106 protein-coding genes, 1 other RNA gene and 1 pseudogene (2 of these 108 running past the window's edge) are annotated in these 113,586 nt (G+C 61.5%); 46 read left to right on the forward strand and 62 right to left on the reverse strand.

Annotated features, from left to right (window positions below; all coding sequences use genetic code 11):
• A pseudogene (locus tag AC515T_RS23530) lies at window positions 1-429 on the reverse strand (efflux transporter outer membrane subunit); its annotated part reaches 1,017 nt to the left of the window's first position; the annotation flags it as partial.
• A gap of 308 nt (window positions 430-737) precedes the next feature.
• Between AC515T_RS23530 and AC515T_RS23535 the strand changes: the two are divergent.
• Complete coding sequence (locus tag AC515T_RS23535) at window positions 738-1,706, forward strand: LysR family transcriptional regulator (RefSeq protein ID WP_060740766.1); 969 nt, start codon at window positions 738-740, stop codon at window positions 1,704-1,706.
• A 27-nt stretch (window positions 1,707-1,733) separates the two neighbouring features.
• Here the strand turns inward: AC515T_RS23535 and AC515T_RS23540 are convergent, their stop codons facing one another.
• The gene (locus tag AC515T_RS23540) at window positions 1,734-1,991 is read right to left on the reverse strand and encodes a hypothetical protein (protein WP_496530222.1); all 258 of its coding nucleotides are present in this window, start codon (window positions 1,989-1,991) and stop codon (window positions 1,734-1,736) included.
• A gap of 235 nt (window positions 1,992-2,226) precedes the next feature.
• Between AC515T_RS23540 and AC515T_RS23545 the strand changes: the two genes are divergently transcribed.
• From AC515T_RS23545 to AC515T_RS23565, 5 genes are all read left to right on the forward strand, one after another.
• The gene (locus tag AC515T_RS23545; protein ID WP_496530223.1) at window positions 2,227-3,384 is read left to right on the forward strand and encodes an efflux RND transporter periplasmic adaptor subunit; all 1,158 of its coding nucleotides are present in this window, start codon (window positions 2,227-2,229) and stop codon (window positions 3,382-3,384) included.
• The gene (locus AC515T_RS23550; RefSeq protein ID WP_496530224.1) at window positions 3,381-6,497 is read left to right on the forward strand and encodes a multidrug efflux RND transporter permease subunit; all 3,117 of its coding nucleotides are present in this window, start codon (window positions 3,381-3,383) and stop codon (window positions 6,495-6,497) included. Before AC515T_RS23545 ends, AC515T_RS23550 begins: the two co-directional genes overlap by 4 nt.
• Window positions 6,498-6,506: 9 nt before the next feature.
• Window positions 6,507-7,190, forward strand: a complete 684-nt coding sequence (locus AC515T_RS23555; protein ID WP_496530225.1) for a heavy metal response regulator transcription factor — start codon at window positions 6,507-6,509, stop codon at window positions 7,188-7,190.
• Window positions 7,177-8,544 carry a heavy metal sensor histidine kinase gene (locus AC515T_RS23560; RefSeq protein WP_496530226.1) on the forward strand — a complete coding sequence of 456 codons (1,368 nt, stop codon included), beginning with the start codon at window positions 7,177-7,179 and terminating at the stop codon, window positions 8,542-8,544. The genes AC515T_RS23555 and AC515T_RS23560 overlap by 14 nt, the downstream gene beginning before the upstream one ends.
• Before the next feature lie 260 nt (window positions 8,545-8,804).
• On the forward strand, window positions 8,805-10,301 hold the full coding sequence (locus tag AC515T_RS23565) for a sensor domain-containing diguanylate cyclase (RefSeq protein WP_496530227.1): 1,497 nt from the start codon (window positions 8,805-8,807) through the stop codon (window positions 10,299-10,301).
• Between the two features lie 192 nt (window positions 10,302-10,493).
• Here AC515T_RS23565 and lpxC read toward each other — a convergent pair whose 3' ends face one another.
• The 18 genes from lpxC to rsmI form a co-directional block, all read right to left on the reverse strand.
• Window positions 10,494-11,405, reverse strand: a complete 912-nt coding sequence (gene lpxC / locus AC515T_RS23570) for a UDP-3-O-acyl-N-acetylglucosamine deacetylase (RefSeq protein WP_003178240.1) — start codon at window positions 11,403-11,405, stop codon at window positions 10,494-10,496.
• A 112-nt stretch (window positions 11,406-11,517) separates the two neighbouring features.
• A complete protein-coding gene (ftsZ, locus tag AC515T_RS23575; protein ID WP_496530228.1) occupies window positions 11,518-12,711 on the reverse strand; it encodes a cell division protein FtsZ in 1,194 nt (397 codons plus the stop codon).
• Between the two features lie 99 nt (window positions 12,712-12,810).
• A complete protein-coding gene (ftsA, locus tag AC515T_RS23580; RefSeq protein ID WP_003205342.1) occupies window positions 12,811-14,070 on the reverse strand; it encodes a cell division protein FtsA in 1,260 nt (419 codons plus the stop codon).
• Window positions 14,071-14,085: 15 nt separating this feature from the next.
• Entirely contained in the window at window positions 14,086-14,952 is an 867-nt protein-coding gene (locus tag AC515T_RS23585) for a cell division protein FtsQ/DivIB (protein ID WP_042729561.1), read from the reverse strand.
• A gap of 3 nt (window positions 14,953-14,955) precedes the next feature.
• Entirely contained in the window at window positions 14,956-15,921 is a 966-nt protein-coding gene (locus tag AC515T_RS23590; RefSeq protein ID WP_496530229.1) for a D-alanine--D-alanine ligase, read from the reverse strand.
• Window positions 15,918-17,378, reverse strand: coding sequence for a UDP-N-acetylmuramate--L-alanine ligase (murC, locus tag AC515T_RS23595; RefSeq protein ID WP_122567004.1), 1,461 nt, complete (start codon window positions 17,376-17,378; stop codon window positions 15,918-15,920). The genes AC515T_RS23590 and murC overlap by 4 nt, the downstream gene beginning before the upstream one ends.
• Window positions 17,371-18,441, reverse strand: a complete 1,071-nt coding sequence (gene murG / locus AC515T_RS23600; RefSeq protein WP_496530230.1) for an undecaprenyldiphospho-muramoylpentapeptide beta-N-acetylglucosaminyltransferase — start codon at window positions 18,439-18,441, stop codon at window positions 17,371-17,373. The genes murC and murG overlap by 8 nt, the downstream gene beginning before the upstream one ends.
• Entirely contained in the window at window positions 18,431-19,648 is a 1,218-nt protein-coding gene (gene ftsW, locus AC515T_RS23605) for a putative lipid II flippase FtsW (protein WP_496530231.1), read from the reverse strand. Before ftsW ends, murG begins: the two co-directional genes overlap by 11 nt.
• Window positions 19,645-20,991, reverse strand: coding sequence for a UDP-N-acetylmuramoyl-L-alanine--D-glutamate ligase (murD, locus tag AC515T_RS23610; RefSeq protein ID WP_496530232.1), 1,347 nt, complete (start codon window positions 20,989-20,991; stop codon window positions 19,645-19,647). Before murD ends, ftsW begins: the two co-directional genes overlap by 4 nt.
• 5 nt (window positions 20,992-20,996) lie before the next feature.
• A complete protein-coding gene (gene mraY / locus AC515T_RS23615) occupies window positions 20,997-22,079 on the reverse strand; it encodes a phospho-N-acetylmuramoyl-pentapeptide-transferase (protein WP_053124966.1) in 1,083 nt (360 codons plus the stop codon).
• Complete coding sequence (locus AC515T_RS23620; protein ID WP_496530233.1) at window positions 22,079-23,446, reverse strand: UDP-N-acetylmuramoyl-tripeptide--D-alanyl-D-alanine ligase; 1,368 nt, start codon at window positions 23,444-23,446, stop codon at window positions 22,079-22,081. Before AC515T_RS23620 ends, mraY begins: the two co-directional genes overlap by 1 nt.
• Complete coding sequence (locus tag AC515T_RS23625) at window positions 23,439-24,902, reverse strand: UDP-N-acetylmuramoyl-L-alanyl-D-glutamate--2,6-diaminopimelate ligase (protein ID WP_496530234.1); 1,464 nt, start codon at window positions 24,900-24,902, stop codon at window positions 23,439-23,441. The genes AC515T_RS23620 and AC515T_RS23625 overlap by 8 nt, the downstream gene beginning before the upstream one ends.
• Window positions 24,902-26,641, reverse strand: a complete 1,740-nt coding sequence (locus AC515T_RS23630) for a peptidoglycan D,D-transpeptidase FtsI family protein (RefSeq protein WP_496533186.1) — start codon at window positions 26,639-26,641, stop codon at window positions 24,902-24,904. Before AC515T_RS23630 ends, AC515T_RS23625 begins: the two co-directional genes overlap by 1 nt.
• On the reverse strand, window positions 26,641-26,934 hold the full coding sequence (gene ftsL, locus AC515T_RS23635; protein ID WP_003178214.1) for a cell division protein FtsL: 294 nt from the start codon (window positions 26,932-26,934) through the stop codon (window positions 26,641-26,643). The genes AC515T_RS23630 and ftsL overlap by 1 nt, the downstream gene beginning before the upstream one ends.
• Complete coding sequence (gene rsmH, locus AC515T_RS23640; RefSeq protein ID WP_496530235.1) at window positions 26,931-27,878, reverse strand: 16S rRNA (cytosine(1402)-N(4))-methyltransferase RsmH; 948 nt, start codon at window positions 27,876-27,878, stop codon at window positions 26,931-26,933. The genes ftsL and rsmH overlap by 4 nt, the downstream gene beginning before the upstream one ends.
• A complete protein-coding gene (mraZ, locus tag AC515T_RS23645; RefSeq protein WP_003205355.1) occupies window positions 27,875-28,330 on the reverse strand; it encodes a division/cell wall cluster transcriptional repressor MraZ in 456 nt (151 codons plus the stop codon). The genes rsmH and mraZ overlap by 4 nt, the downstream gene beginning before the upstream one ends.
• A gap of 308 nt (window positions 28,331-28,638) precedes the next feature.
• Window positions 28,639-28,992, reverse strand: an RNA gene (gene rnpB, locus AC515T_RS23650) — RNase P RNA component class A.
• 74 nt (window positions 28,993-29,066) lie between these two features.
• Window positions 29,067-29,939 carry a 16S rRNA (cytidine(1402)-2'-O)-methyltransferase gene (rsmI, locus tag AC515T_RS23655; RefSeq protein ID WP_496530236.1) on the reverse strand — a complete coding sequence of 291 codons (873 nt, stop codon included), beginning with the start codon at window positions 29,937-29,939 and terminating at the stop codon, window positions 29,067-29,069.
• Between the two features lie 230 nt (window positions 29,940-30,169).
• Here rsmI and AC515T_RS23660 point away from each other — a divergent pair, with 230 nt between their 5' ends.
• The 4 genes from AC515T_RS23660 (at window position 30,170) to AC515T_RS23675 (ending at window position 33,613) form a co-directional block, all read left to right on the forward strand.
• Entirely contained in the window at window positions 30,170-31,981 is a 1,812-nt protein-coding gene (locus tag AC515T_RS23660; protein WP_496530237.1) for a penicillin-binding protein activator, read from the forward strand.
• Entirely contained in the window at window positions 31,981-32,343 is a 363-nt protein-coding gene (locus AC515T_RS23665) for a YraN family protein (RefSeq protein WP_060740748.1), read from the forward strand. Before AC515T_RS23660 ends, AC515T_RS23665 begins: the two co-directional genes overlap by 1 nt.
• Window positions 32,344-32,444: 101 nt before the next feature.
• The gene (locus tag AC515T_RS23670) at window positions 32,445-33,038 is read left to right on the forward strand and encodes a phosphoheptose isomerase (protein ID WP_007928463.1); all 594 of its coding nucleotides are present in this window, start codon (window positions 32,445-32,447) and stop codon (window positions 33,036-33,038) included.
• Window positions 33,035-33,613, forward strand: coding sequence for a BON domain-containing protein (locus tag AC515T_RS23675; protein ID WP_496530238.1), 579 nt, complete (start codon window positions 33,035-33,037; stop codon window positions 33,611-33,613). The genes AC515T_RS23670 and AC515T_RS23675 overlap by 4 nt, the downstream gene beginning before the upstream one ends.
• 227 nt (window positions 33,614-33,840) lie before the next feature.
• Here the strand turns inward: AC515T_RS23675 and AC515T_RS23680 are convergent, their stop codons facing one another.
• From AC515T_RS23680 to rplM, 7 genes are all read right to left on the reverse strand, one after another.
• Entirely contained in the window at window positions 33,841-34,254 is a 414-nt protein-coding gene (locus AC515T_RS23680) for a ClpXP protease specificity-enhancing factor (RefSeq protein ID WP_003205360.1), read from the reverse strand.
• Between the two features lie 16 nt (window positions 34,255-34,270).
• Window positions 34,271-34,888 (reverse strand): glutathione S-transferase N-terminal domain-containing protein, encoded by a 618-nt coding sequence (locus AC515T_RS23685; RefSeq protein ID WP_003178195.1) that lies wholly within the window; start codon window positions 34,886-34,888, stop codon window positions 34,271-34,273.
• Window positions 34,889-35,039: 151 nt separating this feature from the next.
• Window positions 35,040-35,822 (reverse strand): cytochrome c1, encoded by a 783-nt coding sequence (locus AC515T_RS23690; RefSeq protein ID WP_496530239.1) that lies wholly within the window; start codon window positions 35,820-35,822, stop codon window positions 35,040-35,042.
• Window positions 35,822-37,033, reverse strand: coding sequence for a cytochrome b (locus AC515T_RS23695; protein ID WP_030138561.1), 1,212 nt, complete (start codon window positions 37,031-37,033; stop codon window positions 35,822-35,824). Before AC515T_RS23695 ends, AC515T_RS23690 begins: the two co-directional genes overlap by 1 nt.
• Window positions 37,033-37,626 (reverse strand): ubiquinol-cytochrome c reductase iron-sulfur subunit, encoded by a 594-nt coding sequence (gene petA / locus AC515T_RS23700; protein ID WP_150633468.1) that lies wholly within the window; start codon window positions 37,624-37,626, stop codon window positions 37,033-37,035. The genes AC515T_RS23695 and petA overlap by 1 nt, the downstream gene beginning before the upstream one ends.
• Window positions 37,627-37,882: 256 nt before the next feature.
• A complete protein-coding gene (rpsI, locus tag AC515T_RS23705) occupies window positions 37,883-38,275 on the reverse strand; it encodes a 30S ribosomal protein S9 (protein WP_003205364.1) in 393 nt (130 codons plus the stop codon).
• 14 nt (window positions 38,276-38,289) lie between these two features.
• The gene (gene rplM / locus AC515T_RS23710) at window positions 38,290-38,718 is read right to left on the reverse strand and encodes a 50S ribosomal protein L13 (protein WP_003205365.1); all 429 of its coding nucleotides are present in this window, start codon (window positions 38,716-38,718) and stop codon (window positions 38,290-38,292) included.
• A 245-nt stretch (window positions 38,719-38,963) separates the two neighbouring features.
• Between rplM and AC515T_RS23715 the strand changes: the two genes are divergently transcribed.
• Window positions 38,964-40,004 (forward strand): NADP(H)-dependent aldo-keto reductase, encoded by a 1,041-nt coding sequence (locus tag AC515T_RS23715; RefSeq protein WP_496530240.1) that lies wholly within the window; start codon window positions 38,964-38,966, stop codon window positions 40,002-40,004.
• Between the two features lie 133 nt (window positions 40,005-40,137).
• Here AC515T_RS23715 and AC515T_RS23720 read toward each other — a convergent pair whose 3' ends face one another.
• A complete protein-coding gene (locus AC515T_RS23720; RefSeq protein ID WP_487753716.1) occupies window positions 40,138-41,274 on the reverse strand; it encodes an acyl-CoA dehydrogenase family protein in 1,137 nt (378 codons plus the stop codon).
• A gap of 244 nt (window positions 41,275-41,518) precedes the next feature.
• Here AC515T_RS23720 and AC515T_RS23725 point away from each other — a divergent pair, with 244 nt between their 5' ends.
• Window positions 41,519-42,415 (forward strand): GlxA family transcriptional regulator, encoded by an 897-nt coding sequence (locus AC515T_RS23725; RefSeq protein WP_496533187.1) that lies wholly within the window; start codon window positions 41,519-41,521, stop codon window positions 42,413-42,415.
• Window positions 42,416-42,599: 184 nt separating this feature from the next.
• Here AC515T_RS23725 and zapE read toward each other — a convergent pair whose 3' ends face one another.
• The 3 genes from zapE to AC515T_RS23740 all read right to left on the reverse strand — a co-directional run bounded on the left by zapE (window position 42,600) and on the right by AC515T_RS23740 (window position 45,806).
• Window positions 42,600-43,694, reverse strand: a complete 1,095-nt coding sequence (gene zapE, locus AC515T_RS23730; RefSeq protein ID WP_496530241.1) for a cell division protein ZapE — start codon at window positions 43,692-43,694, stop codon at window positions 42,600-42,602.
• Between the two features lie 102 nt (window positions 43,695-43,796).
• Window positions 43,797-45,152: a tryptophan--tRNA ligase gene (locus tag AC515T_RS23735; protein WP_496530242.1), complete on the reverse strand. Its 1,356-nt coding sequence runs from the start codon at window positions 45,150-45,152 to the stop codon at window positions 43,797-43,799.
• A 24-nt stretch (window positions 45,153-45,176) separates the two neighbouring features.
• Complete coding sequence (locus tag AC515T_RS23740; protein WP_496533188.1) at window positions 45,177-45,806, reverse strand: alpha/beta hydrolase; 630 nt, start codon at window positions 45,804-45,806, stop codon at window positions 45,177-45,179.
• 147 nt (window positions 45,807-45,953) lie between these two features.
• Here AC515T_RS23740 and AC515T_RS23745 point away from each other — a divergent pair, with 147 nt between their 5' ends.
• Entirely contained in the window at window positions 45,954-46,391 is a 438-nt protein-coding gene (locus AC515T_RS23745; RefSeq protein ID WP_003205372.1) for a Z-ring associated ZapG family protein, read from the forward strand.
• A gap of 360 nt (window positions 46,392-46,751) precedes the next feature.
• Here AC515T_RS23745 and AC515T_RS23750 read toward each other — a convergent pair whose 3' ends face one another.
• Entirely contained in the window at window positions 46,752-47,489 is a 738-nt protein-coding gene (locus AC515T_RS23750; RefSeq protein WP_496530243.1) for a YiaD family glycine zipper/OmpA-like lipoprotein, read from the reverse strand.
• 151 nt (window positions 47,490-47,640) lie between these two features.
• On the reverse strand, window positions 47,641-48,816 hold the full coding sequence (locus AC515T_RS23755) for an aspartate aminotransferase family protein (protein ID WP_496530244.1): 1,176 nt from the start codon (window positions 48,814-48,816) through the stop codon (window positions 47,641-47,643).
• Between the two features lie 99 nt (window positions 48,817-48,915).
• Here AC515T_RS23755 and AC515T_RS23760 point away from each other — a divergent pair, with 99 nt between their 5' ends.
• From AC515T_RS23760 to AC515T_RS23775, 4 genes are all read left to right on the forward strand, one after another.
• Window positions 48,916-49,818, forward strand: a complete 903-nt coding sequence (locus tag AC515T_RS23760) for a LysR family transcriptional regulator (protein WP_496530245.1) — start codon at window positions 48,916-48,918, stop codon at window positions 49,816-49,818.
• Between the two features lie 235 nt (window positions 49,819-50,053).
• Window positions 50,054-51,067, forward strand: a complete 1,014-nt coding sequence (locus tag AC515T_RS23765) for a sensor domain-containing diguanylate cyclase (protein WP_496530246.1) — start codon at window positions 50,054-50,056, stop codon at window positions 51,065-51,067.
• 89 nt (window positions 51,068-51,156) lie between these two features.
• Window positions 51,157-51,903, forward strand: coding sequence for a DUF72 domain-containing protein (locus tag AC515T_RS23770; RefSeq protein WP_496530247.1), 747 nt, complete (start codon window positions 51,157-51,159; stop codon window positions 51,901-51,903).
• 138 nt (window positions 51,904-52,041) lie between these two features.
• Window positions 52,042-52,746, forward strand: a complete 705-nt coding sequence (locus tag AC515T_RS23775) for a hypothetical protein (protein ID WP_014340101.1) — start codon at window positions 52,042-52,044, stop codon at window positions 52,744-52,746.
• 211 nt (window positions 52,747-52,957) lie between these two features.
• On the opposite strand, the gene cyoE is transcribed toward AC515T_RS23775, so the two are convergent.
• The 7 genes from cyoE to hmpA all read right to left on the reverse strand — a co-directional run bounded on the left by cyoE (window position 52,958) and on the right by hmpA (window position 60,720).
• Window positions 52,958-53,845 (reverse strand): heme o synthase, encoded by an 888-nt coding sequence (gene cyoE, locus AC515T_RS23780; protein WP_496530248.1) that lies wholly within the window; start codon window positions 53,843-53,845, stop codon window positions 52,958-52,960.
• An 11-nt stretch (window positions 53,846-53,856) separates the two neighbouring features.
• The gene (gene cyoD / locus AC515T_RS23785; RefSeq protein WP_014340102.1) at window positions 53,857-54,192 is read right to left on the reverse strand and encodes a cytochrome o ubiquinol oxidase subunit IV; all 336 of its coding nucleotides are present in this window, start codon (window positions 54,190-54,192) and stop codon (window positions 53,857-53,859) included.
• Window positions 54,193-54,819 carry a cytochrome o ubiquinol oxidase subunit III gene (locus tag AC515T_RS23790; protein ID WP_053125033.1) on the reverse strand — a complete coding sequence of 209 codons (627 nt, stop codon included), beginning with the start codon at window positions 54,817-54,819 and terminating at the stop codon, window positions 54,193-54,195.
• A gap of 3 nt (window positions 54,820-54,822) precedes the next feature.
• The gene (gene cyoB / locus AC515T_RS23795) at window positions 54,823-56,853 is read right to left on the reverse strand and encodes a cytochrome o ubiquinol oxidase subunit I (protein ID WP_072409494.1); all 2,031 of its coding nucleotides are present in this window, start codon (window positions 56,851-56,853) and stop codon (window positions 54,823-54,825) included.
• A 3-nt stretch (window positions 56,854-56,856) separates the two neighbouring features.
• Complete coding sequence (cyoA, locus tag AC515T_RS23800) at window positions 56,857-57,804, reverse strand: ubiquinol oxidase subunit II (RefSeq protein WP_496530249.1); 948 nt, start codon at window positions 57,802-57,804, stop codon at window positions 56,857-56,859.
• A 777-nt stretch (window positions 57,805-58,581) separates the two neighbouring features.
• Window positions 58,582-59,091 (reverse strand): disulfide bond formation protein B, encoded by a 510-nt coding sequence (locus tag AC515T_RS23805; protein ID WP_496530250.1) that lies wholly within the window; start codon window positions 59,089-59,091, stop codon window positions 58,582-58,584.
• Between the two features lie 447 nt (window positions 59,092-59,538).
• Window positions 59,539-60,720, reverse strand: a complete 1,182-nt coding sequence (gene hmpA / locus AC515T_RS23810; RefSeq protein ID WP_496530251.1) for an NO-inducible flavohemoprotein — start codon at window positions 60,718-60,720, stop codon at window positions 59,539-59,541.
• A gap of 152 nt (window positions 60,721-60,872) precedes the next feature.
• On the opposite strand from hmpA, the gene norR reads away from it, so the two are divergent.
• The 5 genes from norR to AC515T_RS23835 all read left to right on the forward strand — a co-directional run bounded on the left by norR (window position 60,873) and on the right by AC515T_RS23835 (window position 66,092).
• Window positions 60,873-62,429 (forward strand): nitric oxide reductase transcriptional regulator NorR, encoded by a 1,557-nt coding sequence (gene norR / locus AC515T_RS23815; protein ID WP_496530252.1) that lies wholly within the window; start codon window positions 60,873-60,875, stop codon window positions 62,427-62,429.
• A 282-nt stretch (window positions 62,430-62,711) separates the two neighbouring features.
• Window positions 62,712-63,614, forward strand: a complete 903-nt coding sequence (locus AC515T_RS23820) for a chemotaxis protein CheV (protein ID WP_030139917.1) — start codon at window positions 62,712-62,714, stop codon at window positions 63,612-63,614.
• A 117-nt stretch (window positions 63,615-63,731) separates the two neighbouring features.
• On the forward strand, window positions 63,732-64,061 hold the full coding sequence (locus tag AC515T_RS23825; RefSeq protein WP_496530253.1) for a hypothetical protein: 330 nt from the start codon (window positions 63,732-63,734) through the stop codon (window positions 64,059-64,061).
• A gap of 79 nt (window positions 64,062-64,140) precedes the next feature.
• Complete coding sequence (locus AC515T_RS23830; protein WP_496530254.1) at window positions 64,141-64,890, forward strand: YkgJ family cysteine cluster protein; 750 nt, start codon at window positions 64,141-64,143, stop codon at window positions 64,888-64,890.
• Window positions 64,891-65,120: 230 nt separating this feature from the next.
• Window positions 65,121-66,092 (forward strand): 2-hydroxyacid dehydrogenase, encoded by a 972-nt coding sequence (locus AC515T_RS23835; RefSeq protein ID WP_092413151.1) that lies wholly within the window; start codon window positions 65,121-65,123, stop codon window positions 66,090-66,092.
• Between the two features lie 76 nt (window positions 66,093-66,168).
• Here AC515T_RS23835 and AC515T_RS23840 read toward each other — a convergent pair whose 3' ends face one another.
• Window positions 66,169-67,071: a DMT family transporter gene (locus AC515T_RS23840; RefSeq protein ID WP_496530255.1), complete on the reverse strand. Its 903-nt coding sequence runs from the start codon at window positions 67,069-67,071 to the stop codon at window positions 66,169-66,171.
• Between the two features lie 136 nt (window positions 67,072-67,207).
• Here AC515T_RS23840 and AC515T_RS23845 point away from each other — a divergent pair, with 136 nt between their 5' ends.
• Window positions 67,208-68,083 carry a helix-turn-helix domain-containing protein gene (locus AC515T_RS23845; protein WP_496530256.1) on the forward strand — a complete coding sequence of 292 codons (876 nt, stop codon included), beginning with the start codon at window positions 67,208-67,210 and terminating at the stop codon, window positions 68,081-68,083.
• 271 nt (window positions 68,084-68,354) lie between these two features.
• Here the strand turns inward: AC515T_RS23845 and AC515T_RS23850 are convergent, their stop codons facing one another.
• Window positions 68,355-68,765: an HPF/RaiA family ribosome-associated protein gene (locus AC515T_RS23850; protein ID WP_122567046.1), complete on the reverse strand. Its 411-nt coding sequence runs from the start codon at window positions 68,763-68,765 to the stop codon at window positions 68,355-68,357.
• A 496-nt stretch (window positions 68,766-69,261) separates the two neighbouring features.
• On the opposite strand from AC515T_RS23850, the gene AC515T_RS23855 reads away from it, so the two are divergent.
• Window positions 69,262-69,579 carry a DUF3509 domain-containing protein gene (locus tag AC515T_RS23855; protein WP_496530257.1) on the forward strand — a complete coding sequence of 106 codons (318 nt, stop codon included), beginning with the start codon at window positions 69,262-69,264 and terminating at the stop codon, window positions 69,577-69,579.
• On the opposite strand, the gene AC515T_RS23860 is transcribed toward AC515T_RS23855, so the two are convergent.
• Complete coding sequence (locus tag AC515T_RS23860) at window positions 69,576-70,076, reverse strand: phosphate-starvation-inducible protein PsiE (protein ID WP_496530258.1); 501 nt, start codon at window positions 70,074-70,076, stop codon at window positions 69,576-69,578. The two genes, AC515T_RS23855 and AC515T_RS23860, sit on opposite strands and share 4 nt — an antisense overlap.
• A 305-nt stretch (window positions 70,077-70,381) precedes the next feature.
• Between AC515T_RS23860 and AC515T_RS23865 the strand changes: the two genes are divergently transcribed.
• On the forward strand, window positions 70,382-70,642 hold the full coding sequence (locus tag AC515T_RS23865; protein WP_003205410.1) for a YebG family protein: 261 nt from the start codon (window positions 70,382-70,384) through the stop codon (window positions 70,640-70,642).
• A 70-nt stretch (window positions 70,643-70,712) separates the two neighbouring features.
• Here the strand turns inward: AC515T_RS23865 and AC515T_RS23870 are convergent, their stop codons facing one another.
• Window positions 70,713-72,104 carry an aminotransferase-like domain-containing protein gene (locus AC515T_RS23870; protein WP_060740717.1) on the reverse strand — a complete coding sequence of 464 codons (1,392 nt, stop codon included), beginning with the start codon at window positions 72,102-72,104 and terminating at the stop codon, window positions 70,713-70,715.
• 341 nt (window positions 72,105-72,445) lie between these two features.
• On the opposite strand from AC515T_RS23870, the gene AC515T_RS23875 reads away from it, so the two are divergent.
• The 5 genes from AC515T_RS23875 (at window position 72,446) to glyA (ending at window position 77,878) form a co-directional block, all read left to right on the forward strand.
• Window positions 72,446-73,651, forward strand: coding sequence for a benzoate/H(+) symporter BenE family transporter (locus AC515T_RS23875; protein WP_496530259.1), 1,206 nt, complete (start codon window positions 72,446-72,448; stop codon window positions 73,649-73,651).
• Window positions 73,648-74,820, forward strand: coding sequence for an NAD(P)/FAD-dependent oxidoreductase (locus AC515T_RS23880; RefSeq protein WP_496530260.1), 1,173 nt, complete (start codon window positions 73,648-73,650; stop codon window positions 74,818-74,820). Before AC515T_RS23875 ends, AC515T_RS23880 begins: the two co-directional genes overlap by 4 nt.
• Before the next feature lie 28 nt (window positions 74,821-74,848).
• Window positions 74,849-75,280: a Rid family detoxifying hydrolase gene (locus AC515T_RS23885; RefSeq protein WP_496530261.1), complete on the forward strand. Its 432-nt coding sequence runs from the start codon at window positions 74,849-74,851 to the stop codon at window positions 75,278-75,280.
• A 94-nt stretch (window positions 75,281-75,374) separates the two neighbouring features.
• A complete protein-coding gene (gene thrC, locus AC515T_RS23890) occupies window positions 75,375-76,628 on the forward strand; it encodes a threonine synthase (protein WP_496530262.1) in 1,254 nt (417 codons plus the stop codon).
• 11 nt (window positions 76,629-76,639) lie between these two features.
• Complete coding sequence (gene glyA, locus AC515T_RS23895) at window positions 76,640-77,878, forward strand: serine hydroxymethyltransferase (protein ID WP_496530263.1); 1,239 nt, start codon at window positions 76,640-76,642, stop codon at window positions 77,876-77,878.
• Window positions 77,879-78,040: 162 nt separating this feature from the next.
• Here the strand turns inward: glyA and AC515T_RS23900 are convergent, their stop codons facing one another.
• Entirely contained in the window at window positions 78,041-79,060 is a 1,020-nt protein-coding gene (locus tag AC515T_RS23900; RefSeq protein WP_496530264.1) for a Glu/Leu/Phe/Val dehydrogenase family protein, read from the reverse strand.
• A 187-nt stretch (window positions 79,061-79,247) separates the two neighbouring features.
• On the opposite strand from AC515T_RS23900, the gene AC515T_RS23905 reads away from it, so the two are divergent.
• Window positions 79,248-80,051, forward strand: coding sequence for a SirB1 family protein (locus AC515T_RS23905; RefSeq protein ID WP_496530265.1), 804 nt, complete (start codon window positions 79,248-79,250; stop codon window positions 80,049-80,051).
• Between the two features lie 205 nt (window positions 80,052-80,256).
• Here AC515T_RS23905 and maiA read toward each other — a convergent pair whose 3' ends face one another.
• From maiA to hmgA, 3 genes are read right to left on the reverse strand one after another with little or no spacing between them, the layout of a single operon-like run.
• The gene (gene maiA / locus AC515T_RS23910; protein WP_496530266.1) at window positions 80,257-80,892 is read right to left on the reverse strand and encodes a maleylacetoacetate isomerase; all 636 of its coding nucleotides are present in this window, start codon (window positions 80,890-80,892) and stop codon (window positions 80,257-80,259) included.
• 10 nt (window positions 80,893-80,902) lie between these two features.
• Window positions 80,903-82,207: a fumarylacetoacetase gene (fahA, locus tag AC515T_RS23915; RefSeq protein WP_496530267.1), complete on the reverse strand. Its 1,305-nt coding sequence runs from the start codon at window positions 82,205-82,207 to the stop codon at window positions 80,903-80,905.
• A gap of 2 nt (window positions 82,208-82,209) precedes the next feature.
• On the reverse strand, window positions 82,210-83,514 hold the full coding sequence (gene hmgA / locus AC515T_RS23920) for a homogentisate 1,2-dioxygenase (RefSeq protein ID WP_496530268.1): 1,305 nt from the start codon (window positions 83,512-83,514) through the stop codon (window positions 82,210-82,212).
• Between the two features lie 153 nt (window positions 83,515-83,667).
• Between hmgA and AC515T_RS23925 the strand changes: the two genes are divergently transcribed.
• Window positions 83,668-84,450: an IclR family transcriptional regulator gene (locus AC515T_RS23925; protein ID WP_496530269.1), complete on the forward strand. Its 783-nt coding sequence runs from the start codon at window positions 83,668-83,670 to the stop codon at window positions 84,448-84,450.
• Between the two features lie 135 nt (window positions 84,451-84,585).
• Here AC515T_RS23925 and AC515T_RS23930 read toward each other — a convergent pair whose 3' ends face one another.
• The 7 genes from AC515T_RS23930 to AC515T_RS23960 all read right to left on the reverse strand — a co-directional run bounded on the left by AC515T_RS23930 (window position 84,586) and on the right by AC515T_RS23960 (window position 94,859).
• A complete protein-coding gene (locus tag AC515T_RS23930; protein WP_496530270.1) occupies window positions 84,586-87,135 on the reverse strand; it encodes a helix-turn-helix transcriptional regulator in 2,550 nt (849 codons plus the stop codon).
• 308 nt (window positions 87,136-87,443) lie between these two features.
• Window positions 87,444-88,811 (reverse strand): DUF1329 domain-containing protein, encoded by a 1,368-nt coding sequence (locus AC515T_RS23935; protein ID WP_496530271.1) that lies wholly within the window; start codon window positions 88,809-88,811, stop codon window positions 87,444-87,446.
• A gap of 22 nt (window positions 88,812-88,833) precedes the next feature.
• A complete protein-coding gene (locus AC515T_RS23940; RefSeq protein WP_496530272.1) occupies window positions 88,834-90,627 on the reverse strand; it encodes a DUF1302 domain-containing protein in 1,794 nt (597 codons plus the stop codon).
• Window positions 90,628-91,310: 683 nt separating this feature from the next.
• Window positions 91,311-92,222: an SDR family oxidoreductase gene (locus AC515T_RS23945; RefSeq protein WP_496530273.1), complete on the reverse strand. Its 912-nt coding sequence runs from the start codon at window positions 92,220-92,222 to the stop codon at window positions 91,311-91,313.
• A gap of 356 nt (window positions 92,223-92,578) precedes the next feature.
• A complete protein-coding gene (locus AC515T_RS23950) occupies window positions 92,579-93,481 on the reverse strand; it encodes an alpha/beta fold hydrolase (protein WP_496530274.1) in 903 nt (300 codons plus the stop codon).
• Window positions 93,481-94,263 (reverse strand): class II aldolase/adducin family protein, encoded by a 783-nt coding sequence (locus tag AC515T_RS23955; protein WP_496530275.1) that lies wholly within the window; start codon window positions 94,261-94,263, stop codon window positions 93,481-93,483. The genes AC515T_RS23950 and AC515T_RS23955 overlap by 1 nt, the downstream gene beginning before the upstream one ends.
• 140 nt (window positions 94,264-94,403) lie before the next feature.
• A complete protein-coding gene (locus tag AC515T_RS23960; RefSeq protein ID WP_496530276.1) occupies window positions 94,404-94,859 on the reverse strand; it encodes a flavodoxin in 456 nt (151 codons plus the stop codon).
• A 156-nt stretch (window positions 94,860-95,015) separates the two neighbouring features.
• On the opposite strand from AC515T_RS23960, the gene AC515T_RS23965 reads away from it, so the two are divergent.
• Both AC515T_RS23965 and AC515T_RS23970 read left to right on the forward strand, forming a co-directional pair.
• Window positions 95,016-95,489 carry a PAS domain-containing protein gene (locus AC515T_RS23965; protein ID WP_496530277.1) on the forward strand — a complete coding sequence of 158 codons (474 nt, stop codon included), beginning with the start codon at window positions 95,016-95,018 and terminating at the stop codon, window positions 95,487-95,489.
• A 54-nt stretch (window positions 95,490-95,543) separates the two neighbouring features.
• Window positions 95,544-96,149, forward strand: coding sequence for a hypothetical protein (locus tag AC515T_RS23970; protein ID WP_496530278.1), 606 nt, complete (start codon window positions 95,544-95,546; stop codon window positions 96,147-96,149).
• 10 nt (window positions 96,150-96,159) lie between these two features.
• On the opposite strand, the gene AC515T_RS23975 is transcribed toward AC515T_RS23970, so the two are convergent.
• Complete coding sequence (locus tag AC515T_RS23975) at window positions 96,160-97,119, reverse strand: MerR family transcriptional regulator (protein ID WP_496530279.1); 960 nt, start codon at window positions 97,117-97,119, stop codon at window positions 96,160-96,162.
• Between the two features lie 219 nt (window positions 97,120-97,338).
• Between AC515T_RS23975 and AC515T_RS23980 the strand changes: the two genes are divergently transcribed.
• The 7 genes from AC515T_RS23980 to AC515T_RS24010 all read left to right on the forward strand — a co-directional run bounded on the left by AC515T_RS23980 (window position 97,339) and on the right by AC515T_RS24010 (window position 102,058).
• The gene (locus AC515T_RS23980; RefSeq protein ID WP_496530280.1) at window positions 97,339-97,899 is read left to right on the forward strand and encodes an antibiotic biosynthesis monooxygenase; all 561 of its coding nucleotides are present in this window, start codon (window positions 97,339-97,341) and stop codon (window positions 97,897-97,899) included.
• Window positions 97,900-98,110: 211 nt separating this feature from the next.
• Window positions 98,111-98,821 (forward strand): dihydromonapterin reductase, encoded by a 711-nt coding sequence (folM, locus tag AC515T_RS23985; RefSeq protein ID WP_496530281.1) that lies wholly within the window; start codon window positions 98,111-98,113, stop codon window positions 98,819-98,821.
• 20 nt (window positions 98,822-98,841) lie between these two features.
• Window positions 98,842-99,402, forward strand: coding sequence for a GTP cyclohydrolase I FolE (gene folE, locus AC515T_RS23990; RefSeq protein WP_014340148.1), 561 nt, complete (start codon window positions 98,842-98,844; stop codon window positions 99,400-99,402).
• The gene (gene folX, locus AC515T_RS23995) at window positions 99,403-99,783 is read left to right on the forward strand and encodes a dihydroneopterin triphosphate 2'-epimerase (protein ID WP_496530282.1); all 381 of its coding nucleotides are present in this window, start codon (window positions 99,403-99,405) and stop codon (window positions 99,781-99,783) included.
• 97 nt (window positions 99,784-99,880) lie between these two features.
• Window positions 99,881-100,177, forward strand: coding sequence for a DUF1244 domain-containing protein (locus tag AC515T_RS24000; RefSeq protein WP_003205454.1), 297 nt, complete (start codon window positions 99,881-99,883; stop codon window positions 100,175-100,177).
• Window positions 100,170-100,508: a HopJ type III effector protein gene (locus tag AC515T_RS24005; RefSeq protein WP_496530283.1), complete on the forward strand. Its 339-nt coding sequence runs from the start codon at window positions 100,170-100,172 to the stop codon at window positions 100,506-100,508. Before AC515T_RS24000 ends, AC515T_RS24005 begins: the two co-directional genes overlap by 8 nt.
• Window positions 100,509-100,807: 299 nt before the next feature.
• Window positions 100,808-102,058, forward strand: coding sequence for a 2-aminoadipate transaminase (locus AC515T_RS24010; RefSeq protein ID WP_496530284.1), 1,251 nt, complete (start codon window positions 100,808-100,810; stop codon window positions 102,056-102,058).
• Window positions 102,059-102,243: 185 nt separating this feature from the next.
• Here AC515T_RS24010 and trxB read toward each other — a convergent pair whose 3' ends face one another.
• Window positions 102,244-103,206: a thioredoxin-disulfide reductase gene (trxB, locus tag AC515T_RS24015; protein WP_212799028.1), complete on the reverse strand. Its 963-nt coding sequence runs from the start codon at window positions 103,204-103,206 to the stop codon at window positions 102,244-102,246.
• A 311-nt stretch (window positions 103,207-103,517) separates the two neighbouring features.
• On the opposite strand from trxB, the gene cysZ reads away from it, so the two are divergent.
• Both cysZ and AC515T_RS24025 read left to right on the forward strand, forming a co-directional pair.
• A complete protein-coding gene (gene cysZ / locus AC515T_RS24020; RefSeq protein ID WP_496530285.1) occupies window positions 103,518-104,273 on the forward strand; it encodes a sulfate transporter CysZ in 756 nt (251 codons plus the stop codon).
• Window positions 104,274-104,312: 39 nt separating this feature from the next.
• Window positions 104,313-105,512, forward strand: a complete 1,200-nt coding sequence (locus AC515T_RS24025; RefSeq protein WP_496530286.1) for a glycosyltransferase family 4 protein — start codon at window positions 104,313-104,315, stop codon at window positions 105,510-105,512.
• Between the two features lie 126 nt (window positions 105,513-105,638).
• Here the strand turns inward: AC515T_RS24025 and AC515T_RS24030 are convergent, their stop codons facing one another.
• The 3 genes from AC515T_RS24030 to AC515T_RS24040 form a co-directional block, all read right to left on the reverse strand.
• Window positions 105,639-106,742: an NADH:flavin oxidoreductase gene (locus tag AC515T_RS24030; protein ID WP_496530287.1), complete on the reverse strand. Its 1,104-nt coding sequence runs from the start codon at window positions 106,740-106,742 to the stop codon at window positions 105,639-105,641.
• Window positions 106,743-106,988: 246 nt separating this feature from the next.
• Entirely contained in the window at window positions 106,989-107,471 is a 483-nt protein-coding gene (locus AC515T_RS24035) for a glutathione peroxidase (RefSeq protein ID WP_496530288.1), read from the reverse strand.
• Window positions 107,472-107,586: 115 nt separating this feature from the next.
• Window positions 107,587-108,072 carry an FKBP-type peptidyl-prolyl cis-trans isomerase gene (locus AC515T_RS24040; RefSeq protein ID WP_496530289.1) on the reverse strand — a complete coding sequence of 162 codons (486 nt, stop codon included), beginning with the start codon at window positions 108,070-108,072 and terminating at the stop codon, window positions 107,587-107,589.
• On the opposite strand from AC515T_RS24040, the gene AC515T_RS24045 reads away from it, so the two are divergent.
• The 3 genes from AC515T_RS24045 to yihG are packed head-to-tail and all read left to right on the forward strand — an operon-like array spanning window position 108,041 to window position 111,446.
• The gene (locus AC515T_RS24045; protein WP_496530290.1) at window positions 108,041-108,379 is read left to right on the forward strand and encodes a DUF3565 domain-containing protein; all 339 of its coding nucleotides are present in this window, start codon (window positions 108,041-108,043) and stop codon (window positions 108,377-108,379) included. The genes AC515T_RS24040 and AC515T_RS24045 overlap by 32 nt on opposite strands.
• Before the next feature lie 58 nt (window positions 108,380-108,437).
• On the forward strand, window positions 108,438-110,537 hold the full coding sequence (gene pta / locus AC515T_RS24050; RefSeq protein ID WP_496530291.1) for a phosphate acetyltransferase: 2,100 nt from the start codon (window positions 108,438-108,440) through the stop codon (window positions 110,535-110,537).
• Complete coding sequence (yihG, locus tag AC515T_RS24055; protein WP_496530292.1) at window positions 110,538-111,446, forward strand: 1-acylglycerol-3-phosphate O-acyltransferase, YihG family; 909 nt, start codon at window positions 110,538-110,540, stop codon at window positions 111,444-111,446.
• A gap of 180 nt (window positions 111,447-111,626) precedes the next feature.
• On the opposite strand, the gene cysN is transcribed toward yihG, so the two are convergent.
• Both cysN and cysD read right to left on the reverse strand, forming a co-directional pair.
• Window positions 111,627-113,525 (reverse strand): sulfate adenylyltransferase subunit CysN, encoded by a 1,899-nt coding sequence (gene cysN, locus AC515T_RS24060; protein ID WP_092172079.1) that lies wholly within the window; start codon window positions 113,523-113,525, stop codon window positions 111,627-111,629.
• A 9-nt stretch (window positions 113,526-113,534) separates the two neighbouring features.
• Window positions 113,535-113,586 carry the 3' end of a sulfate adenylyltransferase subunit CysD gene (gene cysD / locus AC515T_RS24065; protein ID WP_003178041.1) on the reverse strand. 866 nt of this gene lie beyond the right edge of the window, so the window shows 52 of its 918 coding nt (coding positions 867-918); the start codon falls outside the window, past its right edge; its stop codon occupies window positions 113,535-113,537.

Below are 113,586 nucleotides of genomic sequence, written 5' to 3' on the forward strand. Positions count from 1 at the left end.
GGAAGCATTGTTGTCCCAAGTCGTGGTGTCGGCCAGCTCGCCCGGGCCGTAGAACTGATCGGTGGGCCAGTTATGGCGCTTGAGTGACGCCTGACCATTGATCTGCAGCGACTCGGCGGCCTCGGTGATGCCGGCCATGGCCTTGGCCTGGCGTACCCGCGCCGCGGCCATGGCCAGGCTCGGGCTGTCCTGCACGGCCTGGTCGATCCAGCGATCCAGTTGCCGATCACCATAGGCTTGCCACCACTGGCGGGTGGGCCAGTGGGCGTCGCGGGCGGCCTCGCGGATGGCGGCATCGGTCGCCAGTTGGTTGGCCGGCAATACCTGGCCTTGCGGCGCAATGCCGCCTGTGCCAATGCAACCGCTGAGGGTGAATGTCAGAACCCAAACACTGAGAGTCTTCAGCTCTCTGCTGATGCAACGCGGCACTTGCGCAAAATTCCTAGGAGAGAAAATCGGGTACCTGTGGGAGCGGGCTTGCTCGCGAAAGCGATGTGTCTGTCACCGATGATGTTGGATGTCAGTTCGCCTTCGCGAGCAAGCCCGCTCCCACAGGATCAGCGCCGCACAGTTAGGCGATCTGCGCCACAGTGTTAGCAATTCTAGGCATCGCCCTCCCCGGCGATAAGCCAACCTTTCTGCGAATCTTTGTTACCGTTAACGCGATAATCCATTAGTCGGGTCCCGCATCTCTGTAACTTCATGTCACAATTTGCCACCTCCCAAGAGAGCCCTCCATGGACACCTTGCAAAACATGCGCGCGTTCAGCTGTGTGGCCGAAGCCGGCAGTTTCACCGCCGCCGCCGTGCAACTGGATACCACCACAGCCAATGTCTCGCGTGCGGTTTCCAACCTGGAAGCCCACCTGCAAACCCGCCTGCTCAACCGCACCACGCGCCGCATTGCCCTGACCGAGGCGGGTAAACGCTACTTGCTGCGTTGCGAGCAGATCCTGGCTTACGTCGAAGAAGCGGAAGCCGAGGCCAGCGACGCCCATGCGCGACCGGCCGGGCAGTTGAAGGTCCACACCATGACCGGCATCGGCCAGCATTTCGTGATCGACGCCATCGCCCGCTACCGCAAGACGCATCCGGATGTCACCTTCGACCTGACCCTGGCCAACCGGGTGCCGGACATCCTGGACGAGGGCTACGACGTCTCCATCGTGCTCGCCAGCGAACTGCCGGATTCGGGCTTCGTCTCCCAGCGGCTGGGTATCACCTACAGCATCGTCTGTGCGTCGCCCGCCTATGTGAAAGCCAGCGGCTGCCCTCAGAAACCCAGCGACCTGCTCAACCACGCCTGCCTGCGCCTGGTCAGCCCGGTCATCCCGCTGGAAAAATGGGTGTTCGACGGCCCGGAAGGCCAAGAGATGGTCACCATCAACAGCTCACCGTTCCTGGTGAACTCCGCCGATGCGATGAAAACCGCGATCACCAGCGGCATGGGCGTGGGGGTATTGCCGGTGTACGCCGCCATCGAAGGCTTGCGCAACGGCACGCTGGTGCGGGTCATGCCCAACTACCGCTCCCAGGAACTGAACCTCTACGCCATCTACCCGTCGCGCCAATACCTGGACGCGAAGATCAAGACCTGGGTCGAATACCTGCGCGGCTCGTTGCCGGAAATCCTCGCGGCGCACCAGGCTGAACTGACGGCTTACGAATTGAGTGGCAGCCTGGCGGGCGCACGGGTCACGAGCTGAAGTCGTCCCCGTGCCTGAAGAAGGAATTCAGCGCTTGCCCATGGAACGCCGCGTGCCGGGAGGCGCCGCGCCCGGGGTCTTGGTATGGCCATTCTTCGCGCCGTTCTTGTACCACGGCTGTTGCCCGGCGCCCTTGGCCGCTGCCAGCTCACCGGGTTTGAACGGAAATTTGAAAGCAGGGATCGCCGCCTTGACGTCCTCACTGCTGGAAACATCGCTGTCAGGCAAATCGGCCTGTTCGCCGCCGGGGAGATCGTCCGCAGGCGAAGGTGTCGGGGAAGTCATGTAAGGCTCCGGGTCATGCATGCAAGTCGGGCCCGAAGGGCGAGCCGCGAAAGGCGGCAGTATACCTGCCCGATATCACCGCGCGCTGGCCGTTTCATCCGGCATCTGCATTCATCCGACAGCAAGCCGGGACAAAACTGACAAGCCTGTCAGTTAGCCGTCACCTTCCTGACTGGCTCGCAACGCTATATAAGAAAGCTCCAACTCCTGCGTCCCGAACCGGCCCTTCATATCCATGCGCATCCAGAAGAAAACTGTCCTGCTTGTCGTGCTGTTGATCGCCCTGGCGGCCCTCGCCCTCTGGTTTGTGCTCAAGCCCGTCACCGTCAAGCCCGGCGCTCCCGCCGCCGTTCCGGTACGGGCCGTCAGCGTGATGCAAAAGGATGTCCCGCGCTTTGCCAGCGGTATCGGCACGGTGCTGTCGCTGCACAGCGTGGTGATCCGGCCGCAGATCGACGGCATCCTCACCCGCTTGCTGGTCAAGGAAGGGCAACTGGTGAAGAAGGGTGACCTGCTGGCGACCATCGACGACCGCTCGATCCGCGCCAGCCTCGACCAGGCCCGGGCCCAGCTCGGCGAGAGCCAGGCGCAACTGGCGGTGGCCCAGGTCAATCTCAAGCGCTACAAATTGCTGAGCGTCGATGACGGCGTCTCGAAGCAGACCTACGACCAGCAACAGGCGCTGGTCAACCAGCTCAAGGCCACCGCCCAGGGCAACCAGGCGGCCATCGACTCGGCCCAGGTGCAACTGTCCTACACCCAGATCCGCTCTCCAGTGAGCGGTCGCGTCGGCATTCGCAACGTGGACGAAGGCAACTTCCTGCGCACCAGCGACGCCGAAGGCCTGTTCACGGTGACCCAGATCGACCCGATCGCCGTGGAGTTCTCCCTGCCCCAGCAAATGCTGCCCACCTTGCAACGGTTGATCGCCGCCCCCGAGCAGGCCTTGGTCAAGGCCTATATCGGCGCCGATGGCGCCACCGGGGAGCTGCTCGGCGAGGGGCGCCTGAGCCTCATCGACAACCAGATCAACGCCAACACCGGCACCCTGCGGGCCAAGGCCGAATTCAACAACGCCGCGCAACGGCTGTGGCCGGGGCAACTGGTGACGCTGAAGATCCAGACCGCCGTCGACAAGGACGCCCTGGTGGTACCGCCTACCGTGGTCCAACGGGGGCTGGAGCAACACTTCGTATACCGGATCAAGGGCGACAAGGTCGAGAGCGTGCCGGTGGTGATGGTTTACCAGGACAGCGACCTGCACATCATCAAGGGGGTGAACGCTGGCGACCAACTGGTGAGCGACGGCCAGTCACGGCTCAAGCCGGGCAGCCATATCCAGGTGCTCAGTGATCCGCCCGCCCTGGCCAAGACCGCGGAGCCGCAACCATGAAGGGCCGCGGCTCGGTTTCGGCATGGTGCATCGACCATCCCATTGCCACGGTACTGCTGACGTTTGCCTTGGTACTGCTGGGGGTGATCGCGTTTCCCCGCCTGCCCGTCGCGCCGTTGCCGGAGGCGGAATTCCCGACCATCCAGGTCAACGCCCAGTTGCCCGGGGCCAGCCCCGAAACCATGGCGTCGTCGGTGGCGACACCGCTGGAAGTGCAATTCAGTGCCATTCCCGGCATCACCCAGATGACCTCCAGCAGCGCCCTGGGCTCGACCAACCTGATCCTGCAATTCAGCCTCGATAAAAGCATCGACACCGCCGCCCAGGAAGTGCAGGCGGCGATCAACACCGCCGCCGGCAAACTGCCCAACGACATGCCGAACCTGCCGACCTGGCGCAAGGTCAACCCCGCCGACAGCCCGGTGTTGATCCTGAGCATCAGTTCCACGCTGATGCCCGGCACCGAACTGAGCGACTACGTCGAAACCCTGCTCTCCCGGCAGATCAGCCAGATCGACGGCGTAGGGCAAATCTACATCACCGGCCAGCAACGTCCGGCGATCCGGGTCCAGGCCTCGGCCGACCGGCTCGCCGCCATCGGCCTGACCCTGGCGGACATCCGCCTGGCGCTCCAACAGGCCAGCCTGAACCTGGCCAAGGGCGCCTTGTACGGTGAGTCGAGCATTTCCACCCTGTCCACCAACGACCAGTTGTTCAAGCCTGCGGAGTACGGCGAGCTGATCGTGTCCTACAAGGACGGGGCACCGGTCTACCTCAAGGACATCGCCAAGGTGGTCAACGGCTCGGAAAACGCCTACGTCCAGGCTTGGTCCGACAACGAGCCCGGGGTCAACCTGGTGATCTTCCGGCAACCGGGGGCCAATATCGTCGAGACCGTCGACCGCATCCAGGCGGCCCTGCCCACCCTGCAAGCCATGTTGCCCGCCGCGGTGCAGGTCAAAGTGCTGATCGACCGCACCCAGACCATCCGCGCCTCGCTGCACGAAGTGGAAATCACCTTGCTGATCGCGGTGCTGCTGGTGGTGGCGGTGATGGCGTTGTTCCTGCGCCAGCTCTCGGCGACCCTGATTGTCTCGGCCGTGCTGGGGGTGTCGCTGACCGCCAGTTTCGCCCTGATGTACGTGATGGGTTTCAGCCTGAACAACCTGACCCTGGTGGCCATCGTCATCTCGGTGGGGTTCGTGGTGGACGATGCGATTGTGGTGGTGGAGAACATCCACCGGCACCTGGAGGCCGGCGACGGCATGCGCGAAGCGGCGATCAAGGGGGCCGGCGAGATTGGCTTTACCGTGGTCTCCATCAGTTTCTCGCTGATCGCCGCGTTCATTCCGCTGCTGTTCATGGGTGGCGTGGTCGGGCGCCTGTTCAAGGAATTTGCCCTGACCGCCACGTCGACCATCCTGATCTCGGTGGTCGTGTCCCTCACGCTGGCGCCGACCCTGGCCGCGCTGTTCATGCGCGCCCCGGTGCACCCTGCCCACGGCGCGCCAGGGTTCGGCGAACGCTTGCTGGGCGGGTATGAACGCGGTCTGCGTCGGGCCCTGGCCCATCAAAAGCTGATGATCGGTGTGTTCGGCCTGACCCTGGCACTGGCGGTGGTGGGCTACGTGTTCATCCCCAAGGGCTTTTTCCCGGTGCAGGACACCGGCCTGGTGCTGGGCACCAGCGAAGCCGCCGCCGATGTGTCGTTCCCGGACATGGTGGCCAAGCACAAGGCCCTGGCCGACATCGTCGCCGCCGACCCGGCGGTGCAGACCTTCTCCCATTCCGTCGGTGTCTCGGGCAACAACCAGACCATCGCCAACGGCCGTTTCTGGATCGCCCTCAAGCCCCGGGGCGAGCGTGACGTGTCGGCCAGCGGCTTCATCGACCGGATCCGCCCGCAATTGCTGAAAATCCCCGGGGTGGTGCTGTACCTCAGGGCCGGGCAGGACATCAACCTCAGCTCCGGTCCCAGTCGCGCTCAGTATCAATACGTGCTCAAGAGCAACGATGGGCCGAGCCTCAACGCCTGGACGCAAAAACTCACCGACAAGCTGCGCGGCAACCCGGCGTTCCGTGACATCTCCAACGACCTGCAACTGGGCGGCAGCATCACCCACATCAACATCGACCGCAGCGCGGCGGCGCGCTTCGGCCTTACCGCCACCGATGTCGACCAGGCCCTGTACGATGCCTTCGGCCAGCGGCAGATCAATGAATTCCAGACCGAGACCAACCAGTACAACGTGATCCTGGAGCTCGACACCGCGCAACGGGGCAAGGCCGAAAGCCTGGCGTATTTCTACCTGCGCTCGCCCCTGAGTGGGGAAATGGTGCCGCTCTCGGCCCTGGCCCGCTTCGATGCGCCGAGCAACGGCCCACTGTCCATTGCCCACGACGGCATGTTCCCGGCCGCCAACCTGTCGTTCAACCTGGCGCCTGGCGTGGCCCTGGGGGACGCGGTGCGCCTGCTCGACCAGGCGAAGAACGAAATCGGCATGCCGGCCGCCATCACCGGTAATTTCCAGGGCGCGGCCCAGGCCTTCCAAAGCTCGCTGGCGAGCCAGCCGTGGCTGATCCTCGCCGCGCTGGTGGCCGTGTACATCATCCTCGGCGTGCTCTACGAGAGTTTCGTGCACCCGTTGACGATCATCTCCACCCTGCCCTCGGCCGGCCTCGGCGCGCTGATCATGCTCTGGCTGCTGGGCCAGGACTTTTCGATCATGGCGCTGATCGGGCTGGTGCTGCTGATCGGGATCGTCAAGAAGAACGGCATCCTGATGATCGACTTCGCCCTCGATGCCCAGCGCAACAAAGGGCTGGCCCCCCAGGAGGCGATTTTCCAGGCGTGCCTGACACGCTTCCGCCCGATCATGATGACCACCCTGGCGGCCCTGCTCGGTGCCCTGCCGCTGATGCTCGGCTATGGCCCCGGCGCGGAGCTGCGCCAGCCTTTGGGCATCGCGGTGGTGGGCGGCCTGTTGGTGAGCCAGGCGCTGACGCTGTTCACCACACCGGTCATATACTTGTGGCTCGAGCGAGTGTTCCATCGGCCCGCCCATCAGCCAGGGTCGGCGCCGACGGCGGCGCTGGCGAGCACAGACCACTGAGGCGGGGCCATGCGCGTTCTGATCATCGAAGACGAAGAAAAAACCGCGGACTACCTGCACCGCGGCCTGACCGAACAGGGCTACACCGTGGACGTGGCGCCGGACGGCATCGAGGGGCTGCACCTGGCCCTGGAAACCGACTATGCGGTGATCGTGCTCGACGTGATGCTGCCAGGCCTGGACGGCTTCGGCGTACTGCGGGCCCTGCGCGCCCGCAAGCAGACACCGGTGATCATGCTCACCGCCCGGGAACGGGTCGAGGACCGCATCAAGGGCTTGCGCGACGGCGCCGATGACTACCTGGGCAAGCCCTTCTCCTTCCTCGAACTGGTGGCCCGCCTGCAAGCCCTGACCCGTCGCAGCGGCGGCCATGAACCGGTGCAGGTGAGCATCGCCGACCTGTGGATCGACCTGATCAGCCGCAAAGCCACCCGCGCCGGCCAGCGCCTGGACCTGACCGCCAAGGAGTTCTCCCTGCTCAGCGTCCTGGCTCGCCGCCAGGGCGAAATCCTCTCGAAGACCGCCATTGCCGAAATGGTCTGGGACATCAACTTCGACAGTGACGCCAATGTGGTGGAAGTGGCGATCAAACGCTTGCGGGCCAAACTCGACGGCCCCTTCGAACAGAAGTTGCTGCACACCATTCGCGGCATGGGTTATGTGCTGGAGAACCGCAGTGATGAGCGTCCCTGACAGCATCGCCCTGCGCTTGAGCGGCATGTTCACGCTGGTGGCGGCGCTGGTGTTCCTGTTGATCGGAGGCGCCTTGTACCAACAGGTCGCCAAAGGCCTGGGCCTGTTACCCGAAGCCGAGCTCGATGCCCGCTACAGTGTCCTGGAGTCCACTGTCGGTCGCTACGGCACGCCTGAGCACTGGGTGAAGATCAACAACAAGCTGCGATTGCTCGGCGAGGAAGACAAGCGCATCCATTTCTGGATCGTCAGCGACGATCCGCGCTTTGAGTACGGCGATCCCGATGCGCAGATCCGCACCTTTGCCCAAGGCCCGCTGGGCAAGCGCGACCTAATGTTGCCCCACCGGCACTACCCGATGAAAGTGCTGGTGAGCCAATTCCCGGCCAAGGACCAACGTCCTCCGCTGCGCTTCATGATCGGCATCGACACCGAGACCTTCTACCAGACCCAGCATCGCCTGTTGGTGGCGCTGGTGAGCCTGGCGATTGTCGGCGTGTTCCTGGCTTCGTTGCTGGGCTACTGGGTCGCGCGCATCGGTCTCAAGCCGCTGATCAAGCTGTCCGACGAAGCCCGGCGCCTGGCCCCACCCCGCCTGTCCGGGCGCTTGCAACTGTCGCCTTTGCCGCCGGAGCTGAGCCAGTTCGTCAGTTCCTTCAACGCCACCCTGGACCGGGTCGAACAGGCTTACTCGCGGCTGGAATCGTTCAACGCCGACGTCGCCCATGAATTGCGCTCGCCCCTGACCAACTTGATCGGCCAGACCCAGGTGGCGCTGACCCGAGGGCGCTCGGCTGAACATTACTTCGAGGTGTTGCAATCGAATCTCGAAGAGTTGGAGCGGCTGCGCTCGATCATCAACGACATGCTGTTCCTGGCCAGTGCCGACCAGGGCAGCAAGGCCACCAAGTTGACCAGCACCTCCCTGGCCGGCGAAGTGGCGACCACCCTCGATTACCTGGACTTCATCCTGGAAGATGCCCAGGTCCAGGTCCGGGTCAGCGGCGACGCCCAGGCCAACATCGAGATCGCCCACCTGCGGCGGGCATTGATCAACCTGCTGAGCAACGCCGTGCAGCACACCGCGCCCGGGCAAGTGATCGACGTGCGCATCGAAGCCCTTGGCGACCAGATCACCCTCGCCGTCAGCAACCCCGGCGAACCGATTGCCGGCGAGCACCTGCCGCGCCTGTTCGAACGCTTCTATCGCGTCGATGCCTCGCGCAGCAACAGTGGCGCCAACCATGGGCTGGGGCTGGCCATCGTCAGGGCCATCGCACTGATGCATGGTGGCGATGTGTTTGTGCACAGCGACCAGGGTGCCAACACGTTCGGGATCCGCTTGCCCGCCTGACGCCCCTCCCCCCTAAGTTTGTACGAGTCATCAGGTCTTTCCTGGCCAATGAATGCTGGGCGAAAGGCAGCTGTAGCAAAATCGGAAAACCGTCCGAACGCGCCCCGAGCTTTCATCAATTACCGGGATATTGCGCAAACACTGATTGCCCGCTCTCATCGATCCAAGCACAATCAGCAAAAGGCCAGCATCTGGTTCATTGCCGGTTTGCAATCCTTTGGGACGGATCCCAGCCACATGACAATGCAGACATCGGAACCATGAGCGCGCGCAGTGCGACACCCGGCAACACCCCGCCTTCGATACGTTCGGAACGGGTACTCGTACTGGCCAGCTCGCTGGTTGTCATCGCCATCCTGAGCATCGTGACGTTTCTGTTGATCCGCGAACATGCCGCCGCACAACAGGCAGCGACACGTTCGGCGACCAATATCGTGCAACTGATCGACGCCGATGTGCTGCGCAACGTGGAGCTCTACGATCTGTCGCTGCAAGGTTTGGTCGCCGCCGCCAAACGCGACGACCTGAAAGACATTTCGCCAGCGATTCGCCATCTGGCGCTGTTCGACCGCGCCACCGCCGTTCCCTATAAAGGCGACATCCTGCTTCTGGACAAACACGGCGATGTGATCGCCGACTCCGCCTCGGTCGAACCGCGCAAAGGCAATTACGCCGACCGGGAGTATTTCCAGTCTCATGTCCAGGACCCGAGCCTGGGCATGATGATCAGCCGCCCGTTCCGTTCAAGGAGTGCCGCCAAGGATTGGCGCATCAGCTTCAGCTATCGACTGAACGATGACCGAGGTGAGTTCATGGGCGTGGCCGAGGCAGCGATGCGCCTGAACTACTTCAACCAATTATTCAAAAGCCTGAACATCGGACATGGCGGGACGGTTAATCTGGTCAGCAGCAAAGGCATTCTATTGGCCCAAGAGCCGCCCTTGGCTGACGATATGATAGGCAGGGACTTCAGCAACCGACCGAACTTCGTACGAATCCTGCGCGAAGGCAACGGCAGCTTCACCAGCGTATCTGGCCAAGATCAAAAAACGCGCCTTTACACCTTTTCCCAGGTAGGCGACTTACCGCTGATTGTCGTGGTAGCCCTCTCGACCCAGGAGGTCTTTGCTTCCTGGCAACGCACGGCCTTGTTGGTCAGCGGCGCCACCGGCGCGCTGTGCATCGGTTTGCTCTGGCTCACCTGGCTGCTGCGCCGCGAATTGCGCCGCCGCTACAGAGCTGAACGGGAATTGGCCCAACTGGCGTCCGTCGACGCTCTCACGGGCCTGGCCAACCGACGAACACTGGACGAGACGTTGCAACAGGAATGGCTGCGCGCCCAACGTTCGGGCCAACCATTGTCTGTGCTGATGATCGACGCCGATCACTTCAAGGCGTTCAACGATCGCCATGGTCATCAACAGGGTGACGAGGCCCTGCGAACCTTGGCGCAATTGATCGGCCAGCATGTCCGACGCCCCGCCGACCTGGCGGCGCGCTATGGCGGTGAGGAGTTCTCGGTGGTGCTGCCGGAGACCACCACCGCTGGCGCCTTCACCATGGCCCAGAACATTCGCGACGCGGTTGAACAACTGCCACCTGTGTCCGAGGGGGGAACGCCCATGACGGTGAGTATTGGCATCGCTACTTGGACTCAGGGACCGTACAGCGAACTCAAACAACTCTTGTTCGCTGCGGATAAGGCGCTGTACCAGGCCAAGGCCAGCGGGCGCAATCGGGTGGTTTGTGCGATGTGATGCCTTTCCTGTGGCTGTGGGCGATTAATCTGTGTGTATATCCGTTTCTTCGGTAACGGCGGCTTAGGGTTCCGCCCTGACGGCGGAACCCTAAGCAGCCGTCACCGCAGCAATGGATATACACACCAACCAAGCACCCATAAAAAAAGGCCACCCAAAGGCAGCCCTTAAAAAACTAGAGAGGTTTTTTGCTTACACAGCCGCAACAGGGCGCATGTAAGAGATTGGTGCGGTGCTGGCGTCTTCGAACGTCACGACTTCCCAAGCATCTTTCTGCTCAATCAACTTGCGCAGCAGCTGGTTGTTCAGTGCATGGCCGGACTTGAAGCCCTTGAACTCACCAATCAGGCTATTGCCCAGCAGGTAGAGGTCGCCGATTGCATCAAGGATCTTGTGCTTGACGAATTCGTCTTCATAACGAAGACCGTCTTCGTTCAATACACCATCGGAATCGACCACAATCGCGTTTTCAACACTGCCGCCGAGTGCGAGGTTGTGCTTGCGCAGGTACTCGATATCACTCATGAAACCAAAGGTACGGGCGCGGCTGACTTCTTTTACGAACGAAGTGCTGGAAAAATCCACGCTTGCACTCTGGGTGCGGTCACGGAAAACCGGGTGATCGAAATCGATCTCGAAGCTCACCTTGAAACCTTCGAAAGGGACGAAAGTGGCGCGCTTGTCGCCGTCTTCCACTGTCACTTCCCGCAGGATGCGGATGAACTTCTTGGCTGCGTCCTGCTCTTCCAGGCCAGCCGATTGAATCAGGAATACGAAGGGTCCGGCACTGCCATCCATGATCGGGACTTCGGACGCGGAGAGCTCGACGTAGGCGTTATCGATGCCCAGGCCAGCCATGGCCGAGAGCAAATGCTCCACCGTATCCACTTTGGTGTCACCGTTGACCAGTGTGGTCGACATAGTGGTTTCACCAACGTTTTCCGCGCGAGCAGGAATCTGCACCACAGGGTCGAGGTCGGCACGACAAAACACAATGCCGGTATCGATAGGCGCGGGCTTGAGGGTCAGGTAGACCTTCTCACCGGAGTGCAAGCCGACACCTGTGGCACGGATAATATTCTTCAGGGTGCGTTGTTTAATCATGGCATGGGCCGCTTCAGCGCAAATTGCGAACTGGTATCAACAAAGGCTGGCGATGATAGCAGACCAGACCTTTGCTGAACACCAATCACCCGTATCCCCCTGATACATTTCATCAATCGGCCTGACGACGCAGGAAAGCCGGGATGTCCAGGTAATCCAGATCGTCTTGCGGATTCATCTTCGCGGCAGTCGCAGTACCGGCCTGGGCCTGGTTGCGCATGACGGTCGGACGGTCCAGGTCACGGTAGTTCACCGCAGGCGCTTCCTGACGCGAAGCCGCTTGTTGTTGCGGTTGCGAAGCCATGGAGGTGTGAACGGTGTTGTCGATGACCTTCACAGGTTTCTCGATTTTCGCGCCCAGACCCGTGGCAACCACGGTAACGTGCAACTCGTCGCGCATGTCCGGATCGATAACGGTACCGACCTTGACCATCGCGTGCTCGGAAGCGAAGGCTTCGATGATGCTACCCACGTCGGAATACTCACCCAGGGACAGGTCAGGACCGGCGGTGATGTTCACCAGGATGCCACGTGCACCTTGCAGGTTCACGTCTTCGAGCAACGGGTTGCGGATGGCCGCTTCGGTGGCCTCGCGTGCACGGTTCGGACCGCTGGCGCAGCCAGTGCCCATCATCGCCATGCCCATTTCGCTCATGACAGTCCGTACGTCGGCAAAGTCGACGTTGATCATGCCCGGACGCTTGATGATGTCGGAGATACCGCGAACGGCACCGGCCAGTACGTCGTCAGCCTTGGCGAAAGCCGACAGCAGGCTTGCGTCTTTACCCAGGATGGTCAGCAGCTTCTCGTTGGGAATGGTGATCAACGAGTCGACGCTTTCAGACAGCAGACGGATACCTTCGTCGGCGATCTGCATGCGCTTGCGACCTTCGAAAGGGAACGGACGAGTCACCACCGCAACGGTGAGAATCCCCATTTCCTTGGCCACTTCGGCAATGATTGGCGCCGCACCGGTACCGGTACCGCCGCCCATGCCCGTGGTGATGAACACCATGTTGGTGCCTTGCAGGACTTCAGCAATGCGCTCACGGTCTTCGAGAGCGGCCTGACGACCGACCTCAGGGTTGGCGCCGGCGCCCAGGCCTTTGGTTACGCCTGTGCCCAATTGCAGGATGGTCCGCGCGCCGATGGATTTCAGCGCCTGGGCATCAGTGTTGGCGCAGATGAATTCAACGCCTTCAATGTTGCTCTTGACCATGTGGTTGACAGCGTTGCCGCCGCCACCGCCGACACCGATTACTTTGATAACCGGGCTAGCGGGGATGTTGTCTACGAGTTCGAACATTTTCCCTCTCCTTTCATTCTCTAGTTTTTTTCGCCTACTGCGTTTGCTGCGTCTTCCAGCGCCAAGCCTGAAACCTGCCGCGTGAAGCTTTGAAACTGTTTAAAAGTTGCCTTTGACCCACGCCTGGAGCCGCTCGAACAGCGGTGCCTTCGGCTCGTCGCTGCTGTAGCTGTCGCGGCTGCCGATCCCCGAAAACGAGATCCCGTCGGACTGTTTCTGCAGGCCGTACATCAACAGGCCCACGCCGGTGGAATAGATCGGGTTGCGGACCACGTCATCCAGGCCCTTGACGCCATGAGGCACGCCCAGGCGCACCGGCATGTGGAAAATCTCTTCGGCCAGCTCGACCGCGCCTTCCATCTTCGATGTACCGCCGGTCAGCACGATGCCGGCCGGGATCAGGTCTTCGTAGCCACTGCGACGCAGCTCGGCCTGGATCAGCGTGAACAGTTCGTCGTAGCGCGGCTCGACCACCTCGGCCAGGGCCTGGCGCGACAGTTCGCGCGGTGGACGGTCGCCGACGCTTGGCACCTTGATGGTTTCGCCGGCACCGGCCAGCTTCGCCAGGGCGCAGGCGTAACGGATCTTGATTTCCTCGGCGTACTGGGTCGGGGTGCGCAACGCCATGGCGATGTCGTTGGTTACCTGGTCGCCCGCAATCGGGATCACCGCCGTGTGGCGGATTGCGCCTTCGGTGAAGATCGCGATGTCGGTGGTGCCGCCGCCGATATCCACCAGGCATACGCCCAGTTCTTTCTCGTCGTCGGTCAGCACCGAGTAGGCCGAGGCCAGTTGCTCGAGGATGATGTCGTCGATTTCCAGACCGCAGCGGCGCACGCACTTCTCGATGTTCTGCGCGGCGTTCACCGCACAGGTCACCACGTGGACCTTGGCTTCCAGGCGCACGCCGGACATGCCCAGGGGTTCACGCACGCCTTCCTGGTTATCGATCACGTAATCCTGCGGCAAGGTGTGCAGCACACGCTGGTCGGCCGGGATCGCCACGGCCTGGGCCGCGTCGAGGACGCGCTCAAGGTCGGCGGAGCTGACTTCGCGATCACGAATCGCCACGATGCCGTGGGAGTTCAGGCTCCGGATGTGATTGCCCGCCACGCCGACGAACGCCGAGTGGATCCGGCAACCGGCCATCAGCTGCGCCTCTTCGATGGCGCGCTGGATCGATTGCACGGTGGACTCGATGTTCACCACCACGCCTTTTTTCAAGCCGCGGGACGGGTGTGTACCGATCCCGACGATGACCAGCGTGCCGTCGTCCGCGACTTCGCCTACCAGCGCCACCACCTTGGAAGTGCCGATATCGAGACCGACGATCATTTTCCCGCTTTGCACGTTTGCCATGGGTCCTGCCTCTTCTTAATTCTTCGCGACGGCGGGTTCGGCCGTCGTCGGCGCTACAGGTTCCCGCCAGCCAACAGCCAGGCCGTTGGCGTAGCGCAGATCGATGCGCGCAATGTTCGTAATCTGTTCTTTGAGCGTCTTGTCATAGATGGCGATGAAGCGGCGCATCTTTTCCACCAGGTTGCCGCGCCCGAGCAACAGCTCGATGCCCGGCCCCGAGCTGCCCGCGCCAGTGGTCAGGAACCAACTGCCGCGCTCACGCAATTCCAGGCGCGCGATGGAGAAGCCCAGCGGCCGCAACATCTGGCTCAACACCTGGTATTGCTGCATCACTTGCTGCTGGGCCCGCTGTGGACCGAACAGCTGTGGCAAATGTTCATAGTTGGCCAGTTCTCGCGGCGTAAACGCCTGGCCCTGGTTGTTCAACAGCGACTCATCGCCCCAACGGGCCACCGGCAGTTGTTCTTCCAGGCGAATCGACACCTGGTCGGGCCACACCCGCCGGACTTCGGCGTGAGCGATCCAGGGCATCTGCTCCAGCTCCGTGCGCATGCCTGCCAGGTCGATGGTGAAGAAGCTCGACGCGACGAACGGGGCGATCCGTTGCTGCACCGCCTGCTGGCTGATGTAGCTCAGGTCGCCCTGGACGTTGATCCGGGCGATCGGCCGGTCGGCATAAGGCAGCAACCGTTGCGCGCCTTCATAGGTACCGAACCCCAGCGCCACCAGCAGCACCGGCCAGAACAGGCTCTTGAGAAAACCAAAATTGGCTTTCGGCAAGCGCGCCGACATCGGCTCTTTGGCCACCATTCGGCTGGCACCCCGCGGCACCGGCTTGCGACCGGGTGCGGATGGCTGATGACGAAGCGATGCGCCTTGCATGGCTTAACCTCTTGGCTCTTGATGGCCGACACTGGCGGCCAGGATCGACAGCACCAGTTGCTGGAAATCCAGACCGGCGGCACGGGCCGCCATGGGCACCAGGCTGTGATCGGTCATGCCAGGGGCGGTATTGACTTCCAGGAACCAGAACTGCCCATCGGCGTCCTGCATCACGTCTGCCCGGCCCCAACCGGCGATACCCAGCGCCTCACAGGCCTTGGCCGTGAGGTCCATCAGTTCTTTTTCCTTGGCAGCGTCCAGCCCGCAGGGAATGCGGTACTGGGTATCGTTGGCGATGTACTTGGCGTCGTAGTCGTAGAACGTGTGGGGAGTGCCCAGCGCAATCGGGGGCAACACCTGGTCACGCAGGGTGGCGATGGTGAACTCGGGACCGGTGATCCATTGCTCGACCAACACTTGCGAATCGTAGGAACTGGCGTCTTTCCATGCCGCGGTCAACTCAGGCAGCGAAGTCACTTTCGCCATGCCGATACTTGAACCTTCATGGGCCGGTTTGACGATCAAAGGGAAGCCCAGTTCCGTGGCCGCCGAAATACAATCGGCCTCGGACGCCAGCACGGCGTGACGCGGCGTCGGAATCCCGAGGCTGTGCCAGACCTGCTTGGTGCGCAGTTTGTCCATCGCCAGGGCGGACGCCAGGATGCCGCTGCCGGTGTAGGGAATGCCCAGGCATTCGAGCAGGCCTTGCATGCTGCCGTCTTCACCGCCACGGCCGTGGAGGATGATGAACGCGCGGTCGATCTTTTCGCTCAGCAGGCGCTGCAGGAAGTCATCGCCCACGTCGATGCCGAAGGCGTCGACGCCAGCGCTTTGCAAGGCTTGCAGCACGGCATTGCCGGACTTGAGGGACACCTCGCGCTCGGCGCTCTTGCCGCCGAACAGCACGGCCACGCGGCCGAAGGCTTTCGGCTCGAGGGTCGAGACCAGGTTGGCGTAGGCAGCAGTCATTTCAGTTTCCCCTCGCTGGAAGCCACGATTGCCCCGGCGAATAACGGACTTTTCAACAATTTCGGGGCCAGGCCACCGATGTCACCGGCGCCCTGGCACAGCAGGATGTCGCCGGCGCGCAGCAACGGCTTGACCAGTGGCGCAAGGTCCACGCCGCGTTCGATGTAGATCGGGTCCAACTGGCCGCGTTGACGAATGCTGTGGCACAGCTGGCGGCTGTCGGCCCCCGGGATCGGTTCTTCACCGGCCGGGTAGACTTCCATCAACAGCAGCACGTTGGCGTCGGCCAGCACTTGGACGAAATCGTCATACAGGTCGCGGGTGCGGCTATAGCGGTGCGGCTGGTAGACCATCACCAGGCGCCGCTCCGGCCAGCCACCGCGCACGGCCTTGATCACCGCCGCGACTTCGGTCGGGTGGTGGCCGTAGTCGTCCACCAGCATCACGTTGCCGCCGTCCACCGGCAGTTCGCCGTAGACCTGGAAGCGTCGGCCCACGCCCTGGAACCCGGACAGGCCCTGGACGATGGCTTCATCGCTGACGCCTTCGTCGGTGGCGATGCAGATGGTGGCCAAGGCATTGAGCACGTTGTGGTTGCCGGGCATGTTCACCGACACGTCCAACGGCTCGCGATCAGGGCGCAACACGGTGAAGAACGTCTGCATGCCCTGCTGGCGCACGTTGATGGCGCGCACGTCGGCGTCTTCGCCAAAACCGTAGGTCACCGTCGGACGCTTGATCAGCGGCAGGATTTCACGCACCACCGGGTCGTCCAGGCACACCACCGCCAGACCGTAGAACGGCAGGTTGTGGAGGAACTCGACGAAGGTTTTCTTCAGTTTGTTGAAGTCGCCGTCGTAGGTCGCCATGTGGTCGGCGTCGATGTTGGTCACCACGGCCACCAGCGGTTGCAGGTGCAGGAAGCTCGCATCGCTCTCGTCGGCTTCGGCGATCAGGTAACGGCTGGTACCCAGCTGGGCATTGGTGCCCGCGGCATTCAGACGACCGCCAATCACGAACGTCGGGTCCAGGCCACCGGCGGCGAACACCGAGGCGATCAGGCTGGTGGTGGTGGTCTTGCCGTGGGTACCGGCAACGGCGATGCCGTGGCGATAGCGCATCAGCTCGGCCAGCATCTCGGCCCGTGGCACCACGGGAATACGGCGCTCCAGGGCGGTGGCGACTTCCGGGTTGGAGGTGTTCACGGCGCTGGAAACCACCAGCACGTCAGCATCGGCGGCATTCTCGGCACGGTGGCCGATAAAGATCTGCGCACCGAAGGACTCCAGGCGCTCGGTGACCGGGGAAGCCTTCAGGTCGGAACCCGAGACCTGGTAACCCAGGTTCAGCAACACCTCGGCGATCCCGCACATGCCCACGCCGCCGATACCGACGAAGTGGATACGGCGGATACGGCGCATTTCCGGTTGCGGCATGGCTTTGCGATTCTCAACCATGGGCCACCTCCAGGCAGGTATCGACCACTTGGGCCGTGGCATCGGGTTTGGCCAGGCGGCGGGCGGCACGGGCCATGTCTTCAAGTCGTTGCGGCTGCATCAAAACCTCTGTCAGGCGGGCGGCAAGATCCGCGGCGCCAGTCGTTCTTTGCGGCATCAGGAAGGCAGCGCCTTCACGGGCCAAATAATCGGCGTTACGGGTCTGGTGATCGTCGATGGCGTGGGGCAAAGGCACCAGCATCGAGGGCAGACCGGCGGCAGCCAGTTCACTGATGGTCAGCGCGCCTGCGCGGCAGACCACCAGGTCGGCCCAGCCATAGGCTTGGGCCATGTCTTTGATGAAAGGCTGCACTTGCGCCTCGACGCCGGCGGCGCGGTAGCGCTCGGCGGTCACTTCATCGTGGTGCTTGCCGGCCTGGTGAAACACGTCCGGACGCAGTTCGGCGGCGACCTGCGACAGGGCTTCGGGCAGCAATTTGTTCAACGGTTCTGCCCCCAGGCTTCCGCCCAGGACCAGCAAACGCGCCTTGCGTCCGGCCAGGGCCGGGCGCGGTGTTTCGAGGAACAGCTCGGTACGCACCGGGTTACCGGTGGTGCGGCGGCTGCCCGACAGGGTAAAGGTGTCGGGAAAGGCTTCACAGACCCGGGCGGCCAACGGCACCAGTAACCGATTGGCGGTACCGGCCACGGCGTTCTGCTCGTGGACGATCACCGGCACACCGGCCAGTTTTGCCGCGACACCGCCAGGGCCGGTCACATAACCACCGAACCCGACCACACACACCGGGCGCAACCGACGGATGATCGCCCGCGCCTGCCAGATCGACTTGAGCAGCATCAGCGGCGCCTTGAGCAACGACAACTTGCCCTTGCCCCGCAGGCCGCTGGCATCGATCCGGTGCAGTTCGAGGCCGGCGCCAGGCACCAGTTCGTTCTCGATGCCCCGCGGCGTACCCAGCCAGTGCACGGTGTAGCCGCGCGCCTGGAACTCCCGGGCACAGGCCAGCGCCGGGAACACGTGCCCGCCGGTACCGCCCGCCATGATCAGCACGTTAGCGCCCATGAGTCGGCTCCTCGGCGAAGTCGCTCTCCTGGAATTCCATCTCTTCGCTGCCCAGGTGGGTTCGACTCTCCCATTCGATGCGCAGCAACAGGCCAAGACAGGCGCAGCAGATCACCAGGGAACTGCCGCCATAACTGAGGAACGGCAGCGTCAGGCCCTTGGTCGGCAACAGGCCGACGTTCACGCCGATGTTGATCAGGAACTGGCCGATCCACAGGAACGACAAGCCATACGCCACGTAGGCGGCGAAAAACTGCTTGGCCTTTTCGGCCCACAAGCCGATGTACATGCCGCGCACACAGACGAACACGAACAGCGCAACGGTGCACAGGGAACCCACTACTCCCAGCTCTTCGGCCAATACCGAGAACACGAAGTCGGTGTGGGCTTCCGGCAGGTAGAACTGCTTCTGCACGCTGTTGCCCAGGCCCACGCCCAGCCATTCGCCGCGCCCGAAGGCAATCAGGGCCTGGGTCAATTGATAGCCGGAACCGAACTGGTCGGCCCACGGGTCGGTAAAGGTGATCAGGCGCGCCATCCGATACGGTTGCGCCTGCACCAGCACCGTCACCGCCGCCACCGCCAGCACGACCATCAAGGTGAAACGGAACAGCCCGACGCCGCCCAGGAACAACATCGCCGCCGCCGCGCCCATCATCACCACCGTGGCGCCGAAGTCCGGCTCCATCAGCAGCAGGCCCGCCATCGGCAGCAACACGATGAACGGCTTGAAGAAGCCCATCCAGCTCTCGCGCACTTCCTTCTGGCGACGCACCAGGTAACCGGCGAGGTAGATCACCACGAAGACCTTGGCGATCTCCGAAGGCTGGACGTTGAAGAAACTGAAGCCGATCCAGCGCATGGAACCGTTGACCTCGCGGCCAATGCCCGGCAACAGCACCATCACCAACAGGCCGAAGGCACCGAGCAGCATCAACCAGCCCAGGCGTTGCCAGGTGGCGATCGGCACCATCATGGTGACAATGCACGCGCCCAGGCCGATCACCAGGTAAATCAAGTGGCGGATCATGTGGTAAAGGGTGTTGCCCGACTGCACGGCGGCCACTTCCGACGACGCGGAGGTGATCATCACCAGGCCCAGGCCCAGCAAGGCCAGGCAACCGGCGAGCATCGGGAAATCCAGGTCGATGCCACGGCCGGTGATCAACGGCGACGGGTACGGCTTGATGATGTTCATCAGGCTCATGCCAAGTCCTCCGCGGCCCGTGCGAACAACTGCCCGCGCTCTTCATAGTTCTTGAACATGTCGAAACTGGCGCAGGCCGGTGACAACAGCACCGCATCGCCCGGGTGCGCGAGGGCGCGGCATTGCTGCACCGCCTCGTCCAGCGAACCGACGCGAACCAGCGGCACGGCATCGCCGAGGGCCTGGGCGATCAATTCGCGATCGCGGCCCATCAGCACCACGGCACGGCAGTTGGCCGCCACCGGGTCGCGCAGGTCCTTGAAGTCGGCACCCTTGCCGTCGCCGCCAGCGATCAGCACGAGCTTGCCTTCGATGTCCGCCCCCAGGCCTTCGATGGCCGCCAGCGCGGCACCGACGTTGGTGGCCTTGGAGTCGTTGTACCAGGCCACGCCATCGAGGTCGCGCACCCACTGGCAGCGGTGCTCAAGGCCGGCGAAGGTGCGCAGGGCCGCAAGCATGGCGTCGAATGGCAGGCCAACCGCGTGCCCCAGGGCCAACGCGGCCAGGGCATTGGCCTGGTTGTGGGCGCCACGAATCTTCAGTTCGCGCACCGGCATCAGGTTCTGGAATTCGAAGGCCAGGTATTTCTCGCCATTCTCTTCGCGCAAGCCGAAGCCTTTGAAGTCCGGAACGCCCAAGCCGAAGGACCAGCACGGCATGCCCTCGCCCAGCAACGGACGGGTCAGGGCGTCCTGACGGTTGAACACCACTTGCCGGGCACCCCGGAAGATCCGGTGCTTGGCCAGGTGATAAGCCGGCAGGCCGCTGTAGCGGTCCATGTGGTCTTCGCTGATGTTGAGCACGGTGGCCACTTCGGCGCCCAGGTGGTCGGTGGTTTCCAGCTGGAAGCTCGACAACTCCATCACGTACAGCTCGACGTCGTCGCTGAGCAGGTCCAGCGCCGGGGTACCGAGGTTGCCCCCCACGGCGACGCGCTTGCCGGCCGCCGCGGCCATCTCGCCCACCAAGGTGGTGACGGTGCTCTTGGCGTTCGAACCGCTGATGGCAATGATCGGCGCCTTGGCGTTACGCGCGAACAGCTCGATGTCGCCGGACAATTTCACGCCACGGGCAGCGGCAGCCTGCAGGGCCGGAGTCGCCAGGGCCAGGCCGGGGCTCACGTAGAGCTCATCGGCGCGGCACAGGAACTCGACGTCCAGCTCGCCACAACGCACGTCCACCTGGGGATAGTCACGGCGCAGCGTGGCCAGCTCAGGTGGATTTTCCCGCGTATCAGCCACGGCAAACGACACGCCCCGGTTCGCCAGGAAGCGAACCAGGGACATGCCGCTCTTGCCGAGGCCGACAACGATGCGGAAGTGGTCAGAAGCGATCAGGGACACTCGTTCTACCTCAGCTTCAGGGTGGCAAGGCCGATCAGCACCAGAATCACGGTGATGATCCAGAAACGGACGATCACACGCGGCTCGGGCCAGCCCTTGAGTTCAAAGTGGTGGTGGATCGGCGCCATGCGGAATACGCGGCGGCCGGTCAATTTAAAGGAAGCAACCTGAATGACGACTGACAGGGTCTCCATCACGAACACACCGCCCATGATGAACAGGACGATTTCCTGGCGAACGATGACGGCGATGGTGCCCAGGGCCGCGCCCAGCGCCAACGCGCCAACGTCGCCCATGAAGACTTGCGCCGGGTAGGTGTTGAACCACAGGAAACCCAGGCCGGCACCGATCAGCGCACCGCAGAACACGATCAGCTCGCCCGCCCCCGGCACATAAGGGATCAGCAGGTATTCGGCGAATTTCACGTTACCCGACAGGTAGCAGAAGATCCCCAGCGCGCCGCCGACCATGACCGTCGGCATGATCGCCAGGCCGTCGAGGCCGTCGGTGAGGTTGACCGCGTTGCTCGAACCGACGATCACCAGATAGGTCAGCACGATGAAACCTGCGCCCAGCGGGATGCTGTAGTCCTTGAGCATCGGCAGGATCAGGGTGGTCTCCACTGGCGAGGCGGCGGTCATATAAAGGAAGATCGCCGCGCCGAGGCCGAACACCGACTGCCAGAAATACTTCCAGCGGCTTGGCAGCCCGCGGGAGTTTTTCTCGATGACCTTGCGGTAGTCGTCGACCCAGCCGATAGCGCCGAAGAACAAGGTCACCAGCAACACGACCCAGACGTAACGGTTCGCCAGGTCGGCCCAGAGCAAGGTGCTGATGCCGATGGACGACAGGATCAGCGCGCCGCCCATGGTTGGCGTACCGGATTTGGACAGGTGCGATTGCGGACCGTCGTTACGGACCGACTGGCCGATCTGCAGGTTCTGCAGGGTGCGGATCATCCACGGGCCCAGGAACAGCGACAATGACAACGCGGTCAGCACACCCAGGATCCCGCGCAGGGTCAGGTACTGGAAGACCGCGAAGCCTTTGTGGAACTGTTGCAGGTACTCCGCTAGCAGCAGCAGCATTAATGTTTCTCCGTGGTGGTGCCGCACAGCGCGGCGACGATGTTTTCCATCGCTGCGCTGCGTGAACCCTTGATCAATAAGGTGGTGTTCGGGTCCTGCTCGGCGCCCAGGGCCTGGATCAGTTCGGCTTGAGTGGTGAAATGCCGCGCGTGTTCGCCAAACGCGGCGACCGCATGGGCCATCATCGGGCCGACCGCATACAGCGCATCGACCTTGCCGCGTGCATAGGCACCGACGTCGTGATGCCCCTGTTGCGCCCATTCGCCCAATTCACCGATATCCCCCAGCACCAGCACGGTACGGCCGGAGAAACCGGCGAGGATGTCCACGGCCGCGCACATGGACGACGGGTTGGCGTTGTAGGTGTCGTCGATCACGCGCATGCCGTTGTTGGCCAGTTGCGCGACGGAGCGCCCCTTGACCGGCTGCACGGCGTTCAATCCGGCGACGATGCCCGGCAGCGACACGCCCAGGGCATGGGCGGCAGCCGCCGCGGCCAGGGCGTTGGCAACGTTATGGGTGCCCAGCAGGTTCAACTGGACCCGCTCGGCGCCATCCGGGCCATGCAGGTTGAAGGCCGGGCAGCCGCGGGCATCCCGGTCCAGGTCGCTGGCGTAGAAATTCGCGGCGAGGTTGCTCAAGGCAAACGTCAGCACCTTGCGCTCGCCCGCCCGGGTCTTCCAGATTTCGAAAGCTTTGTCATCGAGATTCAGCACGGCGACGCCATTGGCATCCAGCCCTTCGATGATCTCGCCCTTGGCCTCGACGATTTTATCCGGGCCGCCGAACTCGCCGACGTGGGCGGTCCCGGCGTTGTTGAGCACCGCCACATGAGGCTTGGTCATGGCCACGGTGTAGGCAATCTCGCCGAGCCGCGAAGCCCCCAGTTCGATGACGGCGGCGCTGTGTTCCGGCGCCAGTTCCAGCAAGGTCAGCGGCACGCCGAGGTCGTTGTTCAGGTTGCCACGGGTCGCCAGCACCAGACCGCGGGTGCGCAGGATGCTGGCAAGCATTTCCTTGACCGTGGTCTTGCCGCTGGAGCCGGTGATGGCCGCGACCGGGTTGCCATACGCCGCACGGTTCAGCGCACCGAGCTGGCCCAGGGCCTGGCGAGTGTCGTTGACGAGTAATTGCGGCAACGTACTGTTGCTCACTTCCCGCTCGACCAGGGCCGCGACCGCACCTTTGCCCGCGACCTCGTTCAAGTAATCATGGCCATCGAAACGCGGCCCGGCCAGGGCGACGAACAATTGCCCCGGCGCAATCGCCCGGCTGTCGATGCTGACACCGTCGAAGCTGGCGTCCGCGCCAATGAGGCGCGCATTCAGGGCGTTGGTCAGTTCGCTGAGTTTCAGGGCCTTAAGCATGGGCCACCTCCCACGCGGTCAGGGCGTGATCGGCTTCCACCAGATCGGAGAAAGCCTGGCGTTCGCCGTTGATTTCCTGATAGTCCTCGTGGCCCTTGCCGGCCAGGACGATGACATCGTCCGCCGAGGCGCTGGCGATCAGCTGGGCGATGGCCTGGCCGCGACCGGCGACGAAGGTGACGTTATCCACAGCGGTAAAACCGGCGCGGATGTCGTCGAAAATCCGCTGCGGATCTTCACTGCGCGGGTTGTCGTCGGTGACCAGCACACCGTCAGCCAGCCGCTCCACAACTTCGGCCATCAGCGGGCGCTTGCCGCGATCACGATCGCCACCGCAGCCGAACAGGCACAGCAACTTGCCCTTGGCGTGAGGACGCAGGGCCGTGAGGACTTTTTCCAACGCGTCGGGGGTATGGGCGTAATCGACCACCACCAACGGTTGAGCCCCACCGCCCAGGCGCTGCATGCGCCCGGCTGGCCCTTCCAGTTTTGGCAACACCTTGAGAATTTCGTCCAGCGCGTAGTCCAGGCCGAGCAAGGCGCCGATGGCCGCCAATACGTTGCTCAGGTTGAAGCGACCCAGCAAGGTGCTGCGCAGATGGTGCTCGCCCTGGGGCGTGACCAGCGTGGCACGCACACCTTCGTCGTCGAACTGCGCCTGACGTATATAAAGGTAGGCACTGGTATCTTCCAGGCTATAGGTGATCAACCGGGATTCGCGCTTGTCGGCGGCCAGTTGCCGACCGAATTCGTCATCGAGGTTGATGACCCGGCACTTCAAATCATTCCAGGCAAACAGCTTGGCCTTGGCTTCGCCGTAGGCCTGCATGGTGCCGTGGTAATCCAGGTGGTCCCGGGACAGGTTGGTCAATACCGCTACATCGAATGCCAGCGCCGTCACACGCCCCTGGTCCAGGCCATGGGACGAGACTTCCATCGCAACGGCCTTGGCACCGGCCTTCTTCAGGTCCGCCAGGGTCGCTTGCACGGCAATCGGGTTCGGCGTGGTGTGCAGGCCGCTTTCCAGCGCGCCATGAAAACCGTTGCCCAAGGTACCGATAATGCCGCAATGCTGGCCGAGCAGGTCCAATGCCTGGGCCACCAGTTGGGTCACGCTGGTCTTGCCGTTTGTCCCCGTCACGCCCACCAGGTTCAGGTGACGGCTCGGGTCGCCATAAAAACGCCCGGCGATGTCCGACAGCTGCGCCGCCAGGCCCTTGACCGGGATCAATGGCACATCAGTGATTGGCAGCACCGTGGCGCCTTGCACTTCATAAGCCACGGCAGCCGCGCCACGCTTCAGGGCGTCGGCGATATGGTCGCGACCATCGACACGGGCGCCCGGCACCGCCAGGAACAAGTCCCCGGCACGTACATTGCGGCTGTCCAGGGCCAATTCACGAATCAGCAGATCGTGACCGGCGTGGGCGAAAATCTTGTTCAGGCTCAGGGACATCAGCCACGCCCTCCTTCGGCTTTCAAGGGAACGACCGGTGCGCTATTGGCCTGCTGGGTCGGCGGCAGGTTATCCGGAGTAATGTTCATCAGGCGCAGGGTGCCGGACATCACTTTGCTGAATACCGGTGCCGAGACCAGGCCACCGAAGTAGCCCGCCTTGCTCGGTTCGTCGATGACCACGACGATGGCGTAGCGCGGGTCGCTCATCGGGCCGAAACCGGCAAACAGCGAACGGTAGGAATTCTCGGCATAGCCTTTGGTGCCCACGGAGGTTTTACGGGCCGTACCCGATTTGCCTGCCACGTGGTAGGCCGGCACCTGGGCGCGATAGACGCCGCGCGGCGCCTCGATCACCTGTTGCAGCATGCCCTGCATGGTCTTGGCGACGTTTTCCGGGATCACCTGGGTGGCCTGCGGCGCCTTGTCGGTCTTGATCAGGGTCAGCGGCGCCATGCGCCCATTGTTCGCCAGTGCGGAAAACGCGTGGACCAGCTGGATCGCAGTCACGGAAACACCGTAGCCGTAGGACAACGTGGCGGTTTCAGCCTTGCGCCAGTCACGATAGTTCGGCAGGTTGCCGACACGCTCCCCCGGGAAGCCCAGACCGGTGTCCTGGCCGAGGCCGATTTTCTGGGCCAGGCGATAGATCGTTTCGCCGCCGATATCGAAGGCGATCTTGCTCATGCCGACGTTACTGGAGTTGATCAGGATGCCGGTCAGGTCGAGCACCGGGCCTTCGGTCTTGGACACGTCGCGGATGGTGTACTTGCCGATCTGCAGGGTACCCGGGTACACCTCGACGGTGTCGCTCGGCTTCCAGCGCCCGGTTTCCAGGGCGGCGGCCATGGACACGGCCTTCATGGTCGAACCCGGCTCGAACACGTCGATCATCGCACGGTTGCGCATCATCGCCGGTTGCAGGTTGCGACGGTTGTTCGGGTTGTAGGTCGGCTGGTTGACCATCGCCAGGATCTCGCCGGTCTTCACGTCCATGATCACCAGGCTGCCGGCCTTGGCACCGTTCTCGACGATGGCATTGCGCAGCTCGCGGTTAGCCAGGTATTGCAGGCGCAGGTCAATGGACAACGCCAAGGGCTTGCCGGCCTTGGCGTTTTTGGTGACTTGGACATCCTTGATCAGCCGGCCGCGCCGGTCCTTGATGACCTGGCGCTTGCCGGCGACCCCGGCGAGCCATTCGTCATAGGCCAGTTCGACACCCTCCCGCCCTCGATCATCGATGTCGGTGAACCCGACCATATGGGCGGTGACTTCACCGGCCGGGTAGAAACGCCGGAACTCTTCGATGCCGTAGACACCGGGTACTTTCAAGTCGAGCACGCTCTGGCCCTGCTCGGGCGTCAACCCGCGCACCAGATAAATGAATTCTTTGTTGGCCTGGGCTTCGAGGCGCTCGGCCAGCGCCTTGGGATCCTGCCCGAGGGCGGCGGCGAGTGCCGGCCACTTTTCCTTGGCCTGCTGCATTTCCTTGGCATTGGCCCACAGGGTGGTCACCGGGGTACTCACGGCCAGGGGTTCACCATTGCGGTCGGTGATCAGGCCACGGTGAGCCGGGATCGGAATATGCCGCACACTGCGGGCATCGCCCTGCCCCTTGAGGAAGTCACGGTCGACGACCTGCAGGTCGATGATGCGCCACGAAATCGCCGCCACCATGATCCCGAGCAAGCCCAGGACCAGACGAAACCGCCACGGAAACAGCGCCCCTTCGAGTTTCATCATGGCGCCACCATCTGCACTTCGGCGGCACCGGGAATGCGCATTTTCAACTGTTCGGTGGCCAAGACTTCGATGCGGCTATGGGCCGTCCAGGTGCTCTGCTCCAGGATCAACCGGCCCCACTCGGCCTGCGCCTTGTCGCGCACGCTGAGTTCATTATAAAGGGTATTGAGCAACTGCCGGTTCCAGTGCGCGCTATAGGACACGGCGATGGCCGACACGAGCACGCCGATAAACAGCAGCAGCATGAAAAAGCTGCCGCCGGGCAGGGGCTTGGCGAAGAGCTTGCTCACCGCAACTTCTCCGCGACGCGCATGACGGCGCTACGGGCGCGTGGGTTGGCTTTGAGTTCGGCTTCGGAAGCGAACTGCGCTTTGCCATGGATCTTGATTTTCGGCACGAAGGCTTCGAAACGCACCGGCAGGTTGCGCGGCAGGTTATCGGCTTCACCCTTGGTGAGCTTGCGCATGAACAGCTTGACGATGCGGTCTTCCAGGGAATGGAAGCTGATCACCACCAGGCGACCGCCGATCTCCAGCGCTTCAAGCGCCGCTTCGAGACCCACTTCCAGATCGCCCAGTTCGTTATTGACGTGGATACGCAAGCCCTGGAATGCCCGGGTCGCCGGGTTCTTGCCCTTTTCCCAGGCCGGATTGGCCACTTTCAGCACCTCGGCCAAGTCGCCGGTGCGCTCGAAGGGCTTGATGTCGCGGCGCTCGACCACGGCGCGGGCCATGCGACCGGAGAAACGTTCTTCACCGTATTCCTTGAAGACACGGGCGATTTCTTCCACCGGGGCAGTGTTGACGAATTCGGCGGCGCTGATCCCACGGGACGGGTCCATGCGCATGTCCAGCGGGCCGTCATTGAGGAAACTGAAGCCGCGTTCCGGGTCGTCCAGTTGTGGCGACGACACGCCCAGATCGAGCAGCACGCCACTGACCTTGCCGGCCAAGCCGCGCTCGGCGACTTCCGCGCCCAGCTCGGCAAAGCTGCGCTGCACAACGACAAAGCGGCCGTCTTCGGCCGCCAGCGCTTGCCCGGTGGCAATCGCTTGAGGATCCTTGTCGAACCCCAGCAACCGGCCGCCCGGACCGAGCTGGCTGAGAATCAACCGGCTGTGTCCGCCACGCCCGAACGTGCCGTCCAGATAGCAGCCATCAGGACGTACGGCGAGAGCCTCGACGGCTTCGTCAAGCAGTACGGTGATGTGGTTAAAGCCGCTATCAATAGTCACAGGATCAAATCACGCAGTTCATCAGGCATGGCGCCCGGTTGTTGAATAGCAGCGAGGTCAGCGGCAGAAACCGCATTCCAGGCATCTTCGTCCCACAGTTGGAACTTGTTCAGTTGGCCCACCAGCATCGCGCGCTTGTCCAGCTTCGCGTACTCGCGCAGGCGCGGCGGCACCAGGAAACGACCACTGCCGTCGAGCTCGAGGTCGACGGCGTTACCGATCAGCAAGCGCTGCAGACGGCGGTTTTCTTCACGCAACGAAGGCAGTGCGCGCAGTTTGGTTTCGATGATTTCCCACTCATCCAGAGGGTAAACACACAAACATGGGTCAACGGCGTCGATCGTGACGATTAACTGCCCCGAACTTCGCGAAACGAGCTCGTCACGATACCGGCTGGGCATGGCGAGCCGGCCTTTTGCATCGAGACTGATAGCGTTAGCTCCGCGAAACACGTCAGCGTTTCTCCACTTTTTGGCGTTTTACCTTCAAAAAAACCCACTTCATGCCACTTTCCGCCACTTGCGCACACTATAGGAATGCGCCCACCGCACCGTCAAGGCGCGTAATGAAGGAAAAGCCTTATAGATCGGAGATTTAGGAGCGTTTCAGGAGGGGTAACAAGAATCTGACGTAGGAAAATTCGCCCCAACATGAGGCAGCACAGGGAACTGCGCGCACAAGTTAAAGTGATTTATTAAGAGTAAGATTTTTTTGGTATTAGGAACTGCGTCTGCCAGTGATTCCGGCAGGAAGGGAAAAGGTGGAGAGTCGATCTGTAAGCCGGGTTCTGTCTTGAACAGTCATTCGTCTACGATGGCCATCACTGGACATCTTTAGCAACCTACCCGGTCCCAGCGCGGGCCACGCCTTGGGACCCTATTTGGTCTTGCTCCAAGTGGGGTTTACCTAGCCACGAACTGTTGCCAGCCGTGCGGTGCGCTCTTACCGCACCTTTTCACCCTTACCGGCGCCGAAACGCTTAGGCGGTTATTTTCTGTGGCACTTTCCGTAGGCTCACGCCTCCCAGGCATTACCTGGCACTTCGCCCTATGGAGCCCGGACTTTCCTCCCCCCCCTAATTCTCATAGAGGGCAGCGACTGTCCGATCGACTCTCCGCCGCGAAGGTTAACGGTAGAGCGCTTGAAGAACAAGCGCTAAAAGCCCCGGGCCAGCACCGTGTCCCGGTTTCACTGGTCTTTCTGTTTTTCCAGCGCGACTTGATACAGCACATTCTTGCGCTCGCCGGTGATCTGTGCCGCAAGGGCCGCGGCGCGCTTGAGAGGCATTTCCTCGAGCAGCAGGTTCAGGACGCGCATCGCCTCGCTGCTGACGGCGTCCTCGCTTTGCGGCGGCGTCCAGCCCGCCACCAGCACGACGCACTCGCCGCGTTGCTGGTTACTGTCGCTTTCGACGAAGGCACGCAGCTCCGCCAACGGCAAGCCCTTGAGAGTCTCAAAGGTCTTGGTCAACTCCCGGGCCAGCAGGGCCTGGCGCTCGGGGCCGAACACCAGCTCCATGTCTTGCAGGCACTCCAGGATGCGGTGCGGCGCCTCATAGAAGATCAGCGTGCGCGGTTCTTCCTTTATAGCTTCCAGGCGCGCCCGCCGCCCCACCGCCTTGGCCGGCAGGAAACCTTCGAAGATGAAACGGTCCGACGGCAGGCCTGCCGCCGACAGCGCCGCGATCAATGCGCAAGCCCCCGGCACCGGTACCACGCTGATACCGGCCGCCCGGGCCTGGCGCACCAGATGATAGCCGGGGTCGGAAATCAACGGCGTACCCGCATCGGAAATCAGCGCGACGTTATCGCCCGCCAACAGCCGGGTAATGAAACGACTGCCCTCGTCCCGCTCATTGTGCTCATGACAGGCCGCCAACGGCGTGGAGATGCCGAAATGTTGCAGCAGGCGCTGGGAGTGGCGCGTGTCTTCAGCCGCGATCAGCGCAACCTCCTGCAGGATTTTCAGCGCCCGGGCACTGATATCGTCCAGGTTGCCGATGGGCGTCGCCACCACATAAAGCGAGCCGGCAGCGGAATTCAAAGCACCTGGAGCAGTCAAAACGCGCACCTCATGATCGTAAAAACCGCCATTGTAGCGTGTGCCAGCCATCTCGGTTGTTCACATCAGCCATTGTGGTGAGTGTCACCACCTGAGTGAGTAGCGTCTTTTGTGCTGCGCAGCACCCTTTGAAATACCTAAATTGATCGATTCACACCACTAACATCGCGCCCCGGCCAGTGCTTGGGTACAATTCGACGCTAATTTGATCTCGTATCAGGAACACTTACATGATCGCTTGCCTGCGGCTGCTCTCCGCCCTCTGCCTCGCTGCCCTCCTGGCGGCCTGCGCCAGCTCGCCCTCGTCCAGCCTTGGCGAACTTCCACGGACCCCGGATGCCAGTATCGAGCAGTTGCTCGAACAGGCCGCCCAAAGCAAAACCCCGGAAAAAGCCGCCCTGCTGCGCCTGAGCGCTGCAGACCTGGCCTACCGCCAGGGCAATGCCGGCCAGTCCGCACAGATCTTGCAGCAAGTGCCGATGGAACAACTCAAGCCCGGCCAGCAGATTTTCGCCAGCACGCTGTCGGCGGAACTGGCGATGACCCGTAACCAGCCCAAGGCCGCGCTGACTGCCCTGAGCCATCCAAGCTTGCAACACCTGAGCGAAATGCCGGTGGAGCAGCAGGTCCGCACGGGTACCGTCCGCGCCCGTGCCCTCGAGGCCGATGGCCAGACCCTGGCCGCCGCCAAGGAGCGCATCTTCATCGCGCCCCTGCTGGAGAACGACGCCGCGGCAAAAAACCACGAAGCCATCTGGGCGCTGATCGCCTCGCTGCCCACCGACCAGTTGCAGCCTGCCTCCAACGACGACCTCGGCGGCTGGCTGAGCCTGGCCCAGGCCGTCAAGACCGCTGGCACCCTGGAACAGCAGCAGGCGGCCATCGACCACTGGCGCGAACAGAACCCGAAGCACCCTGCCGCCCTGCAACTGCCGACGCCCCTGGTCAAGCTCAAGGAACTGGCCAGCCAGCCACTGAGCAAGATCGCCCTGCTGCTGCCCCAGAGTGGCCAGTTGGCCGCGGTTGCCAAGGCCTTGCGCGAGGGCTTCATGGCCGCGCACTACCAGGCCCAGCAGGCCGGACAGACGCCGCCAAGCATCCAGTTCTATGACAGCGCCAGCCTGACCTCCATGGACGAGTTCTATCGCAAGGCCCAGGCCGATGGCGTGCAACTGGTCATCGGGCCGCTGGAAAAACCCCTGGTCAAACAGATCAGCACCCGCCCGCAATTGCCTATCACCACCCTGGCGCTGAACTACAGCGAAGGCGAACAAGGGCCACCGCAACTGTTCCAGTTCGGCCTGGCCCCCGAGGATGAAGCTCGCGAAGTGTCCCGTCGCGCCCGCGCCGATGGCCTGCACCGCGCCGCCGCCATGGTACCGAAAGGCGAATGGGGCGACCGCGTACTGAAGGCCTTCAGCCAGGACTGGCAGGCCAACGGCGGCACCATCGTCACGATCGAACGTGTTGACCAGCCGGTCCAACTGGCCCAGCAGATCGCCGACATGTTCCAACTGCGCCAGAGTGAAGGTCGCGCCAAGAGCCTGCAAAGCACCGTTGGCACCACGGTCGCAGCCCAGCCGTCCCGTCGCCAGGACATCGAGTTCATCTTCCTGGCCTCGACACCGCAGCAGGCCCAGCAGATCAAGCCGACCCTGAACTTCCAGTACGCCGGCGACGTGCCGGTCTACGCGACGTCCTCGGTGTTCAGCGCCAGCGGCGACCAGAATCAGTACAACGACATGAGCGGCATCCGCTTCTGCGAAACCCCGTGGTTGCTCGATGCCAATGACCCACTGCGCAAGCAGGTCACCGCGCAGTGGCCCCAAGCGGGTGGCAGCCTGGGTCGGTTGTACGCGATGGGCGCGGATGCCTATCGCCTGGCGCCGCGCCTGGGCCAGCTCAAGACCTTGCCGGACAGCCGCATCGAAGGCCTGTCGGGCAGCCTGGCCGTGTCTCCCACCCAGCGCGTACAGCGTCAACTGCCATGGGCCGAGTTCGTCAACGGCCAAGTGCAGCGCCTGCCGGACACCCAGCGCTGATGCCTGACCGATCACGCCAGCAAAGCGGACGGGATGCCGAGGGCCAGGCCCTCGCGCATCTTCAGCAACACGGCCTGCGGCTGGTGGCGCAGAACTGGTTGTGCAAACGCGGCGAGCTTGATCTGGTCATGCTTGACGGCGATACAGTAGTATTCGTCGAAGTCCGCTACAGAAAAAATACCCAATGGGGTGGCGCGCTCGACAGCATTGACGAGCGCAAGCGCCAGAAGCTGGTGTTCGCCGCGCAGTATTTCCTGCAACGCGAATCTCGCTGGGCCGATTACCCCTGCCGCTTCGACGTGGTTGCCATCGACAGCAACGCCGCCCAGTTGAACTGGCTGCAGAACGCCTTCGACAGTTGAGCGCCATGCCGAGCCGGACACCTTCACCTAACTTTTTTGCTCTTTGCTTTGCGCGCCGCACATGTTTGTGCCCATAAGCCGCGCTACTTAAGGTCACACAGATGGACATGCAATCGCGAATTCGCCAGCTTTTTCAGGCCAGTATCGACACCAAGCAACAGGCGATGGACGTACTTGCACCGCACATCGAGCAAGCCAGCCAAGTGATGGTCAACGCCTTGCTCAACGAGGGCAAGATGCTTTCGTGCGGCAATGGCGGCTCGGCCGGCGACGCCCAGCACTTCTCCTCGGAGCTGCTCAACCGCTTCGAGCGCGAACGCCCGAGCCTGCCGGCGATCGCCCTGACCACCGACAGCTCGACGATCACCTCGATCGCCAACGACTACAGCTACAACGAAGTCTTCTCCAAACAGATCCGCGCCCTGGGCCAACCCGGCGATGTGTTGCTGGCGATTTCCACCAGCGGCAACTCGGCGAATATTATTCAAGCGATCCAGGCCGCACATGATCGCGAAATGATTGTCGTAGCATTGACCGGTCGTGACGGCGGCGGCATGGCGTCACTGCTATTGCCCGAAGACGTCGAGATCCGCGTACCGGCCAATGTCACCGCACGTATCCAGGAAGTCCACCTGCTGGCGATCCACTGCCTTTGCGACTTGATCGACAGCCAACTGTTCGGGAGTGAAGAATGACCCCTAATCGCCTAGGCCTTCTGGCCCTGACCCTATGCCTCGGCATCAGCGGCTGCACATCGGTGGTTAACGCCAGCCGGGAAAAGCCGATTGAAGACGACCGCGGCACCCGCACCTTCGGCAGCAAGATCGACGACTCCCTGATTGAAACCAAGGTCGGCGTGAACATCGCCAAGGCCGACCCGGACCTGGACAACAACTCGCACATCGTCGTTACCAGCTTCAACGGCGTCGTGCTGTTGGCCGGCCAGACCCCGCGTGCCGACCTCAAGGCCAAGGCCGAGCTGGAAGCCAGCGCCGTGCAGCGGGTCAAGACCGTGCACAACGAGCTGCAGGTCCTGCAACCTTCCTCGCTGCTGGCACGCCAGAATGACGCCTGGCTGACCACCAAGATCAAGACCCAGATGCTCACCGACGCCAGCATTCCTGGTTCGCGCATCAAGGTCGTGACCGAGAACGGCATTGTCTATCTGCTGGGCTTGTTGACCAAGAAAGAGGCCGCGCAGGCGACCAACTTGGTACAGGGTGTGTCCGGGGTGCAGAAAATCGTCAAGTTGTTTGAGTACATTGACTGATACTTCAGTTATCCAAGAAAAACGGCGCTTCTTCAGAGATGGAAAGCGCCGTTTTTTTGGGCTTCGTTTTTTGGTGTCGGCGTGTATATCCGTTACCGCAGCAACGGATATACACACAAACCATGACACCACAAAAAAATGCCCGCATCTCACGACACAGGCATTTTCCTAACCAAGCTGCCAGGCTTTCACCCAGTCCATGACCGGATAGCCTTTAGCACAACCCGCTATTTCACCACTTTCAGACTCGGCCGCCCGCTAGGACGCGGCGGTTCGTCATCCGGTGGCGGCAGGTCATCATCCGGTTCGAACTCTTCTTCACCGTCCAGCGGCGCTTCCAGCTCAAACACCATGCCCTGGCCATTCTCCCGGGCATAAATCCCCAGGATCGCAGCAATAGGCACGTACAAGGTGTGTGGCACACCACCGAAGCGCCCTTCAAAGCTGACGGCGTCATTATCCATATGCAGGTGACGCACAGCGGCTGGCGACACGTTCAGGACAATCTGCCCATCATTGGCAAAACCCTGCGGCACCTGCACCGACGGAAACTCGGCATTGACCAGCATGTGCGGGGTGCAATCATTGTCCACAATCCACTCGTAGAGCGCGCGGACCAGATAAGGTCGACTGGAGTTCATAGCGGCTCCCTAAGCCTTAGCGCATGTCGCGTTCGACGCCAGACAGACTCGCCTGGAATGCCTCACGCGCAAATTGGCGCTCCATATAATCAAGCAGCGGCTTGGCAGGCCGCGGCAGTTCGATACCCAGAATCGGCAAACGCCAGAGTATGGGCAATAGGCAGCAATCCACCAGACTTTGTTCCTCACTGAGGAAAAACGGCTTGTCGACGAACAGCGGCGATACGCCCGTCAGGCTTTCACGCAATTCCTTGCGCGCCACGACCCGCGCCGGCTCCTTGGTCCGGGAATCCAGGATCAGATCCACCAACCCGCACCAGTCACGCTGGATGCGATGGATCAGCAAACGACTATTGGCACGCGCGACAGGATAAACCGGCAGTAAAGGTGGATGCGGATAACGCTCATCCAGGTATTCCATCACCACGGTCGACTCCCACAACGCCAGGTCACGATCGACCAGCGTGGGCAGGCTGCCGTAAGGGTTCACTTCGATCAGCTTCGGCGGCTGACGACCCGCTTCGACGTAAATGATCTCGGCGCTGACACCCTTCTCTGCCAGTACGATGCGTACCCGGTGGGAATAGTGGTCGGCGGGGTCGGAGTAACAGGCCAACCGATTGGTCACGCCCATGGCGATCCTCCTCGCTTGTTGAAATTATCGAAAAACGGAAAAACGAGCGCGCCCAGAGGGCGTCTCCCGTAACACCTGGCGGGCCAGGCTCGTTACATGTCTAGAGACGCCCTTGGGCGCGCACGATTAACAGCAATGGCTTACAGCTTTATCAATGCACGTCTTTCCAGTATTCACGCTTGAGCAGGTAAGCGAATACGAAGAAGAACGCCAGGTACAGCAATACATAGGTACCGATGCGCTGATGCTCCAGCTTCACCGGGTTGGCCGAATAGGCCAGGAAGGTCACCAGGTTCTTGACCTTCTCGTCGAACTGCTCCGGGGTCAGGCTGCCGGTGTTCGGCAATACGGTCAGCTGGTCGCAGGCTTCATGGGTCAAAGCGGAGCCGGTCAGCGGATCGAATTGTTTTTTGCCGTCTTCAACGATCTGAACCTGTTTGCAGCCTACCACCTGACGCCCCTGGAGGCCGACCAGAACGTTGGGCATGCCGACGTTCGGGAAGACCTTGTTGTTCACGCCCCAAGGACGTGCAGGGTCTTCGTAGAACGAACGCAGGTAACCGTAGAGCCAGTCGGTGCCACGTACACGGGCGACCAGGGTCAGATCCGGCGGCGCGGCGCCGAACCAGGTCTTGGCGTCCGCAGGCTGCATGCCGATGTTCATGTGATCGCCCAGCTTGGCGCCGGTGAACACCAGCTTCTCGAGCATCAGCTCATGAGGGATGCCCAGGTCATCAGCCACGCGCTCGTAGCGTTGGAACTTGGCGCTGTGGCAGCCCATGCAATAGTTGGCGAACGTACGAGCGCCGTCCTGCATGGCCGCTTTGTCGGAAACGTCGATGTCGACCTTTTCCAGTTCCGGCCCACTCGACGTGGACGCAAAGGACAGTACGGGCAAAGCAGCAAGAATCAGTACAGAAAATAGCTTTTTCATCAGCCAGTCACCCTTTCCGGAACCGGTTTGGTCTTCTCGAGCCTGGTGTAGAACGGCATCAGAATGAAGTAGGCGAAGTAAAGGAAGGTGCAAACCTGCGACAGCAGCGTGCGCCCTGGTGTCGGTGCCAATACGCCCAGCACGCCCAGGATCACGAACGAGATGCAGAACACCACGAGCCAGATCTTGCTCAACCAGCCTTTGTAGCGCATCGACTTGACGGGGCTGCGGTCCAGCCACGGCAGGACGAACAGCACGGCGATGGCCGCGCCCATGGCGATAACGCCCAGTAGCTTGTCCGGAATCGCCCGCAGAATCGCGTAGAACGGCGTGAAGTACCAGACCGGGGCAATGTGCTCAGGGGTCTTGAACGCGTTCGCCTGCTCGAAGTTCGGCTTCTCGAGGAAGTAGCCCCCCATTTCCGGGAAGAAGAACACGATGGAGCAGAAGATGAACAGGAAGACCACCACGCCGACGATGTCTTTCACGGTGTAGTACGGGTGGAAGGCGATGCCATCCAGCGGTACGCCGTTCTCGTCCTTGTGTTTCTTGATGTCCACGCCATCCGGGTTGTTCGAACCGACTTCGTGCAGCGCGAGGATGTGCAGCACCACCAGGCCAAGGATCACGATCGGCAGGGCGACCACGTGCAGGGCGAAGAAGCGGTTCAGGGTGATGCCCGAGATCAGGTAGTCACCACGAATCCACTGGGTCAGGTCGTCACCGATGACCGGGATCGCACCGAACAGCGAGATGATCACCTGGGCGCCCCAGTAGGACATCTGGCCCCACGGCAGCAGGTAACCCATGAAGGCCTCGGCCATCAGCGCCAGGTAGATCAGCATGCCGAAGACCCACACCAGCTCACGAGGCTTCTGGTACGAACCGTAGAGCAAGCCACGGAACATGTGCAGGTAGACCACGATGAAGAACGCCGAAGCGCCAGTGGAGTGCAGCAGACGCAGGATCGAGCCGTACTCGACGTCGCGCATGATGTATTCGACGGAGGCGAACGCTTCTTCCGCTGACGGGGTGTAGCTCATGGTCAGCCAGACACCGGTGACGATCTGGTTGACCAGAACGAGCAGTGCCAGGGAGCCAAAGAAGTAGAAGAAGTTGAAGTTCTTCGGAGCGTAGTACTTGCTGAGATGGTCTTCCCACATTTTGGTCGCGGGAAAGCGCGCATCAACCCAATCCATTAGTTTGCTCATCACGCTTTCTCCGTATCGACGCCAATGACAATGATCTCATCGGTCTCATAGGAATGCGGGGGAACTGGCAGGTTCAGAGGTGCAGGCTGCGACTTGTAGACGCGACCGGCCAGGTCGTAATGGGAGCCGTGGCAAGGGCAGAAATAACCACCGACCCAGTCCTTGCCCAGGTCGGCAGGGGCCACTTCAGGACGGAACGTTGGCGAGCAACCCAGGTGCGTGCAGATCCCGATCAGCAGCAGGACCTCAGGCTTGATCGAACGGGTTTCCGGATCGACATAGGTCGGTTGCGTCGAGTTCTTGGAGGTCGGATCGGACAACTGACCCTCGATCTTTTTCAGATTTCCCAGGATTTCCTCTGTACGGCGGACGATGAACACCGGCTGGCCGCGCCACTCAGCAATCATCTGCTGGCCTGGCTCGATCTTGCTGACATTCACTTTCACCGGTGCACCTGCGGCTTTCGCCTTGGCGCTGGGAAACCATGACCCCACGAACGGGACCGCAGCCCCCACCGCTCCTGCAGCACCCACCACGGATGTGGCTGCTACCAGGAAGCGACGCCGGCCTGCATTCACGCCGTCATTGCTCATTCAGTCCTCTCCCATCAGCTTTGTGGCCTGTTAGATCAGGCGTCTACTAAGTAAAAATCTGAACTTATAAAAATTTTGCCGAATGGTAATGAAAACCCCCAATTCTGACAAGGTAATTACCAAGCGGCCAAACCGCCAGGCCTTGTAGTATAGGGGCTCTACGAATGTGGCAAGTTGTCACAGAGCAATTCTTTTGCCCATAAAAAAACGCCCAGCTCCGTGAGGAACTGGGCGCCTTTTGAAAGCGGAAGCGAAATTAACGCTTCGAGTACTGCGGACGCTTACGCGCTTTACGCAGACCGACTTTCTTACGTTCAACTTCGCGAGCATCGCGAGTTACGAAGCCGGCTTTGCGCAGAGCACCACGCAGAGTCTCGTCGTAATCCATCAGGGCGCGAGTGATGCCGTGGCGGATTGCGCCAGCTTGACCACTTACACCACCACCGATAACAGTGACGTAGATGTCGAATTTTTCGACGGTCTCGGTCAGTTCCAGCGGCTGACGAACTACCATGCGGGCAGTCTCGCGGCCGAAGAAGTTATCCAGGGAGCGGTTGTTGATGGAGATGTTACCAGTGCCCGGACGCAGGAAAACGCGTGCGGTTGCAGTCTTGCGACGGCCAGTGCCGTAATTTTGAGTCGCCGACATAATGAACTATTCCGTTAAAACTTCAGTTCTTGGGGCTGCTGAGCAGTATGAGGGTGAGCAGCGCCCGCATAAACCTTCAGCTTACGATACATGTCGCGACCCAGTGGGTTTTTAGGCAGCATGCCTTTAACCGCGGTCTCGATCACGCGCTCAGGGGCTTTGGCGATCAGCTTTTCAAAGTTGATCGACTTGATGCCGCCAGGAAAACCGGAGTGGGAGTAGTACATTTTGTCAGTGGTTTTAGCGCCAGTAACACGTACTTGCTCAGCGTTGATCACGACGATGTAGTCACCGGTGTCAACGTGAGGGGTGTACTCAGGCTTGTGCTTGCCACGCAGACGGCTCGCGATTTCGGTGGCCAGACGACCCAGGGTCTGACCAGCAGCGTCGACGACAAACCAGTCGCGCTTTACTGTTTCCGGTTTAGCAGTAAAAGTTTTCATTCTTTATAGCCTCAGGGGCCGCCCTGTAAATTAGACGGCGGATCTTACTGAATAGTGCGTACTTTGACAAGTCAAAGGCAGCCGGATACAGACGCTTTCGGGGGCTCGGGTCGGCGCGTCCGTTCAACGGCAAGATTCTTCGGCGGCGGCGCATCACTTCCACTGCAGAAAGAGGTGCGCAATTATGCAGATTGCGAAAAATATTTCAACCTGCTTTTATGATTGTTTTGCCCAAGGAGTTCCCGATGGACTATCGCCAGCTAGGCCGTACCGATCTGAACGTGAGTGCCCTGTGCCTCGGCACCATGACCTGGGGTGAGCAGAACAGCGAGGCCGAGGCCTTCGCCCAGATCGAACGTGCCAAGGGTGCCGGCATCAATTTCATCGACACCGCCGAGATGTACCCGGTGCCCCCCAAGGCCGAGACCTACGCCACCACCGAGCGCTACATCGGCAATTACTTCAAGAGCCGCGGCGACCGCGCCGACTGGATCCTGGCGAGCAAGATCGCCGGCCCCGGCAACACCATCGACTACATCCGCGACAAGAATCTCAAGCACAACCGCCGCCACATCGTCGAGGCCGTGGACGCCAGCCTCAAGCGCCTGCAGACCGACTGGATCGATCTTTACCAACTGCACTGGCCGGAACGCAGCACCAACTTCTTTGGCCAACTGGGTTACCAGCACATGGCCGACGAAACGTTCACCCCGCTGGAGGAAACCCTTGAAGCCCTGGACGAGCAGGTCCGCGCTGGCAAGATCCGCCATATCGGCCTGTCCAACGAAACACCGTGGGGCACCATGAAGTTTCTCGCCTCGGCCGAGGCCCGTGGCTGGCCGCGGGCGGTGTCGATCCAGAACCCGTACAACCTGCTCAACCGCAGCTTCGAGATCGGCCTGTCGGAAATCGCCATTCGCGAGCAATGCGGCCTGCTGGCCTATTCGCCACTGGCGTTCGGCTTCCTGTCGGGCAAATACGAAAACGGCGCACGCCCCGCCAAGGGCCGCCTGACCCTGTACAGCCGCTTCATACGTTACTTCAACCCGCAATCGGAAGCGGCCTGCAGCCGTTATGTGGCCCTGGCCCGCGAACATGGCCTGGACCCGGCGCAGATGGCCCTGGCGTTCGTCACCCAACAGCCGTTCGTGACCAGCAACATCATTGGCGCCACCACGCTGGAGCAACTGGACAGCAACATCGCCAGCTTCGACCTGAAGCTGTCGGACGAGGTCCTGGCGGGGATCGAGGCGATTCACAAGGATCAGCCGAACCCGGCGCCTTGATTGATTCATAGGCCCCATCGCGAGCAGGCTCGCTCCCACATGGGTTGTGTGTCGATCACAAATGAGTGGTCAGACATAAATCCAATGTGGGAGCGAGCCTGCTCGCGATAGTGGTCTAACAGTCACTACGACATCAAAGCGACCGCGCAATGATCTCCTTCATGATTTCATTGGTCCCGGCATAGATCCGCTGTACCCGCGCGTCCGCCCAGGCCCGGGCAATCGGGTATTCCCACATGAAGCCGTAGCCGCCATGCAACTGCACGCACTCGTCGAGCACCTTGCATTGCAGGTCGGTGCCCCAGTACTTGGCCATCGCCGCCGTCGGCACATCCAGCTTGCCTTGCAGGTGCAATTCCAGGCAACGGTCGACGAAGACTCGGCCAATCTGGATCTCGGTGGCCATTTCCGCGAGTTTGAAACGGGTGTTCTGGAAGTCCGCGATGGTTTTGCCGAACGCCTTGCGCTCGCGGGTGTAGTCCAGAGTCCATTGCAGCGCCGCTTCGGCCGAAGCCAGGCCGCCGATGGCGACGGTCAGGCGCTCCTGGGGGAGTTCTTGCATCAGGTAGGCAAAGCCCATTCCGGCCTGCCCGAGCAGGTTTTCCTTTGGCACCCGGACATCCTGGAAGAACAATTCCGACGTGTCCTGGGCCTTCATTCCGACTTTTTCCAGGCGCTTGCCCTTTTCGAAGCCCGGCGTGCCCGCTTCCACCAGGAACAGGCTGGTGCCCTTGGCGCCAGCCTTGGGATCGGTCTTGGCGACCACAATCACCAGGTCCGCCAGAAAACCATTGGTGATGAACGTCTTGGAGCCGTTGATGACGTACTCATCACCGTCGAGCACCGCCGTGGTCTTCACCCCTTGCAGGTCGGAACCTGCGCCCGGCTCGGTCATGGCGATGGCCGTGACCATTTCGCCGGACACCAGTTTCGGCAGGTACTTGTGTTTCAGCGCTTCACTGCCGTAATGCAGGATGTACGGCGCGACGATGTCGGAATGCAGCGAGAAGCCGATCCCCGTCAGCCCCAGGCGGCCGATCTCCTCGATCACCACCGTGCTGTAGAGGAAGTCCGCGTCCAGCCCGCCATAGGCCTCTGGAAGGTGCGAGCACAACATGCCCGCCTCCCCCGCCTTGTTCCAGAGTTGGCGATCGACATGCCCCTGTTTTTCCCACTGACTGTGGTACGGCACGGCTTCTTTTTCGAGAAAGGTTCGTACGCTGTCGCGAAACAATTCGTGCTCGGGACTGAACAGTGTTCTTGGGATCATGGCTCACCTTTGGTTATTGTTGGACGTGGTTATCCAACAGAGCCTAAGCCTGCGATGTACGACAGGACACTGGACACATGCGACAAAAAATAAGACGATCCAGCCGTCTGGTGACCACTTTCCCCTATAAAAATAAAGATGAACTATGTCTATGCACGTCTCCACGCCCTTGCGGCGCGTCAGCATCCTGGCCATCGACCGGGTCTTCGCCTTCACCCTCATGCAAGCCAAGGATTTTTTCCACTTGGCCAGCCTGCGCTATGGCAAACAGCTGGGCCAAGGCCTGACGCCAGCGTTTGAAACCCGCCTGGTCAGCCCCGATGGCAAACCGGTGAACAGCTTCAGCGATGTGATCATGCCGGTGGACGGAGGCCTGGAAAATACCGACGTCATCATCCTTCCGGCCTTCTGGGATGATTTCGCCAGCCTCTGCCAACGCTATCCCCAGGTCCTGCCCTGGCTGCGCGAACAACACGCTCGCGGCGCGGTACTCTGCGGCGAAGCCACCGGGGTGTTCTGGCTGGCCGAGGCCGGGCTGCTCGACGGCAAGGAAGCGACCACCTACTGGCGCTTCTTCAATGCCTTCAAGGAGCGCTTCCCCCAGGTGCACCTGAACCAGGACAAGCATCTGACCGACGCCGACAACCTGTTTTGCGCCGGCGGCACGACCTCGGCCTGCGACCTCTACATCTACCTCATTGAACGCTTCTGTGGCGCCAACGTGGCCCAAGCCGTGGCGCGGGACATCCTGTATGAAGTGCAACGCAGCTATTCGCCGGGACGGATCGGCTTTGGCGGACAGAAACTGCACCAGGACGTGATCATTCTGCAGATCCAGCAATGGCTCGAAGAGCATTTCGCCGATAAATTCCGCTTCGAGGACGTTGCCCGGGAGCATGGCATGAGCATCCGCAATTTCATGCGCCGCTTCCAGACCGCCACGGGCGACAAGCCGCTGCATTACCTGCAACGGCTGCGGATCGAAACCGCCAAGGGCCTGCTCTCCGGCAGCCGCAAGAGCATCAAGACCATCAGCTACGAAGTTGGCTACGACGATGCGAGCTTTTTCGCACGGCTGTTCCGGCAACATACCGACCTGTCGCCGAACCAGTATCGGCAGCAGTTTCAGCAGGCGGCGTAGCCCGAGGGTTTGGCAACGATCCACTGTGGGAGCGAGCTTGCTCGCGATGGCGGTGGTTCAGCAGCATGGATGTTGACTGACACGACGCCATCGCGAGCAAGCTCGCTCCCACAGGGTCAGCAGGGGAAATCAACAAATACAAAAAAGGCCTGCAATCGCAGGCCTTTTTTGTGTTCCGAATCCCCTACGGCTTATGCGCCCGCGACAGGAACTCGTGGGATTGCATCTCCAGCAAACGACTCAAGGTCCGCTGGAACTCGAAGGTCAGGCGACCGCCGGTGTAGAGGTCCTTGAGTTCGACTTCGGCCGAAATGATCAGCTTCACGTTACGGTCGTAGAACTCGTCGACCATGTTGATGAAGCGACGGGCGATGTCGTCGGTGGTAACGCTCATCTGCTCGACACCGCTGAGCAACACGGCGTGGAAGATCTTGCCCAGTTCGATGTAGTCGTTCTGGCTGCGCGGGCCGTCGCACAGTTCGCGGAAGTCGAACCAGGCCACGTCGTCACAGGTGCGGATGGCGCGGATCTCGCGGTTTTCGATGATCAGCACATCGTTTTCCACCGCCTGGGTGCATTCCGGTGTCAGGGCACGGAAGCTCTTGCGCAGGCTTTCTTCGGCGGCGGCATCCAACGGAAAGTGGAACAGCTCCGCTTGCTCGAGGTGACGCAGGCGGTAGTCGACGCCGCTGTCGACGTTGACGATTTCGGTGTGTTCCTTGATCAGCGCGATGGCCGGCAGGAACCGCGCCCGCTGCAGGCCATCCTTGTACAGGCCGTCCGGCACGATGTTCGAGGTGGCGACCAGGGTCACGCCGTTCTTGAACAGCTCTTCCATCAAGGTGCCCAGGATCATGGCGTCGGTGATGTCGGAAACGAAGAACTCATCGAAGCAGATCACCCGGGTCTCGTCAGAAAAACGCTTGGCGATAATGGTCAGCGGGTTTTTCTCGCCCCCCAGGGTCTTCATTTCCTCGTGCACGCGCTTCATGAAGCGGTGGAAGTGCGTCCGTGTCTTTTCCTTGAACGGCAGCGCTTCGAAGAAGGTGTCCACCAGGTAGGTCTTGCCACGGCCGACGCCGCCCCAGAAGTACAGGCCCTTGACCGGTGCCTGGTCTTTTTTGCCGAACAGTCTGCCCAACAGGCCCGGCTTGTTGTTCGAGGCCGCGACCAGGTCGTCGTACAGGCGCTGCAAATGCCGCACCGCCGTTTCCTGGGCTGCGTCGTGGAAGAACTCCGGGCGTTTCAGATCAGCTTGATATCGTTCTAGGGGCGTCATATTCGTTAGCAAGGCAACAAAAACGGGCCGTCACTGTAGCGATGGCCCAGAGGAATGGCAATCGGCCCTTATTCGGGCCGATGGTCGGGTGACGCGCCGGAATCAGTCCTGGGCAGGCGTCAGGGCTACGCGCAGCGCATCGATGGCCGCATCCCGGGCGGCGCTGTCGGCGAAGGCCGGGCTGTTCGCCACGCACTCGCCTTCAAGCCAGACGCTGAAACCCAGGTCCTCGCTGCGCACGTCCAAGGGCTGGCCGGACTGCAGTTGCTTGGTCACCTGCCCCGCGGTCTTGCCGTCGGCAAAATGGTTCGACAGCAACAGTTGCTCGCCATCGGCAGAAAGCAGGCGGAAACGGAAGCTGCCGTCCTCCTCGCGGAAGCTGACGAAACGTGCCGCCTTGGCCGCTTTCTTTTTGCTCTGGGTTGCCACCTGGACCTGGCTGACAAACGAACGCAGGCCAACGGCCTCGCGCAATTCGTTGAGGAACGGCGTTGCCACGGCCCGGGCCTTGCTCGCGCCCAGTTGCAGGATGTCTTCAAGGTCCGATGGACGTTCGATGAACTGGTGATAACGCTCACGCGCTTCACCCAGCTCGCTGTCGAGCAACTGGAACAGACGGTTCTTGGCTTCGCCCCAACCCAGGCCTTGCAGCAGTTCGCTGCGGAACTCGGCGGACTGCTCGGCAGTGGCGAAGGCCTGGAACAGGGTGAACAGGTGCGAATTGTCCGGGTCCTTGGCTTCGCCCGGGGCGCGGGAGTCGGTGACGATCCGCGAGATCGCGTCCTTCATGTCCTTGGCGCTGCTGAACAACGGGATGGTGTTGTCGTAGCTCTTGGACATCTTGCGGCCATCGAGGCCTGGCAGCGTGGCCACGCTCTCTTCGATCAGCGCCTCGGGCATGGTGAAGAACTCCTTGCCCTGGCCGAACAGGTGATTGAAGCGCTGGCCGATGTCCCGAGCCATTTCCACGTGCTGGATCTGGTCGCGCCCGACCGGCACCTTGTGGGCGTTGAACATCAGGATGTCGGCGGCCATGAGGATCGGGTAGCTGTAGAGGCCCATGGTGACGCCGGCGTCCGGGTCTTCGCCGGCCTCGACATTCTTGTCCACCGACGCCTTGTAGGCGTGGGCACGGTTGAGCAGGCCCTTGGCGGCAACGCAGGTCAGCAGCCAGGTCAGTTCCGGGATCTCGGGAATATCGGACTGGCGATAGAACGTCACGCGGTCCACGTCCAGGCCGCCGGCCAGCCAAGTGGCGGCGATCTCCAGGCGTGAACGCTGGATACGCAGCGGGTCATCGCACTTGATCAGGGCGTGGTAATCGGCCAGGAAGTAGAACGAATCGGCGTTGCTGTCGCGGCTGGCGAGGATCGCCGGACGGATGGCGCCGGCATAGTTGCCCAGGTGCGGGGTGCCGGTGGTGGTGATGCCGGTCAGGATACGGGTACGCGTCGTCATGGGTTATCGCTTGTCAGACTGCTGTCAATTCGAGAGGCGCGGCAGGATCAGATCCTTGAGATCGGTGAGCTTGCCATGAAAAAAGTGTCCGCATTCTGCCACTTTCAGCAGCTCATGGGGGCGTTGGAGCGTGTCGGACCATTCGTAAACCAGCTGCGGATCAACCACTTCGTCGGTTTCCGGCTGGATCACGGTCAACTCGCCACCGGTCGGCAGGGGCGATTGCTCGTCCAGGCGCATCACCGCCGGGGCCACCATGAACAGGTGCTTGACCGGCTGCCCCTGGGCTTCCAGGCGCCCGCCCAGGCTGGCGGCGACAAAACCGCCGAAGGAAAAACCGAACAGGGTCAGGGGCAGTTGCGGGTATTTTTCACTCAGCCATTGGGCGACCGCCTGGGCGTCGTCCACTTCGCCGGTGCCCATGTCATGGGTGCCGGCACTGGCGCCCACGCCACGATAATTGAAACGCAACGTAACAAGGCCAGCATCACGGGCCGTGCGTTGCAGGGTCGAGACCACTTTGTTGAGCATGGTCCCGCCTTGCACCGGGTTCGGGTGGCAGATCAGCGCCAGGCCACGGGGGGCCTCGCTGTCCAGGTACAAGGCTTCCAGTTGGCCCAAGGGGCCATCGATGACGACAGGGGTTTCGCGCATAAGCAAGGGAAAGAACTCCGTGACCCCGAATTGGGTCGACTCGTCTAGCTAAAGTCTGTGCCTGGCATGATTGCGATGTTCTTCGCGGTATACAGCGCAGGTCCGAGCCGTTAACGTAAAGCAAAGCCGTTTATAGAGGAAGGACTCGTGGAACACTCGCTCTTAGTTTGGTTGTTGCCGACTCTTGCCCTGGTTGCCGGTGTCGCCATTGGATTCCTGCTTGCCCGACTGCTGCCCAATGCGGTGCCCAACAGCACGCAACGTCAGCTGGACGACATTCAGGAACGTTTCGACAGTTATCAGAATGAAGTGGTCACTCACTTCAACAGCACCGCTTCTCTGGTGAAAAAACTCACCCAGAGCTACCAGGATGTCCAGGATCATTTGTCCGAGGGTGCCAATCGCCTGGCCCTGGACGAGCAGACTCGCCAGCGCCTGCTGGCCGCCCTGCAAGCCGATGCGGCACAGACTCCACGGGAACGCCTGACTCCACCAAAAGGGATTCAGGAACCGCCGCGGGACTACGCCCCCAAGGCCCCGAATTCACCCGGCATGCTCGATGAGCATTACGGCTTGAAGAAGTAATTTCCAAGCGACACCCAAAAGCCCGCCCGATCACCTGATCGGGCGGGCTTTTTTATTGGCTCAAGAAAATCCGCTCTGTGGGAGCGAGCCTGCTCGCGAGACGGATGGCGATTGCCCGGGCGCTGGCGATGCAGCCCATCACTCGAGTGAACACCTTTGTGGCGAGGGAGCTTGCTCCCGCTGGGCTGCGAAGCAGCCCCCAAAACCTTTCACCTCAACTCCCTGACACACCGTGGTGGCTGGTTTTGGGCCTGCTGCGCAGTCCAGCGGGAGCAAGCTCCCTCGCCACAAAATCCAAACGCTAGCCGCAAAAAAGGGGACCCCGTTTTCAGGGTCCCCCTTTCATTTAGCGCCCAGCGGTTATGGATATTGCTGGTAAGTCTGGCCCTGCTGCTGCGGTGCCTGCTGGTAATCCTGGCCCGGAATGGCCTTGAGGTTGACCTCGACCCGACGGTTCTGCGCGCGGCCATTGACGTCGGCGTTGCTGGCCACCGGGTTGTCCGGGCCGGCGCCACGGGCCGACAGGTTGGCACCGCTCACGCCCTGGGACGTCAGGTAGGTCGCCACGCTCTGGGCACGGCGCTGGGACAGGTCCATGTTGTGCTGGCGACTGCCGGTGCTGTCGGTATAACCGACGATCTCGATCTGGTTCTGGTTGAACTCCTTGAGGGAGTTGGCCAGGTTGTTCAGCGGCTGGTAGAAGCTGGACGCGATGTTCGCCGAGTCAGTGGCGAAGGTGATGTTGCCCGGCATGATCAGCTTGATCTGGTCACCCTGGCGCTGCACTTCAACGCCGGTATTGGCCATGCTGGCGCGCAGTTTCTTTTCCTGCTGGTCGGCGTAGTAGCCGTAGCCGGCCGCGGAAGCCCCCACCACCGCCGCGCCGATCAACGCCCCCTTGCCCCGGTTATCGTGACCGATGGCCGCACCGGCCAAGGCTCCCGCCAGTGCACCAAGGCCACCGTACTTGGCGGTTTTGCTCATGCCCGACGATTCGGTAGAGGCCTGGCCCTGGTTGTCATAGGGATTAGGCGACGCACAGCCGGACAACAAGGCCACAGCAGTAGCGACAACGATCAAGCGACGCGAGGTGAACATGGAATGCTCCTGGTTTTTCAGTCTGAAGTGCCAGGGCGTAGGCAATCGACTCTGGCAGGCGTTGGAACGCGGCAATCGTTAAAAATTCCGTCCCGCTGCGTTGCGCTTCGCCCGGCTGACCGATAAAAACCGTCGGCCGGGCGAACGCCCCTCAACCCTGCGCCAGACAGCGGCTCACGCCCCTGACAATCATCTCCACTTCCCGCCCGTCGATCGTCAGCGGCGGCAGCAGGCGGATGGTCTGGCCCCGGGTGACATTGATCAGCAGGCCGTGGTCCTGGGCGGCGCGAAGGGTCAGGTCGCGGACCGGTTGCTTGAGTTCGATGCCGATCATCAACCCCTGGCCGCGAATCGCCAACACATTGGGGTTGTCCGCCAGCTCGGTCCGCAGCCGGCTCAGCAAGTGCTCGCCCTGGTGCCTGGCGTTAGCCACCAGCGCTTGCTCCTCGATGATGTCCAGCACCGTGCAGCCGACCCGACAGGCCAGCGGATTACCGCCGAACGTACTGCCATGGCTGCCAGGGGTAAACAGCTCGGCGGCCTTGCCCCGTGCCAGGCAGGCACCGATGGGCACACCGTTGCCCAGGCCTTTGGCCAGTGTCATGACGTCCGGCACGATGCCCTCGTGCTGGAACGCGAACCATTGGCCGGTGCGACCGATGCCGGTCTGGATCTCATCGAGCATCAACAGCCAGGCGCGCCGACTGCACAGCTGCCGCAAGGCCTTGAGGTACCCCGGTGGCGGGAGTTGCACACCGCTTTCGCCCTGGATCGGCTCCACCAGCACCGCGACGATGCGCTCGGCGTGAGCCTGTTGAATCTGTTCCAGCGCAGCGAGATCGCCGAACGGCACCTTGATGAAATCCCCCGGCAACCGGTTGTAGCTCAGCCGCACGGACGGGCCGTCGCTGGCGGACATGGTGCCCAAGGTGCGCCCATGGAACGCATTGTCCATGACCACCACCAACGGCTGCTCGATGCCCTTGTGCCAGCCGTAGAGGCGCGCCAGTTTCAGCGCGGTTTCGTTGGCCTCGGCGCCTGAGTTGTTGAAAAACACCCGCTCCAGCCCCGACAACCGAGTGAGTTTTTGCGCCAGGCGTTGCTGCCAATCGATGCTGTACAGGTTGGAGGTGTGCAACAGCAGGCCGGCCTGTTCGCTGATGGCGGCCACCAGCCGCGGGTGGGAATGGCCGACATTGGTCACCGCCACACCCGCCACCGCATCGAGGTATTCGCGGCCGTCCTGATCCCACAGGCGCGTCCCCAAGCCATGGGTGAAATTCAGCGCCAAGGGTTGGTAAGTGGTCATCAGGCAGGCAGCGGTCATGGCATCAAGCTCCATTGGTTGGTTTTTTTCCAGTATGGTTAGCCACCAAAACTGGATAAACCCTGCTTTACTTCAATCATTTAAAAGCCGAGCTTGATAATGGACCTGTTCCAGGCAATGACCGTTTACGTAAAGGTGGTCGAAACCGGAAGCCTGACGGCGGCGGCCCAGGCGTGCGAAATGTCCACCACCATGGTGGGCAATCATCTTCGTGCCCTGGAGCAACGCCTCGGCGTGCGCCTGATCAACCGTACGACACGGCGCCAGCGCCTGACGGAATTCGGCTCCACCTACTACCAGCGCTGCCTGGAAGTACTGGGGCTGGTGGCCGACTCCGAGCGCCTGGCCGAACAGACCCAAGGCGAGCCCACCGGCACCCTGCGCATCACCGCACCGCTGACCTTCGGTACCGAACGCCTCGCGCCGGCCCTGGCCGAATTCAGCCAGCGCTTCGCCCAGGTCAAGCTCGACGTGATGTTGACCAACCAGCGCCTGGACCTGCTCGACCATGGATTCGACGTCGCCATCCGCCTCGGCCATCCCGACCCGAAACTGATTGCCCGCCCGTTGCTGGACTACACCCTGACCATCTGCGCTTCCCCCGCTTACCTGGCCAGGCGCGGCATGCCGGAACAACCCGCGGACTTGCAGCGGCACGATTGCCTGTCGTTCGCCTATTCGGCAGGGGATGAGTGGCGCTTCGCCCAGGATCACTGGCCCATCAACGGGCCGGACGGCGAAACCAAGGTGCCGGTGAACGGACCGATGCTGATCAACAGTTCCTCGGGCCTGCATCGCGCCGCCCTGGCCGGGATGGGCGTGGTAATGCTGCCCGATGCCCTGGTGGCCCAGGACCTGAAGGATGGGCACCTGGTGGCGTTACTGCAGGGCTACCAACTGCCCCATCGCCCCATGAGCCTGATGTACGCGCAAGATCGCTACCGTCTGCCGAAACTGCGCAGTTTTGTCGAGTTTGCGCTGGAGAAATGGGGCAAAGTCTAGGGGTTGGCTCGATGAGTGTTGGATGAAACTAAATCCCGTGGCGAGGGAGCTTGCTCCCGCTGGGGCGCGAAGCGGCCCTGTCTTGGGGTTGCTACGCAGTCCAGCGGGAGCAAGCTCCCTCGCCACAGTTCAGCGTTCACCCCAATCTCTACCCCGCTAGTGCCCCCCCGCCCCATCAGCTACTCTTCCTCCGTGGACGAGCATTTTGATATCAAGGCGGATTGAGGAAACGACGATGGGAGATGCCTCGAACATCGACATGCTGCGGTTCGACCTGTCCGATCTGGACGAAGGCGTACTGCACACCATCCTGGAACTGGTCAGCGATGGCATCTGGGACTGGAATGCCAACACCGGCTTCGTCTACCGCAACCCCGGCTGGTACACCATGCTTGGCTACCTGCCTCATTCACTGGACAACACCGTACTGACCTGGGAAAGCGTGATCCACCCGGAGGACTACCCACGGGTCATGGCGTTGTTCGACGACTACCTGGAACAACGATCCCACCGCTACCAGGCCGAATACCGTTGCCGCACGCACGACGGGGCCTACATCTGGATCGAGGATCGCGGCTACGTGATCGCCCGCAACCCGGACGGCACGGTGGCACGCATGATCGGCGCCCATCGCAGTATCGACGACAAGAAGCGCCTGTTCGAACAACTGGAACGGCGCAACAAATCCCTGGAAGTCGTCATCGAAGAGCGCACCCGCGAGCTGTCGCGGGTCAACCATCAGTTGCAGATCCAGCTCGACGAGAACCGCAGGCTTGCCGAAACCGATGCCCTGACGCGAGTTGCCAATCGTTATCGCCTGGACCAGGCGCTGCCGCTGGCCTGTGAGCGCGCACAGCGTTTCCGCGAGCCGTTGTCGCTGATCGCCATGGACGTGGATGATTTCAAGGACATCAACGATCGCTACGGCCACGCCTTCGGTGACGCAGCGCTGGTGCAAGTGGTGCAGAGCGTCAAGCGTTGCGAGCGCGGCAGTGACTTGCTGGTGCGCTGGGGCGGTGACGAATTCATCATGATCTTGCCCAACACCACCCTGGCCGACGCCCGGCTGCTGGCGGAAAGCATTCGTCGTGGCCTGTCCGACCTGCTGCCGGTGGGCGACTTCCAGATCACCATGAGTTTTGGCGTGGTGCAGCGCTTGGAGGATGAACAGCACTCGGCGTTGCTGCACCGGGCGGACCAGGCACTGTATCGCTCCAAGATGGCGGGCAAGAATGTGATTTGTGAGTGAACGGTACCCCGCCAACGACAAAAAACAATGCAGACATGAGGCGCTGGCTGCGGTCATAGGCTATATCCGTTGCCATCAGGCCTTCGCCCTTGCCGACTCGACTTCCCTCCCCCTCATCACGCCTTTACCTGGGCTGCGCCGGCTGGTCGCTGCCCCGGGAGCATTGGCCGGCCTTCGCGATGGAAGGAACGCATTTGCAGCGCTACAGCAGCCGATTCCCCGCCGTGGAAATCAACAGCTCGTTCTACCGCCCGCACCGCCCCGCCACGTATGCAAAGTGGGCCGACAGTGTTGCCGGGGATTTTCGCTTCTCGGTCAAGGTGCCCAAGCAGATCACCCATGAACGGCGGTTGATCGACTGCGAAGGGCTTGTGGATGAATTCCTCGGGCAATGTTCACAACTGGGAAAACAGCTTGGCTGCCTGTTGATTCAGTTGCCACCGTCGCTGGCCTTCGAGGCTGTCGTGACCGAAGCATTCTTCAAGGCCTTGCGGGACCGTTACCAGGGGCATGCCGTGCTTGAGCCGCGACACCCGAGCTGGCTCGCGCCCCGGGCTGCGGCGATCCTGCAAGACGCATGCATCGGCCGTGTCGCCGCCGACCCGTCGCCATTACCCGGCGGCAATCAACCCGCTGGCTGGCCTGGCATTCGCTATTACCGGTTGCACGGTTCGCCACGGATTTACTACTCGGCTTACGAGGACGCCTGGCTGGAGCGCCTCGCCCAAGCATTGAAAGCCGACCCCGACACACCGACCTGGTGCATCTTCGACAACACCGCCAGTGGCGCCGCGACCGCCGACGCGTTGCGATTGATGGACCTGATGCAAGACTGAAAGCCGCCACGGCAACAAATGGTCAGTTGCTGCCGGTCCGACCGTGACAACACCGCTCGGGTCCAATAGATTAGGCGACCGGAAAAAAGCTCAATGCCTTTCTCGCCTCATCCCGCTAACAGAAGTAGTGAAATTTCAATGTCCGATTCCAACACCGCTGAATCCGTAGTCACCCTGTCGTCCAAAGCGGAATACGAAAACTCCATCAATCTTTCACAGCATCTGCCCCAGGCCAAAACCATCAGCGAAATGGTCCTCGATGCGTTCCAGTCGAACCGCGAAAGCGACCAGATCCGTGAACTGCGCAACGCCATCCGCCAGGCCCACGATGCCTTCGACGACGACAAGGCCTACGAACTGATGGGCCAGCTCAAACAACTCAAGGACGCCGAAGCCGCCGACTTCGCAGCCCTGGAAGACCTGAGCAGCCGCTTCCCGATCAGCCGCATCCTCTCCAGCTACAAGGACGACCCGTCGTTCCAGGAACTGGTCTACGGCCTGGCCCTGAAAGTGTTGAACCAGACCCACCAGGCCATCAGCAACCCGAGCGGCAGCAAGGGCAAGGCCTCGCGGGCCAAGAAGGAAGCCGAAGTGTTTGTCATCAGCAAGGACGGCATCAGCGTCACCCTGCCCCTGCGCGCACCACGCTCCAAGCCGAACGTCGACCGCGAAGCCTTCGAGTTCCTGGGCTTCAACTTCGTAGGCGAAGGTGACGAAGCCGAGCTGGAAAGCGAAACCTTCCTGGACAACGACGGCACCGAACAACCGGCCACCCGCAAAGGCATCGTCACCGCGTTGCAGCAGCAAAAAGCCTTCGACGGCTACAGCATCGCCCAGCAATAACCCTTCTTGTTCGGCGGTCGTCAGTCCGCCGCCAGAACCTGTGGGAGCGGGCTTGCTCGCGAAGGCGTCGTGTCAGCTAACATCACCGTCAAATGACCCACCGCATTCGCGAGCAAGCCCGCTCCCACAGGCCATCATCAGCCCAGGCAACACCCATGAAAAAGCCCCGCGCTTCTCTCGAAGGCGGGGCTTTTTTTGCAGCGTCTGAAGCTTAAGGCGCGTACGTCAGCAACAGCTCACTCGGCACTTTGAAATCCAGGGACATCATGACGCTCAGGGCAGTGATGGTGAAGATCGAGAACACGAACAGCTTGCGCGCCCAGACCGTGTCATCCACCGCCTTGTAGCCGGTCCAGGCCATGTACAGCCAGTACATGCCCATGGCGGCGGCGACGGCGAGGTAGCTCATGCCGGCGTAGCCGCTGAAGGTCAGCATCAAGGTCGCCACGAGGAAGGCCAGGATGTAGAGCAGGATGTGTTTCTTGGTCACCTGGATGCCGCGCTTGACCGGCAGCACCGGTATCGAGGCGGCCAGGTAGTCGTTGAAGCGGAAGATCGCGATGGCGTAGGAATGCGGCATCTGCCACAGGCTGAACATCACCAGCAGCGTCAGCGCCGCCATGTCGAAGCTGTTGCTGACCGCCACGTAACCGATCACTGGTGGCATCGCCCCCGACAGACTGCCCACCAGCGTGCCGTGGACCGACTTGCGCTTGAGGTACAGGCTGTAGAGGCCGACGTAGATGACAAAACCGATCACCGCGAACAACGCCGCCAACGGATTGGCCACCCAGTACAACAGCGCCACGCCGGCCACGCCTAGCACCGTGGCGAATGCCAGGGCCAGTTGCACCGGAATCAGGCCTTGGACCAGCGCCCGATTCTTGGTGCGTTCCATCTTGATGTCGATGTCGCGGTCGATGCAGTTGTTGAACACGCAACCGGACGCCACCACCAGGGAAGTGCCGATCATCGCCGCCAGGAAGATGGCCAGATCGACATGCCCTTTCGAGGCCAGGAAAAACCCGCCTGCCACAGAAAGCACGTTACCGAAAATGATCCCCGGCTTGGTGATTTGGATAAAGTGCTTCAGGGACATCCGGATTTTCCTCAGTGCGCCATCATGTTGGTGTGGATGCTGAACATGATCCACAACGACAGGCCGACCAGCAGGACAATCACGATCGCGGCAAAGACAAACGCGACCACGTTGTTACGTTGGGCGGCGGAGCGGTCCAGATGCAGGAAGTACACCAGGTGCACCAGTACCTGGACCACGGCGAAGATCAGGATGATCCACAGGGTCAGGCTCTTGGGCAGCGACGGGTACATCACCAGGCCGAACGGGATGACGGTCAGAATCACCGACAGGATGAAACCGATGGCGTAGGACTTGACGCTGCCGTGGCCGGCGTCATGGCCATCATGGGAATGTGCGTTAGCCATTTACAGGGTCCCCATCAGATAAACAACGGTGAATACGCAGATCCACACCACGTCCAGGAAGTGCCAGAACAGGCTCAGGCAGCTCAGGCGCGTCTTGTTGGTGGCGGTCAGGCCGTTTTTCTGGACCTGGTACATCATGATCGCCATCCAGATCAGGCCACTGGTCACGTGCAAGCCGTGGGTACCGACCAGGGTGAAGAACCCGGACAGGAAACCGCTGCGGCTAGGGCCGTAGCCTTCGGCGATCAGGATATGGAACTCGTTGATCTCCATGGCGATAAAGCCCGCGCCGAGCAGGAAGGTCATCGCCAACCAGCCCAGTACCTGGGTTTTCTTGCCCTTGAACAGCGCCAGCATGGCGAAGCCGTAGGTGATCGAGCTGAACAGCAGCAGCGCGGTTTCACCCAGCACGTAAGGCAGTTCGAAGATGTCGTGGCCCGACGGGCCACCGGCGACGTTGTTAACCAGCACCGCGTAGACCGCGAAGATCGACGCGAACAGAATGCAGTCGGTCATCAGGTAGAGCCAGAAACCGAATACGGTCATCTCGCCCGAGTCGTGGTGATGGTCATCGTGCCCATGGTCATGACCATGGGCGTGTCCAACATTGGTCACTAAGTTCGACATGGTTTAAGCCTGTTCCAACGAGGTTTCAACACGGGTGGCGGTGGCGGGGACTTTCCCGGCCGCTACCAGGCGCTTGTGCTGCTCGGCTTCGATGCGCTCGATGACATCCACCGGCACCATGTAGCCCTGATCGTCACGGGCGGCATGGATCACGAAATACACCACGGTGCCGACCAGGCTGGCGATGGCCAGCCACCAGATGTGCCAGATCATCGCAAAACCGAACACGGTCAACAGCGCGCCCATGACCACACCGGTGGCGGTGTTGTTGGGCATGTGGATCGGCTCGTACTTGGCCGGAGCCTGGTACGCGGTGCCGGCTTCCTTGGCTTCGGTGAACGGGTCGATGACGTCTGCTTTTGGCAGCACGGCGAAGTTGTAGAACGGCGGTGGCGAAGAGGTCGACCATTCCAGGGTATGGGCATTCCACGGATCACCGTGCTCGCACATGTTTTCCGGTTTCTTGCGATCACGCACACTGACGTACAGCTGGATCAGTTGGCAGGCAATACCGACAGCGATCATCACCGCGCCGAACATGGCGACGTACAGGTACGGCACCCATTCAGGGTTGGTGGTGGCGTTCAGGCGACGGGTCATGCCCATGAAGCCCAGAGCATAGAGCGGCATGAACGCGACGAAGAAGCCCGAGATCCAGAACCAGAATGCAGCCTTGCCCCAACCTTCGTGCAGCTTGAAGCCGAACGCTTTCGGGAAGTAGAACGCAAAGCCCGCGATGTAGCCGAACACGGCGCCGCCGATGATCACGTTATGGAAGTGCGCGATCACGAACAGGCTGTTGTGCAGTACGAAGTCCGCACCCGGGATGGCCAGCAGTACGCCGGTCATGCCGCCGATGGCGAAGGTCACCATGAAGCCCAGGGTCCACAGCACGTGGCTGGTGAAACGCAGGCGGCCCTGATAGATGGTGAACAGCCAGTTGAACAGCTTCACACCCGTCGGGATCGAAATCAGCATGGTCGCCAGGCCGAAGAAGGCGTTGACGCTGGCACCCGAACCCATGGTGAAGAAGTGGTGCAGCCAGACCATGAAGCCCAGTACCGAGATCGCGCCGGAAGCGTAGATCATCGAGTGGTGGCCAAACAGTTTCTTGCCGGAGAAAGTCGAGATGACTTCGGAGAAAATACCGAACGCCGGCAGAATCAGGATGTACACCTCAGGGTGACCCCAAGCCCAGAACAGGTTGACGTACATCATCGGATTTCCACCCAGTTCATTGGTGAAAATGTGGAAATCCATGTAGCGGTCAAGCGTCAGCAGCGCCAGGGTAGCGGTGAGGATCGGGAACGAAGCGACGATCAGCACGTTGGCCCAGGTGCAGGTCCAGGTGAAGATCGGCATGTCCATCAGCTTCATGCCCGGGGTACGCATTTTCAGCACGGTGGCCAGGAAGTTGACCCCCGTCAGCGTTGTCCCCAACCCGGATAGCTGTAGCGCCCAGATGTAGTAATCCACCCCCACGCCCGGGCTGTATTGCAGCCCCGACAACGGCGGATAGGCGACCCAACCGGTCTTGGCGAATTCGCCAACACCCAGGGAAACGTTGATCAGCACCACACCGGACACCAGCAACCAGAAGCTGAGGGAGTTCAGGAATGGATAGGCAACGTCGCGCGCGCCGATCTGCAGCGGCACTGCAAGGTTCATCAGGCCGGTGAAGAATGGCATCGCCATGAAGATGATCATGATCACACCGTGGGCGGTGAAGATCTGGTCATAGTGTTCAGGCGGCAGGTAGCCGGGCGAACCCTCGGTGGCCATGGCCAGTTGGGTACGCATCATGATGGCGTCGGCAAAACCGCGCAGCAACATGACCATGGCAACGATGATGTACATCACGCCGATTTTCTTGTGGTCGACCGAGGTCAGCCACTCGGTCCACAGGTAGGTCCACTTCTTGAAATAAGTGATGCCCGCGAACAATGCCAGACCACCGAGCGCGATGATGGCGAGGGTCACCATGACAATCGGCTCGTGGAACGGGATCGCTTCCCAACTTAATTTACCTAACATCGTTTACTCCTCTGCCCCGGCAGCTGAATGCGAGCTCATGTCCATCCCTTCCATGTTGTGAGCCACTTCCTTCTCTTTCTTCTCGTGGTGCATCGGCTTGCCCGGATTCATCCCTTCATACTTGTCGATGATGGTCTGGAACAGGTTCGGCGTAACCGACGAGTAGAGTTCGACTGGGTTGTTCTGGCTCGGCTTGGAAAGGGCTTCGTATTCAGCTTTTTCAAGCTGTTTAGGTGCCTTCTTCACTTCGTTGACCCAGGCGTCGAATTCTTCCTGGGTGGTGGCGGTCGCTTTGAACTTCATGCCGGTGAAACCCGCTCCGCTGTAGTTGGCGGAGATACCTTCAAGTTCGGTGTTCTGGTTGGCGATCAGGTGCAGCTTGGTCTGCATGCCGGCCATCGCATAGATCTGGCCGCCCAGGCCCGGGATGAAGAACGAGTTCATCACGGTGTCGGAGGTGACCTTGAAGTTGATCGGCGTGTGGGCCGGGAACACGATCTTGTTGACCGTGGCGATGCCTTGTTCCGGATAGATGAACAGCCACTTCCAGTCCATCGAGACCACTTCGATAGTGATCGGCTTGACGTCTGAATCCAGCGGACGGTACGGGTCCAGGGCGTGGGTCGACTTGTAGGTGACATAACCCAGGGCAATGATGATCAGCACCGGAATGGTCCACACCGCCACTTCGATCTTGGTCGAATGCGACCATTTCGGCGTGTACGTGGCCTGGGTGTTGGTTGCGCGGTACTTCCAGGCGAACAGGAAGGTCATGACGATGACCGGCACGACGACCAGCAGCATCAGCAGCGTGGCGGTGATGATCAGGTTTCGTTCATCCAGGCCGACCTGGCCCTTGGGATCGAGCAAGGTCATGTTGCAGCCTCCCAGCAGCAACGTGCCGAGCAGCGGCAACAAGCCTAGTAATCGGGGGTACCTGTTTTTACTCATCTCACGACCTCTAAAGCAGCTTGCGCAATGCAGTTGGGTTTTGATCGCCAACACTTCACCCTGCCAAGGGTTGGCATTTCTTGGATTGAATAAGGGCTGCCCATCGAACGTCAGCGGCTGTTCGACACATCCTGGGCCAGCAGTGAGTTCTTATTCGTTGGTCAAAAGGCCTAGTTCAAGCCCAATTCCATTTGGTGCGGGTAGTAGTTGGAGGCACCGACACCTGGGGGTCGCATGGGGCGCTGGCGCCCTTCGACCACTCTCGTGCTCAAGCCTGAGCCGGGTCGGAAAATCGGTGCGGGCGATTGTAGTGAGGTGACGCGCTGTAGACCATGTCTCATCCCGAAATAATTTTTATCCGATCCGGCAACAATCTCTTGCCGATATTGCAACGGGCCAGCATGTTATCGAAATTAATTCTCAACAAGAACCCCAAAAAACGTAGGTCTACTACGCCCGATTTAGACAGCCCGGGCCGATCGATGAGGGCTTTTTTGCCCGTCAAGCGCCCAGTTTTCGGGGCCTCTGGCGCCTGACGCTGCGCTGTTAAAAATGCCTGTTTCACACGAGACGCTGGCTGCAAAAACAGACGATTTATTATTACAGGCATGAGCGTTTGATCAGCCTTGGAAAGCCTGAGCGCGACAAGCTATGTGACAACGTGTCGCACATTGCCGCAGGTCATTCTTGCCTCGGATCAAGGACGCGCTGGCTCGAGCGTGAAACGTAAAACGCCCCGGCTCTCCAGGAGAGAACCGGGGCGTTTCAGCGAGGTTTTCAGCGAAGCGGTTTGCGGTTCCGTGACACCAGCAACGGCACCAGCACCACCGTCAACACGAAGGCCACCAGCGCCCATTGCGCCAGGGACAGGCCCAGGATCGGTGGGTAGGGGGTGGAGCAAAAACCATCGACCTGGAAACCCAGCGGGAAGATCTTCGCCAGCGGCAGGTCATCGACAATCGGTTGCAATACGTCGATACCGCAACTGACCGCGGGGAAGAACTGGGTATACACGTGATGCCCCGCCACACCGGCACCGGCCAGGGCACAGAGCACCACCAGGCCTTCGAAGACCGTCAGGCTGCGACGGGTGCGCATGGCGGCGCCGATGAAGGCGAAGATCGCGATCAGCAACAGCGCATAGCGTTGCAAGATACACAGCGGGCACGGTGCCTCGCCGAGGGCCACCTGCATGTACAGCGCACCGCCGATCAGTGCCAGGCAGATCAGCCCCAGCAGCACCAGATAGCGCCGCTCACGGCCCAACCGCATCATTTCCTCACTCATTGCGTTTCCCTTTGTCTGCATGGATCGACGCGCAGCCTCGCAACACCCGGCGCGCGATCGGATGTACCGAAGTCTACACGCTGACCATGACAGTGAACGAGCAGCGGGCGTCGACATTGGAGGGGAATAGACCGCAAGAAGGTTAAGCGGGGATTAATTCTGGCCGTTGGACAGGGATGGACCTGCTGCCGCCATCGCGAGCAGGCTCGCTCCCACAAAAGAATCAGCGCTGACCACCAGAGCTGCGCAAATTACCTGTGGGAGCGAGCTTGCTCGCGATAGCGGTGGGTCAGCTTGCATTGATATTGAATATGCCGACGCTATCGCGAGCAAGCTCGCTCCCACAGGTTTTTGTGGTGTTCACAGGCATTGTGTCCACCGCTAATCCCTTGTGGGAGCGAGCCTGCTCGCGATGAAGGCAACCAGGGCTCCCGGTTTGCCGCGACCTTATTCCAGCGCCGCTGCCGGGCCGAAGAATTCGTAGCGGCTCTGCCGCTCCGGCACGCCGAGGGCCTTGAGGTGGCGTTTGACGGCGCCCATGAAACCCTTCGGCCCAAGGAAATAGGCGTCCAGGTCACGCTGCTCCGGCAACCATTGCGCCAATTGCTCCTGGCTCAGCAGCCCTACCTTGTCCGCCGCCGGGCTCAAGCCGTCGTCTTCGTCGTAGCAGTAGAAGCGCTTGAGTTGCGGATGCCGCCTGGCCAGGTCATCGATCCAGTCACGGAAGGCATGGGCGCGGCCATTGCGCGCGCAGTGAATGAAATGCACCGGCCGCTCGGTTTGCAGCGCCGCCTGCAGCATCGCCAGGGTCGGGGTGATGCCAACGCCGCCGCTGATCAGCACCAGCGGCTTGTCGCTGGCGGTCAGGTAGAAATCCCCGGACGGCGGGAACAACTGGATGCGACTGCCGACCTCGAAATGATGATGCAGGTGGTTCGACACCCGCCCGCCCGGCTCGCGCTTGACGCTGATCCGGTACTGACCATTGTCCGCCAGGGCCGACAGCGAATAGTTACGGCGCACTTCCTCGCCATCGAGGATGAGCTTCATGCCGATGTACTGGCCCGGCTCGGCCATCAGGATCGGGCCCTTGTCCGTCGGTTCGAAGTAGAAGGAGGTAATCTCCGAGCTTTCCTGGACCTTGGCCGCCAGGATGAACTCACGCTCGCCACGCCAGCCGCCCGGCGCCTCGGCCTTCTTGTCATACATACCGGCTTCGGCACCGATCAGGATATCGGCCAACTGGTTATAGGCAGCGCCCCACGCCGCAATCACCTCGGGCGTGGCGATCTCTGCGCCCAACACCTCGGCAATGGCTCGCAGCAGGCACGCACCGACGATCGGATAATGTTCCGGCAGGATCTGCAGGGCAACGTGCTTGTTGACGATTTTCGCCACCAGGTCGCCCAACTGGTCGAGCTGGTCAATGTGCCGCGCATACATCAACACGCCGTTGGCCAGCGCACGCGGCTGATCGCCACTGGCCTGGTGAGCCTGGTTGAACAGTGGGCGCACTTGCGGGTATTCGGACAGCATCATGCGATAGAAGTGGGTGATCAGCGCTTCACCACCGCTTTCAAGCAATGGCACGGTGGAGCAAATGATGGCGCGTTCTTCTGGACTGAGCATAAGGTGACTCCTGGCGTATGACTGATAACCGTTGCGTAAGTCTTATCAGTTTTCATGCCATAAATTTTTTTATTAAATATCATGAAGTTAAGAACAATGTAGTCATATCGACACGAGCCGTTTTATAGTCGTTATGACTACATGGAGTCATTATGACCGCAACCGCCCTGCTCACCTCGCTACTGCCGCTGGTGGCAGACCTGTCCCGCGAACTGCCTGAGGGCGAACGCTATCGGCGCCTGCTCGGCACCTTGCGCGCCCTGCTGCCCTGCGATGCGGCGGCGTTGCTGCGCCTGGACGACGACTGCCTGGTGCCGCTTGCCGTGGATGGCTTGAGCACCGATACACTGGGCCGACGATTCCGCGTCAGCGAACACCCTCGCTTCGAAGCGCTGCTGGCGAACCCGCAGCCCACCCGCTTCGCCGCCGACAGCGGACTGCCCGATCCGTACGACGGGCTGGTCGAAGGGCTGGCCGAGCACCTGGAGGTTCACGATTGCATGGGTTGCCCGCTGTTCGTCGACGAACGCCCCTGGGGCCTGCTGACCCTGGATTCGCTGGACCCGGAACGCTTCGAACCCATCGACCTGAGCGCCTTGCAAGCCTTCGCCAGCCTCGCCGCCGCCACGGTCAGCGCGGCCGAACGCATCGAGCGCCTGGCCTTGAAGGCCGAGGACGAGCACCGCCGCGCCGAGGTCTATCGCCAGGCCAGCGGCCAGCAACACCGCGACATGGTTGGCCAGAGCAAGGCCCACAAGCGCCTGGTGGAAGAGATCACGCTGGTGGGCGGCAGCGACCTGACAGTATTGATCACCGGCGAAACCGGTGTGGGCAAGGAACTGGTCGCCCAGGCCATCCATGCCGCGTCGAAACGCGCCGGGCAGCCGCTCATCAGCCTCAACTGCGCCGCCCTGCCGGATACGCTGGTGGAAAGTGAACTCTTCGGCCATGTACGGGGCGCCTTCACCGGAGCCACGAACGACCGGCGCGGCAAGTTCGAACTGGCCGACGGCGGCACCTTGTTCCTCGACGAGGTGGGTGAGTTGTCCCTAACCGTCCAGGCCAAGTTGCTGCGGGTGTTGCAAAGCGGCCAATTGCAGCGCCTGGGTTCGGACAAGGAGCATCGGGTCGATGTGCGCCTGATCGCGGCCACCAATCGCGATCTCGCCGACGAAGTGCGCAACGGCCATTATCGGGCCGACTTCTACCATCGCCTGAGTGTGTACCCATTGCAGGTGCCGGCGCTGCGCGAGCGGGGACGGGACGTGTTGCTGCTCAGCGGCTTCTTCCTGGAACAGAACCGTTCGCGCATGGGCCTGGGCAGCCTGCGCCTGACCAGCGACGCCCAGGCCGCATTGCTGGCCTACGACTGGCCGGGCAACGTACGCGAACTGGAACACCTGATCGGTCGCAGTGCCCTGAAGGCCTTGGGCCGCTGCCCGACGCGCCCGAAAATCCTCAGCCTCGGCGCCCAGGACCTGGATTTGCCCCAGGCGCCTGTGGATAACCCTGCACCATCGTCCACCGGCCCGGCACCGTCCCTGTCCGGCGTGACGGGGGACTTGCGCGAAGCGGTGGACCAATTCCAACGCAATTTGATCGCCGCCTGCCTGGAGCGCCACCAGCACAACTGGGCCAGCGCCGCCCGGGAGCTGGGGCTGGACCGGGCGAATCTGGGGCGGATGGCAAAACGGCTTGGCCTGAAATAGTGGCTGGGGGCGCTTTTGTGGCGAGGGAGCTTGCTCCCGCTGGGTTGCGAAGCAGCCCCTATCAACCGCAGCGCGATTTAGAATCTTACGACCGCTACGCGGCCGAGCGGGAGCAAGCTCCCTCGCCACAAAAGCTATCCCGCGCAAGGACCTGATGACAGCGATCCATGCTATCGACAAGCTTTCGCCCTAAAGCCTGCCCTCGACAAGTCGATAACCCGATATCACAAGCTGTTCTGGCGATCTGTTTGCTCGCCCCACCTTTTTCCACAGAAGGTTTTTATGTCTTCCAACAAAGCCCGCGCAGATTCACTTTCGCTTCTGCTGTTTACCTTGCGCAGCGGCAAGCTGATGGCAATCAACCTGCTCAAGGTCAGCGAAATCATTCCCTGCCCACCGTTGACCAAACTGCCGGAGTCCCATCCGCACGTCAAAGGCATCGCCACCCTGCGCGGGACGTCGTTGTCGGTGATCGACCTGAGCCGCGCCATTGGCGAGCGGCCGCTGGAAGACCCGGACGGCGGCTGCCTGATCGTCACCGACGTGAGCCGCTCCAAACAGGGCCTGCATGTGCAGGCGGTGAGCAAGATCGTGCATTGCCTGACCACCGACATCAAACCGCCGCCCTACGGTTCCGGCGGTGTGCGGGCGTTCATCACCGGCGTGACCTCGGTGGACGGCACGCTGGTGCAAGTATTGGACATCGAAAAGGTCATCCATGGCATCGCACCGGCGCAGATCGAAACCGCGCCGACCGAACTGAGCATGGAAGACGCCGAGGTCCTGGGCAACGCCCGGATCCTGGTGGTCGATGACAGCCAGGTGGCATTGCAGCAATCGGTGCACACCTTGCGCAATCTGGGCCTGCAATGCCACACCGCCCGCAGCGCCAAGGAAGCCATCGACTGTCTACTGGAACTGCAGGGCACTGCGCAGGAGATCAACCTGATCGTTTCCGATATCGAAATGTCGGAAATGGACGGCTACGCCCTCACCCGGACCCTGCGCGAAACGCCGGACTTCGCTCACCTCTACGTGTTGCTGCACACGTCCCTCGACAGCGCCATGAACAGTGAGAAAGCGCGACTGGCCGGCGCAAACGGGGTGCTCACCAAGTTCTCGTCGCCCGAATTGACCAAGTGCCTGATCACTGCGGCCAAGGCCGTCGCCGAACAAGGGCGCTGAAACCCACCCGCGTCAATGCGGGCCGAGCGCCAGGAGGCTGCGATCTTCGCGGCCTCTGAACACTGTCCCGACTCAGGCATACTCCAGCCCTGGCTTCCCTGAACAAGGACATTGTTGATGAAAACCCCTGCGCTGATCCTCCTCGGCCTCACCGCCGCCATGACCTTTCAGGCTCAGGCTTCCAGCCCTGACGCCTGGGCCTCTTACGACAAAAAAGTGCTCGCCAGTTGCCTGAAGGCCAGCGGCCTTAAAGACGCCGAACCCGTCGGCACCGCCGCGCAATTCGACGACCGGGTGGGCTACACCGCGTTGTTGCTGCAAGGCCAATACCCGCAGAAACACATGAAAGGCGCAACCGGCACCGAGTTGTGCCTCTACCGCAAGAAAACCGCGACCGCCTACGTGACCGAATGGGACTCGATCCGCCCGACCGACGCCCCTCGATGAATGGCGCATAACTTGCTTCGCAGGGCTTATCGCGGCGTTTTTCTGTCGCCGCTTTCAGCCTATTGCCTTCGGTCGATCAATGAACACAACGTTTTCCTGCGTAGGGTGCGGTAAATGCTGTACCGGCCATCATGTCCCCCTGACCCTCGACGAGGCCAGGATGTGGGCGAATGACGGCGGCCAGGTGATTGTCCTGGTCGAGGCCTTTCTGCCTAACGGCCTCGGCCTTCCGGTGGCGCAACGTGAACATGCCGAACGACGCTCGGCGGTGGTCCGTAGCGGCACGAGCGAGGCGCTGCTGGCGATCACCTTCGCCGCTTATAACGCCGGCCCTTGTCATAATCTGGACGCCGACAACCTGTGCCGCATCTATGAACGCAGGCCCTTGGTCTGCCGTATCTACCCCATGGAAATCAACCCCCACATCCCGCTCAATACCGCCGCCAAGGATTGCCCACCAGAGTCGTGGGAAACCGGGCCACAGTTGATAGTCGGTGGTGAATTGGTGGACCCGGAACTGGCCCGGTTGATCGAGCGTTCACGCCAGGCCGATCGTGAGGACATCGCGATCAAGGCACGCATCTGCATGTCCTTGGGCATCCACACGACGGCGTTGAAGGGCGACGGATTCACGGCCTACCTGCCGAACATGGCTGCGTTTGCCGCCGCTATCGATCAGGCTCGCTCGCAGCCGTTGGAGCAAGAGGCTGGCGAATGGCAGTTCCACCTGTCTGGCGATGACATTGCCAGCCAAGTAACGGCCAGTGGAGCAAGCGTTGTCACCGAAGCGCCGGTCAACTACGCCTTCATTTCCCTGCGGGCCGCATAGGGGCTTTCAGAAGTTACAAAATCAGAGCCCACCACAGATCAAATGTGGGAGCGGGCTTGCTCGCGAAAGCGGTCTGGCATTCAACATCAATGCAAGCTGACCCGACGCCTTCGCGAGCAAGCTCGCTCCCACAGGTAGAATTTGCGATATCCCAATCAAACTCCCCTCTCGCCTAACCCGCGCCAGGAATGTTAGCGTGCTTGGTATTCCCTGCAGATGAGCCTTGCACGATGAAAAAAACCGTACTTGCCTTCAGCCGTATCACGCCCCCTATGATCGAACGCCTGCGCCAGGACTTCGACGTGATTGTCCCCAACCCGTCGAACGGCGACATCAACGCGCAGTTCAACGAAGCCTTGCCCCACGTCCACGGGCTGATCGGTGTCGGTCGCAAGCTCGGCCGCGAGCAACTGCAGAGCGCCACGAACCTGCAAGTGGTTTCCAGCGTGTCGGTGGGCTACGACAACTATGACCTGGCCTACTTCAATGAACGCGGGATCATGCTCACCAACACCCCCGACGTGCTCACCGAAAGCACCGCCGACCTGGCCTTCGCCCTGCTGATGAGCAGTGCCCGGCGCGTGGCCGAGCTGGACGCCTGGACCAAGGCCGGGCAATGGCAGGCGACGGTCGGGCCACAGCTGTTTGGCAGCGACGTGCATGGCAAGACCCTGGGCATCGTCGGCATGGGCAACATCGGCGCAGCCATTGCCCGGCGTGGTCGGCTGGGCTTCAACATGCCGATCCTCTACAGCGGCAACAGCCGCAAGACCGAGCTGGAAAACCAGTTGGGCGCACAATTTCGCGAGCTGGATCAGTTGCTGGCCGAAGCGGACTTCGTCTGCCTCGTCGTGCCATTGAGCGAAAAAACCCGACATCTGATCGGTCAGCGTGAACTGGGCCTGATGAAACCGAGCGCCATCCTGGTCAACATTTCCCGTGGCCCGGTAGTGGATGAACCGGCGCTGATCGAAGCCCTGCAAAACAATCGCATCCGCGGTGCCGGGCTGGATGTCTACGAGAAAGAGCCGTTGGCCGAATCGCCGCTGTTCCAGTTGAAGAACGCCGTGACCCTGCCCCATATCGGCTCGGCCACTCACGAAACCCGTGAGGCCATGGCCAATCTTGCTGTGGATAACTTGCGCAGTGCCTTGTTGGGCGAGCGACCGCAGAACCTGGTCAACCCGCAAGTCTGGAAGTAACCCGCAGATACCACGAGGAATACGCCGTGGCGAGGGAGCAAGCTCCCTCGCCACGGGTTTCGCTAGATGTCGTGTCTCAGCGAACACCCAGCGCGACTTTCGCTGCCACTGGCCGGGGCTTGCGAAACACCAGCACGTTGCCCAGCATGACCAGGACCAATCCCACCAATGCCGGCGCCGTCCACTGATAGCCCTCGGCAAACGCCGAGACGTTCAACGCCACCACCGGGAACAACACCGTGCAATACGCCGCCCGCTCCGGCCCCATGCGCCCCACCAGCGTCAGGTAGGCGGTAAAGCCAATCACCGAACCCGGAATCACCAGGTACAACAGCGAGCCGATGTAGCGCGTGTTCCATTCCATGTCGAACGGAATGCCTTTGAACGCACACCACACCGCCAGCATCGCTGCGCCATAGGCCATGCCCCAGGCATTGGTGGTCAGCGGCTTGAGACCGGCTTTCTGTTGCAGGCTCGAGAGCATGTTTCCCGCCGAGAAACACAAGGTCCCCAGCAACGCCAGCGCCAACCCAAGCAAGGTTTGCGGACTTGCGCTGTGGCCAGCCAGCTCCGGCCAGAACAGCAGCGCCAACCCCAGCAGACCCAGCCCCCCCCCCAACAGCACGTTGCGCGCGATCCGCTGACCGAAGAACACACGGGCATTGAGGGCGTTCCAGAGGGTGGCGGTGGAAAACACCACGGCGACCAAGCCACTGGGGATCCATTGACTGGCGGTCAGGAAGCACATGAAGTTGATACAGAACAGGCACAGGCCCTGGGCAACGCAAATCAGATGGCCGCGCCGATTCATCACTTGCAAGCGCCGGCTGAGCAAGAGCATCGCGAATAAAATCAATGCCGCGAGACCAAAGCGATAAACGATCGAAACCGGGATGGCGACCACACCCAGTTGCAATTTCAGCGCAATCCACGTGGTACCCCAGATGAGCACGGTAAGCAGGTACAACGAGAGGTTCATGACGGTGACTCCTGGCAATGGCCTCCAGTGTCACGCCGCCATTGACCCGGCGCTTGCATAAACTTGCGGTTTTGTCGGCAGACAGGCTGGCACGGATAAGCCGACGGAGTAGGATGCAAGCGTTGGAGAACCGATCATGTCCACACTGCAAAGCCTGCAAGTCTTTCAAGCCCTCAACAGCTCGCCCAACGCTCGCCTGGAGCACAGCGCCGAGCTCGGGGACGGCTTGGCGGCCGCTTTGTGGAGCAATCACCACGACGCCCGGGACTACGAAGCGCCGACCCACCATACGTTGTCCTGCTACATCGCCGGCGGCACCGGCACGTTTCGCCGCGAACGACCCGATACCACAGGGGCGCCGGGCAAACTCTGCATACTGCCCGCCGGACATGAATCGGCCTGGGTCATCAACGGCGACATTCGCCTCGCCCACCTGTATTTCAGCCCTGAACAATTCGCCCTGGGTTGCATCACACTGCTGGACCGCGAACCGCGGCAGGTGCAACTGCACGAGGAGACCTTTCTCGACGACCCGCAACAGGCACAACGCTTTCGCCAGTTGATCGCGATGAACTGGAACGAACCCGGCGAACGCCTGCTGACCACCAGCCTGGCCCATGACCTGCTCAACCACCTGCTGCTCAGTCAGGTTGGCCAGCGCCAGGGGCTTCGCCTCAAGGGCGGCCTGGCTGCTCATCAGCGGCGGTTGCTGGTGGATTACGTCGACAGCCACCTGGCCGAGGCCATCAGCCTTGGGCAACTGGCGGCACTGTGTGCATTGTCCGAATACCACTTCGCCCGGATGTTCCGCGAAAGCTTCGGGCTGCCACCGCATCAATACGTCCTGGCACGACGGCTTGCCCTGGCGCGGCATTTGTTGCGCAGCACTTCACAACCGTTGGGCGAGGTGGCATTGGCCTGCGGATTTGCCAGCGCCAGCCACTTCACCAATCGTTTTCGCCAGGCCCTGGGCGCGACGCCCGGAGAGTATCGGCAGGCGTTTTTGCCCTAGTCCCGGCTATCGCCATCGCGAGCAAGCTCGCTCCCACAAGGGTTCTGTGCTGAACATAAAATTCAAATCCACTGAAGATCCAGTGTGGGAGCGAGCTTGCTCGCGATGACGTCGGCACATTCAACATCCATGCAAGCCGACCCACCGCTATCGCGAGCAGGCTCGCTCCCACATGGATTGCACTTCACCAGATAACGGGTCACCTACAAAAGCAAAACGGGCCTGCAATCGCAGGCCCGTTTTTTCAGTAGAAATTGAAATGAACGAGGTTTCAGCCGTGAAGCGAGGCCCGTTCGTTCTCCAGGAATTCTTCTTCCAGCATGGCATCAGCCACGGCCATCGAGTCGGTCGGACCGTTGGTAACGGCACGCTTGCCGCGCAGTTTGCCGAACAGATGCTCCAGGGCATTTTCAAGTTTGGTGGCCGCGCCTTCGATCGCCAGTTCCAGCGAATCGGCCTTGTGGGTCACGGAAATCGGCTGATGGCCCTTTGGCCGTGCTTCAAGCTGGCAACGCAGGTCATGAGGACCCGGCTTGTCGCCGTTCTCGTCCCGCAGGTGAACCTCGACCCGTGTCAGGTCCTCTTCATAACGTTCGAGCGTGCTTTCGATGGTAGTACGTACCCACTCCTCCAGTCGGATGCTGCTTTGAATATGGTTATCGCTGTTGACTTGGATTTGCATAGTTCATCCCTTATTTCAGCTAGCTCGCCGGGGGCCATCGACGTTGATGCAACGGCCCCTTGAATACAGAGTCGGGCTGGCGGAGGAACAATTCAACCCCTGGAAAAAGATAAATATTCATATGCAAATAAAGCCGGACAACGAGCAAAAGCACTGTTAATGTCGGGAGTTGCCCCGCCCTGCCTACCCGCCGCAAATCGTCCCCCTCCTGCACCGTCAACGAACATCCGCACGTTATTGCCCCGAAACGGACAGCCGTATTCCAGAGCGTTCGGCGCTTGGGCGCCGGGATCATTGTCCGACGGTTTTTCCGGCATGCCACTTGCTAAAGCCCTGTAGGCGCTGCCGCAGGTTGCGATCTTTTGATTTTGAAGCCTGCCCGCCCGGGAAAATTTGAGATGAACACGATCATGGAATGGCCGATGGTCCGGTGTTGCGAACTAATCCCGATCACGGCCGGTCAACAACTGCACGTTCAATCAGGCGGTGACGCATCATGGACAACCCTTTTCAGATCATTACCGACGCTTTTGCGCCGCACTATCAAATCAACCTGAGCATCCAGGGCCTGGATGGCAGCATCATGCTGACCCTGTCCAAGAGCGGGCGCATCGTCGCCAAACGCATGATCAGCGCCCAGCAGCGCAACGACCCGGAGCGGCTCAAGCGCCTGGTGCAGAGCATTCAGTTCGGCATCGCCATCGAGCAGGGCCACAGCGCGGTGGCCATCCTCGAAGCCATGACCGGCGGCGACAACATCAAGCTGCCGCCGCCGCACGCACAGGGTGTGACACCGTCTGCCGCCGGCCTTTAAATCTCCCCTTTCTCCACTTCGGCATGTTCACTGGAACCCGCGCCGACCTTGCGGTGCGGGTGCTCGATCTTCACCGAGGGGAACTGCGACGACGCGTAACGCACCACCAGGATCGAAAACGCCAGCAGCAGGATGCCACCGCACAGGTAGATGATCCCCAGGTCGGGCGGGCTGTGGTGGGAAACGTTGGAAATCAGCAGCCGCGTCAGCGCGGTAATGGCCACGTAGATCAGAAACCGCACCGGCATGTGGTTGGTCTTGAAGTAGATCCCCACCATCGCCCCTAATTCCAGGTAGATGAACAGCAGCAGGATGTCGTCGATCTTGATGTGCCCCACCTCGAGCATCTGCAAGAACTCCATCACCGCTGCCCACGCGGTCACCGCACCGATGGCGAACAGCGCCAGGTAGTGGAAGGTCTCGACGAACAGGTTTCCCAGGGACTCGGCCAGTTGATGGACGTTCTGGCGCAGGTTCTCGGCCCAGTTGATTTTCACGATGTAGTTTCCTTAGGTCGGTTCGACCGGATGATGCGGGTTGGACGTGACGGTTGTTCTGCATGCAGAAAAAAGGCCAGCGACTGAGGGTGAGATGGCGATAGGCTGGTATGCGGCACTTTTGGGGGCTTCGTGCGGCCGGATCGCGAGCAAGCTTTGCTCACATTAGCTTCGCGCTCACACGCCGAAATCGGTCTACATTAAAAAGCCACTATCCAAAGCAACAGGATTCGCTTATTCTTTTGCCTGTATATAAATACAGTAGTCGCAAAGACAAACCAATGTGAAGGCATGTGAGGTGGTGAATGGCCGTCGAAGTGGTATACCGCAGCAGCCGAGATCTGGAGCGCTTGTTCATGGATAAAGCCGAAGCTGACCGTCATGACAAAATGCTGGAGCTCGCCGAATTGCTGGCCGAAGTGTTGCAAAAAGCCGTTCCATCGTTGAGCGAGCAACAGGTCGAGGAAGCCGGGATCTACATGGCGAAGAATCGGGACGTGTTCGCCAAGGCATTCAAGAGCCAGCCGGACGCCTTGTCCGAACTGCTCAACCCGTCGGACGAGTAACCAAAAAAAGATCGCAGCCTTCGGCAGCGCCTACACCGCGTAGGAGCTGCCGAAGGCTGCGATCTTTTTTTCAATAATAACGACGTGGGTCCGAATCGATCAGGCTCGCCAGCTTGGTCAAGGCGAAGCGCAGTTCGTCCTGGCTGGTGGGCGACATCAACACCAACCGTACACATCGCGTGGTCCCCGAACGCTCAGCCTGGAACTGGGTGCCACTGAGCACCAATACACCGTTGGCCCGGGCGAGCATGGTGAATTCGTCGCTGGTCCATGGCTCGGGCAGCGTCAACCAGACATGATAGGAATATGGCTGGGTCTTGAGCTCGAAATTGGCAAAGATTTCCCGGGCGATCGCTTGCCGGCCCGCCGCCTCGTTGCGCTGGATGCGGATCAGTTTCTTGTCCAGGCCTTCGGTAATCACATTGCTGGCCAGTTGCGCAGTCAACGGCGACGGCATCCAGACACTGCTGCGTACCATCGAAGTCAGGCGCGACAGCAATTTCGGCGGACTGTAGATATAACCGATGCGAAGCGCCGGCATGACTGACTTCGACAGGCTGGTCAGGTACACCGAACGATCCGGCGCAAAGGCCGATAACGGCTTGATCGACGGATCGGTCGCCAGGAAGCCATAGATGTCATCGTCCAGGATGATGAAGTCGAATTCCTCGGCCAGCGCGGCAATCTGGGCCCGACGTTTCTGCGACATGATCGCCGCCGTCGGGTTCTGGCAGGTCGCCACGCACACCAGCATCGCCGGTTTCTCTCGCAGGCACAGTTCGCGCAAGGCTTCGGGGATGATGCCTTCGTCATCCATCGGCACGCCACGCAGGCGACGCTCAAGGCCGTGGGCCAGGGAAATGATACCGGGGTAGCACAGCGCCTCGCAAAGCACCAGGTCACCGGCGTTGGTCAGGGCGCTCATCGCGACCATCAAGCCATGCTGGGCCCCGGCGGTAATCACCACTTGCTGCCATTGCGCGTCGGGCAATGAATGACGCAACCATTGTGCCCCCGCCTCACGATGCGCCGGGTGACCGCCGTCCGGCGCGTAATCCAGCGCGCGTGCGAAATCAGTACTTTTGGCCATGCCCACCAGCGCGCCGCGCAACCAGTACTCCAGGGTCTCGCTGTAGGGCTTGATGATCGAAAGGTCGAGCAGTTCGGATTGGCCCAGGTTCAGCGGCGCGGCGGCGCTGTTGCTGGCCGGCAGCTCCAGCTGCTTCTGGTTGAGCACATACGTGCCACGCCCCACTTCCCCCTGCACCAGCCGACGCCGATGGGCTTCGCTATAGGCACGGCTGATGGTGCCTGGCGTGACATTCAAGGTGGTGGCCAGCTCCCGCAAGGTCGGCAAGCGATCGCCCTCGTTCAGCACGCCGTTGTTGATATCGCGCGCCAACGCATCGGCAATCGACAAATACATCGGCTGGCTGAACTCGCTTAGCTGGGGAACCCACATGAATGATCACTGCCCATCGTAGAAATGATGAATATCCGAGCATATCACATGGAGGTTAGGCAACTAATAATTCGACGCATTCGATTCATTGAGTCGATTGATGCGATTTTTGAATTGTTTATCAAAGTGAAATCAAGAAATCTTACAACAAATAATAATTATAAAAATCAATGTGTTGATCAACAAACACTCCAAAAATGCTCCGTCATAGCAGAAAAATATCTCGTAACAATCCCGTCACCTATTGAATCAACTCAATCCATTCAAATACACTGATTCAGAATCGAAGCAATCGACTCAATCATCCACTGCGCGCTCCTGCCGCGCCAAGTCGAGACATCATGGACACACTCAGAAAGGATCTATCCCTGTCAGCGATCATCGCGGGCTTCATCGCCGTGATCATTTCCTACGCCGGACCGCTCATCATCGTGTTCCAGGCAGCCAAGGAAGCGCACCTGCCCGATGACGTGGTGTCTTCGTGGATCTGGGCCATTTCCATCGGCAGCGGGATTACCGGCCTGCTCCTGAGCTGGCGCCTGCGTGTCCCCGTCATCACCGCCTGGTCGACTCCGGGGGCGGCGTTGCTGGTGTCGATGCTGCCTACCGTGACCCTGCCCCAGGCCATTGGTGCCTATGTGGTGGCATCGCTGATCATCGCCTTGGTCGGTTTGTCCGGGGCGTTCGACAAGCTGATGAGCCGACTGCCCAAGGCCATTGCCGCCGCCATGCTCGCCGGCATCCTGTTCCGCTTCGGTGCCGAACTGTTCACGTCGATCAAGCTGCAGCCGGCGATGGTGCTGGCGATGATCGCGGCGTATCTGGTCTTCAAGCGTTTTTCGCCACGCTACGCCATTCTGTCGGTGCTGATCATCGGCTGCGCGGTGGCTGCCTCGTTCGGTGAACTCAACAGCAACTCGATCACCATCGCCGTGGCCCATCCGGTCTTCATCGCACCTGAATGGAACTGGCACGCGATCATCAACATCGGCCTGCCACTGGCGCTGGTGACCTTGACCGGCCAGTACGTGCCCGGCATGGCCGTGTTGCGCACCTCGGGCTACAACACGCCAGCGCGCTCGATCATTTCGGTCACCGCGATCGGCTCGGCCCTGATGGCCCCGTTCGGGTCCCACGGTCTTAACCTGGCGGCCATTACCGCAGCGATCTGCACCGGTCGCGAAGCCCACGAGGACAGTGACAAACGCTACATCGCCGGGATTGCCTGCGGGGTGTTCTACATCCTGATGGGCACCTTCGGCGCGACCCTGGCCTCGGTGTTTTCCGCCCTGCCAAAAGAATTGATCGCCTCCCTCGCCGGCCTCGCCTTGTTTGGCGCGATCAGTGCCGGGCTGACCGGCGCCATGGCGGATGAGAAACAGCGGGAAGCCGCACTCATCACCTTCCTGGTGACGGCCTCGGGCATGAGTTTCCTCGGCCTGGCCGCCGCGTTCTGGGGGCTGATCTTTGGTCTCGTGGCGCACTTCGTGCTGACCTACACCCGGGAAAGCAAAGCCGACGCTATCGTCGAGGGCAGCCGACCATGATCGCTCGTTACGACTTCATTGTGGTGGGTGGCGGCATCGCCGGCGTCTCAGCCGCTTATGAGCTGGCGGCCCATGGCAGCGTCTGCCTGCTTGAACAGGAACAGCAACTGGCTTATCACACCACCGGGCGTTCGGCCGCGATCTCGATGGAGAGCTACGGCAACCAGCAGATCCGTTCGCTGACCTGTGCGTCCCGACGCTTTTTCGAGAACCCGCCCGAGGGCTTGGCCGAGCATCCGCTATGGGCGCCGCGGGGCGCACTGATCGTGGCCCAGGCGACACGGGTGGACAAACTCAAAGCACGTTTCAACGCCGTGCTGGAGCAAGTGCCCACGGCCGAGTTGCTCGATGACAAGCAAGTACGGGAACGGGTCCCCTACCTCGCCGAAGGCGCCTGGAGCGCCGGGATCTACGAGCCCAGCGCCTTCGACCTGGATGTGCATGGCATTCATGGTGCTTACCTGAGTGGCCTGCGTGCCCGTGGCGGCGTGGTCAAGCGCGAGACCGAAGTGCTGCGAGGCGAACATCGCGACGGGCACTGGCGCTTGCACACCCGGGACGGCCAGCCACTGCAAGCCGCCATCGTGGTCAACGCCGCCGGTGCCTGGGCCGATGAAATCGCCGAGCGCTGCGGCGTGCCCAAAGTCGGTGTCCGGCCATTGCGGCGCACCGTGCTGGCGGTCGATCCACAGTGCGACGTGCACCACACGCCCTACTTGGGCACGGTGGACGAGGACATTTTCATCAAGCCTGAAGCCGGGCGACTGATCGTCTCCCCCTGCGATGAAAGCCCGTCGGTGCCCTGCGATGCATTGCCGGAAGAGCTTGACCTGGCCATCACCATGGATCGCCTGCAAAACACCACGCGCCTGCGCCCCCGTTCGATCATCAATAAATGGGCCGGTCTGCGCACCTTCGTCGCCGACCGCTCGCCGGTGCTCGGCCAGGACCCGCAGCAAGAGAGCTTTATCTGGCTTGCGGCCCTGGGTGGCTACGGCATCCAGGCCGCACCCGCCATTGCACGCCTGTGCAGTCATGCGGCGCTGGGCATCGCCATGCCGGCCGACCTGGCGGCGCTGCAACTCAACTACCAGCACTTTTCCCCGGCCCGTTGCCGCGACGAGGAATTTTCCAGCCTGGCCGTCAAGCAGGTTGCCGATTTGCACTAACCCCATCCACTTAACAAGGAACGTCACCATGCAAACCACCGCTCAAATCCAGCCCGCCGCCAAACCTTTCCTGGGCGAAGATAACGTCATTTTTACCGACAAGGCGCCACTGCCACTGGGCACTTACTCCCAGGGCATCAAGGTCAGTCACGGGCAGACCATCTACCTGTCGGCACAGACCCCGGTCTCGGCGCTGAACAACGAAGTGCTGGCCAAGGATTTCGAAGGCCAACTGCGCCAGACCCTCGACAACCTGGTGCAAATGGCCGAAGCGGCAGGCGGCACCCTGGCGAACGTGGTCAAGGTCACGGCGTTCATCACTGACTTGAGTGAGTTCCCGACCCTCAACCGCGTCATGGAGGAGTACTTCACCAAGCCTTACCCGGCCCGCACCACCGCCGGCGCCAGCGCGCTGGCACGCAATACCCTGGTTGCCATCGACGCCATCATGGTGATCTGAAACACCTTCTGTCAGCGGAGTGCCCGTCGGTCCGGTGAGCCGGACCGACGTTGGCAAGGAAAGCACCAGCACAGCGTACTTTCAGAGGGTGACCATGAAAAATTCGTACAGAGAGTATGTATTGCAGTGCCTGGTTTGCGATCGAAGCTACCAGCCTCACGAGGTCAGCTACTACTGCCCTCATTGCAAAATCGATGGCGCCCTGGACGCGCTTTACGATTACCCGACGCTCAAGCGCGAATGGTCCCGGGACAGCCTGGCCCATGACCATGCCCGTGGCATGTGGCGCTATGACCGCTTGATGCCGTTGAGCTCGACGCAATTCATTCCACCGTTACTGGTGGGCAATACGCCACTGTACTCTCGCCCGGAACTGCTCGGCAAAGGTGCCCGGATCAAAGTTTTCGTAAAAGACGAATCGCGGCAACCGACCGGGTCATTGAAGGATCGCGCCAGCGCCCTGGCCGTGGCCCACGCCATGCAATCCGGCGCCCGCACCGTAGCCGTGGCCAGCACTGGCAATGCCGCTTCGGCATTGGCCGGGATGAGCGCCAGCCTGGGCTTGCACAACGTCATTTACCTGCCCAAGAGCGCGCCCCGAGAAAAGCTCGCGCAGATGCAAGGCTACGGCGCCGAGATCGTGCTGGTCGACGGGCAATACGACGAAGCCTTCGAACAATGCCTCAACGCCTGCGAAAAACACGGCTGGTACAACCGCACCACCGGGATCAACTCGTACATGAGCGAAGGCAAGAAGACCGTCGCCTTCGAGATGTGCGAACAGCTCAACTGGCAGGTGCCGGACCTGGTGTTCGTGCCCGTCGGCAACGGCTGCATCCTGGGCTCGGTCTACAAAGGCTTTTTCGACTTGCTGCAATTGGGTTGGATCGAACGCCTCCCACGCCTGATCGGCGTGCAGGCCGAGCACAGCAACTTCATGTACCGCGCCTGGCGCCACGACCGCTCGATGCAACAGACCGAACGCTTGCCGCCCACCAGCCTGGCCAGCAGCATCAACGTGGCGCTGCCCCGTGATCGCCTCAAGGCCATGCGCGCGGTGACCGCCAGCGGCGGCGAGTTCATTTGCGTCAGCGACCCGAGCATTGTCGCCGCCGCCTCCCGATTGGCCGCCAGCACCGGCGTGTTTCCGGAAGCCGGCGCCGCCAGCGCCTTCGCCGGCCTGCTCAAGTACGCAGCAACGCACCCCGACACACCGCAAACCGCCGTGATCCTGATTACCGGCAGCGGTTTGAAAGACACCTCCATTTTTCTATCCGACTCGGCCAAAAGCCATCCACGGGTGTTGTCACATCACGTGACTGCGCCGCCGGCCGAAGCGCTTATCTAAGGAATCACACCATGAGCCTGCAAAATTTCGACCCCGCCATTGCCCGTCTGATCGACCGCGAGCGCAACCGCCAGGAAACCCATCTGGAGCTGATCGCTTCGGAAAACTACGTCAGCGAAGAAGTGCTCCAGGCCCAGGGCTCCGGGCTCACCAACAAGTACGCCGAAGGCTATCCAGGCAAGCGTTACTACGGGGGCTGCAAGGTCGTCGATGAAATCGAGAACCTGGCCATCGAACGTGCGCGCAAGCTGTTCAATTGCGAATACGTCAACGTGCAGCCGCACTCCGGTTCCCAGGCCAACCAGGCGGTTTTCCTGGCGGTACTTGAACCCGGCGACACGATCCTGGGCATGTCCCTGGCCCATGGCGGCCATCTGACCCACGGCGCCTCGGTGAATTTTTCCGGCAAAATTTACCGGGCCTTCTCCTATGGCCTGGACACGGAAACCGAAACCCTCGACTACGAAGAAATGGAAGCCCTGGCCCGGGAACACCGGCCGAAGATGATCATCGCCGGGGCCTCGGCCTATTCGCGGACCCTCGACTTCCAGCGCTTTCGCAAAGTCTGCGATGAAATCGGCGCCTACCTGATGGTGGACATGGCGCACTACGCCGGGTTGATCGCTGCCGGTGTGTACCCCTCGCCGGTGGGCATCGCCGACTTCATCACCTCCACCACCCACAAAACCTTGCGCGGCCCCCGTGGCGGCTTGATCCTGGCCAAGGCGCAATACGCCGCCCTGCTCGACAAGACGATTTTCCCGGTGTACCAGGGCGGCCCGCTGATGCACGTCATCGCCGCCAAGGCCGTGGCCTTCAATGAAGCCCTGGGCGACGGGTTCAAGCATTACCAGCAGCGGGTAATCGACAATGCCCGGGTCATGGCCAACGTCCTGACCCGACGCGGTTTGCGGGTGGTGTCCGGCGGCACCGACTGCCACATGTTCCTGCTCGATCTGCGCTCGATGAACATCACCGGCAAAGACGCCGAAGCGCTACTGGAAAGTGCCCATATCACGTTGAACAAAAACGCGATCCCCAATGATCCGCAGAAACCGGCGATCACCAGCGGCATTCGCATCGGCACGCCTGCGTTGACCACACGTGGCTTTGGCGAAGCGGAATGTGCCGAAGTGGCGAACCTGATCGCTGATCTGCTGGAACAACCGGACAACGCGGCACGCCTGGATAACACCCGGCGCCGGGTGATGCATTTGTGCGAATGCTTTCCGGTGTACCTGCTGAGGTAATGGCTGGATAAGGGCAGCACGCCTGACGCTAGACGGTTAAGCACAATAGAGGCGAGTACAAACCTGTGGGAGCGAGCTTGCTCGCGATGGCGGCGGTACATTCAACACCTGCATCGACTGTCACACCGCTATCGCGAGCAAGCTCGCTCCCACATTGGATTTTCAGCAGTACAGCAGACGCTCCGCCAACTCATCGGCCACCCGCGCCGGTGAGCGCTTTTCCGCCTGGGCGTGGGCGAAGACTTCCGTGAGCCGGGCACCGATCTTCGACAGGTGCGCGGTGATCGTCGACAGTTCTTCGCCGCGATGTTTCAGCGCGACATAGATCAGGCCCCCGGAGTTGATCACATAGTCCGGCGCATAGAGAATCCCACGCCTTTCCAATTGGTCGGCCACCTGCAGATTACTCAACTGATTATGAGCCGAGCCGGCAACGGCCGAGCAGCGCAGTTGCGCCACGCTGTGGCTGTTGAGCACGCCGCCCAGGCCGCAGGGGGCGAGGATGTCGCAAGGGGTGCTGAGCAACGCGTCGTTAGCGATCGGATGGGCACCCAGTTGCTCCATGGCCAGTTGCACCTTGCCTGGGTCGATGTCGCTGACCAGCAGTTCGGCACCCGCTGCGTGCAGTTGTTCGGCCAGGGCATAACCGACATTGCCCAGGCCCTGGATCGCCACCCGCAGGCTTTCGAGGTTATCGCTGCCCAGGCGGGCCATGGCGGTGGCACGGATGCCGGCAAAGACGCCCATTGCCGCGTGGGGCGCGGGGTCTCCCGAGGCCGTGGTGCTGGTGACATGGCGGGTCTGCTGGGCGATGCAATCCATGTCCGCCACCGACGTGCCACTGTCGATGGCCGTGATGTAGCGCCCGTCCAATTGCTCGATGCAACGACCAAAGGCTTCGAACAGCGCCGCCCGGCTCTCGACATGGGCCGGACGCATGATTACCGCGACCCCGCCGCCCACGGGCAAGCCGGCCAGCGCCGCCTTGTAGCTCATGCCTTGGGCCAGGCGCACGGCGTCAGCCACGGCGCTTTCGTCGTCGGGGTAGGCAAGATAACGACAGCCCCCCAGGGCGGGCCCGGGACGGCTGCAATGAATGGCAATCACCGCCTTCAACCCGGTCGCCGGGTCTACGCTTAGGTACAGCGATTCAAGGCGGGAGCTTTGCATGAGAGCAAACATCGTAAGGCTCCCGAATCACTTTTGTTTGTTTCGCCAGTATAGGCGTGCAGTCGAAAATTGCTGGAGCACGCCGGAATAAGTCGCCAGGGTGGTCAGTCTTTTTCGGCATAACCTTTCACAGCCCCTGTCCGAGACTGGACGAAAATCCATGGCAGGGCTAAAACGGGAGCATAGCCCGGAGAGTTCGATGAAACCGCGCCAAGCCTTTTTTGACTGTCTGCACCGCTCACCACCTGCGCTGTTCGAAGCGGCGTTGTGGATCGCTGCCGAACATGATCGCGACGTCGACGTCCCGGCCTTGCTGAAGGATTTCAAGGAGCTGCAACAGCGGGTCAGCCATGACCTGCCGATGCTGCCTGTCAACGAACTGGGCCAGCCTCTGTTGCGACGGCTCAATGACCTGGGCTTCGCCCAAGACGACTTCACCCCCCTGCGACCACGCGCGGCGTTGCTGGACCAGGTCCTGGTACGCAAGCGCGGGCAGCCCCTGGCCCTCGGGCTGATTGCCCTGGAACTGGCCCGGGGCCTGGAAATTCCGATGGTCGGTGTCAATTTCCCCGGGCATTTCCTGCTGAAGGTGCCCGGCGCCGATCACCTGCTCGATCCATGCGGTGGGCGCCGGCTGTACCCCAATGACTGCCGGGAACTGCTGCAACGCCAATACGGCGCGAACATGTCGCTCAAGGCGGAGCACCTGGTCAACGCCGAGCCGACACAGATGCTGCAGCGCTTGTCGCGCAACCTGCGCCAACTGCATCTGGCGAACGACGATTACATCGCGGCACTGATCGACGCCGAACGGGTGCTGGAACTGGGCAACGCCAGCGCCGCCGATTACCTGGCGCGCGCCAGCCTGTATCAGCGACTCGATTGCCCCAACGCCGAACGCTTCGACCTGGAACATGCGCTGATGCTCAGCGACGATCCGATCCAGCGAATCCGGCTGACGGAGCGGCTGGGGCATTTGCCGCCGAATTCGGTTGTGCATTGAGCGTTGCAGGCGTGTAGATTCAGGTTGCTTGTTGAATCGCTATCGCGAGCAAGCTCGCTCCCACATTGGATCTGCGGCGAACATCAACAGTGAGTTCAATGCGATCAACTGTGGGAGCGAGCTTGCTCGCGATGAGGCAAGCAGCCTCACCATCATTGTGTCTTCCCCATTGCTATCGCGAGCAGGCTCGCTCCCACAGGAGGGATCAAGGGGTATCCGGCTGATTCGCCGGATGCGCCTGTTGGAACGCCCCATGCCCAGCCGCCAATGCCGCTACGCGACGGATCCGTGGATACTCCTGTAAGGAAACATTGAACCGCTCGGCCGCGTACAACTGCGGGATCAGGTACACATCCGCCAGCCCCGGCAGCGCGCCGAAGCAGTAGCCGTCGTCGCCAATCAACTGCTCCACCGCCGCCAAGCCCTGGCTGATCCAATGCCCGATCCACTCCGTCACTTGCGCCTCGTCGTGGCCCCACTGCCGCAGTTTGTTGAGCACGCTGACGTTGTGCAGGGGATGAATGTCGCAACCGATCAACGCGGCGACACCACGCTCGTGGGCGCGCACCGCCAAGTCGGCGCTGAGGAGTGGCACCTGGGGGTAACGCTCCTCCAGGTATTCGATGATGGCCGGTGATTGCACCAGCAACGCACCTTCATCGGTACGCAGCGCCGGCACCCGGCCCTGGGGGTTGATCGCCAGATAGGCCGGCTGGCGATGCTCGCCCCCAGGCGCAGCGATCAGGTTGACGGGCAAGGTCTGGTAATCCAGGCCCTTGAGCGCCAGCGCGATACGCACCCGATAGGACGAGGTGGAGCGGTAGTAGGTATAGAGTTCCATGCGCTGCCCCTCAACGCGCCGACAGGATCTTGCCCCGACACTCGCCGAAGCCGATGGAGGCGAAACCCTCGCGGCGGCAACGGGCCCGCAAGATGATTTCGTCACCGTCCTCAAGGAATCGACGCACTTCGCCAGACGCCAGTTCGATCGGCTTTTTACCGCCTTCGGTGATTTCCAGCAGGCTGCCGAACTGATGGTTTTCAGGCCCCGACAAGGTGCCCGAACCAAACAGGTCGCCGGCCTGCAACTGGCAGCCGTTGACGCTGTGGTGCGCGACCATTTGCGCCACGGTCCAGTACATGTACTGGGTGTTGCTCAACGTCAGGCGCTGGGCCGGCAGGTTCTGCTCGACCATGGCCTCGGTCAGCAACAGGACCTCCAGCTCGATATCGAAGGCACCGCCGGCCTGGTCACGGGTGTCCAGCAGATACGGCAGCGGTTGCGGATCGCCTTCCGGGCGCGCCGGTTGCGGGCGGCGGAACGGTTCCAGAGCCTCGGCCGTGACCACCCACGGCGAAATGCTGGTCAGGAAACTCTTCGACAGAAACGGCCCCAGGGGCTGGTATTCCCAGGCTTGGATATCCCGGGCCGACCAGTCGTTGAGCAGGCAGAACCCGCCAATGTGCTCGGCGGCATCGCCGATGGGGATCGGTTCGCCCAGTGCGTTGCCCTTGCCGATCCAGATGCCCAGCTCCAGCTCATAGTCCAGCCGCGCACACGGGCCGAAGGTTGGCTCGGTCTGGCCGGCCGGCAGGGTCTGGCCCTTGGGACGGCGCACGTCGGTACCGGACGGGCGAATGGTCGAGGCGCGACCGTGGTAACCGATGGGCACGTATTTGTAGTTGGGCAGCAATGGATTGTCGGGGCGAAACAGCTTGCCGACATTCTGCGCGTGCTCGATACCGACGTAGAAGTCGGTGTAGTCGTTGATCCTGGCCGGCAGGTGCATCTGGCAGTCGGCAGCGAGGAGCAGCAGCTTCGCCTCCAGCGCTTCGACCTTGCCGCGCAACGGACTGTCTTCGCGCAACAGTTCCAGCAGTCGTTCACGCAGGGCCACCCGGGCGCCGCGACCCAGGTCGAAAAACCCATTCAACTGGCCGCCAGTCATGGCTTCGACGGCTTGTTGCGCCGCGCCATCGAACAACCCCGCGTGCAGCGCCGCCTGCAGATCGAAAATCCGCTCGCCAATCGCCACGCCACTGCGCTGGGCACCACCATCGACACTGAAGACACCCAATGGCAGGTTCTGCAACGGGAAGTCGGCGTGGCCGTTGGCACTGGCGACCCAGCTACGGGCAGGGGAACTTTGAGTCATGGTTATCTCCGGGTCGGGTCGAACGTGACAGGCAGCGAGGCCCAACAAGCATCGTAGTCGGTTTGCAGTTGCGGGCAGTCCAGGGCGAAACGGCTTGGGCGCAATACCTGGCTGGTCTCGAACATGAACGCCATGGTGTTATCGATTTTAGCCGGCTGAAGATCAGCGTTGATCGCCTTGGTACAGGTCTCGCCGTCCGGGCCATGGGCGCTCATGCAGCTGTGCAAGGACGCACCGCCCGGCAGGAAACCTTCGGCCTTGGCATCGTAGGCGCCCTGGATCAGGCCCATGAATTCGTTCATCAGGTTGCGGTGGAACCACGGCGGACGGAAGGTGTTTTCCGCCACCATCCAGCGGGGCGGGAAGATCACGAAGTCGAGGTTGGCCAAACCGTGGACGCTGGTGGGCGAGGTCAGCACGGTGAAAATCGACGGGTCCGGGTGATCGAAGCTGACTGTGCCAATCGTGTTGAAGCGGCGCAGGTCATATTTGTACGGCACGTTGTTGCCGTGCCAGGCCACCACGTCGAGGGGCGAATGATCCAGCTCACAAGCCCACAGCTCACCGAGGAATTTCTGCACCAGGGTGGTCGGTTGCGCCAGGTTCTCGTAATGGGCGACCGGCGTCAGGAAGTCCCGCGGGTTCGCCAGGCCGTTGCTGCCGATGGGCCCGAGGTCCGGCAGACGCAGCGGGGCGCCATGGTTTTCGGCGAGGTAACCACGGGCCTGTGGGTCGAGCAGTTCAATGCGAAATTTCAGGCCCCGGGGCAGCACGGCGATTTCCAGCGGCGCCAGTTCCAGCACGCCCAGTTCGGTGGCGATCCGCAGCCGCCCCAGTTGCGGCACGATCAGCCATTCGCCGTCGGCATTGAAAAACACCCGCTCCATGGAGCGGTTGGCCCGGTAGTGATACAGGCTGACGCCGGCCGGTTTGTCCGCGCCGGCATTGGCCGCCATGCACACCAGCCCGTCAATGAAGTCGGTGGGTTCGGCGGGAATGTCCAGCGGGTTCCAGCGCAAGCGATTGGGCGTGACTTCACCCAACGGACCGCCCGCCAATTGCCGTTCGAGCTTGGTGAAGGCCGGGTGATTGGCCGACGGCCGGATGCGATACAACCAGGTACGCCGCGCTTCGCTGCGGGCCATGGTGAACGCCGTACCAGAGAACAACTCGGCATAGAGGCCGTACGGGGCTTTCTGCGGGGAGTTCTGGCCGACGGGCAAGGCGCCGGGCAAGGCTTCGCTGGCAAATTCGTTGCCCAAGCCTGATTGGTAAGCCAGGTCCGACGCGGTGGAATCGAGGTTCATGGAGCCTCCTGGGGAATGCGGCCCGTCACTCAACGGAGTGGTTGAGGCGCACCGGGTTATTTTTATCGTAATTCAATTACGAATAACGTAATTTGCTCGACAGCGACCGTCAAGCTATAAAGACGCCCATTCGCCTCTGGACCCTGCGCCTCCATGGAAACCCCGCTCAGCAACGGTAAACAGAAAGTCCGCTCGGCCGAAGTCGGCACCGACATTCTCAAGGCCCTGGCCGAACTCTCCCCCTCCACGTCACTGTCGCGCCTGGCCGAACACGTGCAGATGCCGGCGAGCAAGGTTCATCGCTACTTGCAGGCCTTGATCGCCAGCGGATTTGCCGAGCAGAACGCCGCCACCAATCACTATGGCCTGGGCCGCGAAGCCCTGCGCGTGGGCCTGGCCGCGCTGAACGGCATGGACGTGTTGCAAGTGGCCGCCCTGCCCTTGGCCGAGTTGCGCGACGACTTGAACGAAACCTGCTTCCTGGCGGTGTGGGGCAACCATGGTGCGACCGTGGTGCGCATCGAGCCCGCGGTGCGGTCCGTGACCGTGGTGACGCAACTGGGCTCGGTGTTGCCGCTGCTCAGTTCGTCCACCGGGCTGGTGTTCAGTGCTTATCTGCCAGCGCGCGAGACGGTCGGCCTGCGCGAGCAGGAAGTGCAAGGCACCGAGCACCACGCCCTGGCCGACGACCGCGCCTATGCCACCCTGTGCGAGCAGATTCGCAACCGCGGCCTGCACCATGTGCATGGCTTGCTGATGCCGGGCGTGGACGCCTTGTCCGCGCCGGTCTTCAATGCCGTCGGCGAGGTGAAGGCGGTGATGACCATCGTCGGCCCGACCTCGCTGTTCCACGCCGATGAAAACGGCCCGGCGGCGCAACGACTGTTGGCGGCGACCCGGGCCGTGAGTTGGCGGATGGGGTATGAAGGTCCGTAGGGATAAATCCTTTGCAGGCTTTTCAGTCAAACTGGCCACAATGTCGATGACGATTTTTCAAAGGCGATCAAATCCAGCGCCTTTAGCCGGTCTTCGGCGGCAAAGGAATAACGCTTGCTGAATAGATCATTGCCTCTAACCCATCACCCCCATGACCTTGGCTTTTGCCACTGCCTGTGTACGTCGCTGCACACCCAACTTGCTGTGGATTCGCCGCGCATGGGTTTTCACCGTGTGCAACGAGATGAACAACTGTTCGGCAATCTGTTGGTTTGAATGCCCTTGGGCAATCAGCTCCAGGACCTCCAGCTCGCGATGACTGAGCAAGGTGTCCTCGCCGGTGACGGGCGACTCGGCCTGCTCCGCCGATTGGCCCCAGCGCAACAGCTCGGGCTGGCGCAAGCGCAGCTCGCACAACGCTTGCTGGGCCCGCCAGCACGTGACTCGCTTGAGCCCCTCCTGCAGGCGTTCCCGGGCCTGGGCGCGATCGCCGGACAACCAGACGACCTCCGTCAGCACCAGGTGCAGTTCGGTTTCCAGGCTGTGCATTTCACCGTGCTGTGCCTGGGCGATCATGGCCTGCAGGCGTGCCTGAGGGTCCTGTGCCCGCTGCAAGTAGACCTCGGCCAGCACCAGCAGGTATTCAAGTTTCGCAATCAACTCCAGGGTCGCGGGAGGCGCGTGCTTGGCCTGCGGTCCACGAAAATGCCGCAGGACGCGGGTCAAGGCTTCATGGGCCAGTTCCGCCCGCCCCTGTTGCAACCAGAACTGGCAGCTGGTTTGCAACAACACGCCCCGGTAAACGGTGTCGGGGATGTGCCGCTGCTGCATGATCCGCTCGGCATCGCGCAGATGCATGAAGGCCTCGCCGTAGTCGCCTTGGTTGGCCGCCAGGCAGGCCTTGCCGAGAAAACCATAGAGCACCTGTTTGTCCTGGCTGTGCAGGCCCGTTTCCAAGCCGGTTTGAAAGTGCTCGGCGGCCCGTTCCTCAAACCCCATGCGCAATGCCAGGCGCCCGCGCCGCAGGGCAATCCGTCCCAACAATGCAGAGAAGTCCTGGCCCGGTTTATCCAGCAGCGCCTGCACGGCAGCCAGCAGATGATCGGCTCGATGCGGCGCACCACGTTGTTCCAGGACCTGGGCGTGGTCCAGTTCCAGCAACCCTTCAAAGACCAGCGAGCCTTGCGCACGCGCCAGGCATAGTGCCTGGCGGTTGATCCATTGCGCCGAGGCCAGTTCGCCGGCAAGCAGCGCCTGCTGTGTCAGCCCCCCCAGGCACAGCACCCGTTGGGACCAGGCCTCGGGGTCCAGGCTGGCCTGGGCCTGGAGGAAATGTTCGCGCGCCGGTTCGCCATCGCCCGAGAGGTGCAGCAACCAGCCGCGCAAGACCAGCCACCTTGCCAACACCTGTCGCTGCCGACAGGCCGAAGGCTGCGGCAGGAACCTGGCCAGTTGCTCGATACAGATCGACGCCTCGTCGAAGCGTCCGGCGAACAGCAGTGCAGCGGTGACCAGCCCCACCGATTGCGGCGTGGCAAGGGTCAGCGCGTCGCCTTGTTGGTCGTGCAAGCTCAGCAACAGCGCCACGTTGCGACGCTGCAAGACATGCTCGAAGCTCAAATGCTGCAAGAAACTGACGGCGGTCTCGAACTCCTCGGCCAACATGGCTTGCTCGAACGCCATTTGCCAGTCCTGCTCGGCCGCAAACCACTGGCAGGCCCGTCGATGCCAGGAGCGGCCCTGGGACCAGGGCTCTTCACGCACCAACCGGGCCAGGGCCGGGAAAATCTGCAACCAATCCGACGTCTGCTCCCACGGCTCGATGAAACACCCCAGGTCCAGCAATAACGGCAGGCATTGCGCGCCCACCGTATCGCCGAACAAATGCTCGCACAGCCGGGCATTGAAGCGCGGCAGATGCGCCAGCACGCGCCAGGCCTGTGCCAGGTCCGGGGTCAGCGTGCTGAACAGTTCGTACTCCAGGTAGTCGAGCAAGGTTCCCGGCCGCCCCGGCGTCGCATGACTGCGCGCCCATTCGCAGCGCTCAAGCAGGGTGATGCGCACCCCGGCACACCAGCCACCATTACGCTGAATCACCTCGCGGGCCGTGCGGGCGGCCTGGGGGCCGGGCAGATGACGAAGCAGTGGCTGGACATCATCAGGGGTGAAGAACAACGCCTGCGGGTCAAACTCGTGCAGCTCGTCGTCGAGCAACAGCCGCGGCCAGTTGCAGTGGGGGCGACGGCGGCCATTCAACCACAGGTGCAACGCCGGACTGCTGGTGTTCAACAATCGGTCGAGCAGTTGGTCCAGTTCGGGATTGGGCACCCGACAATAGTCGTCCAGAAATAACCAGGTAGGCGTCTGTAAACGTGCCAGGTGAGCCAACAGCCCCGCTTCATCCTGCATCGGCAGCCCGAGGGTCAGTGCCAGGTGCTCGCACATTTGCGCCGCGCTCAACGCCGCGCCCCCCAGGGGCAACCAATGCAGCCGGCAGTCGCTGGGAGCCTGCAGGAAACACTCGGCGAATAACGCACTCTTGCCGCTGCCCGCTGGCGCGCAGAGCAGTTTTACCCGCGCCTCGGAAGCCAGCAGCGGCTCGCTCAGGGACCGCCGCGGCAGATGCGTCGAGGACAGGCGAGGCAGCAATCCTGGACGGTCCGGACACGGGGTCATGGCGGTCATGTGGGCGATCCTGTTTATTGTTATCTCTCCACCCTAGTCCTGTGTTGCCAACCTTTGGAGAAGTATTCAGCGCGCTGATTGGCGCCCATAAAAAAACGACCGGCAGGGAGGAACTGCCGATCGTCATGCCTGATTCAAGTCAGACTCGGTCCCGTGGCGAGGGAGCTTGCTCCCGCTGGGCTGCGCAGCAGCCCCAAAACGGCCCATTCAATGCACCTGATACATCGAGCCGCCTGGTTTCAGGGCCGCTGCGCGCCCCCAGCGGGAGCAAGCTCCCTCGCCACAGGTGCGGTGTCTCGCCCGAAGGGTTAGCGAACCCCGGTCGAACGCAGCGCCGCCGGCGTGTAGTCGGCTGCCCGGGCTTCGAAGCCGTACTCGTAGCTGTGTTTCTCTTCGTTCTTCATCCCCAGCGCGATGTAGCGGCCGGCGATGATGTCGTAGAGCGCCTCCAGGGTGTAGCCCGGGTTCTGATGGTCGTAGTAGAACTGGGCATGACCTTCGGCCACCCGCCACAGTTGGCCGCGACCGTCATAGTGATCCACCAGTGCCGCCTGCCAGCTGTCCTCGTCGATGTACATGTGGCGCTTGGCATAGATGTGCCGTTCGCTGGGCTTGACCGTACCCACCACTTCCCAGACCCGGTGCAACTCATAGCGGGTCAGGTCCTGGTTGATGTGGCCGGCCTTGATCACGTCGTCGTACTTGAGGCTTGGCGAATCGAGCTTGTAGCTGTTGTACGGGATGTACATTTCCTTCTTGCCGATCAGCTTCCAGTCGTAGCGATCCGGCGCGCCGGAAAACAGGTCGAAGTTGTCGGAGGTGCGCAAGCCGTCGGCGGCGGTGCCCGGGCCGTCGTAGGCCACTTGCGGGGCGCGACGCACACGGCGCTGGCCGGCGTTGTAGATCCAGGCCAGGCGTGGCTCCTTCACTTGGTCGAGGGTCTCATGCACCAGCAACACGTTACCGGCCAGGCGCGCCGGGGCGGTCACTTCCTGCTTGAAATAGGTCAATACGTTGCCGGCTTTTTCCGGGTCGGCGTCCTTGATCAGGAACGGCACCGCGATTTCTTCTTCGAAGCGGATCGGCGTGAAGCTGCCATTGGTTTGCGGCGTAGCTTGGGTGATGATGCGCCGCAGGTTGCCGCCGTGATAGCGCGTCACGTGGTTCCACAGCACCTCTACGCCGTTCTTCGGAATCGGGAACGCGTAGTAGCGGTTGCCGGTGAAATTGGCCAGGCCGTTACCGTCGTTGATCGCGTTCACATTGAGCGCACTGCGCTTGGCCGACTCGTAGATTTCCGGTGGCAGGCCGACGCTGCGGTGGGTCGGGTAGACCGGGATCTTGTAGGTCTCCGGGTAGCGCTTGAACATCGCGACCTGGCCTTCGGACAGCTTGTCCTTGTACTTGTCCACGGTCGCGGCGGTGATGGTGAACAGCGGTTTTTCATTGGCGAACGGGTCGGCCAGAAAGCCCTTGCTGTCCACGGCCCCGGCATTTTTCGGGATGCCGCCGGTCCAGGCCGGGATCGAGCCATCGGCATTGCCGGCCTTCTCCGCACCGATTGGCGTGAGGCTGGTGCCCAGCTTGTTCGCTTCCTCCGGCGAAACCGCCGCCATCACGTTCGCGGCCAGCAGGCTCAAGGCCAGGGCACCGCATTGCAGGATCATCTTGCGCATTGGGTTTTCCTTGTCAGCCAGATCAGAAGTTCACGCCGAAGCTCAGCGCGAGGAAATCGCGGTCTTCGAGAACGTTGTAATCGCCGCCAAAAAAGTCGGTGTAGCTCAGGCTGGCGGTGTAGGTGTTGCGGTAGTCGGCATCGACACCAACGCTGACGGCCTTGGCGCCTTCGTTGAACAGACCGTTGGGGCCGTAACCGGCCACGTCGTGGGACCAGGACACGTTGGGCTTGAAGTTCACCCCGCCGATCACGTTGGAGTAGTCGAGAATCGCCCGGGCGCGGTAGCCCCAGGACGTCGAGGTGACGAAACCATCGGTGTCGCCCTGGAAGCCGTATTGGCCATAGACCGAATCACGGCCATAACGCAGCTTGTCCTTGGACTCCAGGCCGCCGACATGCACCACCGCCGCCTCGCCGACCAGGGTCAGGCGATCAGCCCCCAGCACCTGATCGAAGAAATGCGTCAGGGTGCTCTGGACCTGGGTCACCTCCTTGCGACGGTAACCGGTGTTGTCGGCACCCGGCGTGGTCGCGATAGGCGACGCCGCGCCACCGGCAATCGGGTTGACCAGGGCCAGCGTCAAGTCGTTGGTATTGACCTGCACCGGCGCATTGGGACGGTAGCTGACTTCCCCGGTCCACGCGGTGCCGGTGGGCAACGTGGTGGAGAAACTGGCGCCGTACAGGCGGATGTCTTCCGGGTATTCAAGGTAGTACCCGCCGCGGCCCAGCATCACGCTTTGCGCCAGGCCCGCACCGCTGCCTGGGGCCAGGCCGTTGGCAATCGCGACCATGCCCGGCAACGCCGTCAGCGTCGAGAGCCCCGCCGTGGTGGTCCCGACGGTAGGCGTACGGCTGTGGTAATTCATGAAGTACAGGCCATACTCGGTGTCATCGCCGAGCCAGCGCAACGCCGTGCCCCACTGGCCGGAGTCGCGGGCGTCACGGTCGCCGCCACGGGGAATGATCACCCCTTCGCTGGACACCTGGATTTCCTGGCCGAATGCCCGGGTCAAGGGCACGAACGGCGCAATCGCCGGACTGCCCACGGTGTAGCCACTGGTGCAACCATCGGCCACCACGTCGTTGCCGAAGAACGTGCCGCAGTTATCCACCACGGTCTGGTCCCACTCCAACTGGTAGAACCCTTCGATGGTGAGCTTGTCGGTCAGGCCTTGGGAGGCGAACAGCATGTTCACCGGGATCAGGCCTTCCTTGATCTCCGCACCGGGACGACGGAATGCGGACACGTCCACCGGGTTGATGCTGTTGATGGAGTTGCCGATGAAGGTACTTTCCCCCCAACTGACCACCTGCTTGCCGGCGCGCACGGTGCCCGGCAAATCAGCGATGGAATAGTTGTGATAGACGAAGGCATCGAGAATCTGTGCTCCCGAGGACTTGGCGCCTTCCTTGCGATTGCTGTCGCTGATGTCCTTGAACTCGCGGCCTTCATCCTTGAGTTCGAAGTCATACCAGTACTTGCCGCGCACGAACACACCGGTATCGCCGTACTTGAGTTCGAGGTCGTGCAGGCCCTTGAAGATTTTGGAAAAGGTCTCGCCTTTCTTGAAGTTCAGCCGTCCATCATCACCGGTGGAGGATTGGCCCCGGCCGCCGTTGACCGTGCCGACCAGGTCCTTGTCGGCGTCGCGCATGCCCCAGCTCGCGCCCACGGACAGCGACGAATCGAACTGACCCTCGATCTCGCCAATATTGAATGAAACGGCCTGCGCCTGGGCAGAGCAACCCAAGGCCACCGCGACGGCCAGCGCCTGCGGCTTGAAGATGGCGCGCATTGTTATTGTTGTCATGCGTCTTCCCCGGTGAGTGACAGAGGCTTCACCCTACTGCCGCACGCCATGGGCGATAAGCGCACCAAGGAGGTATTCGCGCTGTACCTCAAAAGGATTACAGCACTTGCACAGCGGGCCTTTGCGCGGCGCATGGACAGACTGGATGATGGATCATCAGCGCCACGCATACCCCTGCCCCACCTGGGACTGTTACGCGCCCTGCAACGGTGCATGTCCGGATCCGGGCTGTTTCCCACCGGGCTCGATCCCTATGCTGGCCGGGCTTGCGGTGCAACGGGCCTGCAAGCACAAGTCGCCATGGCAACCCTCCTGCCTGGCGCACCGTCATTCGGATGGATTGGCGCATCGGTCCATCATCCCGTTTTTATCGACGTTGGTTTGTAGCTCCTTTGCAACGTCATGTTTAGGCCGCTGCTTTTTGCAGCGGCTTTTTTTATGCGAACGGAAAACAGCACGCCTGACAGGAGAGGATGAGCAGTTGGGGGAATCGACGTAGCCTGAACGAGACTTCGATTGGCGTTGAAATCGTCAACCTCGTCACTGATCACTCAGGGCACTTCCGCCCGGCGAATATGACGGTGTGATGGAATATCGAGACCTGAGAACCGGCGGCCCTGGAGAAAATATTGTCCATGAGCACGGTTGCCACGGCTGGCAGCAACCGGCCCGGGCAGTGAGCCTTAGATGGCGTGGCGCTGCAGGTTCGCCATCATTTCTTTCAAGGCTTCCAGGTTGTCGTTCGGGTGCACCGCATGCTCGAAGTCGCAGATCTGCTGCCAATGGGCGGCGACGTCTTCGGGCGAAAAGCCTTTGCGCGGGTCGAAGCCCGCACCCAGGCTGCGCTCCCAGCGCACCTTGCCCATCCAGCCGCCGCCCACTTCGAACAGGCCGGAGGTTTCCTGGCAAGTCTCACTCGCGAGGTATACCACCAGCGGGCTGACGAGTTCGGGCTTGAGCTGTTCGAATACCTGCGGCGGGATCAGGCCTTCGGTCATGCGGGTGCCGCCAGTGGGGGCGATGGCATTGACCAGGATGTTGTTCTTGCGGCCTTCGATGGCCAGGGTCCGCGTCAGGCCATAAAGGCCGAGCTTGGCCATGCCGTAGTTGGATTGGCCGAAGTTGCCGTAGATGCCGGAGGTGGAGGCGGTGAAGATCACCCGTCCGTAGTTTTGCTCGCGCAGGTGCGGCCATGCGGCCCGGGTCACCTTGTAGGCGCCCTCGACGTGGACGCGGTAGACCAGGTCCCAATCGGCGTCGTCCATTTTGTGGAACGTCTTGTCCCGCAGGATCCCGGCATTGTTGACCACCACATCGACGCGACCGAACGCGTCGAGCGCGTTTTGCACCAGCTTGTCGCCATCGGTCACCGAGTCGTGGTTGGCCTCGGCGATGCCGCCCGCCTCGCGGATTTCGGCGACCACCCGGTCCGCTGCCGAGGCATTGGCCCCCTCCCCTTGAGCCGAGCCGCCCAGGTCGTTGACCAGCACTTTCGCGCCTTGTTTGGCGAACAGCAACGCATGGGCGCGTCCCAGGCCTCCGCCAGCTCCTGTGACGATCACGACTTTATCTTCGAAGCGCACAGACTCACTCATGGCAGAACTCCAGCAGGCGGATAGGACAATGGGTACGAGTGTCCGGCACCTGTCGGCCGGTCACAATCAACACGGTTGCCAGTGAATGGTGGGCGATAAGGTGGGGGGATGATGCGGGCCCAAGCCTCGGGAGCGCGTGCGATTTTCCTGCTGGCAGATGCACCGCTATCGCGAGCAGGCTCGCTCCCACAAGGTGATTTATGTTGCCCACAAATTCTGTATTCACCATCAATCCACTGTGGGAGCGAGCTTGCTCGCGATAGCGGTGTTTCAGTCAATACACAGGGTGGCTGTGCTGACGCTATCGCGAGCAAGCTCGCTCCCACCCACAGATCTGCTTCTGCAGTGCCGAGTCGTCAGGAATAGGCCATTTGTCTGTGCGGTGCGGCGATGGCTTCGCGAAACGCCAGGTAATGCTCGAACACCTGCACCGGTGCCTCGGTGTGCGGGTAATGACCGATGTCGGGCAGCAATACCGTGTCCGGGTTCGGGATCAGCGCCTCGTAGCGCGCCACCATATGCTCACCGGAAATCGGATCGACCGCACCGTTGATCACCCGCAGCGGCACGTCGCCGCGCTGCATCGCCTGCACCCAGCGATTACGCTGCACACGGCGTTCGGGAATATAGCCGATGAGTTTGTGCATGATCCGCGGCCCGTGATGGGTCTCCACCAGGCTCCAGAAGTCATCCAGCTCACTTTCGGTAGGACCGGTCCTGGGGCCGAAAATCTTCCGAAAGCTGCAGGCCAGGCTTTCCCGGCAGAACATCCGCCCCAGCAGCCAGCCCAGGGGGCTTAACAAGAGTTTCTGGGCCCATACCGGGCGGTGGGTTTCGGGGAACAGGCCGCCATTGAGAAAGACACAGCTGTCGAGATGGATGCGTGCTTCGTAATGCCGCGCAAGCAGCTCCTGGGCCACGCTGTCGCCATAATCATGGGCCAGCACATGCACCGCGCCCTTCACATTCAGGTGCGCCAGCAAGGCCTGTTGCAGATCGGCCTGCTCCAGCAGGCTGTAGACGTGATCCGTCGGTTTGGCGGAATCGCCGAAACCGAGCATGTCGCACGCGATCACCCGATAGCGTTGCGCCAAGGGTTGCCACAGGTGATGCCAATCCCAACTGGCGGTGGGGAAACCATGGATCAGCAGCAGCGGCTCGCCCTGGCCCGCCGTCCAATAATGGATGGCATGGCCACGGAAAATGAAGGTCTGGCTGCGCTGGCGCCAGATACGCAGGGGAATCTGGGCCAGGGGCATCAACTTCTATACCCGGTGTCGTGTTGATCGAGCTTGCGCAGCAACGCCGGCCAGGCCAACGCGCCGCCCATGCCTTGGGCGCTTTTGGTCACCCCGGCGATCATCGCCCGGGCGCCGGCCAGAATCTGCGGCTCGATGGCTATCAATTCGGCTCCACCGTTCTGGGCCAGGACCTGAATGTCACAGGCCCGTTGAAAGGTGAACATCATCAGGAAGGTATCGGCAATGGTGCCACCGCATGTCAGCAAGCCGTGGTTGTGCAGCATCAGGAAATTGCTTTCGCCCAGGTCGGCCTGCAGGCGCGCTTTCTCTTCGTGATTCAAGGCCACCCCTTCGTAAGCGTGATAGCCCAGGCTCGACAGCACGAACAGCGCTTGCTGGCTGATCGGCAACACACCTTGCTTCTGCGCCGATACCGCGACGCCGGCGGCGGTGTGGGTGTGCAGCACACACGCCACATCATGGCGCACCTCATGCACCGCACTGTGGATGGTGTAGCCGGCCGGGTTGATCTCGTAGGGGCTGTCCATCAACTTGTTACCGGCCTGGTCGACCTTGACCAGGCTCGAGGCGGTGACTTCATGGAACATCAACCCGAACGGGTTGATCAAAAAATCCTCGGTGCCGGGGACCTTCGCCGAGATATGGGTGAAGATCAGGTCATCCCAACCATGCAGTGCGACCAGCCGATAACAGGCGGCAAGGTCCACCCGGGTTTGCCATTCGGCCGCACTGACCTGGTCCTTGATACTGAGTGTCGTTTGGATAGGCGCTACGCTCACGGCTCTGACCTCTGGTTTCTTCTTATAGGAGTCTTGTCATCAAAACGTCTTACGCAAGAAAATCAGTCTAGTCAGGTCTTCCAGAGGCGGTAGTTGCATTGGCAGCCAGCTTACTGGCCAAACGAGTCACCGCATCCGCTTCAAGGACGCAACGTGTCGCTCAATTCAGCCAGCCACGGCTCGGCGTCGGTTTCCGGCGTGACGCTTTCGCTGGCATCCAGACGCAACATCGGCAGCACCTCGCGCACGCCCAGTTCAGCGAACAATTCGCACATCTGCTCGCCGCCGGCGCAGAAGGTATCCCCATAGCTGGCGTCGCCCAGGCCGATCACCGCGCCGGGCAAGCCGCGAAAGAACCCTGGCAATTGGTCGCGGAGGGTCGAATACAACGGCATCAAACTGTCTGGCAACTCACCCATGCCGGTCGTGGAAGTCACCGCCAGCAGGGCTTCTGGCGCGAATGCCTGGACATCCGCCAGGGTCGCACGAGGGTTGTGCCAGGCGTCGAAGCCCGCCTCGCGAAGCAGTTTGGCGGCGTGCCGGGCGACTTCTTCGGCGGTGCCATACACCGAGCCGGAAAGAATGGCGACTTTCATCAATCTGATCCTGAACCTGGAAAAAAGAGCCGGGATAGTACCAGTTGAACCTGCCAGGCTGCGAATGGCTCTCAACGGCAGTAATGGCCAGTGGACAGCTTATCGATTTCTTCTAAAATGCGGCTTCAACACGGATGTCCAAAAGGGCTCTTTCCAATGATCAACGCTCAATTGATGCAACTGGTCATCGATGCTTCCAACGACGGAATTGTCATTGCTGAGAAAGAAGGTGACGACAATATCCTGATCTACGTGAACCCGGCCTTCGAACGCTTGACCGGCTATCACCGCGACGAAATCCTTTACCAGGATTGCCGCTTCCTGCAGTCGGGCGATCGGGACCAGCCGTCCCTGGAGCCCATTCGCAAGGCTTTGCGAGAGGGCGGTGCCTGCCGTGAAGTGCTGCGAAACTATCGCAAGGACGGCACGCCGTTCTGGAATGAGCTGTCATTGTCCACGGTAAAAAACCAGGCTGACGGGCATACCTATTTCGTGGGTGTGCAAAAAGACGTCACGATCCAGGTCAAGGCTCAACAACGGGTCGCGCAGCTGGAAAAGGAGCTGGCCGAAGCGCGGAAAACGATTGCCCGGCTTGAAGCGACGAACGGTTCAAACAAAACCACGAATTAAGGGTCAGTCACTACAATCACCAGTGAAAATGTAAATCATCATTTCGAGCCGACCATGCAGCGCGACGCCCTTCTGACGCAGGATGAACTGGATTTCATCCGGTCCATGCAACACAACCCGCAGTTGAACGAGCGGGATGTCACGTCGAGCTTGCTGGTCAACGGTGGGTCGCAGATCCGTGACTTGCTGACGCGTCTGGCGGCGAATGAGCAGGTCACACTGCAAGCCAATTTCGAAAACCAGCAAATGACCTTTCCATTGCACCTGGTGGAAGACGAATTCCATGCGATGCACCTGCGCCTGGGTGTGCCGAGCATCTACGAAGACGGACCGAAGATACGCCCATGGCGCCTGACGCTCGACGAGCCGGTGGCGCTGGAAAATATCAAGGGCCAGCCGGGACCGCTCTGGGTTCACGAAGTGTCCTGCAAGGGTGTATTGCTGGAAAACCGCGGCCGCACCAAGCCACCGAAGCAGTTTGCCTTGTGGTTCAGCCCATCAGGTTACGAGAGAATTTCGTTGCGAGGCACCTTCGAACGGGAAACCGACCGAGGGTTGCTGGCTTATCACTTGAACCAGAATGACCAGGACGAGACCGAGCGCCTTCGCCAGTACATCCTGCAGCAACATCGCCTGACCCATCCCACCATGCACCTCTAGTGACACTCACTCAGGTGTCGAGGTTGCCTGCCAGAAATTGACGCAGGCGCTGGTGTATCATCTTTCCTTCATTGCCCAGGCAACCGATTGACGAGCCAGCCAGGCTTTCCTGCGTCAGGTCGGACGCATCACCGGCCAGCATCAACGGACAATCCAGGCTCATCGCCAATTTGCCCAGGCGCTTGGGCAAGTCCGGAAGCGGCGCGTGATTGGAAACCAGCACCAATGCCAGCGGCTGGATCTTCTGGCACACCAGAGTGAGTTCGTTGAACGGCAAGCCGACCGACAGCGCCCTGACGCCCACATCCGCCTTGGACAGGAACAACGCCGTGACCAGCAACTCCAGCTCACGGCACTGGCCGGCAATGGCACAAACCAGGACACGCGGCGACGTGCCTTCGCGCTTGAGCAAAAGCCGCTGGATGATGCGCGAACGCAGGAATCCGTCCAAAAACACCCATTCACTGATTTGTCCGAACTCTGGCTGGCGATACAGCATTTGACGCCAAAGCGGCATCAGGATGTTCTGGAATACGATCGGCTCGCTGTAAGTAGAAAAAACCTGCCCGTAGACGCGATCCAGCTCCACATCGTCAAAGTTGCCAACCGCCTCCGCCACCTGTTGCTGCCACCGGGCGTGATCGGCCCTGACCAGGTCGGATGAAATCAGGGTGGAGATCGGTTGCACCGCCTCGGTCTTGGCCAGGATCTTGCCCACTTTGCTCACGGCCACGCCGCGTTCGATCCAGGCCAGAATGCTGCGAACCTTTTCGATATCACTCAACGAGTACAGGCGATGCCCGCTTTCGGTGCGGGTGGGCTGGATCAAACCGTAGCGTCGCTCCCATGCGCGCAGGGTCACGGGATTCACGCCGGTCATGCGCGCGACTTCGCGAATGGGGAACAGATCTTCCCTTTTCAAGGCACCTGATGCCTGGAAAATAAAGCTATCCTCTGTGATTACGCTCATTTTGGCAGACAATTCCGGCTGGCAAATTGGATCCTATCTTCCTCCTCCAAGACACGTCATGACAAGGACAAACGTATTCAAATGCGCGGTTTTGTTGTTTTACGCGCCATCGGGAATAATCCTTGCCTGTTTTTTGGCGACCAGACGCTCCCACCACCCCGGGGCGTCCCCCGCACACCTCCTATCCGGAGCGCTGCGCCTGTCTTACGGAGATACATAATGTCTACCTCACCCGTCACTCTGATGGTGGCCCGCCGCGTCGCCAATGGACGCTATCAGGACCTGATCGCCTGGTTGCGCGAAGGCGAACAATTGGCCACTGACTTTCCCGGCTACCTGGGCTCCGGCGTGCTCGCGCCACCGCCCCAGGACGATGAATTCCAGATCATTTTCCGTTTTGCCGACGAGCAGACACTGCACGCCTGGGAACACTCCGCCTCGCGCACGGCTTGGCTGGGACGGGGCAGCGATCTGTTTGCCCATCCCTCCGAACATCGGGTGCGCGGCATCGATGGCTGGTTCGGCGCGGTCGGCCAGCGTCCGCCCCGCTGGAAACAGGCCGTGGCCATCTGGCTCGCGTTCTTTCCCGTGTCGCTGTTGTTCAATTTCCTGTTGGGACCGCTGCTGGGCGAACTGGGCCTGTTGAGCCGCGTGCTCATCAGCACACTTATCCTGACGCCGCTGATGGTCTACCTGTTTATCCCGATGTCGACCCATCTGCTGGCGAACTGGCTCAACGGCGCACCGCAACGGGCGTTGCCGGCTACGCAGAACCAATGATGCCACCCGCCTGAACAGTGATTCCTGTGGGAGCGAGCTTGCTCGCGATGACGGCCTGACCTTCAATATCTTCATTGACGGTCACACCGCTATCGCGAGCAAGCTCGCTCCCACAGAGGGAAGTTGAGTCGCTACTGGATAGGTCGTTGTACATAGGACGCGCCCTCTGTCGCTGTTATAGTTTTGCTCTTGCCGCGAACCGAGCCTTCCTATGTCCAGCGCCACCGCTCCGATCCTGATCACTGGTGCAGCCCAGCGTGTCGGCCTGCATTGCGCCCGGCGCTTGCTGGAGGACGGGCACCCGGTGATCGCGACCTATCGCACCGAACGCCCAGGCGTGCAAACGTTGCGAGACCTCGGGGCGGTGGTCCTGTTCGCCGATTTCTCCAGCGAAACGGGAATCCTGGCCTTTATCGAGCAACTCAAGCAGCACACCGACCGGCTGCGGGCCATCGTGCACAACGCCTCGGCCTGGATGACCGAGGCGCCTGGCAACGAAGCGGCAGCCTTCAACACCCTGTTCGGCGTGCACATGCTGGCGCCTTACCTGATCAACCTGCATGGCGCCGAGTTGCTGCTGCGTTCAACGCCGGCCGATATCGTGCACATCAGCGATGACGTGACTCGCAAAGGCAGCGCCCGGCATATCGCCTATTGCGCCACCAAGGCCGGGCTGGAAAGCCTGACGCTGTCGTTCGCGGCCAAATTCGCCCCGGCGATCAAGGTCAACGGCATCGCCCCGGCCCTGCTACTGTTCAACCCCGAAGACGACGCGGCTTACCGCGCCAAGGCCCTGGCCAAGTCCGCGCTGGGTATCGAACCCGGCAGCGAAGTGATCTACCAGAGCCTGCGTTATCTGCTGGACAACCCTTATGTCACCGGCACGACCCTGACCGTCAACGGCGGGCGGCACGTCAAATAGCCTTGTTTCGAGGATGCACCATGACGCTATCCCTGCCCCAGAACTACCGCGAGATCCTCATCGGCCTGGGGGAAAACCCCGAGCGCGAGGGGTTGCTCGATACCCCGGTGCGTGCCGCCAAGGCCATGCAGTACCTTTGCCATGGCTATGAGCAAAGCGTCGAGCAGATCGTCAACGGCGCACTGTTCGCCTCTGACAGCGATGAAATGGTGATCGTCGCCGACATCGAACTCTATTCGCTCTGCGAACATCACCTGTTGCCCTTCATCGGCAAGGCCCATGTGGCTTATATTCCTACCGGCAAGGTCCTGGGGCTGTCGAAGATCGCCCGGCTGGTGGACATGTTCGCCCGCCGCCTGCAGATCCAGGAGAACCTGACCCGGCAAATCGCCGACGCGGTGCAGCAGGTCACCCAGGCCGCTGGCGTGGCGGTGGTGATCGAGGCCCAGCACATGTGCATGATGATGCGCGGTGTCGAAAAACAGAACTCGACCATGAACACCTCGGTGATGCTCGGCGCCTTTCGCGACTCCAGCACCACGCGCCAGGAGTTCCTGCAATTGATTCGACGGAGCAAGTAAATGCCACAACTTCAACCAGCCATGGCACGCATCAGGGTCAAGGACCTGCGCCTGCGCACCTTCATCGGCATCAACGAGGATGAAATCCTCAACAAGCAGGATGTGTTGATCAACCTGACCATCCTCTATGCCGCCCAGGACGCAGTGCGCGACAACGACATCGACCACGCGCTGAACTACCGCACCATCACCAAGGCGATCATCGCCCATGTGGAAGGCAACCGTTTCGCCCTGCTCGAACGCCTGACCCAGGAATTGCTTGACCTGGTCATGGCCAACGAGTCGGTGCTGTACGCCGAAGTCGAAGTCGACAAGCCCCACGCCTTGCGATTTGCCGAGTCGGTGTCGATTACGCTAGCTGCAAGCCGGACTACTTCGTAGCCGCTAAAAGCTTCAAGCTGTAAGCTTCAAGCCTGAAGACCGCAAACCCACTTGCAGCTTGAAACTTACAACTTGAAGCTGTCTCGCAGAGACCACCATGAACGACCAACAACGCCTCGAACTCGAAGCCGCCGCTTTCCGTCGGCTGGTTGCCCACCTGGACAGCCGCAAGGATGTGCAGAACATCGACCTGATGAACCTCGCCGGCTTCTGCCGCAACTGCCTGTCCAAGTGGTACAAGGCCGCCGCCGATGAGCGCCAGGTCGAGGTCAGCCTCGACGACGCCCGCGAAGTGGTCTATGGCATGCCGTACGCCGAGTGGAAAGCCCAATACCAGAAAGAAGCCAGCGCCGAACAACAGGCGGCGTTCGCCAAAGGAAAACCCGATGCCTGATCTCGATACCCTGCGTACCCGTCTCAAGAGCGGCGAACATGCCTTCGCCGACACCCTGGCCTTTATCGCCGCCGGCTACGACTACCAACCCCAGGCCTTCAACAACGGCGGCGTGCAAAACGCCGCCGGGCAGAACGAAGGTTCGTGCAAGACCCTGGGCCTGGCGCTGCTCGAAGGCTTGAGCGATGAAGAAGCGCTGCTGGCGTTTGGCGAGCATTATCGTGCGGTACTGGCGACGCCCGAAGGCAGTGATCACGGCAATATCCGCGCGCTGATGGTCCACGGGCTGGCGGGTGTGCAATTCGAGGCGCAGCCGCTGCAACGGCGCTGACCTGAGGCCCGCTCTGTAGCCAGGTCCGCTTTTGTGGCGAGGGAGCTTGCTCCCGCTGGGCTGCGCAGCAGCCCCAAACAGTCAAACTCAATTTGCCTGACACTCCGGGTTGCCAGGTTTCGGGGCCGCTTCGCGCCCCAGCGGGAGCAAGCTCCCTCGCCACAGTGCACATCCCAAGTCAGTGGCACCTCACCACATCCCGACTTTTAAGATTGACCCGGCAACTTTATTTCGTTTGCCGGGCCCCTCTGCTCGCGGCTTAGATAACGGAAATTTCTCCTTCGTCCGGGCCGTCATCCATGAGCAGCGACACCATCAGCCAATCGATCTCCATCGTGCATCCCGTCAGCCTCAGCCACGGCAAGAATGCCGAGGTCTGGGACACCGACGGCAAACGCTACATCGATTTCGTCGGGGGCATCGGCGTGTTGAACCTCGGCCATTGCCATCCGCGCATCGTCGAGGCGATCCGCGAACAGGCCACCCGGCTGACTCACTACGCCTTCAACGCCGCCCCTCACGCCCCCTACATCGAATTGATGGAGCGCCTGACGGCATTTATCCCGGTGGACTACCCGGTCAGCGGCATGCTCACCAACAGCGGTGCCGAGGCGGCGGAGAACGCCTTGAAGATCGTGCGAGGCGCCACGGGCCGTACCGCCGTGATCGCGTTTGACGGTGCCTTTCACGGCCGCACCCTGGCGACCCTCAACCTCAACGGCAAGGTCGCGCCTTACAAACAGAAGGTCGGCGTCCTGCCCGGGCCGGTGTATCACCTGCCGTATCCCAGCCAGGACAACGGCGTCACCTGCAAAGAGGCCTTGAAGGCCATGGAGCGGCTGTTCAGCGTCGAGATCGACGTGAATGACGTGGCCTGTTTCATTGTCGAACCGGTGCAGGGCGAAGCCGGCTTCCTGGCGATGGACGTGCCCTTCGCCCAGGCCCTGCGGCAGTTCTGCGACGACAAGGGCATTGTGCTGATCATCGATGAAATCCAGTCCGGCTTTGGCCGCACCGGCCAACGCTTTGCCTTCTCCCGGTTGGGCATCGAGCCAGACCTGATCCTGTTGGGCAAAAGCATTGCCGGCGGCGTGCCCCTGGGAGCCGTGGTGGGACGCAAGGCACTGCTGGACAACCTGCCCAAGGGTGGCTTGGGCGGCACCTACTCGGGCAACCCCATCGCCTGCGCCGCCGCACTGGCGACCCTGGACGAAATGACCGACGCCAACCTGCACGCCTGGGGCACGCAACAGGAAGAGGCGATCGTCAGCCGCTACCAATCCTGGCGCAACCGCAGGCTGAGCCCGTACCTGGGTCGCCTGACCGGCGTCGGCGCCATGCGCGGCCTCGAACTGGCCCACGCTGACGGCAGCCCGGCCTCGGCGCAATTGACCCAACTGCTGGCCCTGGCACGGGAAGCGGGCCTGCTGCTGATGCCCAGCGGTAAATCGCGGCACATCATTCGGCTGCTGGCGCCGTTGACGACCGAACCGGTCGTGCTGGAAGAGGGGTTGGATATTCTGGAGGCGTGCCTGGCGAAGCTGGCCTGAACACGATCCTCCTGACCACACAGAACCCTGTGGGAGCGAGCTTGCTCGCGATGACGGAGTATCGGTCAACATCAATGTCGACTGACCTGACGCCATCGCGAGCAAGCTCGCTCCCACAGGGGTTCGCCGGCAGATATCCAGGCATTAAAAAACCGGCCGAAGCCGGTTTTTTTGTGCCCGATGAATCAGAACGAAACGTTCTGCAGGCCATCCAGGTAACGCTCGGTGTCCAGGGCCGCCATGCAACCGGCACCGGCCGAGGTGATCGCCTGGCGGTAGACGTGGTCGGCCACGTCGCCGGCCGCGAAGATACCTTCGACACTGGTGGCGGTGGCGTTGCCGTCGCGGCCGCCCTTGACCACCAGGTAGCCGTCCTTGAGTTCCAGCTGGCCTTCGAACAGCGAGGTGTTCGGGGTGTGGCCGATGGCGATGAAGACGCCGTCAACCTTGATCTCGTCAAAGCTGCCGTCGTTGTTCTTCAGGCGGGCACCGGTCACGCCCATGTTGTCGCCCAACACTTCGTCCAGGGTCGCGTTGAGCTTGAGGATGATCTTACCTTCGGCGACGCGGGCGTTGAGCTTGTCGATCAGAATCTTCTCGGCGCGGAAGGTTTCGCGACGGTGGATCAGGGTGACCGTGCTGGCGATGTTGGCCAGGTACAGGGCTTCCTCGACCGCGGTGTTACCGCCACCGACCACGGCCACTGGTTTGTTGCGGTAGAAGAAACCGTCGCAGGTGGCGCAGGCGGAAACGCCTTTGCCCATGAAGGCTTCTTCCGATGGCAGGCCCAGGTAACGAGCGCTGGCGCCGGTGGCGATGATCAGGGCATCACAGGTGTAGGTCGCGCTGTCGCCGGTCAGGGTGTAAGGCTTGGCGGCGAAATCCACGGCATTGATGTGGTCGAAAACGATCTCGGTCTCGAAACGCTCGGCGTGTTCCTTCATACGCTCCATCAACGCCGGGCCGGTCAGGCCGTGGACGTCGCCCGGCCAGTTGTCGACTTCGGTGGTGGTGGTCAATTGACCGCCGGCCTGCATGCCGGTGATCAGCAGTGGCTTGAGGTTGGCACGGGCCGCATAAACCGCGGCGCTGTAACCGGCAGGGCCGGAACCAAGGATAATCACTCGCGAATGACGCACTTCAGACATGACCTGCTCCTGTTGACCGGACCTTGCGGGCCGGAACGCCGGGTAAGCGGCGTGAATAAAAAAGGACCGTTGATGCACTTGGGGAAGGCTTGGGTTCGACAGTCCTGGAAAAGAATGGGTGCAGCGTATCGAGGGAGCGAAGATTAAGGAAATACGGTTTAACAATCCAGCTCATAGGTGAGCTCTATTCCCAGCGGTCCTTTCAATAGGCACCGTCGCCACAAGAAACCTTGTTACACGCCATGTCGCCGCTTTCCCAGGCGTGGTAAAGCCGGTAAGGTCGGCGCGTTCACCTTCGCTCGGAGCCACCTATGCCCGCCCCCGTACTGTCCGGCCCGCAATATTTGCGAGAGGGCCTCAAGCTGGTCTTGAGCCCGGGCCTGCGTCTGTTCGTGCTCTTGCCCCTGGCGATCAACCTGGTGCTGTTCGTCGGATTGATTTACCTGGCCGGCCATCAGTTCAGCCTGTGGGTCGACACGCTGATGCCATCGCTGCCGGATTGGCTGAGCTTCCTCAGCTACGTGCTCTGGCCGCTGTTCGTGGTGCTCGTGGTGCTGATGGTGTTTTTCACCTTCACCATGCTCGCCAACATCATCGCCGCGCCATTCAACGGTTTTCTCGCGGAGAAAGTCGAAGTGGTCATCCGTGGCACCGACGACTTCCCGGCCTTCAGCTGGGGCGAGTTGGTCGCCATGATTCCCCGTACGTTGTCCCGGGAGGCGCGCAAACTCGGCTATTTCCTGCCCCGCGCCCTGGGGCTGTTCGTGCTGTCGTTCATCCCCGTGGTCAATCTCGTCGCCGCACCACTGTGGTTGCTGTTCGGCATCTGGATGATGGCGATCCAGTACATCGACTACCCGGCGGACAACCACAAGCTGGGGTGGAACGAAATGCTCGCCTGGCTGCGGGAAAAACGCTGGCAGAGCCTGGGTTTTGGCGGCAGCGTGTACCTGGTGCTGCTGATCCCGGTGGTGAACATCCTGATGATGCCGGCGGCGGTGGCCGGGGCGACCTTGTTCTGGGTACGCGAGCAAGGCGCCGAGACCGCGTTGGCCCGGCAGGGCTGAGCTGTCACAAATCCATCATCCTGGCGTCACAATGACGAAATGGCCCCGGTCGACACTGGGGTCATGACCACACCCCTGCACATTACGCTGATCACCGAAACCTTCCCGCCGGAAATCAATGGCGTGGCCAATACCTTGGGCCGCCTGTACGACGGCTTGCGCGCCCGCGGGCATCAGGTCGAGCTGATACGGCCTCGCCAGGCCGACGACCAGCGCCAGGCCAGTGACGACCAGTTGCTGCTGTGCCGGGGCTGGCCGTTACCGGGTTATCCGGGGTTGCAGTGGGGCCAGGCGTCGATGCACAAACTGCTCCGACGCTGGAAACGTCATCGTCCGGACGTGCTCTACATCGCCACGGAAGGCCCGTTGGGTCTGTCGGCGTTGCGGGCGGCGCGGCGCCTGGGCATCTCGGTGGTCAGTGGGTTCCACACCAATTTCCAGCAATACACCCAGCAGTACGGCCTCGGGTTGTTGAGTCGCATGCTCACCCATTACCTGCGCTGGTTTCACAACCGCTCCAACCTGACCCTGGTGCCCAGTCTCAGCCAGCGCCTGGAACTGGAGCGACGGCATTTCGAGCGCGTGGCGTTGTTGTCCCGGGGCGTGGACAGCCAACTGTTCCATCCGGTCAAGCGCTCGTCGAGCCTGCGCGAAGCGTGGGGCCTGGGCGAAGACGACATCGCTGTGCTCCATGTCGGACGCCTGGCACCGGAGAAAAACCTGGGGCTGCTCAAGCGCAGTTTCGACACGCTGTGCAGCGCTTTTCCGGGGCGACGGATAAAGCTGGTGGTGGTCGGCGACGGCCCGCAGCGGTCCGAGCTGGAGCAGGCATTGCCCGAAGCGATCTTTTGCGGCTCGCAACGGGGCGAGGCGCTGGCCAGCCACTATGCGTCCGGGGATGTGTTTGTCTTTCCGAGCCTGACCGAAACCTTCGGCAACGTGGTGTTGGAGGCGCTGGCGTCCGGGCTGGGCGTGGTGGCCTACGATCAGGCCGCGGCTGCGCAACACATTCGCCACGGCTATAACGGCGTGCTGGCGATGCCGGGGGATGAAGAGGCGTTTTGCGATGCCGCCCGTTGGCTGCTGGAGGAGCGCGAGACCTTGCGTTGCGTGCGGCTCAATGCGCGCCAGCATGCCAGTCGCCAGGGTTGGACGGCGGTGATCGAGCAATTTGAAGCGCAGTTGCGCGGGGTTTGCGTGGGTGAGCAGGTGATGCCTGTTGCGCCAACTGTGCGTTAATTATTCGGTGATACTGATATCGCCATCGCGAGCAAGCTCGCTCCCACAGGGGGTTTCGGTCGGACACAGATAGTGCGTCCAATGTGGGAGCGAGCTTGCTCGCGATAGCGCCAGTCAAGGCGCCGCTTAAACCAGGGTCATCAACGCCTCGCGACTGAACGGCAAGATCTCCTGTTCGCGCCCTTCACGGACTTTTTGCGCCCAGTCCGGATCCACCAGCAGCGCACGCCCCACCGCCACCAGGTCGAACTCATCGTTGTTCAAGCGCTCCAGCAGCTTTTCCAGGCTGGCCGGCTGCGCGACTTTGTCGGTGTTGACCATGAACTGCAGGAATTCGCCATCCAGGCCGACGCTGCCGACGGTGATGGTGGGCTTGCCGGTGAGCTTGCGGGTCCAGCCGGCCAGGTTCAGCTCGGAACCTTCGAACTCCGGCTCCCAGAAGCGCCGTGTCGAGCAGTGGAAAATGTCCACGCCCGCCTCGGACAACGGCTTGAGGAATTCGCCCAGAGCTTCGGGCGTCTGCACCAGACGCGCGGTGTAATCCTGCTGCTTCCATTGGGAGAAACGGAAGATGATCGGGAAGCCCTCGCCCACGGCCGCACGCACGGCGCGGATCAATTCGATCGCGAAGCGCGAGCGGTTGGCCAGGCTGCCGCCATAACCGTCAGTGCGCTGGTTGCTGCCTTCCCAGAAGAACTGGTCCACCAGGTAACCGTGAGCACCGTGGATCTCCACACCGTCCATGCCGATGCTCTGGGCGTCTTTTGCCGCTTGGGCGAACGCGGCGATGACGTCGTCTATGTCTGCCTGGGTCATGCCGTGGACCACCACCTGGCCGTCCTTGAGCTTTTCGCTCGGACCATAGCCTGGCACGCTGGCGTCCGGCTCAGTGCCGATGCGTCGCACACTGCCCACGTGCCACAACTGTGGAACGATCTTGCCGCCTTCGGCATGCACCGCATCGACCACCTGCTTCCAACCGGCCAGCGCGGCATCGCCGTAGAAATGCGGCACGTTCGGATAGCCGTTGGAGGCCTTGTGCCCGACCGTCGTGCCCTCGGTGATGATCAGGCCGACCCCGGCCGCTGCGCGGCGGCGGTAGTACTCGACCACTTTGGCGTTCGGCACGCCGCCCGGCGAAAAGGAACGGGTCATCGGCGCCATCACCACCCGGGTCGGCAACTCGAACGCGCCGAGGTGGAAGGGTTTGAACAGGGCTTTTGCAGGCATGGGGCACTCCACGGGACGAAGTCACAGGTCGGATATGACGACGATAATATGGAGCCTGGGCAGTGCTGGATAGCACTATTGATTTGAATGATTAAGGATCAAAAGGGAGCAGTGAGGCAATGGCTCAATGCGACATCTGTGGCGAGGGAGCTTGCTCCCGCTGGGCTGCGTAGCGGCCCCTTTTTTGCGGTTGCTGCGCAACCGAGCGGGAGCAAGCTCCCTCGCCACGAAGGTCAGCGCATGGCTTCAGCTCAGCGCTTTTTCGATCGCCTGGATCACGGAAGGATCATCCGGCGCCGTGCGCGGCGAGAAACGCGCCAGCACCCGACCGTCCTTGCCGAGCAGGAATTTTTCGAAGTTCCAGGTAATGTCCCCGGGAAACTCGGCGCCCTCGCCCGCCAGCAGGCGGTACAACTGATGACGATCAGGGCCATTCACTTCCAGCTTGCCGGACAGCGGGAACGTCACGCCATAGTTGAGGCTGCAGAACTCCTGGATTTCCTGCTCGGTCCCCGGCTCTTGCCCGGCGAACTGATTGCAGGGCAGGCCCAGCACGCTGAACCCTTTGTCCTTGTATTTTTGATAAAGATTCTCCAGCGCCGCGTACTGAGGCGTCAGGCCACACTTGGAGGCGACGTTGACCACCAGCACGACTTGCCCCTTGAACGGCGCCAGAGGAAGCTCCTGACCATCCAGGGCTTTCAGTTTAAGGTCGTGGAAAGCACTCATGACGAACTCCAGGTTTGCGGATCTTTTTCGAAACTGCCATGGGTGATGCTAACAGCAAGCGACTAAAAAGGCGCCATAGGGCGCCTCTCCAGTCAACTTGAGCGTAGCGCACAAATCAGTGGTGGTGGCCGCCTTCGCCATGGACGTGACCATGGGCGATTTCTTCCTGGCTGGCGTCACGGATGTCGACGATCTTGACCTTGAAGTTCAGGCGCTGACCGGCCAACGGGTGGTTGCCGTCAACGGTGACGTCGTCGCCTTCCAGGTCGCGGATGGTGACGATCTGCATCTGGCCATCGGGGGCCGAGGCGTGGAACTGCATGCCCACTTCCAGCTCATCCACGCCTTCGAACATGCTGCGGCTCAGGGTGCTGACCAGTTCGGCGGAGTATTCACCGTAAGCGTCTTCCGGCTCGACGGTCACGTTCAGGTCGTCACCGACCGTTTTGCCATCCAGGGCTTTTTCCAAGCCCGGGATGATGTTGCCTGCGCCATGCAGGTAGACCAGCGGAGCACCGCCGGCAGAGCTGTCGATGACCTCACCAGCGTCGTTGGTCAGGGTATAGTCGATGGAGACAGCCTTATTGTCGGCGATCAGCATGGGGCGAGACCTTTTGCATAAGAATGAAGAACGGACAAGTCTAAACAAGGATTTGCCCGAAAGCGAACGGAACCCGGACAAACGGGCCTGCTCGAACAGACCGACGGTCACGGGTTTGCATCAGGATGAGGACGGGCACTGGGTGGCCGAGCTGTCCTGCGGCCATACCCAGCATCTGCGCCATCAACCCCCGTGGCAGTCCCGGGCCTGGGTGCTGGACCCTGCGCAACGTATTGAAAAAATAGGCCAGCCCTTTGATTGCGGCTGGTGCGCTCAAGGCCCGGTTAGCGATAACCTTGGCGACTGAATTGACGGTAGACGGCAGTCATAGCCTCGCCTTTGCCATGCACCCTTAGAGAATCCGCATGCAAACTTTTTTTATCGCGCCCACCGATTTTGGTGTGGGTCTGACCTCCATCAGCCTCGGGCTGGTGCGTACCCTCGAACGGGCCGGGCTGAAAGTCGGTTTTTTCAAACCCATTGCCCAGCCGCATCCCGGCGACACCGGGCCGGAGCGTTCCACCGAGCTGGTGGCCCGCACCCATGGCCTCAAGCCTCCGCAGCCCCTGGGCCTGGCGCACGTCGAGCGCATGCTTGGCGACGGCCAGCTCGATGAGTTGCTGGAAGAAATCATCACCCTTTATCAGCAAGCGGCCATCGGCAAGGACGTGCTGGTCGTCGAAGGCATGGTCCCGACCCGCAACGCCAGCTACGCCGCCCGGGTCAACCTGCACCTGGCCAAGAGCCTCGACGCCGAGGTCATCCTGGTGTCGGCGCCGGAGAACGAAGTACTCACTGAGCTGTCCGGGCGGGTGGAGTTGCAGGCGCAGCTGTTCGGCGGGCCGAAGGACCCGAAAGTCCTCGGGGTGATCCTGAATAAGGTCCGCACCGAGGAAAGCATGGAGGCGTTTTCCGCACGGCTCAAGGAGCACTCGCCCTTGCTGCGCAGCGGCGATTTCCGCCTGCTGGGTTGCATCCCGTTTCGCCCCGAACTCAACGCCCCGCGCACCCGCGACGTGGCCGACCTGATGGGCGCCCAGGTGCTCAATGCCGGCGACTACGAAACCCGGCGCATGAGCAACATCATCATTTGCGCCCGCACCATGCGCAACACCGTGGAACTGCTCAAGCCAGGCGTGCTGGTGGTGACCCCCGGCGATCGCGACGACATCATCCTGGCCGTGAGCCTGGCGGCGATCAACGGCGTGCCGCTGGCCGGCCTGCTGCTGACCAGCGACACCCTGCCCGACCCACGCATCATGGATCTGTGCCGCGGCGCCTTGCAGGCCGGGTTGCCGGTGCTGTCGGTGAGCACCGGCTCCTATGACACCGCTAACCTGCTCAACAGCCTGAACAAGGAAATTCCCATCGATGACCGCGAACGTGCGGAGATCATCACCGATTTTGTCGCCAGTCACCTGGACGCCAAATGGCTGCACCAGCGCTGCGGCACACCGCGGGAAATGCGCCTGTCGCCGGCGGTGTTCCGCTATCAGTTGATCCAGCGCGCCCAGGCCGCCAACAAACGCATCGTGCTGCCCGAAGGCAGCGAACCGCTGACCGTACAAGCCGCCGCCATTTGCCAGGCCCGGGGCATTGCCCGCTGCGTGTTGCTGGCAAAACCGGCCGACGTCGAAGCGGTGGCCCGCGCCCAAGGCATCGAGCTGCCACCGGGGCTGGAGATTCTCGACCCGGATTCGATTCGCGAGCGTTATGTCGAGCCGATGGTGAGGTTGCGCAAGAGCAAAAGCCTGAACGCGCCGATGGCCGAGCAGCAACTGGAAGACACCGTGGTCATCGGCACCATGATGCTGGCCCTGGATGAAGTGGACGGGCTGGTCTCCGGGGTCATCCACTCCACCGCCAACACCATCCGCCCGGCCTTGCAACTGATCAAGACCGCACCGGGATGCTCCCTGGTGTCCTCGGTGTTTTTCATGCTGTTTCCCGAAGAAGTGCTGGTCTACGGCGACTGCGTGATGAACCCGCACCCCAGCGCCGCGGAACTGGCGGAAATCGCCCTGCAAAGCGCCGACTCGGCCGCCGCGTTCGGCATCACGCCGCGGGTGGCGATGCTCAGCTATTCCAGCGGCGAGTCGGCCAGTGGCGAAGAAGTGGAAAAAGTCCGTGAAGCCACCCTGCTGGCCCACGAAGCCCAGCATGGCCTGTTGATCGACGGTCCGCTGCAATACGACGCCGCCGCCAACGAAACCGTGGCACGGCAATTGGCGCCCAACAGCCAGGTGGCCGGCCGGGCGACGGTCTTTATCTTCCCAGACCTCAACACCGGCAACACCACCCACAAGGCCGTGCAACGCAGCGCCGACTGCGTCAGCCTCGGGCCGATGCTGCAAGGCTTGCGCAAGCCAGTGAATGACTTGCCCCGTGGCGCCCAGGTCGACGACATCGTGTACACCATCGCCCTGACCGCGATCCAAGCCGCCAACCGACCTTTGGATATTTAAATGCTGGACTTCCTGCCTGCCCCCTTGCGCGGCGTCATTGCCTCGCTGTTGTTGGCGCTGAACACCATCGCCTGCTGCACACCGCTGTTCATCGTGGCGATTTTCAAACTGCTGCTGCCCTTCCCCACCGCCCAGCGCTTCACCAACTGGCTGATGGGCCACATCCACGAAGCCTGGATCAGCAACAACAAGGCCTGGATGAACCTGCTGCGCCGCACCCGCTGGCACCTCAGCGGCCTGGAGGGCCTGGACTACCAGCACTCGTACCTGATCACCAGCAACCACCAGAGCTGGGTCGACATCATGGTGTTGCAGTACGTGCTGAACCGACGCATCCGGCCGTTGAAGTTCTTTCTCAAGCAGGAGCTGATCTGGGTGCCGGTGATCGGCCTGGCCTGGTGGGCCCTGGGTTTCCCGTTCATGAAGCGCTATTCCAAGGCGTACCTGGAGAAACACCCGGAAAAGAAAGGCAAGGACCTGGAAACCACCCGCAAGACCTGCGCGAAGTTTCGCGACAACCCCGTGGGCATTTTCAACTTCGTCGAAGGCACGCGTTTCACCGACAGCAAGCATGCCCAGCAGCAATCACCGTTTCGCTACCTGCTCAAGCCCAAGGCCGGCGGCATCGCCTTCGTGCTCGATGCCATGGGCGAGCAACTGGAATCGATCATCAACGTGACCATCCATTACCCGGGCGGGCGTCCGGGGTATTGGGATTTGCTCTGCGGCAACGTTGGGGAGGTGGTGGTGCACTTCCAGGAACTGAAGGTTCCGCCACAGTTCATCGGCAAGAACTACGACCAGGACGGTGCGTATCGCCTGGAGTTCCAGGGCTGGATCAACCAGTTGTGGCAGGATAAGGATGCGTTGCTGGAACAGATGCATCGGGAGTATCCAGACCGCCACTAACTTCCCCTGTGGGAGCGGGCTTGCTCGCGAAGGCGGTGTATCAGCTAACAAATATGCTGTCTGACACTCCGCCTTCGCGAGCAAGCCCGCTCCCACAGTCGATCGAGTTGTACTCCAGATAAATGAAAAAGCCCGCGGATGATCACTCATCCGCAGGCTTTTTATTTACAGCGGCGGTCCTTAGATCGCCCCACGCTTGCGCAGCAGATCCAGCACCTGCTTGACGCTCTCTTCCAGGGTCAGCGCCTGGGTGTCGATCACCAGGTCGGCATCCAGCGGCACGTCATACGGGAAGGATTCGCCCGGGATGTTGTCGCCAGCGGCGGCATACAGCCCTTGCGGATCACGCTGGGCACACACCGTTGGCGAAGCCTGGACGTAGACCGTCAGCAGACGCTCACGTCCGATCAGGTCCTTGGCCTGCTCACGCCCTTCGGCACTCGGTGCGACGAATGCGGCGAGGGTCAGCAGGCCGGCTTCGTTGAACTGACGCGCGACATGGGCCGCACGGCGCCAGTTCTCGGTCCGCCCGGCGCGATCCTGGGGCAGGCCCTTGTTCAGGTCATGGCGCAGGTTCTGCCCATCGAGGACAAAGACCGCACGGCCCGAGTCGAACAACTTGCGCTCGACCGCATAGGCCAGCGTGCTTTTGCCCGCGCCCGACAGGCCACTGAACAAGACCGTGGCCGGCTGCTGGCCGAAGCGCTGGGCGCGTTCTTCCACCGACACATGGGCCAATTTGCCGTGGTGCGTGCTGCTGCCGTGGGTCAGCGGCTGGGCGACGATCATGCCAGCGCCGACCGTGCCGTTGGTCAGGCGATCGATGACGATAAATGCGCCAGTGGTGCGGTTGCTTTCGTAACCGTCCAGAGCGATCGGCGCATCCAGGGCGATCTTCACCTTGCCGATTTCGTTGAGTTGCAACGCGCTGGCCGGGCCCTCTTCAAGGGTGTTCACATCCACCTTGTTGACGATGCTGGCAATCGAGCCCGGCACATAGCTGGTGGCACGCTTGATGTCGTATTTCTTGCCCGGCAGCATCGGCTCTTCGGCCATCCACACCAGCATCGCTTCGAAGCTGTCAGTGACCGGCGGGACGTTGTCGGCATGCACCAACAGGTCGCCACGGGAGATGTCGATCTCGTCTTCCATGGTCAGCGTCACCGCTTGACCAGGGCCTGCGTGTTCCAGCTCGCCTTCGAAGGTGACGATGGATTTCACGCGGCTGCTCTTGCCCGACGGCAGCACCACCACTTCGTCGCCCTTGTGCACGATGCCGCTGGCAAGGGTGCCGGCGAAGCCGCGGAAGTTCAGGTTCGGACGGTTGACGTACTGCACCGGGAAACGCAGGTCGGTGAAGTTGCGGTCGCCCGCCACTTCCACGGTCTCGAGGATTTCCATCAGCGACTGGCCGGTGTACCACGGCGAACGCTCGGACTTGTTCACCACGTTGTCGCCCTTGAGGGCGGACATCGGCACGAAGTGCATGCTGGTGGGCTTCATCTTCAAGCCTTCGGCGAATTTCAGGTAGTCGGCCTTGATCGACTCGAACACGCCCTGGTCGAAGTCTTTGAGGTCCATCTTGTTGATGGCCACGACGATGTGCTTGATGCCCAGCAACGAGGCGATGAAGCTGTGGCGACGGGTCTGGGTCTGCACGCCGTAGCGGGCGTCCACCAGGATGATCGCCAGGTCACAGGTGGAGGCACCGGTGGCCATGTTGCGGGTGTACTGCTCATGGCCAGGCGTATCGGCGATGATGAATTTGCGCTTGGCGGTGGAGAAGTAGCGGTAGGCGACATCGATGGTGATGCCTTGCTCACGCTCGGCCTGCAGGCCATCGACCAGCAACGCCAGATCGATATCGTCACCGGTGGTGCCGACTTTCTTCGAATCGCGGGTGATGGCTTCCAGGTGATCTTCGTAGATCATCTTGGAGTCGTGCAGCAGGCGCCCGATCAGGGTGCTCTTGCCGTCGTCGACGTTACCGCAGGTCAAAAAGCGCAGCAGCTCTTTACGCTCGTGCTGGCCCAGGTAGGCGAGGATGTCCTCGCTGATCAAATCAGATTGATGCGACATGACAGCCCCTTAGAAATAACCTTGACGTTTTTTATCTTCCATCGAGCCTGCGCCATCGTGG

It is taken from the genome of Pseudomonas sp. FSO-7, assembly GCF_059579345.1.

Coding starts and splice junctions, on each gene's coding strand:
- ftsA (WP_003205342.1), bottom strand. CDS start 14,070: ATGGCAAACGTGCAAAGCGGGAAAATGATCGTCGGTCTCGATATCGGC.
- AC515T_RS24045 (WP_496530290.1), top strand. CDS start 108,041: ATGGAGACAGCCTTATTGTCGGCGATCAGCATGGGGCGAGACCTTTTG.
- AC515T_RS23880 (WP_496530260.1), top strand. CDS start 73,648: ATGATCGCTCGTTACGACTTCATTGTGGTGGGTGGCGGCATCGCCGGC.
- AC515T_RS23720 (WP_487753716.1), bottom strand. CDS start 41,274: ATGATCCCAAGAACACTGTTCAGTCCCGAGCACGAATTGTTTCGCGAC.
- AC515T_RS23665 (WP_060740748.1), top strand. CDS start 31,981: ATGCCTGACCGATCACGCCAGCAAAGCGGACGGGATGCCGAGGGCCAG.
- trxB (WP_212799028.1), bottom strand. CDS start 103,206: ATGTCTGAAGTGCGTCATTCGCGAGTGATTATCCTTGGTTCCGGCCCT.
- AC515T_RS23750 (WP_496530243.1), bottom strand. CDS start 47,489: ATGTTCACCTCGCGTCGCTTGATCGTTGTCGCTACTGCTGTGGCCTTG.
- AC515T_RS23825 (WP_496530253.1), top strand. CDS start 63,732: ATGAAAACCCCTGCGCTGATCCTCCTCGGCCTCACCGCCGCCATGACC.
- AC515T_RS23675 (WP_496530238.1), top strand. CDS start 33,035: ATGACCCCTAATCGCCTAGGCCTTCTGGCCCTGACCCTATGCCTCGGC.
- AC515T_RS23685 (WP_003178195.1), bottom strand. CDS start 34,888: ATGGGCGTGACCAATCGGTTGGCCTGTTACTCCGACCCCGCCGACCAC.
- AC515T_RS23965 (WP_496530277.1), top strand. CDS start 95,016: ATGATCAACGCTCAATTGATGCAACTGGTCATCGATGCTTCCAACGAC.
- AC515T_RS23830 (WP_496530254.1), top strand. CDS start 64,141: ATGAACACAACGTTTTCCTGCGTAGGGTGCGGTAAATGCTGTACCGGC.
- AC515T_RS23975 (WP_496530279.1), bottom strand. CDS start 97,119: ATGAGCGTAATCACAGAGGATAGCTTTATTTTCCAGGCATCAGGTGCC.
- AC515T_RS23935 (WP_496530271.1), bottom strand. CDS start 88,811: ATGCGCAAGATGATCCTGCAATGCGGTGCCCTGGCCTTGAGCCTGCTG.
- rpsI (WP_003205364.1), bottom strand. CDS start 38,275: ATGTCGGCGACTCAAAATTACGGCACTGGCCGTCGCAAGACTGCAACC.
- rplM (WP_003205365.1), bottom strand. CDS start 38,718: ATGAAAACTTTTACTGCTAAACCGGAAACAGTAAAGCGCGACTGGTTT.
- cysN (WP_092172079.1), bottom strand. CDS start 113,525: ATGTCGCATCAATCTGATTTGATCAGCGAGGACATCCTCGCCTACCTG.
- AC515T_RS23870 (WP_060740717.1), bottom strand. CDS start 72,104: ATGTGGGTTCCCCAGCTAAGCGAGTTCAGCCAGCCGATGTATTTGTCG.
- AC515T_RS23545 (WP_496530223.1), top strand. CDS start 2,227: ATGCGCATCCAGAAGAAAACTGTCCTGCTTGTCGTGCTGTTGATCGCC.
- AC515T_RS23905 (WP_496530265.1), top strand. CDS start 79,248: ATGAAACCGCGCCAAGCCTTTTTTGACTGTCTGCACCGCTCACCACCT.
- AC515T_RS23845 (WP_496530256.1), top strand. CDS start 67,208: ATGTCCACACTGCAAAGCCTGCAAGTCTTTCAAGCCCTCAACAGCTCG.
- cyoA (WP_496530249.1), bottom strand. CDS start 57,804: ATGAGTAAAAACAGGTACCCCCGATTACTAGGCTTGTTGCCGCTGCTC.
- glyA (WP_496530263.1), top strand. CDS start 76,640: ATGAGCCTGCAAAATTTCGACCCCGCCATTGCCCGTCTGATCGACCGC.
- petA (WP_150633468.1), bottom strand. CDS start 37,626: ATGAGCAATGACGGCGTGAATGCAGGCCGGCGTCGCTTCCTGGTAGCA.
- AC515T_RS24035 (WP_496530288.1), bottom strand. CDS start 107,471: ATGAGTGCTTTCCACGACCTTAAACTGAAAGCCCTGGATGGTCAGGAG.
- AC515T_RS23805 (WP_496530250.1), bottom strand. CDS start 59,091: ATGAGTGAGGAAATGATGCGGTTGGGCCGTGAGCGGCGCTATCTGGTG.
- AC515T_RS24030 (WP_496530287.1), bottom strand. CDS start 106,742: ATGCCTGCAAAAGCCCTGTTCAAACCCTTCCACCTCGGCGCGTTCGAG.
- cyoB (WP_072409494.1), bottom strand. CDS start 56,853: ATGTTAGGTAAATTAAGTTGGGAAGCGATCCCGTTCCACGAGCCGATT.
- cysZ (WP_496530285.1), top strand. CDS start 103,518: ATGCCCGCCCCCGTACTGTCCGGCCCGCAATATTTGCGAGAGGGCCTC.
- folE (WP_014340148.1), top strand. CDS start 98,842: ATGACGCTATCCCTGCCCCAGAACTACCGCGAGATCCTCATCGGCCTG.
- AC515T_RS23960 (WP_496530276.1), bottom strand. CDS start 94,859: ATGAAAGTCGCCATTCTTTCCGGCTCGGTGTATGGCACCGCCGAAGAA.
- AC515T_RS23885 (WP_496530261.1), top strand. CDS start 74,849: ATGCAAACCACCGCTCAAATCCAGCCCGCCGCCAAACCTTTCCTGGGC.
- AC515T_RS23840 (WP_496530255.1), bottom strand. CDS start 67,071: ATGAACCTCTCGTTGTACCTGCTTACCGTGCTCATCTGGGGTACCACG.
- fahA (WP_496530267.1), bottom strand. CDS start 82,207: ATGACTCAAAGTTCCCCTGCCCGTAGCTGGGTCGCCAGTGCCAACGGC.
- AC515T_RS23585 (WP_042729561.1), bottom strand. CDS start 14,952: ATGCAAGGCGCATCGCTTCGTCATCAGCCATCCGCACCCGGTCGCAAG.
- AC515T_RS23855 (WP_496530257.1), top strand. CDS start 69,262: ATGGACAACCCTTTTCAGATCATTACCGACGCTTTTGCGCCGCACTAT.
- AC515T_RS23755 (WP_496530244.1), bottom strand. CDS start 48,816: ATGACCGCTGCCTGCCTGATGACCACTTACCAACCCTTGGCGCTGAAT.
- AC515T_RS23970 (WP_496530278.1), top strand. CDS start 95,544: ATGCAGCGCGACGCCCTTCTGACGCAGGATGAACTGGATTTCATCCGG.
- AC515T_RS23565 (WP_496530227.1), top strand. CDS start 8,805: ATGAGCGCGCGCAGTGCGACACCCGGCAACACCCCGCCTTCGATACGT.
- zapE (WP_496530241.1), bottom strand. CDS start 43,694: ATGACGCCCCTAGAACGATATCAAGCTGATCTGAAACGCCCGGAGTTC.
- AC515T_RS23550 (WP_496530224.1), top strand. CDS start 3,381: ATGAAGGGCCGCGGCTCGGTTTCGGCATGGTGCATCGACCATCCCATT.
- AC515T_RS23980 (WP_496530280.1), top strand. CDS start 97,339: ATGTCTACCTCACCCGTCACTCTGATGGTGGCCCGCCGCGTCGCCAAT.
- lpxC (WP_003178240.1), bottom strand. CDS start 11,405: ATGATTAAACAACGCACCCTGAAGAATATTATCCGTGCCACAGGTGTC.
- norR (WP_496530252.1), top strand. CDS start 60,873: ATGACCGCAACCGCCCTGCTCACCTCGCTACTGCCGCTGGTGGCAGAC.
- hmpA (WP_496530251.1), bottom strand. CDS start 60,720: ATGCTCAGTCCAGAAGAACGCGCCATCATTTGCTCCACCGTGCCATTG.
- AC515T_RS23945 (WP_496530273.1), bottom strand. CDS start 92,222: ATGAGTGAGTCTGTGCGCTTCGAAGATAAAGTCGTGATCGTCACAGGA.
- AC515T_RS23690 (WP_496530239.1), bottom strand. CDS start 35,822: ATGAAAAAGCTATTTTCTGTACTGATTCTTGCTGCTTTGCCCGTACTG.
- AC515T_RS23835 (WP_092413151.1), top strand. CDS start 65,121: ATGAAAAAAACCGTACTTGCCTTCAGCCGTATCACGCCCCCTATGATC.
- pta (WP_496530291.1), top strand. CDS start 108,438: ATGCAAACTTTTTTTATCGCGCCCACCGATTTTGGTGTGGGTCTGACC.
- ftsZ (WP_496530228.1), bottom strand. CDS start 12,711: ATGTTCGAACTCGTAGACAACATCCCCGCTAGCCCGGTTATCAAAGTA.
- cyoE (WP_496530248.1), bottom strand. CDS start 53,845: ATGTCCCTGAAGCACTTTATCCAAATCACCAAGCCGGGGATCATTTTC.
- AC515T_RS23765 (WP_496530246.1), top strand. CDS start 50,054: ATGGGAGATGCCTCGAACATCGACATGCTGCGGTTCGACCTGTCCGAT.
- thrC (WP_496530262.1), top strand. CDS start 75,375: ATGAAAAATTCGTACAGAGAGTATGTATTGCAGTGCCTGGTTTGCGAT.
- AC515T_RS23660 (WP_496530237.1), top strand. CDS start 30,170: ATGATCGCTTGCCTGCGGCTGCTCTCCGCCCTCTGCCTCGCTGCCCTC.
- AC515T_RS23590 (WP_496530229.1), bottom strand. CDS start 15,921: ATGACTGCTGCCTACGCCAACCTGGTCTCGACCCTCGAGCCGAAAGCC.
- hmgA (WP_496530268.1), bottom strand. CDS start 83,514: ATGAACCTCGATTCCACCGCGTCGGACCTGGCTTACCAATCAGGCTTG.
- AC515T_RS23925 (WP_496530269.1), top strand. CDS start 83,668: ATGGAAACCCCGCTCAGCAACGGTAAACAGAAAGTCCGCTCGGCCGAA.
- AC515T_RS23560 (WP_496530226.1), top strand. CDS start 7,177: ATGAGCGTCCCTGACAGCATCGCCCTGCGCTTGAGCGGCATGTTCACG.
- AC515T_RS24040 (WP_496530289.1), bottom strand. CDS start 108,072: ATGCTGATCGCCGACAATAAGGCTGTCTCCATCGACTATACCCTGACC.
- AC515T_RS23775 (WP_014340101.1), top strand. CDS start 52,042: ATGTCCGATTCCAACACCGCTGAATCCGTAGTCACCCTGTCGTCCAAA.
- murG (WP_496530230.1), bottom strand. CDS start 18,441: ATGGGCGCTAACGTGCTGATCATGGCGGGCGGTACCGGCGGGCACGTG.
- AC515T_RS23540 (WP_496530222.1), bottom strand. CDS start 1,991: ATGACTTCCCCGACACCTTCGCCTGCGGACGATCTCCCCGGCGGCGAA.
- maiA (WP_496530266.1), bottom strand. CDS start 80,892: ATGGAACTCTATACCTACTACCGCTCCACCTCGTCCTATCGGGTGCGT.
- yihG (WP_496530292.1), top strand. CDS start 110,538: ATGCTGGACTTCCTGCCTGCCCCCTTGCGCGGCGTCATTGCCTCGCTG.
- ftsW (WP_496530231.1), bottom strand. CDS start 19,648: ATGAGCCTGATGAACATCATCAAGCCGTACCCGTCGCCGTTGATCACC.
- AC515T_RS23950 (WP_496530274.1), bottom strand. CDS start 93,481: ATGCCCCTGGCCCAGATTCCCCTGCGTATCTGGCGCCAGCGCAGCCAG.
- AC515T_RS23735 (WP_496530242.1), bottom strand. CDS start 45,152: ATGACGACGCGTACCCGTATCCTGACCGGCATCACCACCACCGGCACC.
- AC515T_RS23940 (WP_496530272.1), bottom strand. CDS start 90,627: ATGACAACAATAACAATGCGCGCCATCTTCAAGCCGCAGGCGCTGGCC.
- AC515T_RS23760 (WP_496530245.1), top strand. CDS start 48,916: ATGGACCTGTTCCAGGCAATGACCGTTTACGTAAAGGTGGTCGAAACC.
- AC515T_RS23535 (WP_060740766.1), top strand. CDS start 738: ATGGACACCTTGCAAAACATGCGCGCGTTCAGCTGTGTGGCCGAAGCC.
- AC515T_RS24000 (WP_003205454.1), top strand. CDS start 99,881: ATGAACGACCAACAACGCCTCGAACTCGAAGCCGCCGCTTTCCGTCGG.
- AC515T_RS23680 (WP_003205360.1), bottom strand. CDS start 34,254: ATGAACTCCAGTCGACCTTATCTGGTCCGCGCGCTCTACGAGTGGATT.
- AC515T_RS23850 (WP_122567046.1), bottom strand. CDS start 68,765: ATGCAAATCCAAGTCAACAGCGATAACCATATTCAAAGCAGCATCCGA.
- murC (WP_122567004.1), bottom strand. CDS start 17,378: ATGGTTGAGAATCGCAAAGCCATGCCGCAACCGGAAATGCGCCGTATC.
- AC515T_RS23625 (WP_496530234.1), bottom strand. CDS start 24,902: ATGTCCCTGAGCCTGAACAAGATTTTCGCCCACGCCGGTCACGATCTG.
- AC515T_RS23865 (WP_003205410.1), top strand. CDS start 70,382: ATGGCCGTCGAAGTGGTATACCGCAGCAGCCGAGATCTGGAGCGCTTG.
- AC515T_RS23900 (WP_496530264.1), bottom strand. CDS start 79,060: ATGTTTGCTCTCATGCAAAGCTCCCGCCTTGAATCGCTGTACCTAAGC.
- AC515T_RS24005 (WP_496530283.1), top strand. CDS start 100,170: ATGCCTGATCTCGATACCCTGCGTACCCGTCTCAAGAGCGGCGAACAT.
- mraY (WP_053124966.1), bottom strand. CDS start 22,079: ATGCTGCTGCTGCTAGCGGAGTACCTGCAACAGTTCCACAAAGGCTTC.
- folX (WP_496530282.1), top strand. CDS start 99,403: ATGCCACAACTTCAACCAGCCATGGCACGCATCAGGGTCAAGGACCTG.
- AC515T_RS23630 (WP_496533186.1), bottom strand. CDS start 26,641: ATGAAACTCGAAGGGGCGCTGTTTCCGTGGCGGTTTCGTCTGGTCCTG.
- AC515T_RS23740 (WP_496533188.1), bottom strand. CDS start 45,806: ATGCGCGAAACCCCTGTCGTCATCGATGGCCCCTTGGGCCAACTGGAA.
- folM (WP_496530281.1), top strand. CDS start 98,111: ATGTCCAGCGCCACCGCTCCGATCCTGATCACTGGTGCAGCCCAGCGT.
- AC515T_RS23820 (WP_030139917.1), top strand. CDS start 62,712: ATGTCTTCCAACAAAGCCCGCGCAGATTCACTTTCGCTTCTGCTGTTT.
- AC515T_RS23790 (WP_053125033.1), bottom strand. CDS start 54,819: ATGTCGAACTTAGTGACCAATGTTGGACACGCCCATGGTCATGACCAT.
- AC515T_RS23555 (WP_496530225.1), top strand. CDS start 6,507: ATGCGCGTTCTGATCATCGAAGACGAAGAAAAAACCGCGGACTACCTG.
- AC515T_RS23715 (WP_496530240.1), top strand. CDS start 38,964: ATGGACTATCGCCAGCTAGGCCGTACCGATCTGAACGTGAGTGCCCTG.
- AC515T_RS24010 (WP_496530284.1), top strand. CDS start 100,808: ATGAGCAGCGACACCATCAGCCAATCGATCTCCATCGTGCATCCCGTC.
- AC515T_RS24025 (WP_496530286.1), top strand. CDS start 104,313: ATGGCCCCGGTCGACACTGGGGTCATGACCACACCCCTGCACATTACG.
- cyoD (WP_014340102.1), bottom strand. CDS start 54,192: ATGGCTAACGCACATTCCCATGATGGCCATGACGCCGGCCACGGCAGC.
- AC515T_RS23670 (WP_007928463.1), top strand. CDS start 32,445: ATGGACATGCAATCGCGAATTCGCCAGCTTTTTCAGGCCAGTATCGAC.
- AC515T_RS23930 (WP_496530270.1), bottom strand. CDS start 87,135: ATGACCGCCATGACCCCGTGTCCGGACCGTCCAGGATTGCTGCCTCGC.
- AC515T_RS23620 (WP_496530233.1), bottom strand. CDS start 23,446: ATGCTTAAGGCCCTGAAACTCAGCGAACTGACCAACGCCCTGAATGCG.
- AC515T_RS23875 (WP_496530259.1), top strand. CDS start 72,446: ATGGACACACTCAGAAAGGATCTATCCCTGTCAGCGATCATCGCGGGC.
- AC515T_RS23695 (WP_030138561.1), bottom strand. CDS start 37,033: ATGAGCAAACTAATGGATTGGGTTGATGCGCGCTTTCCCGCGACCAAA.